The organism is Phytopseudomonas flavescens (assembly GCF_900100535.1).
In the GTDB taxonomy this organism is placed as follows: Bacteria; Pseudomonadota; Gammaproteobacteria; order Pseudomonadales; family Pseudomonadaceae; genus Aquipseudomonas; species Aquipseudomonas flavescens.
The window spans coordinates 56,956-160,901 of sequence record NZ_FNDG01000014.1 but is presented as its reverse complement, the minus strand read 5'-3'; the positions used below and the strand labels follow the sequence as shown (position 1 = coordinate 160,901).

General features: G+C 63.8%; 102 protein-coding genes and 5 tRNA genes (1 of these 107 running past the window's edge). 50 read left to right on the top strand and 57 right to left on the bottom strand.

Translation table 11 applies throughout. The features are described from left to right. Window positions 1-263: leucine zipper domain-containing protein (locus BLR94_RS18025; RefSeq protein WP_139207471.1), on the bottom strand; the 263-nt coding region annotated here is incomplete at its 3' end. A gap of 83 nt (window positions 264-346) precedes the next feature. Then, window positions 347-1,276 carry a pca operon transcription factor PcaQ gene (pcaQ, locus tag BLR94_RS18020; RefSeq protein WP_084306193.1) on the bottom strand — a complete coding sequence of 310 codons (930 nt, stop codon included), beginning with the start codon at window positions 1,274-1,276 and terminating at the stop codon, window positions 347-349. Window positions 1,277-1,666: 390 nt separating this feature from the next. Between pcaQ and BLR94_RS27245 the strand changes: the two genes are divergently transcribed. From BLR94_RS27245 to BLR94_RS17970, 11 genes are all read left to right on the top strand, one after another. Further along, window positions 1,667-1,948: a hypothetical protein gene (locus BLR94_RS27245; protein ID WP_139207470.1), complete on the top strand. Its 282-nt coding sequence runs from the start codon at window positions 1,667-1,669 to the stop codon at window positions 1,946-1,948. Between the two features lie 80 nt (window positions 1,949-2,028). Further along, window positions 2,029-3,567, top strand: coding sequence for a glycogen synthase GlgA (gene glgA / locus BLR94_RS18015; RefSeq protein ID WP_084306192.1), 1,539 nt, complete (start codon window positions 2,029-2,031; stop codon window positions 3,565-3,567). Continuing rightward, complete coding sequence (gene treZ, locus BLR94_RS18010; protein WP_084306190.1) at window positions 3,567-5,309, top strand: malto-oligosyltrehalose trehalohydrolase; 1,743 nt, start codon at window positions 3,567-3,569, stop codon at window positions 5,307-5,309. The genes glgA and treZ overlap by 1 nt, the downstream gene beginning before the upstream one ends. Beyond that, window positions 5,306-7,384, top strand: a complete 2,079-nt coding sequence (gene malQ / locus BLR94_RS18005) for a 4-alpha-glucanotransferase (protein ID WP_084306188.1) — start codon at window positions 5,306-5,308, stop codon at window positions 7,382-7,384. The genes treZ and malQ overlap by 4 nt, the downstream gene beginning before the upstream one ends. Further along, on the top strand, window positions 7,377-10,181 hold the full coding sequence (locus BLR94_RS18000) for a malto-oligosyltrehalose synthase (protein WP_084306186.1): 2,805 nt from the start codon (window positions 7,377-7,379) through the stop codon (window positions 10,179-10,181). Before malQ ends, BLR94_RS18000 begins: the two co-directional genes overlap by 8 nt. Further along, window positions 10,178-10,504, top strand: a complete 327-nt coding sequence (locus BLR94_RS17995; protein WP_084306185.1) for a DUF2934 domain-containing protein — start codon at window positions 10,178-10,180, stop codon at window positions 10,502-10,504. Before BLR94_RS18000 ends, BLR94_RS17995 begins: the two co-directional genes overlap by 4 nt. An 18-nt stretch (window positions 10,505-10,522) precedes the next feature. Further along, on the top strand, window positions 10,523-12,652 hold the full coding sequence (gene glgX / locus BLR94_RS17990; RefSeq protein WP_084306183.1) for a glycogen debranching protein GlgX: 2,130 nt from the start codon (window positions 10,523-10,525) through the stop codon (window positions 12,650-12,652). A 20-nt stretch (window positions 12,653-12,672) separates the two neighbouring features. Continuing rightward, the gene (locus BLR94_RS17985; protein WP_084306181.1) at window positions 12,673-13,686 is read left to right on the top strand and encodes an acyl-CoA dehydrogenase family protein; all 1,014 of its coding nucleotides are present in this window, start codon (window positions 12,673-12,675) and stop codon (window positions 13,684-13,686) included. Further along, window positions 13,683-14,441 carry a PIG-L deacetylase family protein gene (locus BLR94_RS17980; RefSeq protein ID WP_084306179.1) on the top strand — a complete coding sequence of 253 codons (759 nt, stop codon included), beginning with the start codon at window positions 13,683-13,685 and terminating at the stop codon, window positions 14,439-14,441. Before BLR94_RS17985 ends, BLR94_RS17980 begins: the two co-directional genes overlap by 4 nt. Further along, window positions 14,438-15,064, top strand: coding sequence for a class I SAM-dependent DNA methyltransferase (locus BLR94_RS17975; protein ID WP_084306177.1), 627 nt, complete (start codon window positions 14,438-14,440; stop codon window positions 15,062-15,064). Before BLR94_RS17980 ends, BLR94_RS17975 begins: the two co-directional genes overlap by 4 nt. After that, entirely contained in the window at window positions 15,061-15,705 is a 645-nt protein-coding gene (locus BLR94_RS17970; protein ID WP_084306175.1) for a glycosyltransferase family 2 protein, read from the top strand. The genes BLR94_RS17975 and BLR94_RS17970 overlap by 4 nt, the downstream gene beginning before the upstream one ends. A 437-nt stretch (window positions 15,706-16,142) precedes the next feature. Here the strand turns inward: BLR94_RS17970 and BLR94_RS17965 are convergent, their stop codons facing one another. Then, the gene (locus BLR94_RS17965) at window positions 16,143-16,469 is read right to left on the bottom strand and encodes a hypothetical protein (RefSeq protein WP_084306173.1); all 327 of its coding nucleotides are present in this window, start codon (window positions 16,467-16,469) and stop codon (window positions 16,143-16,145) included. Window positions 16,470-16,635: 166 nt separating this feature from the next. Continuing rightward, window positions 16,636-18,522: a sigma-54-dependent Fis family transcriptional regulator gene (locus BLR94_RS17960; RefSeq protein WP_084306171.1), complete on the bottom strand. Its 1,887-nt coding sequence runs from the start codon at window positions 18,520-18,522 to the stop codon at window positions 16,636-16,638. A 334-nt stretch (window positions 18,523-18,856) separates the two neighbouring features. On the opposite strand from BLR94_RS17960, the gene BLR94_RS17955 reads away from it, so the two are divergent. The 6 genes from BLR94_RS17955 (at window position 18,857) to BLR94_RS17930 (ending at window position 25,011) form a co-directional block, all read left to right on the top strand. After that, window positions 18,857-19,639, top strand: coding sequence for an SDR family NAD(P)-dependent oxidoreductase (locus BLR94_RS17955; protein ID WP_084306169.1), 783 nt, complete (start codon window positions 18,857-18,859; stop codon window positions 19,637-19,639). Further along, window positions 19,636-20,715 carry an ATP-NAD kinase family protein gene (locus BLR94_RS17950; protein WP_084306167.1) on the top strand — a complete coding sequence of 360 codons (1,080 nt, stop codon included), beginning with the start codon at window positions 19,636-19,638 and terminating at the stop codon, window positions 20,713-20,715. The genes BLR94_RS17955 and BLR94_RS17950 overlap by 4 nt, the downstream gene beginning before the upstream one ends. After that, on the top strand, window positions 20,685-21,662 hold the full coding sequence (locus BLR94_RS17945) for a thiamine pyrophosphate-dependent dehydrogenase E1 component subunit alpha (protein ID WP_084306165.1): 978 nt from the start codon (window positions 20,685-20,687) through the stop codon (window positions 21,660-21,662). The genes BLR94_RS17950 and BLR94_RS17945 overlap by 31 nt, the downstream gene beginning before the upstream one ends. Before the next feature lie 43 nt (window positions 21,663-21,705). After that, window positions 21,706-22,725, top strand: coding sequence for an alpha-ketoacid dehydrogenase subunit beta (locus tag BLR94_RS17940; RefSeq protein WP_084306163.1), 1,020 nt, complete (start codon window positions 21,706-21,708; stop codon window positions 22,723-22,725). Beyond that, the gene (locus tag BLR94_RS17935; protein WP_084306161.1) at window positions 22,722-23,837 is read left to right on the top strand and encodes an acetoin dehydrogenase dihydrolipoyllysine-residue acetyltransferase subunit; all 1,116 of its coding nucleotides are present in this window, start codon (window positions 22,722-22,724) and stop codon (window positions 23,835-23,837) included. The genes BLR94_RS17940 and BLR94_RS17935 overlap by 4 nt, the downstream gene beginning before the upstream one ends. 100 nt (window positions 23,838-23,937) lie before the next feature. Continuing rightward, window positions 23,938-25,011, top strand: coding sequence for a 2,3-butanediol dehydrogenase (locus BLR94_RS17930; RefSeq protein ID WP_084306159.1), 1,074 nt, complete (start codon window positions 23,938-23,940; stop codon window positions 25,009-25,011). A 9-nt stretch (window positions 25,012-25,020) separates the two neighbouring features. On the opposite strand, the gene BLR94_RS17925 is transcribed toward BLR94_RS17930, so the two are convergent. After that, entirely contained in the window at window positions 25,021-25,464 is a 444-nt protein-coding gene (locus BLR94_RS17925; RefSeq protein WP_084306204.1) for a GNAT family N-acetyltransferase, read from the bottom strand. 567 nt (window positions 25,465-26,031) lie between these two features. Between BLR94_RS17925 and BLR94_RS17920 the strand changes: the two genes are divergently transcribed. From BLR94_RS17920 to BLR94_RS17895, 6 genes are all read left to right on the top strand, one after another. After that, window positions 26,032-26,445 (top strand): CBS domain-containing protein, encoded by a 414-nt coding sequence (locus BLR94_RS17920; protein WP_084306157.1) that lies wholly within the window; start codon window positions 26,032-26,034, stop codon window positions 26,443-26,445. 98 nt (window positions 26,446-26,543) lie between these two features. Then, window positions 26,544-27,455: a DUF72 domain-containing protein gene (locus BLR94_RS17915; RefSeq protein ID WP_084306155.1), complete on the top strand. Its 912-nt coding sequence runs from the start codon at window positions 26,544-26,546 to the stop codon at window positions 27,453-27,455. Continuing rightward, the gene (locus tag BLR94_RS17910; RefSeq protein ID WP_084306153.1) at window positions 27,452-28,231 is read left to right on the top strand and encodes an endonuclease/exonuclease/phosphatase family protein; all 780 of its coding nucleotides are present in this window, start codon (window positions 27,452-27,454) and stop codon (window positions 28,229-28,231) included. Before BLR94_RS17915 ends, BLR94_RS17910 begins: the two co-directional genes overlap by 4 nt. Further along, window positions 28,228-29,460, top strand: coding sequence for a cardiolipin synthase ClsB (gene clsB / locus BLR94_RS17905; protein ID WP_084306151.1), 1,233 nt, complete (start codon window positions 28,228-28,230; stop codon window positions 29,458-29,460). Before BLR94_RS17910 ends, clsB begins: the two co-directional genes overlap by 4 nt. Then, window positions 29,457-30,449: a lysylphosphatidylglycerol synthase domain-containing protein gene (locus BLR94_RS17900; protein ID WP_084306149.1), complete on the top strand. Its 993-nt coding sequence runs from the start codon at window positions 29,457-29,459 to the stop codon at window positions 30,447-30,449. The genes clsB and BLR94_RS17900 overlap by 4 nt, the downstream gene beginning before the upstream one ends. Before the next feature lie 93 nt (window positions 30,450-30,542). Then, complete coding sequence (locus tag BLR94_RS17895) at window positions 30,543-30,737, top strand: DUF3079 domain-containing protein (protein WP_084306147.1); 195 nt, start codon at window positions 30,543-30,545, stop codon at window positions 30,735-30,737. A 14-nt stretch (window positions 30,738-30,751) separates the two neighbouring features. Here BLR94_RS17895 and BLR94_RS17890 read toward each other — a convergent pair whose 3' ends face one another. Both BLR94_RS17890 and pdxR read right to left on the bottom strand, forming a co-directional pair. Continuing rightward, a complete protein-coding gene (locus BLR94_RS17890) occupies window positions 30,752-31,978 on the bottom strand; it encodes a PrpF domain-containing protein (protein WP_090423738.1) in 1,227 nt (408 codons plus the stop codon). Between the two features lie 142 nt (window positions 31,979-32,120). Next, the gene (gene pdxR / locus BLR94_RS17885) at window positions 32,121-33,704 is read right to left on the bottom strand and encodes a MocR-like pyridoxine biosynthesis transcription factor PdxR (RefSeq protein ID WP_084306143.1); all 1,584 of its coding nucleotides are present in this window, start codon (window positions 33,702-33,704) and stop codon (window positions 32,121-32,123) included. Window positions 33,705-33,794: 90 nt separating this feature from the next. On the opposite strand from pdxR, the gene BLR94_RS17880 reads away from it, so the two are divergent. The 3 genes from BLR94_RS17880 to BLR94_RS17870 are packed head-to-tail and all read left to right on the top strand — an operon-like array spanning window position 33,795 to window position 35,575. After that, a complete protein-coding gene (locus tag BLR94_RS17880; protein ID WP_084306141.1) occupies window positions 33,795-34,418 on the top strand; it encodes an FMN-binding negative transcriptional regulator in 624 nt (207 codons plus the stop codon). A gap of 20 nt (window positions 34,419-34,438) precedes the next feature. Continuing rightward, window positions 34,439-34,876, top strand: coding sequence for a GNAT family N-acetyltransferase (locus tag BLR94_RS17875; protein WP_084306139.1), 438 nt, complete (start codon window positions 34,439-34,441; stop codon window positions 34,874-34,876). 15 nt (window positions 34,877-34,891) lie between these two features. Then, window positions 34,892-35,575 carry a GNAT family N-acetyltransferase gene (locus BLR94_RS17870; RefSeq protein WP_084306137.1) on the top strand — a complete coding sequence of 228 codons (684 nt, stop codon included), beginning with the start codon at window positions 34,892-34,894 and terminating at the stop codon, window positions 35,573-35,575. Window positions 35,576-35,719: 144 nt separating this feature from the next. On the opposite strand, the gene BLR94_RS17865 is transcribed toward BLR94_RS17870, so the two are convergent. The 7 genes from BLR94_RS17865 to BLR94_RS17840 all read right to left on the bottom strand — a co-directional run bounded on the left by BLR94_RS17865 (window position 35,720) and on the right by BLR94_RS17840 (window position 40,406). Further along, on the bottom strand, window positions 35,720-36,571 hold the full coding sequence (locus BLR94_RS17865; RefSeq protein WP_084306135.1) for an efflux RND transporter periplasmic adaptor subunit: 852 nt from the start codon (window positions 36,569-36,571) through the stop codon (window positions 35,720-35,722). 11 nt (window positions 36,572-36,582) lie between these two features. Continuing rightward, entirely contained in the window at window positions 36,583-36,786 is a 204-nt protein-coding gene (locus BLR94_RS17860) for a DUF1656 domain-containing protein (protein ID WP_042552144.1), read from the bottom strand. Beyond that, entirely contained in the window at window positions 36,773-38,758 is a 1,986-nt protein-coding gene (locus BLR94_RS17855) for an FUSC family protein (RefSeq protein ID WP_084306133.1), read from the bottom strand. Before BLR94_RS17855 ends, BLR94_RS17860 begins: the two co-directional genes overlap by 14 nt. Before the next feature lie 222 nt (window positions 38,759-38,980). Continuing rightward, the gene (gene ccoM / locus BLR94_RS28215) at window positions 38,981-39,097 is read right to left on the bottom strand and encodes a cytochrome c oxidase subunit CcoM (RefSeq protein ID WP_042552142.1); all 117 of its coding nucleotides are present in this window, start codon (window positions 39,095-39,097) and stop codon (window positions 38,981-38,983) included. 231 nt (window positions 39,098-39,328) lie between these two features. After that, the gene (locus BLR94_RS27535) at window positions 39,329-39,490 is read right to left on the bottom strand and encodes a hypothetical protein (RefSeq protein WP_090423737.1); all 162 of its coding nucleotides are present in this window, start codon (window positions 39,488-39,490) and stop codon (window positions 39,329-39,331) included. Next, the gene (locus BLR94_RS17845; RefSeq protein WP_244158221.1) at window positions 39,487-40,113 is read right to left on the bottom strand and encodes an alpha-ketoglutarate-dependent dioxygenase AlkB family protein; all 627 of its coding nucleotides are present in this window, start codon (window positions 40,111-40,113) and stop codon (window positions 39,487-39,489) included. The genes BLR94_RS27535 and BLR94_RS17845 overlap by 4 nt, the downstream gene beginning before the upstream one ends. Further along, on the bottom strand, window positions 40,110-40,406 hold the full coding sequence (locus BLR94_RS17840; RefSeq protein ID WP_084306131.1) for an aspartate-semialdehyde dehydrogenase: 297 nt from the start codon (window positions 40,404-40,406) through the stop codon (window positions 40,110-40,112). Before BLR94_RS17840 ends, BLR94_RS17845 begins: the two co-directional genes overlap by 4 nt. Window positions 40,407-40,583: 177 nt before the next feature. On the opposite strand from BLR94_RS17840, the gene rapA reads away from it, so the two are divergent. After that, the gene (gene rapA, locus BLR94_RS17835; RefSeq protein WP_084306129.1) at window positions 40,584-43,427 is read left to right on the top strand and encodes an RNA polymerase-associated protein RapA; all 2,844 of its coding nucleotides are present in this window, start codon (window positions 40,584-40,586) and stop codon (window positions 43,425-43,427) included. Between the two features lie 156 nt (window positions 43,428-43,583). Here rapA and BLR94_RS17830 read toward each other — a convergent pair whose 3' ends face one another. Continuing rightward, window positions 43,584-44,405: an aldo/keto reductase gene (locus BLR94_RS17830; RefSeq protein WP_084306202.1), complete on the bottom strand. Its 822-nt coding sequence runs from the start codon at window positions 44,403-44,405 to the stop codon at window positions 43,584-43,586. Between the two features lie 201 nt (window positions 44,406-44,606). On the opposite strand from BLR94_RS17830, the gene BLR94_RS17825 reads away from it, so the two are divergent. Then, a complete protein-coding gene (locus BLR94_RS17825) occupies window positions 44,607-47,744 on the top strand; it encodes a transglycosylase domain-containing protein (protein ID WP_084306127.1) in 3,138 nt (1,045 codons plus the stop codon). 150 nt (window positions 47,745-47,894) lie between these two features. Here the strand turns inward: BLR94_RS17825 and BLR94_RS17820 are convergent, their stop codons facing one another. The 4 genes from BLR94_RS17820 to BLR94_RS17805 form a co-directional block, all read right to left on the bottom strand. Beyond that, the gene (locus BLR94_RS17820; RefSeq protein ID WP_084306125.1) at window positions 47,895-48,107 is read right to left on the bottom strand and encodes a VF530 family protein; all 213 of its coding nucleotides are present in this window, start codon (window positions 48,105-48,107) and stop codon (window positions 47,895-47,897) included. A gap of 100 nt (window positions 48,108-48,207) precedes the next feature. After that, the gene (gene putP, locus BLR94_RS17815; protein ID WP_084306123.1) at window positions 48,208-49,698 is read right to left on the bottom strand and encodes a sodium/proline symporter PutP; all 1,491 of its coding nucleotides are present in this window, start codon (window positions 49,696-49,698) and stop codon (window positions 48,208-48,210) included. 190 nt (window positions 49,699-49,888) lie between these two features. Continuing rightward, window positions 49,889-53,065 (bottom strand): bifunctional proline dehydrogenase/L-glutamate gamma-semialdehyde dehydrogenase PutA, encoded by a 3,177-nt coding sequence (gene putA, locus BLR94_RS17810; protein ID WP_084306121.1) that lies wholly within the window; start codon window positions 53,063-53,065, stop codon window positions 49,889-49,891. Window positions 53,066-53,642: 577 nt separating this feature from the next. Then, the gene (locus BLR94_RS17805) at window positions 53,643-54,242 is read right to left on the bottom strand and encodes a recombinase family protein (protein ID WP_084306119.1); all 600 of its coding nucleotides are present in this window, start codon (window positions 54,240-54,242) and stop codon (window positions 53,643-53,645) included. 126 nt (window positions 54,243-54,368) lie between these two features. On the opposite strand from BLR94_RS17805, the gene BLR94_RS17800 reads away from it, so the two are divergent. After that, window positions 54,369-54,548, top strand: a complete 180-nt coding sequence (locus tag BLR94_RS17800; RefSeq protein WP_084306118.1) for a hypothetical protein — start codon at window positions 54,369-54,371, stop codon at window positions 54,546-54,548. A gap of 94 nt (window positions 54,549-54,642) precedes the next feature. Here the strand turns inward: BLR94_RS17800 and BLR94_RS17795 are convergent, their stop codons facing one another. The 3 genes from BLR94_RS17795 to dapA all read right to left on the bottom strand — a co-directional run bounded on the left by BLR94_RS17795 (window position 54,643) and on the right by dapA (window position 57,687). Next, window positions 54,643-55,509, bottom strand: a complete 867-nt coding sequence (locus tag BLR94_RS17795; RefSeq protein ID WP_084306116.1) for a phosphoribosylaminoimidazolesuccinocarboxamide synthase — start codon at window positions 55,507-55,509, stop codon at window positions 54,643-54,645. Window positions 55,510-55,672: 163 nt separating this feature from the next. Beyond that, window positions 55,673-56,791, bottom strand: a complete 1,119-nt coding sequence (bamC, locus tag BLR94_RS17790) for an outer membrane protein assembly factor BamC (RefSeq protein WP_084306114.1) — start codon at window positions 56,789-56,791, stop codon at window positions 55,673-55,675. Window positions 56,792-56,808: 17 nt separating this feature from the next. Next, the gene (dapA, locus tag BLR94_RS17785; protein ID WP_084306112.1) at window positions 56,809-57,687 is read right to left on the bottom strand and encodes a 4-hydroxy-tetrahydrodipicolinate synthase; all 879 of its coding nucleotides are present in this window, start codon (window positions 57,685-57,687) and stop codon (window positions 56,809-56,811) included. 226 nt (window positions 57,688-57,913) lie between these two features. Here dapA and BLR94_RS17780 point away from each other — a divergent pair, with 226 nt between their 5' ends. Continuing rightward, the gene (locus BLR94_RS17780; protein WP_084306110.1) at window positions 57,914-58,471 is read left to right on the top strand and encodes a glycine cleavage system transcriptional repressor; all 558 of its coding nucleotides are present in this window, start codon (window positions 57,914-57,916) and stop codon (window positions 58,469-58,471) included. 10 nt (window positions 58,472-58,481) lie between these two features. After that, complete coding sequence (locus BLR94_RS17775; RefSeq protein ID WP_084306108.1) at window positions 58,482-58,952, top strand: peroxiredoxin; 471 nt, start codon at window positions 58,482-58,484, stop codon at window positions 58,950-58,952. A gap of 130 nt (window positions 58,953-59,082) precedes the next feature. Here BLR94_RS17775 and BLR94_RS17770 read toward each other — a convergent pair whose 3' ends face one another. Then, window positions 59,083-59,334: a sulfurtransferase TusA family protein gene (locus BLR94_RS17770; protein ID WP_084306106.1), complete on the bottom strand. Its 252-nt coding sequence runs from the start codon at window positions 59,332-59,334 to the stop codon at window positions 59,083-59,085. Between the two features lie 109 nt (window positions 59,335-59,443). On the opposite strand from BLR94_RS17770, the gene BLR94_RS17765 reads away from it, so the two are divergent. Continuing rightward, the gene (locus BLR94_RS17765) at window positions 59,444-60,883 is read left to right on the top strand and encodes a M48 family metalloprotease (protein ID WP_084306104.1); all 1,440 of its coding nucleotides are present in this window, start codon (window positions 59,444-59,446) and stop codon (window positions 60,881-60,883) included. A gap of 81 nt (window positions 60,884-60,964) precedes the next feature. On the opposite strand, the gene nadA is transcribed toward BLR94_RS17765, so the two are convergent. After that, window positions 60,965-62,023, bottom strand: coding sequence for a quinolinate synthase NadA (gene nadA, locus BLR94_RS17760; RefSeq protein ID WP_084306102.1), 1,059 nt, complete (start codon window positions 62,021-62,023; stop codon window positions 60,965-60,967). 373 nt (window positions 62,024-62,396) lie between these two features. Here nadA and BLR94_RS17755 point away from each other — a divergent pair, with 373 nt between their 5' ends. Further along, window positions 62,397-63,416, top strand: a complete 1,020-nt coding sequence (locus BLR94_RS17755; RefSeq protein ID WP_084306100.1) for a branched-chain amino acid aminotransferase — start codon at window positions 62,397-62,399, stop codon at window positions 63,414-63,416. A gap of 137 nt (window positions 63,417-63,553) precedes the next feature. Here BLR94_RS17755 and BLR94_RS17750 read toward each other — a convergent pair. The 15 genes from BLR94_RS17750 to aspS form a co-directional block, all read right to left on the bottom strand. Then, window positions 63,554-63,629: transfer RNA gene (locus tag BLR94_RS17750), tRNA-Lys, on the bottom strand. A gap of 60 nt (window positions 63,630-63,689) precedes the next feature. Next, a complete protein-coding gene (queC, locus tag BLR94_RS17745; RefSeq protein WP_084306098.1) occupies window positions 63,690-64,364 on the bottom strand; it encodes a 7-cyano-7-deazaguanine synthase QueC in 675 nt (224 codons plus the stop codon). A 2-nt stretch (window positions 64,365-64,366) separates the two neighbouring features. Then, window positions 64,367-65,014: a 7-carboxy-7-deazaguanine synthase QueE gene (gene queE, locus BLR94_RS17740; protein WP_084306201.1), complete on the bottom strand. Its 648-nt coding sequence runs from the start codon at window positions 65,012-65,014 to the stop codon at window positions 64,367-64,369. Window positions 65,015-65,201: 187 nt separating this feature from the next. After that, a complete protein-coding gene (gene ybgF / locus BLR94_RS17735; RefSeq protein ID WP_084306096.1) occupies window positions 65,202-66,020 on the bottom strand; it encodes a tol-pal system protein YbgF in 819 nt (272 codons plus the stop codon). 6 nt (window positions 66,021-66,026) lie between these two features. After that, window positions 66,027-66,530 (bottom strand): peptidoglycan-associated lipoprotein Pal, encoded by a 504-nt coding sequence (pal, locus tag BLR94_RS17730; protein WP_084306094.1) that lies wholly within the window; start codon window positions 66,528-66,530, stop codon window positions 66,027-66,029. Between the two features lie 58 nt (window positions 66,531-66,588). Then, window positions 66,589-67,887 (bottom strand): Tol-Pal system beta propeller repeat protein TolB, encoded by a 1,299-nt coding sequence (gene tolB, locus BLR94_RS17725; RefSeq protein WP_084306092.1) that lies wholly within the window; start codon window positions 67,885-67,887, stop codon window positions 66,589-66,591. Then, entirely contained in the window at window positions 67,884-68,918 is a 1,035-nt protein-coding gene (tolA, locus tag BLR94_RS17720) for a cell envelope integrity protein TolA (protein WP_090423736.1), read from the bottom strand. The genes tolB and tolA overlap by 4 nt, the downstream gene beginning before the upstream one ends. After that, window positions 68,915-69,367 carry a protein TolR gene (tolR, locus tag BLR94_RS17715; RefSeq protein ID WP_084306088.1) on the bottom strand — a complete coding sequence of 151 codons (453 nt, stop codon included), beginning with the start codon at window positions 69,365-69,367 and terminating at the stop codon, window positions 68,915-68,917. Before tolR ends, tolA begins: the two co-directional genes overlap by 4 nt. 33 nt (window positions 69,368-69,400) lie before the next feature. Then, the gene (tolQ, locus tag BLR94_RS17710) at window positions 69,401-70,096 is read right to left on the bottom strand and encodes a protein TolQ (protein WP_084306086.1); all 696 of its coding nucleotides are present in this window, start codon (window positions 70,094-70,096) and stop codon (window positions 69,401-69,403) included. 2 nt (window positions 70,097-70,098) lie between these two features. Next, window positions 70,099-70,551 carry a tol-pal system-associated acyl-CoA thioesterase gene (gene ybgC / locus BLR94_RS17705; protein ID WP_084306084.1) on the bottom strand — a complete coding sequence of 151 codons (453 nt, stop codon included), beginning with the start codon at window positions 70,549-70,551 and terminating at the stop codon, window positions 70,099-70,101. Window positions 70,552-70,601: 50 nt separating this feature from the next. After that, window positions 70,602-71,657, bottom strand: coding sequence for a Holliday junction branch migration DNA helicase RuvB (gene ruvB, locus BLR94_RS17700; protein WP_084306082.1), 1,056 nt, complete (start codon window positions 71,655-71,657; stop codon window positions 70,602-70,604). Further along, window positions 71,658-72,263, bottom strand: coding sequence for a Holliday junction branch migration protein RuvA (gene ruvA / locus BLR94_RS17695; protein ID WP_084306080.1), 606 nt, complete (start codon window positions 72,261-72,263; stop codon window positions 71,658-71,660). Between the two features lie 21 nt (window positions 72,264-72,284). Further along, complete coding sequence (gene ruvC / locus BLR94_RS17690) at window positions 72,285-72,809, bottom strand: crossover junction endodeoxyribonuclease RuvC (protein WP_084306078.1); 525 nt, start codon at window positions 72,807-72,809, stop codon at window positions 72,285-72,287. Between the two features lie 257 nt (window positions 72,810-73,066). Further along, window positions 73,067-73,816 (bottom strand): YebC/PmpR family DNA-binding transcriptional regulator, encoded by a 750-nt coding sequence (locus BLR94_RS17685; protein WP_084306076.1) that lies wholly within the window; start codon window positions 73,814-73,816, stop codon window positions 73,067-73,069. A 74-nt stretch (window positions 73,817-73,890) separates the two neighbouring features. After that, window positions 73,891-75,666: an aspartate--tRNA ligase gene (aspS, locus tag BLR94_RS17680; RefSeq protein ID WP_084306074.1), complete on the bottom strand. Its 1,776-nt coding sequence runs from the start codon at window positions 75,664-75,666 to the stop codon at window positions 73,891-73,893. 308 nt (window positions 75,667-75,974) lie between these two features. Here aspS and BLR94_RS17675 point away from each other — a divergent pair, with 308 nt between their 5' ends. Both BLR94_RS17675 and BLR94_RS28315 read left to right on the top strand, forming a co-directional pair. Next, complete coding sequence (locus BLR94_RS17675) at window positions 75,975-76,445, top strand: Dps family protein (RefSeq protein WP_042551873.1); 471 nt, start codon at window positions 75,975-75,977, stop codon at window positions 76,443-76,445. Window positions 76,446-76,702: 257 nt separating this feature from the next. Next, window positions 76,703-77,305, top strand: a complete 603-nt coding sequence (locus BLR94_RS28315; protein WP_084306072.1) for a cold-shock protein — start codon at window positions 76,703-76,705, stop codon at window positions 77,303-77,305. Between the two features lie 59 nt (window positions 77,306-77,364). On the opposite strand, the gene BLR94_RS17665 is transcribed toward BLR94_RS28315, so the two are convergent. Together BLR94_RS17665 and BLR94_RS17660 are read right to left on the bottom strand one after the other, a co-directional pair. Next, the gene (locus tag BLR94_RS17665) at window positions 77,365-77,571 is read right to left on the bottom strand and encodes a SlyX family protein (protein WP_084306070.1); all 207 of its coding nucleotides are present in this window, start codon (window positions 77,569-77,571) and stop codon (window positions 77,365-77,367) included. Next, window positions 77,572-77,997, bottom strand: a complete 426-nt coding sequence (locus BLR94_RS17660) for an HIT family protein (RefSeq protein WP_084306068.1) — start codon at window positions 77,995-77,997, stop codon at window positions 77,572-77,574. A 665-nt stretch (window positions 77,998-78,662) separates the two neighbouring features. On the opposite strand from BLR94_RS17660, the gene BLR94_RS17655 reads away from it, so the two are divergent. The 3 genes from BLR94_RS17655 to BLR94_RS17645 all read left to right on the top strand — a co-directional run bounded on the left by BLR94_RS17655 (window position 78,663) and on the right by BLR94_RS17645 (window position 82,887). Next, window positions 78,663-79,910 carry an OprD family porin gene (locus BLR94_RS17655; RefSeq protein WP_084306066.1) on the top strand — a complete coding sequence of 416 codons (1,248 nt, stop codon included), beginning with the start codon at window positions 78,663-78,665 and terminating at the stop codon, window positions 79,908-79,910. A gap of 290 nt (window positions 79,911-80,200) precedes the next feature. Then, a complete protein-coding gene (locus BLR94_RS17650) occupies window positions 80,201-81,916 on the top strand; it encodes a proline--tRNA ligase (RefSeq protein WP_084306064.1) in 1,716 nt (571 codons plus the stop codon). Window positions 81,917-81,933: 17 nt separating this feature from the next. Next, window positions 81,934-82,887: a hypothetical protein gene (locus tag BLR94_RS17645; protein WP_084306062.1), complete on the top strand. Its 954-nt coding sequence runs from the start codon at window positions 81,934-81,936 to the stop codon at window positions 82,885-82,887. Window positions 82,888-82,891: 4 nt separating this feature from the next. Here the strand turns inward: BLR94_RS17645 and BLR94_RS17640 are convergent, their stop codons facing one another. After that, entirely contained in the window at window positions 82,892-83,167 is a 276-nt protein-coding gene (locus tag BLR94_RS17640) for an acylphosphatase (RefSeq protein ID WP_084306060.1), read from the bottom strand. A gap of 4 nt (window positions 83,168-83,171) precedes the next feature. Then, the gene (locus BLR94_RS17635; protein WP_084306057.1) at window positions 83,172-83,651 is read right to left on the bottom strand and encodes a TlpA disulfide reductase family protein; all 480 of its coding nucleotides are present in this window, start codon (window positions 83,649-83,651) and stop codon (window positions 83,172-83,174) included. A gap of 30 nt (window positions 83,652-83,681) precedes the next feature. On the opposite strand from BLR94_RS17635, the gene BLR94_RS17630 reads away from it, so the two are divergent. Next, window positions 83,682-85,079, top strand: coding sequence for a PilZ domain-containing protein (locus BLR94_RS17630; protein WP_084306055.1), 1,398 nt, complete (start codon window positions 83,682-83,684; stop codon window positions 85,077-85,079). A gap of 29 nt (window positions 85,080-85,108) precedes the next feature. Here BLR94_RS17630 and BLR94_RS17625 read toward each other — a convergent pair whose 3' ends face one another. Beyond that, complete coding sequence (locus BLR94_RS17625; protein ID WP_084306053.1) at window positions 85,109-86,338, bottom strand: YihY family inner membrane protein; 1,230 nt, start codon at window positions 86,336-86,338, stop codon at window positions 85,109-85,111. 226 nt (window positions 86,339-86,564) lie between these two features. Between BLR94_RS17625 and arsC the strand changes: the two genes are divergently transcribed. The 3 genes from arsC to BLR94_RS17610 are packed head-to-tail and all read left to right on the top strand — an operon-like array spanning window position 86,565 to window position 87,935. After that, on the top strand, window positions 86,565-86,918 hold the full coding sequence (gene arsC / locus BLR94_RS17620; protein WP_084306051.1) for an arsenate reductase (glutaredoxin): 354 nt from the start codon (window positions 86,565-86,567) through the stop codon (window positions 86,916-86,918). Next, window positions 86,915-87,529 (top strand): NAD(P)H:quinone oxidoreductase, encoded by a 615-nt coding sequence (gene wrbA, locus BLR94_RS17615; protein WP_084306050.1) that lies wholly within the window; start codon window positions 86,915-86,917, stop codon window positions 87,527-87,529. Before arsC ends, wrbA begins: the two co-directional genes overlap by 4 nt. Further along, complete coding sequence (locus tag BLR94_RS17610) at window positions 87,513-87,935, top strand: DUF2069 domain-containing protein (RefSeq protein ID WP_084306200.1); 423 nt, start codon at window positions 87,513-87,515, stop codon at window positions 87,933-87,935. The genes wrbA and BLR94_RS17610 overlap by 17 nt, the downstream gene beginning before the upstream one ends. A gap of 24 nt (window positions 87,936-87,959) precedes the next feature. Here the strand turns inward: BLR94_RS17610 and hda are convergent, their stop codons facing one another. From hda to BLR94_RS17595, 3 genes are all read right to left on the bottom strand, one after another. Further along, window positions 87,960-88,664: a DnaA regulatory inactivator Hda gene (gene hda, locus BLR94_RS17605; protein ID WP_084306048.1), complete on the bottom strand. Its 705-nt coding sequence runs from the start codon at window positions 88,662-88,664 to the stop codon at window positions 87,960-87,962. A 187-nt stretch (window positions 88,665-88,851) separates the two neighbouring features. Beyond that, window positions 88,852-89,922 carry an AI-2E family transporter gene (locus BLR94_RS17600; RefSeq protein WP_084306046.1) on the bottom strand — a complete coding sequence of 357 codons (1,071 nt, stop codon included), beginning with the start codon at window positions 89,920-89,922 and terminating at the stop codon, window positions 88,852-88,854. A gap of 119 nt (window positions 89,923-90,041) precedes the next feature. Further along, entirely contained in the window at window positions 90,042-91,121 is a 1,080-nt protein-coding gene (locus BLR94_RS17595; protein ID WP_084306044.1) for a DUF2066 domain-containing protein, read from the bottom strand. On the opposite strand from BLR94_RS17595, the gene BLR94_RS28205 reads away from it, so the two are divergent. From BLR94_RS28205 to BLR94_RS27525, 5 genes are all read left to right on the top strand, one after another. Then, window positions 91,120-91,251, top strand: a complete 132-nt coding sequence (locus tag BLR94_RS28205; RefSeq protein ID WP_279615876.1) for a hypothetical protein — start codon at window positions 91,120-91,122, stop codon at window positions 91,249-91,251. The genes BLR94_RS17595 and BLR94_RS28205 overlap by 2 nt on opposite strands. Window positions 91,252-91,413: 162 nt before the next feature. Further along, the gene (purM, locus tag BLR94_RS17590) at window positions 91,414-92,472 is read left to right on the top strand and encodes a phosphoribosylformylglycinamidine cyclo-ligase (protein ID WP_084306042.1); all 1,059 of its coding nucleotides are present in this window, start codon (window positions 91,414-91,416) and stop codon (window positions 92,470-92,472) included. Further along, entirely contained in the window at window positions 92,472-93,146 is a 675-nt protein-coding gene (gene purN, locus BLR94_RS17585; protein ID WP_084306040.1) for a phosphoribosylglycinamide formyltransferase, read from the top strand. The genes purM and purN overlap by 1 nt, the downstream gene beginning before the upstream one ends. After that, complete coding sequence (locus BLR94_RS17580) at window positions 93,131-93,847, top strand: DUF3108 domain-containing protein (protein ID WP_084306038.1); 717 nt, start codon at window positions 93,131-93,133, stop codon at window positions 93,845-93,847. The genes purN and BLR94_RS17580 overlap by 16 nt, the downstream gene beginning before the upstream one ends. A 203-nt stretch (window positions 93,848-94,050) precedes the next feature. After that, entirely contained in the window at window positions 94,051-94,215 is a 165-nt protein-coding gene (locus BLR94_RS27525; protein WP_167359774.1) for a hypothetical protein, read from the top strand. 268 nt (window positions 94,216-94,483) lie between these two features. Here the strand turns inward: BLR94_RS27525 and BLR94_RS17575 are convergent, their stop codons facing one another. Then, entirely contained in the window at window positions 94,484-94,930 is a 447-nt protein-coding gene (locus tag BLR94_RS17575) for an Hsp20 family protein (RefSeq protein ID WP_084306036.1), read from the bottom strand. A 117-nt stretch (window positions 94,931-95,047) separates the two neighbouring features. Between BLR94_RS17575 and BLR94_RS17570 the strand changes: the two genes are divergently transcribed. Then, window positions 95,048-95,794: an SDR family oxidoreductase gene (locus BLR94_RS17570; RefSeq protein WP_084306035.1), complete on the top strand. Its 747-nt coding sequence runs from the start codon at window positions 95,048-95,050 to the stop codon at window positions 95,792-95,794. Window positions 95,795-95,803: 9 nt separating this feature from the next. Here BLR94_RS17570 and BLR94_RS17565 read toward each other — a convergent pair whose 3' ends face one another. After that, window positions 95,804-96,784: a tRNA dihydrouridine synthase gene (locus BLR94_RS17565; RefSeq protein ID WP_084306033.1), complete on the bottom strand. Its 981-nt coding sequence runs from the start codon at window positions 96,782-96,784 to the stop codon at window positions 95,804-95,806. Between the two features lie 183 nt (window positions 96,785-96,967). Between BLR94_RS17565 and BLR94_RS17560 the strand changes: the two genes are divergently transcribed. After that, entirely contained in the window at window positions 96,968-97,354 is a 387-nt protein-coding gene (locus BLR94_RS17560; RefSeq protein WP_084306031.1) for a hypothetical protein, read from the top strand. Window positions 97,355-97,360: 6 nt separating this feature from the next. On the opposite strand, the gene BLR94_RS17555 is transcribed toward BLR94_RS17560, so the two are convergent. The 8 genes from BLR94_RS17555 to uvrB all read right to left on the bottom strand — a co-directional run bounded on the left by BLR94_RS17555 (window position 97,361) and on the right by uvrB (window position 102,841). Further along, complete coding sequence (locus tag BLR94_RS17555; RefSeq protein ID WP_084306029.1) at window positions 97,361-97,795, bottom strand: acyl-CoA thioesterase; 435 nt, start codon at window positions 97,793-97,795, stop codon at window positions 97,361-97,363. Window positions 97,796-98,041: 246 nt separating this feature from the next. After that, window positions 98,042-98,117, bottom strand: a tRNA-Glu gene (locus BLR94_RS17550). Between the two features lie 47 nt (window positions 98,118-98,164). Then, window positions 98,165-98,240: transfer RNA gene (locus BLR94_RS17545), tRNA-Ala, on the bottom strand. Window positions 98,241-98,289: 49 nt separating this feature from the next. Continuing rightward, window positions 98,290-98,365: transfer RNA gene (locus BLR94_RS17540), tRNA-Glu, on the bottom strand. 58 nt (window positions 98,366-98,423) lie between these two features. Then, a tRNA-Ala gene (locus tag BLR94_RS17535) sits at window positions 98,424-98,499 on the bottom strand. 146 nt (window positions 98,500-98,645) lie between these two features. Then, window positions 98,646-100,127, bottom strand: a complete 1,482-nt coding sequence (gltX, locus tag BLR94_RS17530; protein WP_084306027.1) for a glutamate--tRNA ligase — start codon at window positions 100,125-100,127, stop codon at window positions 98,646-98,648. A 183-nt stretch (window positions 100,128-100,310) separates the two neighbouring features. Then, entirely contained in the window at window positions 100,311-100,829 is a 519-nt protein-coding gene (locus tag BLR94_RS17525; RefSeq protein WP_084306025.1) for a nucleoside 2-deoxyribosyltransferase, read from the bottom strand. Then, the gene (gene uvrB / locus BLR94_RS17520) at window positions 100,826-102,841 is read right to left on the bottom strand and encodes an excinuclease ABC subunit UvrB (RefSeq protein ID WP_084306023.1); all 2,016 of its coding nucleotides are present in this window, start codon (window positions 102,839-102,841) and stop codon (window positions 100,826-100,828) included. The genes BLR94_RS17525 and uvrB overlap by 4 nt, the downstream gene beginning before the upstream one ends. 187 nt (window positions 102,842-103,028) lie before the next feature. Between uvrB and BLR94_RS17515 the strand changes: the two genes are divergently transcribed. Beyond that, window positions 103,029-103,946 carry the 5' portion of an amino acid aminotransferase gene (locus tag BLR94_RS17515; RefSeq protein ID WP_084306021.1) on the top strand. Its footprint extends 279 nt past the window's final position, so 918 of the gene's 1,197 nt are visible here — the first part of the coding sequence; its start codon is at window positions 103,029-103,031; its stop codon lies beyond the right edge, outside the window.

Here is a 103,946-nt window from a genome sequence, read left to right as displayed (position 1 = left end):
TAGGTCTTGCGTGCCCGGCGCTGTTCGACAAGACGCTCACGCAAAGCGTCTGAAGTGGCGTGTGGGCAGTGTCTGGGTCGCGATGAACGATCTTGCAGACCCGCCTCACCTTCCTCCCGAAAACGTCTGAGCCATTTGTAGGCGGTTCGAACGCTTACGCCCGCCGCCTGCGCAGCATCTTCGACACGCAAGCCTTGCTCGATACGTTGGATAAGAAGGGCTCGACCTCGAGGTGTAAGACGGGCATGTTTATGTAGGTTCATCCGGGGCTCCTGGAGTGCTTGGTTGGTCGCACTTCCAGAATTCCGGGAATGCCCCGGATGAACAACCTACTGAGAGATCACAGCTAGGCGCGGTGAGTGCGGTATTCCGCTGCCAGCTCACGCAGGGTCTCGCAGCACCACTGCGCAGCCAGTGATAACGGCACCGCGGCATTGCTGCAGATACCCACCGAGCCACCGGGCTCGCGAATCCCCAAGGACAACTCCGCCAGCTCACCGCTTTGCAGATCCAGGCGCACGGCGTCCAGCGGCGCCACCCAGACCGCGTCGCTGCATTGCACGTAACGCCGGCTGAGCGCCGGCGACAGGGTTTCCAGGCGTTGCCCGGGCTGCGGCACGCCACACTGCACGAACAGGCTGTCGGCATACCGGCGAATGGTGGTGCCGGCCAGCGGCAGCACCAGTGGGTAGCCGCCCAATTGGCCCAGGCCTTCGTCTCCCAGGGCGAGCAGAGGATGCTCGGGGCGCACCACCAGGCTCATCGACTCGCTGTACAGGTGCTCGAAGGTCAGGCCCTGAATCTCCGGGCTGTCGGTCATGCGCCCGACCACCAAATCGAGTTCGCCGACCCGCAGTTGACCGAGCAGGTAGGCACTCGGCCCGGTGGCGATACTGACCACCAGTGCTGCATGACGCTCGTGCAGGCGACGTACCACCTCGGGGATCAGCAGACTTTCCACGGTCGACAGCACGCCCACGCGAACATGGCCGGCGTCGTGTTCACCGCTGCGCAGGCTGGCCACACCCTCGCGCAGCGCCTGTACACAAGGCCCGGCATAGCGCATGAAGGCCAACCCGGCCGCCGTCAGGCTGACACCCGCCCTGCCGCGCTCGAACAGCACCGCTGCGAGCACGTCTTCCAACTCCTTGAGCGTCTTGGACACGGCTGGCTGGCTGATCGCCAAGGCATCGGCGGCCTTGGCGATACTGCGCTGGCGGGCGATTTCGAGGAAACAGGTCAGGTGGCGGAATTTGATGCGGTTATCGAGGTTCATGGCCGTGAGACGCCGTGCGAGGTCGCGGCAACAGTACCAGAATGCATCGTGCGGGCGATGCCTGGACGAGCGTTCGCGATTTTCAACAGGGCTGGCAAGCCGAATGTGGAGGGCGTTCGAAACGCCACCACACCAAGCCGGCGAATCACCGCAACGGGCAGAACTTGCGGCCATTGGAGCCGGCTCATGGTTAACCGGTAATAAATCGGGTGTTTTTATGATAGGGAATATTGAACACCTTGAAGGTTATATACACCTCGGCAAGGTTAATTATTCAAACGATCAAACTAAAGTGCCAGCAATGGGCCCTTTAATCGCCTGTCTCTCTTAATAGCCAATAGTCATCAAGCCAAGCAAAGGCTTCACGCATGCCTGCGGAACAGCACGGGCATGACCGCCTGTCGCCACAACAGGTTGGAAAACCCGAAAAGTGCCTCCCATAGCGCCCTGCAGACAGATGAAAGTCACGAAAAAGAACCGCTAACGCAGCCGAAAACTCAGTATCTGCTCGGCAAACGCAGCGAAAACTTGCTGCTTTCCATTAGTTCCCTGCCACCTGGAAAGCTGGCAAAAATAGTCGAAACTTCTTGTTTGCCGGCTGTGTCATCCATTACGTGGGAATTAACAACAGAAAGCAGCTTTTCCTCCGACCCCGATACGGGATTCAACTGAAAAGAAATGCGCGATGTTCCCGTTAGCGTGCGTGCAATAGAAGCAGTCCGGATCAAGGACAGAATCGATCGGAGGTGGGTATGGGAAACGCTGTTGCAACAACACGGTTTGATCAGACGGTATCGGTGGAAACGGTGCTCAAACCGCAGAGCACGATCACCAACCTGCACGCAGCGAAGAAGAAAGTGCTGTTCGTCAGCTCCGAGCTCGCCGACCTGATCAAGGTCGGTGGCCTGGGCGATGTGTCGGCATCCTTGCCGCGGGCGATGAACGTGGATCATGACGTCCGCGTGCTGATTCCCGGCTATCGCCAGGTACTCAACAGTGGCCACGCCATCCGCGACGTCGGCAGCGTACCCGGCCATGCCGCCCTGCCCCGCGCGCGCATCGGCTGCATGACATTGCCCGACGGGCTGATCGTCTACGTACTCATATGCCCCGAACTCTACGACCGAGACGGCACCCCCTACGCGGACAGCCATGGCCGTGATTGGCAGGACAACCATATCCGCTTCGCCCGCCTGGGCCTGGCCGCCGCCGAGATCGCCGCTGGCACCGCCTGCCTGAGCTGGTGCCCGGAAGTGGTGCATGCCAATGACTGGCCGGCCGCCCTGGCCCCGGCCTACATGAGTTGGCGCGGCCAGGAAACCCCTACCGTGTTCACCATCCACAACCTCGCCTACCAGGGCCTGTGCAGCCTGGAATGCAGCCCGGAACTGGGGCTGCCCTCCTCCGCGTGCGGGCATCAGGGCATGGAATTCTATGGCAACCTGTCGTTCCTCAAGGCCGGCCTGGTGTACTCGGATCACGTCACGACCGTGAGCGAGAACTACGCCCGCGAGATCACCACCCAGGAATTCGGCTGCGGCCTGGAGGGCATGCTGCGCTTCAAGGTGCAGCTCAACCAGTTGAGCGGCATCCCCAACGGCATCGACGACAGCTGGGACTCCCTCAACGACCCGCATCTGGTACAGGGTTTCGACACCCACGACTGGGAAAGCAAGCGCATCAACACCCGCCACGTCGAGCAGATGTTCGGCCTGGAGCCGGGCGATGGCCCGCTGTTTGCCGTGGTGTCGCGCCTGGTGCAGCAAAAAGGTATCGACCTGACTCTGGAAATCGCCGATGCCATCGTTGCCGAGGGCGGCCGCATAGCCATCATCGGTCGTGGCGAAGAGCACCTGGAAGAAGCGGTGCGCGAACTCGCCCGCCGCCATCCTGGCAAGGTCGGCGCCAACGTCGGCTTCAACGAAGCGGATGCCCGCTGCATGTTCGCGGGCAGCGACTTCCTGCTCATGCCGTCGCGCTTCGAACCCTGCGGCCTCAGCCAGATGTACGCCCAGCGCTTTGGCTCACTGCCGATCGCCCGCGCTACCGGTGGCCTGGCCGACACCATCGAAGACGGTGTGAGCGGTTTCCTGTTCAACGAAACCAGCGCCGATAGCTACCTCGGGGCGGTGCGCCGCGCCATCTCGGTGTATCGCCATCCTCAATTGCTCAATGCCATGCGCGCCCGGGCGATGGCTTCGCCGCTGTACTGGAAACAGTCGGTAGAGCCCTATGCGGCGCTCTACCGCAAATTGCTGGCAGCCAAGAAGTCGGGTGGGAATCTGGTGTGATGGTAGAAACAACACGACGACACGGTGCCTGGCTGGACGATCAGGGGCAGGCCCATTTCAGCCTGTGGGCACCGGACGCCAGGAGCGTGGCGCTGCATCTGCAAGATGATCGTCGGCACGCCATGGCCAGCAGCGGGGATGGCTGGTTCAGCGCCGTACTGGCGGTCGAGCCCGGCAGCGATTACCGCTACCTGATCGATGACCACCTGCTCGTGCCTGACCCCGCTTCGCGCTGGCAGGCCCATGACGTCCACGGGCCGAGCCGGGTAGAGGCACCGGGTCGCTATGAGTGGCGCACTTCTGCCTGGCGGGGGCGTCCCTGGCAGGAGACGGTACTCTACGAACTGCATGTCGGCACCCTCGGCGGCTACAAGGGAGTCCAAGGCAAACTCACCGAGCTGCGCGATCTTGGCATCACCGCCATCGAACTGATGCCACTGGGCGAGTTCCCCGGTGGCCGCAACTGGGGCTACGACGGCGTACTGCCCTTCGCACCGGACTCTTCTTATGGCACACCCGACGAATTGCGTGCGTTGATCGATCAAGCCCATGCACTTGGGCTGATGGTTTTCGTCGATGTGGTCTACAACCACTTCGGCCCCGATGGCAACTACCTGGGGCAGTACGCCAGTGGCTTCTTTCGCGAGGATGTGCACACCCCGTGGGGCCCGGCCATCGATTTCCGCCGCCGCGAGGTGCGTGACTATTTCATCGACAATGCGCTGATGTGGGTGCAGGACTACCGCGTGGACGGCCTGCGTCTGGATGCGGTGCATGCCATCGGCGAACGGGATTTCCTGATTGAATTGGCCGAGCGTCTGCACGCGTCCATCAGCGAAGAACGCCACCTGCACCTGGTGCTGGAAAACGAGCACAACGATGCCGACCTGTTGCAGCGAGGCTTCGTCGCCCAATGGAACGACGATGGCCACAACGTGCTGCACCACCTGCTCACCGGCGAGCACGAAGGCTACTACGCCGACTTCGCCGAGGATGCCACGCACAAGCTCGCGCGCTGCCTGCGCGAGGGTTTCATCTATCAGGGAGAGACCAGCCGCAACGGTGCTGCCCGTGGCAGCAGCAGCGGGCACCTGCCGCCCAGCGCCTTCGTGCTGTTCCTGCAGAACCACGACCAGGTGGGCAATCGCGCCCTCGGCGAACGCCTGCTCTCCCTGGCCGATGCCGATGCCCTGAAAACAGCCACCGCCCTGCTGCTGCTCAGCCCGATGATCCCCCTGCTGTTCATGGGCGAAGAATGGGGCAGCGAACAGCCGTTCCAGTTCTTCACCTCGCACAACGACGAATTGGGCGAAGCGGTACGTAAAGGCCGGCAGAACGAGTTTCGCGAATTTTCCAGGTTCTCCGGACAGGCGATCCCCGCCCCTAACGAAGCCAGCACATTCCAGGCCTCTACCCCTGATCACGGCACCCGCGAGACGTCCTCGGGGCAGGCCTGGCTGGCGTTTTACCGTGAATTGCTGAGCCTGCGCCATGAACATATCGTGCCACGCCTGCCGGGCAGTCAGGCTCTGGAAAGCCGGGTACTGGGCGACGCTGCCGTGGCTGCGAGCTGGCAGTTGGGTGACGGGCAGATCCTGCGTATCGAGCTCAACCTGAGCGACGTCGACGTCGCGAGCGCAGCCCATGCACAAGCCAGTACCCTGTTCGCCTACCGCACGGACAAGGATGCCGGCCAGTTGCCGCCCCGCTCCATTCGGGTTCTGTTGGAGGGCGCAGCATGAGCGACGCACGCCTTGCCGAACTGAGCCTGGCCGCTGGCCTGAGCATCGACTGGATAGATGCCGACGGCCGCCAGCAATCGGTCACCCCGGAGAACCAGCGGCGCCTGCTCGCCGCGCTGGGCTATGCGGTGCAGGACAGCGAACAGGTCGAAACCAGCCTGGCGCAGTTGCAGCACCGCCAGGACAGCCTGGCACTCGGCCCGCTGGTCACCCTTGACCAGCACGAGACGCTGGACCTGACCCGCTACTTTCCACCTGGCACGCCCTACGAAATCGAGCTGGAACGGGGCGAGCGCCTCGCAGGGCGCCTGGATGACAGCGGCCGCCTACCGGTTATCGGCGTCACCGGCTATCACCAGTTGCGAATCGCCGACGGCTCGGTGACGCTGGCGGTCGCGCCGCATGCCTGCCCGAGCGTGGCGCGACTGAGCGGCCGCGACAACGCCAAGATATGGGGCCTGAGCGCCCAGTTGTACTCGCTGCGTCGCCATGGCGACGGCGGCCTGGGCGATACCCAGGCACTCGAGGAACTGGTTCGCAGTGCAGCGCGCCGGGGTGCCGATGCCGTGGCGATCAGCCCGATGCATGCCATGTTCAGTGCCAATCTGCATACCTACAGCCCTTACTCGCCTTCCAGCCGCCTGTTCTTCAACGTGCTGCACGCGGCGCCGGGCAGCGTGCTCGGCGAAGACGCCCTGCAGCAGGCGATTCGCAGTTGCGGTCTCGGTGAAGAGCTGGCGCGCCTGGAAAGCCTCGAACTGATCGACTGGCCGGGCGTGACCGGCAGCCGTATGCGCATCCTGCGTCAATTGCATGCCGACTTCAGCGCCGGTACTCATGCGCTGCGCGCCGATTTCGAGGCCTTTCGCCGCGAGGCCGGCGATGCACTGCGCCAGCACTGCCGTTTCGAAGCGCTACGCGGTTTCATGGACCTCAACGGCCTGCCGGTTGACTGGCGCGCCTGGCCCGAGCAGTACCGTGACCCTGGCAATGAAGCCGTCGAGCAGTTCTGTGCCGGCCACCAGCAGGAAATCGACTTCCACGCCTTCGCCCAGTGGCTGATCGCCCGCTGCCTCGACCGTGCCCAGGGCAGTGCCCGCGAGGCTGGCATGAGCATCGGCCTGATCGCCGACCTGGCGGTGGGCGCCGATGCCGCCGGCAGCCAGGCCTGGGCTCGCCAGGCGGAGCTGCTGCAAGCGGTGAGCGTTGGCGCACCGCCCGATATCCTCAATCGTTCAGGGCAGAACTGGGGCGTTTCCGCGTTCTCGCCCAGCGGCCTGCAGCGCAACGGCTTTCGCGCCTACATCGAAATGCTGCGCGCCAACCTGGCCCATGCCGGTGGCATGCGTATCGACCATGTGATGAGCATGCGCCGCCTGTGGGTGATTCCCGAGGGTGCGGACTCCGGCGCCGGTGCCTACCTCAATTATCCGTCCCGGGACCTGTTGCGCCTGCTCTGCCTGGAAGCCGAGCGCCACGGCGCACTGATCATCGGCGAAGACCTCGGCACCGTGCCGGACGGCCTGCGTGAGGAACTGGCCCGGCGCAACATCCTCGGCATGCGCGTGCTGCTGTTCGAGCAAAGCGACGGGCGCTTCAACCCGCCGGCGCACTGGCCACGGGACGCCCTGGCCACCACCACCACACACGATCTACCGAGCATTCGCGGCTGGCTCGCCTCCCGCGATATCCATTGGCGCCAGGCTGTGGGGCACCGCAGCGACGACTACACCAGACAGGATTACCAATTGCGCGCTCACGAAACCCAGGCACTGCACCAGGCCTTGCACGAGCACGGACACGCCACCGCAGAACACATGGACGACGGCCAGCAACTGGACGCCAGCATCGCCTTCATCGGCAGCACACCGGCGCCGCTGGTACTGCTTCCGCTGGAAGATGCCATGGCCGCTACCGAGCAGCCCAACCTTCCCGGCCCCGGCGACGAGCACCCCAACTGGCGGCGGCGCTGGTCGGAAGACGCCGACGGGATGCTCGACGACCCGGCTGTCAGCCACCGCCTGCAGCGCTTGCAGTGGGCGCGCAACCTGGTCGAGGGCACCCGCCATGACTGATTTGCGCGCCAGCGTTCGTCTGCAGTTCCACAAGGGTTTTACCCTGGAAGACGCAGTGCCCCTGGTCGATTACTTCGCTCGCCTGGGCATCAGTCATATCTACGCCTCACCCCTGCTGACCGCACGACCCGGTTCGATGCACGGCTATGACGTGGTCGACCCGACCCGCATCAACCCGGAGCTCGGCGGCGAAGCGGCGCTGCAACGCCTGGTCGCGGCATTGCGCGCCAAGGGCATGGGGCTGATCCTCGACATCGTGTCCAACCATATGGCGGTGGGCGGCGACGCCAACCCCTGGTGGCTGGACGTACTGGAATGGGGCATCAGCAGTGCCCACGCGAAGTTCTTCGATATCCACTGGCAGTCCCACGACCCGCTGCTGCGCGGTCAGTTGCTGGTGCCTTTCCTGCGCAGCGACTATGGCGAGGTGCTGGCGGCCGGCGAGATCGAACTGCACTTCGATGCCGAACGGGGCCTGCTCTACGCCAAGCACTACGACCACCGCTTCCCGCTCAACCCGCCGACCTATGGCGACGTGCTGCAGCGCAGCGGGCATCCCGAACTGCAGGCCCTGGGCAAGCGCTTCGCGGCACTGGACGACAGCCAGGACGGTCAACGCCAGGCACGCCCCCTGTTCCGCGAGCTGGTCGCCCTGGCCAGCAAGGCCGGTGGCGCAATCGATCGCGCCATCGCCAGCCTGCGCCCAAGCGAAGAACAGGGTTTCGAGCCCCTGCATCAACTGCTCGAGCGCCAGCACTATCGCCTGGCCAGTTGGCGCACCGCGGCGGACGACATCAACTGGCGGCGCTTCTTCGACATCAACGAGCTGGGCGGCCTCAAGGTCGAACGCCACGAGGTGTTCGAAGCGACCCACGCGAAGATCTTCGAGTTGATCGAACAGGGCCTGGTCGACGGCCTGCGTATCGACCACGTCGACGGCCTCGCCAACCCTCGCGCGTACTGCCGCAAGCTGCGCCGTCGCGTCGAACGCCTGCTGCCGCAGCGCCCCGCCGAACTGCGTGGCGGCCGCTTCCCGATCTACGTCGAGAAGATTCTCGGCGAGGGCGAGCAACTGCCTCGCGACTGGGGTGTCGATGGCACCACGGGCTACGAATTCATGAACCAGGTGTCCCTGCTGCAGCACGATCCTCAGGGCGAGGCCGTGCTGGCACAGCTGTGGAGCGAGACCAGCGGCCGCGGCGCCGACTTCATGGAGGAGGTGCGTCAGGCCCGCCACCTGGTGCTGACCACCTCCCTGGCCGGCGATCTCGAGGCACTGGCACAAGGTCTGCTGCTGATCGCCCGCGACGATATCGCCACCCGCGACCTGACCCTGGGCGCCATTCGCCGGGCCCTGCTGGAACTGATCGTGCATTTCCCGGTGTATCGCACCTACGTTTCCGCCGCCGGGCGCAGTGCCAGCGACCAGGCGGTGTTCGACCAGGCCCTGGAAGGCGCGCGCAGCACCCTGGCCGAAGCCGACTGGCCGCTGCTCGAACACCTGGACAACTGGCTGGGCGGCCAGGTGCTTTCCGAGCTGCCACCGAGCCCGCAGCGCAAGCTCTGGACGAAAATGATCGAGCGCTTCCAGCAGCTCACCTCCCCGGCCGCCGCCAAGGCGGTGGAAGATACCGCCTGCTATCGCAGCGCGGTGCTGTTGTCGCGCAATGACGTGGGCTTCGACCCGCAGCAGTTCAGCGCCCCCAGCGAGGCTTTCCACCAGGGTTGCCTGGAACGTGCTCGGCACTTTCCCGCCAACCTGCTGACCACGGCGACCCATGACCACAAGCGCGGCGAAGACACTCGCGCCCGGCTGGCGGTGCTCAGCGAGCGTGCCGAATGGTTCGCCGAACGCTGCGGTCACTGGCGCGAGCTGGCTGCCCCACTGCGCAAGCCGCTCGATGATGGCACGGCACCGTCGCCAGGCGATGAGCTGATGCTGCTGCAGATCCTCCTGGCCTGCTGGCCCCTGGACCTGCAGGCGGATGACGCCCAGGGCCTGCAGACCCTCGCCGAGCGGATGATCGCCTGGCAGGAAAAGGCGGTGCGCGAGGCCAAGCTGCGCAGCACCTGGAGCAACCCCAACGGCGACTACGAAAGTGCCTGCCGGGAGTATCTGCAGAAGCTGCTGGGCAGCCAGCAAGGCAGCCAGCTGCGTGAAGAGATCCGCGCTGCCGCCCTGTGTATCGCGCCGGCCGGCGCGCTCAACAGCCTGGCCCAGAGCCTGCTGCGCATGAGCGTGCCGGGCGTGCCCGATCTGTATCAGGGCTGCGAGTTCTGGGACTTCTCCCTGGTCGATCCGGACAACCGCCGCCCGGTGGATTTCGCCGCTCGCCAGCAGGCGCTGGATGCCAATGCATCGATCAGCGAGACGTTGCTCCACTGGCACGACGGCCAGGTCAAGCAGGCATTGATAGCCGCGACCCTGACGGCGCGCAGACACCACCAGCCGCTGTTCGCCACAGGCGATTATCAGCCGCTCACGACAACGGGCCGCCATGCCAGCAAGGTGTTGGCGTTCCTGCGCAGCCATGGCGACACCCACGCACTGGTGATCGTGCCGCGCCTGGCCGCCTCGCTACTGGGCGACAGCCAAATCCCGCTGATTGCCCATGACCAATGGGGCGACACCCGTATCGCCCTGCCTGCGGCTCTGTCCGACAAGGCTTTGCACAGCGCCTTCTCCTCTGCCGACCTGTTACCGAGCGACGGCCATATCGCGGTACGCGACGTACTGCGCGATGTCCCCGTCAATCTGCTGATCATCCCGACCCATTCTCAGGAGTCACACCCATGAGCGCAAAAGAAGAACGCATCCGTGAATTCGCCTACCAGATCTGGGAATCCGAAGGGAAACCCAGTGGCCAGGCCAAACGCCATTGGGAAATGGCCAGCAAGCTCGTCGACGCCGAGCAGACCCCAGCCAAGGGCACCATCAAGCGTGAGGGCAAGCCCAAAGCGGCCGCCAGCGAGTCAACCCCGGCCGCGGCGATCAAGCCCCGTGCGCGCAAGACAGCGCCAGCCGACGCCGAGAAGCCAGCTTTGCTGAAACCCGCCAAGGCACCGGCCAAAGCCAAGCCGAGCGCCACCAAGCCCACCCCCAAGAAACCTAAGGCCTGACACCAGGAGCCACCCAGAATGAGTCAATCACGCTCGCGTATTACCGAAGGTCACCCCTTCCCACTGGGGTCGACCTGGGATGGTTTGGGCGTCAACTTCGCGCTCTTCTCGGCCCACGCCACCAAGGTCGAGCTGTGCATCTTCGATCCCGACGGCCTGGAGGAGATCGAACGCATCGAACTGCCGGAGTACAGTGACGAAATCTGGCACGGCTACCTGCCCGATGCCCATCCAGGCCTGATCTACGGCTATCGGGTGTACGGCCCTTACGAGCCGGAAGCCGGGCACCGATTCAACCCCAACAAGCTGCTGATCGACCCCTACGCCAAGCAGTTGGTTGGCGAACTGAAGTGGTCGGAGGCGCTGTTCGGCTACGAGATCGGCCACCCCGATGGCGACCTCAGCTTCGACGAGCGCGACAGTGCGCCCTTCGTGCCCAAGTGCAAGGTCGTCGACCCGGCCTACACCTGGGGCAAGCACCGCCACCATCGCGTCGACTGGGACAAGACGGTGTTCTACGAGGCCCACCTGCGCGGCCTGACCATGCGTCATCCGTCGGTGGCCGACGACAAGCGCGGCACCTTCGCCGGGTTGATGAACGCCGACGTGATCAAGCACATCCGCAAACTGGGTGTCTCCTCGGTGGAACTGCTGCCCGTGCATGCCTTCGTCAATGACCAGCACCTGCTGGAAAAGGGCATGAACAACTACTGGGGCTACAACAGCATCGGCTTCTTCGCGCCTCACCCGCGTTACCTGGCCAGTGGGCACATCAACGAGTTCAAGGAGATGGCCGCGCACCTGCACGACGCCGGCCTCGAGCTGATTCTCGACGTGGTCTACAACCACACCGCCGAAGGCAACGAGCTGGGCCCGACCCTGTCCATGCGTGGTATCGACAATGCCAGCTACTACCGGCTGATGCCCGACGACAAGCGTTACTACATCAACGACTCGGGCACCGGCAACACCCTGGACCTGAGCCACCCCTGCGTACTGCAGATGGTTACCGACTCGCTGCGCTACTGGGTCGAGGAAATGGGCGTGGACGGTTTCCGCTTCGACCTGGCGACCATCCTGGCCCGTGCCCACGACGGCTACGACGAGCGCCACAGCTTCCTGGTCGCCTGTCGCCAGGATCCGGTGCTGAGCAAGGTCAAGCTGATCGCCGAGCCCTGGGACTGCGGCCCTGGCGGCTATCAGGTCGGCGGTTTCCCACCGGGCTGGGCGGAGTGGAACGACAAGTTCCGCGACAACGTACGTGGCTTCTGGAAAGGCGACGAGGGCCAGTTGGCCGAACTGGCCAGCCGCCTCACCGCCTCGGGCGACCTGTACAACCAGCGCGGTCGACGGCCGTTCACCTCGGTGAACTTCATCACCGCCCACGACGGCTTCACCCTCAACGATCTGGTGTCGTACAACGACAAGCACAACGAGGACAACGACGAGAACAACCAGGACGGCAGCAACAACAACCTGTCCTGGAACCACGGCGTCGAAGGGCCCACCGACGACGAGGCGATCAACGATCTGCGTTTCCGGCAGATGCGCAACTTCATGGCCACCCTGCTGCTCGCCCAGGGCACGCCGATGCTGGTGGCCGGTGACGAGTTCGCCCGCACCCAGCACGGCAACAACAACGCCTACTGCCAGGACAGCGAGATCGGCTGGATCGACTGGAACCTCGGTGAACAGGGCAAGCAACTGCAAGCCTTCGTCAGCCGCCTGATCAAGCTGCGCATGAGCTACCCGATCCTGCGGCGCGGGCGCTTCTTCGTCGGTGCCTACAATGAGGAGCTGGGGGTCAAGGACGTCACCTGGCTGGCGCCACACGGCGGAGAGATGAGCGAGGAGAACTGGCACGATCCGCACGCCCGTTGCCTGGGCATGCTGCTCGATGGCCGCGCGCAGCCGACCGGTATTCGCCGCAGCGGCGCCGATGCGACCCTGCTGCTGGTGGTCAACGCCCACCACGACGTGGTCAATTTCCGCCTGCCGGAGGTCGCCCAGGGCAGTCACTGGACCTGCATGCTCGACACCAACCGCAGCGATGAGCCGGAAGACGAAAGCTTCCAGTTCGGCGACGAGTTCACCGTGACCCACCGCTCGCTGGTGCTCTTCGAGCTGCACAAGGACAAGCAGGCATGACTCCCGGCGGCGGCTCTCCGATGGATCGCCTCGGCATTCTACTGGACGAGTTGCCGCTCGCTTCACCGATCTGCCCCGAGACCCTCGCCCACGCGTTGCAAACGCTCTGCCGCGCGGGTCTCGACCAATTACCGCAGCCCGGCGGTGGCCATACCCTGCAACGTTGGCAGGCACTGGCCACCGTCGCCGCACATGACTTGAGCCTGTGCAAGCTCTACGAAGGGCACACCGACGCGCTGGCGATCATGCGCCACTTCGCTGCGCCAACGCCGCCCCTCGACAGCACCTGGGGCATGTGGGCCGCCGAACCGCCGCAGGCGCGCGTCGTGCTGGATGCCGAGCAAGCCGATGGCAGCGTCCGGCTGCACGGGCGCAAGGCCTGGTGCTCGGGGGCCAAGGGACTCAGCCATGGGCTGCTCACCGCCTGGAACGCGCGTGGCGAGCAGCAACTGGTGGCCGTCGCGTTGGCCCAGCCAGGCGTGAAGGTGAACGATGAAGGCTGGCAGGCCATCGGCATGCAGGCCACCCAGAGCGTGGATGTATTCTTCGATAGCGCGCGGGGTTTGCCCGTGGGCCCTGCCGGTGGCTACCTCGGGCGGCCCGGCTTCTGGCAGGGCGGGGCCGGCATCGCCGCCTGCTGGTATGGCTCCGCGCAAGGCATGGCTGAAGCGTTGCGTGCCCATTGCGCCCAGCACGATGAGCCCCATGCCCTCGCCCACCTGGGCGAAGTGGACAACACGCTTCAGGCGGCAGCCAGCACCCTGCGCGACTGCGCCGGCTGGATCGACAGCAACCCGCATGCCGATGCCGAACTGCCGGTACGTCGTGTGCGTGCCAGTTGCGAAGGAGCGGCCGAGCGCGTCATTCGTCGCCTGGGCCGCGCACTCGGCGCCGCCCCGTACTGCCGTGACGGCACGCTCGCCCGGCATCTGGTCGACCTGCCGGTATTCCTGCGCCAGAGCCACGCCGAACGCGACCTTGCCGGCCTCGGCAGTCTTGCAGCACGACAACCACCAGGGAGCTGGACGCTATGAAAGCCGACCCGATTCAAGGACAAGGAACCTCGCCAGAGGCCTGGAGAACGTCGCGTCGCCTGGCCGCCGTGCCTGACATCACCTGCAGCCAATTGGTACCGACGGGCTCGCGTGCAGTGATCGTATCGCCCCACCCGGACGATGAGATTCTCGGTAGCGGTGGCCTGCTGCAACTGCTTGCCCGCGAACAACGCCAGATTCTGTTGATCTCGGTCACCGACGGCAACGCCAGCCACCCAGGCTCAGGGTACTGGACAGCGCAGCGGCTGAGCATCGTGCGCCCGCTGGAGAGCGCCGACGCCCTGAAGCGTCTGGGCCTGCCCCTCAACCAGATGCAATGGGTGCATGGCGGCTTCGCCGACACCGGCGTGGCCGCTCAGGAAAATCAGCTGCGCCTGTTCCTGGAAACCTACCTGCAAGCCAGCGACGTGGTGTTCACCACCTGGAGCGAAGACGGGCATGCCGATCACGAGGCCGTGGGGCGCGCGGCCCTGGCCGCAGCTCGCGAATGTGGTGCGCGCGTGCATGAAATTCCGGTCTGGGCCTGGCACTGGGCAAACCCGGAAGACCCCGGTATCCCCTGGCACCGTGCTCGCAAGATTCAGCTCGATAAATGGGCGCAGGCACGCAAGCGCCACGCCATCCAGGCCTTCGCCAGCCAGCTCTATCGGGACCCGGATACCAACCATGAACCGGTTCTGTCGGCCACCACCCTGGAGCGCTTGCAGCAATCATTCGAAGTGGTGTTCCTATGAGCGTCGCCGACAACTATTTCGACAAGCTCTTCAAGGGCAGCGAAGACCCCTGGTCATTTCGCGAACGCTGGTACGAACAGCGCAAGCGCAACCTTACCCTCGCGGCCCTGCCGCGCAGCCACTACGGCAGCATCTTCGAACCTGGCTGCGCCAATGGCGAACTCAGTGCACGCCTGGCGGAACGCTGCAGCCAGTTGCTGTGCAGCGACACCTCCGCCATCGCCCTGGAGTTGGCTCGCAACCGCCTCGCACATCGAAGCAACGTGCGCCTGTTGCAGACCCGCCTACCCGAGCAGTGGCCGCCGGGCAGCTTCGACCTGATCGTACTCAGCGAACTCTGCTATTACCTCGACAATAACGACCTCGATCGCCTGATCGCGCAGGCCCGTGCTGCGCTGAACCAAGGTGGCAACCTGCTCGCCTGCCACTGGCGCTGGCCGATCGACGAATGCCCATTGACCGGCGACCAGGTACATGCACGCCTCCACCAGGGGCTCGGCATGCCGCGCCTGCTACGCCACGAAGATGCCGACCTGGTGCTCGAGGTATGGGGCACCGAGGCGACCTCCGTGGCGCAACGTGAGGGGCTGGCTCCCGTGAGCGGTGACGAGTGGCCGGCATGATCGGTGTCGTCATTCCTGCCCACAACGAAGAGCTGTCACTCGACCAGTGCCTTGATGCGCTGCTGACTGCGGCCAGCCATCCAGAACTCGAGCTGCCGGTTCGCATCTTGGTCGTCATGGACAGCTGCAGCGACGGTTCCGCCAGCATTCTGGCCAATTACCCCGTCGATACCCTCACCCTTCAGGCACACAACGTCGGCATGGCAAGGGCCGCAGGCATCGAATGGGTGCTGTCCCACGGTGCAACCTGGATCGCCTGCTCGGATGCCGACAGCCGTGTGGCCCCCGACTGGCTGGTGCGCCAGCTGGCCCTGAATGCCGACATGGTATGCGGCACCGTGCAGGTGGCCGACTGGGGCGACCTCGGTGAAGCGGTGAAGGAGCGTTACGCGAGTGCCTATCAGGACCGCGAGGGACACCGGCACATCCATGGCGCCAACCTGGCCTTCAGCGCCGCCTGCTACCGCCGCGCAGGCGGGTTCAAAGCCATCCCGGTCGACGAAGACGTGCAACTGGTGGCAGCCTTCGAACGTATCGGCGCGCGTATCGCCTGGAGCTGCTTGCCGCAGGTGTATACCAGCGCGCGACTGGATTGCCGCGCAAAGGGTGGTTTCGGCGACTACCTCAAGGCCCTGCTTTGAACGCAGCCCCAGGCAGCAGGTGCTGATAGGCTGCCGTCGCATGTCGGCAGGGCTCCACGCCCTGCATCGAACCGGCAGCATCGGCAGGGCCGATTCAACCACACCAGGCGAACGGGCTGCCTCGATAGGCTGTAGCCCCGATCAAGCACCAGGCAGGCTGCCTCACGCTCAATGCCAGCAGCCGGAACCGCCCCCCGACGGCGAACATGCGGCCAGAAAGGCAGCCGCTGAGCCTGCGCCAGGTTGTGCGGTCGCAATGGCATGATCACCGCGGCCTGCGACTCGTCGGATGCCCTATCGCTCATGCTCACGCCTCCCTTCGCCCCCCCATCATGCAGGTCGCCGCAGCACCGTGACGGGCAACGCAGAGCGTCCATCGAGGCCGAACGACCAGCACCGGCACTGGCGCTCGCCGGTTGAGCAACAGGTTCAATGGCTCAATCCAGTACGAATGCTTGCAGGAGCCATTCGCGATCGGCGCGCACTCCGAGCACCTTCACGTAAAAGGGCCGGCGAATACTGGCTCCGGACGCATCCTGGGTTTCCAGGTAGGACGAGACCTCGTACAGGCATCCCTCCAGCAGAGTGATGCGCACGCCATCATCAGCCGCTCCCGGAAACCGCGCAGACTTGGCGACCTCGCCGCGTTTCTCGGCGATCTTGACCGCGGCGTCGTAGGCTTTGGTGCGGGTGCAGTCGAAATCAGGATCGCCACACCCCGCCAGGAGCGACAGGGCCAACCCCACAACACTGATACGTACCATTGCTCTTCTCTGGGCCGTTGAAACAAGAATCGGAACAGTAGCGTAACGGGTTCGTTCCGATTCAACTGGGGAAACTCATCGTGGTCTGTCCCTGGAAAATTCGACACCCTGCCCTCGCGCAAGCTGCACAGCTTCGACGAGCCGCCGTTGCGCCGAGCGGCGTCGCTCATTGCGGGTCGATGCCGCGTCCCGGCGTGGGGATGCCGTACTGGCGCAGGCGCCGGTACAAGGTGGCACGGGAGATGCCCAGCAAGCGCGCCGTCGCGACCGGCTTCCAGCGGCCGCGCACCAGGGCTTCGAGCAGTTGCCGGCGTTGCGGGCTGTCCACCGTGCCACCGGCGTCCCGTTCGGGGGAACCGGCGATATCGACGGGCAAGTGGTCGATGTCGACCAATGCGCACGGGCACACCGCGCAGGCGTAGCGCAGCACGTTGCGCAACTGCCGCACGTTGCCCGGCCAGGGGCAGGCCAGCAGCGCCTCCAGGGCAGCGGGCGCCAGTTCCGGGGCGTCCAGCCCGGCGCTGCGCGCTTCTTCTTCCAGCACCCGCTTGATCAGCGCCACCCGGTCGCCGCGTTCGCGCAACGGCGGCAGGTGGAAACGCGCGCCGGCCAGGCGGTAGTACAGGTCTTCGCGGAATTCGCCTTGGGCGATCCGCTGTTCCAGGTCGCGGTGGGTCGCGCAGATCAGGCGCAGGTCGACGCGTTCGCCGCGGGTCGCGCCCACCGCCCGCACCTCGCCTTCGGCCAGTACCCGCAACAGGCGGGTCTGCAGGTTAAGCGGCATGTCGCCGATCTCGTCGAGGAACAGGGTGCCGCCGTCGGCCTCCAGCAGCAACCCGCGCTGGCCCTTGGCGCGAGCACCGGTGAAAGCCCCCGGGGCGTAGCCGAACAGCTCGCTTTCGATCAGCGATTCGGGCAGCGCCGCGCAGTTGAGAGCGACGAACGGCTTGTGCCGACGGTCGCCGCCGGTGTGCACGGCGCGGGCGAACACTTCCTTGCCGCTGCCGGTCTCGCCGCTGACCAGGATCGGCAGGTTGCGCTGTTGCACGCGAATCGCCAGGGCCAGGTCGGCGGCGACCCGGGCATCGAGTGCGCGCTCAGGCCCGGGAGCCCCGGCGCCCGCGTCCAGGCGGCGGGGCATGGGCGGTGCACTGAGGCGCGCATAGAGTTCGCGGCCATCCTGACGCCGTTGCAGGGGCGCCACCAGGCCCTGGGCGCCACGCGCCAGCCGGTGCAGTTCGCGCTCGTCGAACAGGTCGCCGATGGAGGCCGCCGCGCAGTGCCGCAGCCAGTGTTCGCGGGCCAGGCGATTGGCGCCGAGCAACTGGCCGTCGGTGTCCCAGGCCAGCAGGTAGTCGGGGCGGTTGTCCACGTAGTCGGCCTGGGCGTGGGCGCGCATCACCCAGTGGCCGCGCACGCTGTGGCTGAAGAAGGCATCCTCGATGGCCCGGGCGCTGTCGCAGACCAGTTGCTGGATCAGCAACTGGCTGTGGCGACCGTCCGGCGAGCGCGGCGCCGAGATGTCCAGCACGCCCAGCAGCCGCCCCCGTAGGTCGAAGATCGGTGCCGCGGAACAGGTCAGGGTGGTAAAGGCGGCGCGGAAGTGATCGTGCTTGTGCACGGTCACCGCCACCTGCTCGGTGAGCACCGCGGCCACTCCACAGGTGCCTTCTTCGTGCTCCGACCAGCAGGTACCCAGGTGCAGGCCGGCCACGCGGCAATCTTCGCGCAGGCGGGTGTCGACGCGGTAGTCGATGGTGCGTCCGGCGGCATCGGCGAGCATCAGGCAATAGCCGGCATCGCGTACCCGGGCGTGCAGGCGATCCAGCTCGCCGGCGGCGACGTGCAGCAGGTCTTCGGCCCGCTGCCGGTGTTCGCGCAATTGCGCCTGGGTGAGCACGCGCGGCCCCTGCAGGCAGCCGGGGTCGAGGTGGTGCTCTTCGTAGGAGCGGCGCCAGGAGTCGAGGATGCGCGCCGGCAGGACGGGGCTGGAGGGGATGCGCAAGGCGCGGTCAACGAGACTGAGGTGGCTTTTCGCCTGGGCGGGCAACATGGCAACGGCACTCGCTGTCGGTGGGCTTCGCTTAACGGGCCCCGGCGCATCCGCGCATGGCCTGGAACGGTCGCCCTGTTCTTGTTGTGTCCTTCCATTTAACGCAGATCGGCGGGCCTGTACAGGTCGATCGTGCCTGAGACGCAATGTCTCAGCGTCTCGCGAGGATCCGCCACGGTGAGCCTCGACGTCTCGTCGCGGGCCTGCCGGCGTGGCGCGCGGGCAAGCCGCGGACGCTCTACGACGGGCTTTTTTCCGCTACGCCCGATGTTGGCATCCTGTTTGCGATAAGGATGTCGACCCTCACCAACAAGAACAATCCGAGGTGCACGCCATGAACCTTCCCCTGCAAGGACAGGTCGCCCTGATCACCGGTGCCGGCCGCGGCATCGGCCAGGGCATCGCCCTGTCGCTGGCCGCCGCCGGTGCGGACATCGTCGCAGCCGACATCCACGCGGACATCGCCGAACAGACCGCCGAGCGGGTCGCCGCCCTGGGGCGGCGCGCCAAGGCCCTGGCGGTCGACGTCAGGGAGCCGGCCAGCGTCGAGGCGATGGTCGCCGCCACGCTGTCGGCCTTCGGGCGCCTGGACATCGCGGTGAACAACGCCGGGGTGATCAGCATCGACGGCATCGCCGAGCTGGACGTCGAGGACTGGGATCGGGTGATGGACATCAACGCCCGTGGCGTCTTCCTCTGTTGCAAGGCCCAGCTCGCGGCGATGCGCGCGCGCCGCTACGGCCGGATCGTCAACACCGCGTCCATCGCCGGCAAGGTCGGCTTTCCCGACCTGTCCCACTACAGTGCCTCCAAGTTCGCGGTGATCGGCTTCACCAATGCCGTGGCCAAGGAGGTCGCCCGCGACGGCATCACGGTCAACGCCCTGTGCCCCGGTATCGTCGGCACCGGTATGTGGCGGGGCGAGCGGGGCCTGTCCGGGCGCTGGAAGCAACCCGGCGAGAGCGAGGCAGAGTCCTGGGCGCGGCACCAGGCCACCCTGCTGCCCCAGGGCGAGGCGCAGACCGAGGCGGACATGGGCCAACTGGTGGTGTACCTGGCCCAGGCCGCGCACGTCACCGGCCAGGCCATCGCCGTGGATGGCGGTTTCTCGCTGTGACGGTGTGCGTCGGGATCATCCCCAACCCCGCTTCGGGCCGCGACCTGCGGCGGCTGACCGGCCATGCCGGGCTGGTGTCCAGCACCGAGAAGGCCGGGGCAGTGATGCGCCTGCTCGGCGCCCTGGGCAGCACCGGCGTCGAACGCGTGCTGCTGCCGCCGGACATGACCGGTATCGCCGCGGCCGTGCTCAAGGCCAGCGCTGGTCGCCAGGCCCTGGCCAATCGCTGGCCGCGGATCGACTACCTGGACATGCCCTTGTCGCAGAGCGTGGACGACACTCGCCTGGCGGCGCGCATGATGGTCGAGGCCGGCGTCTCGCTGATCGCCGTGCTCGGTGGCGACGGCACCCACAAGGCGGTGGCCGCGCAGGTCGGCGATGTGCCCCTGCTGACCCTGACCACCGGTACCAACAACGCCTTTCCCGACCAGCGCGAAGCCACCAGCGCCGGGCTCGCCGCCGGGCTGCTGGCCTGCGGGCGGGTCCCGGCGGCGATCGCCCTGCGGCGCAACAAGCGGCTGCTGCTGGAAATTCCCGAGCGCAACCTGTGCGAGTGGGCGCTGGTGGACATCGCCGTGTGCGCCCAGGCCTACAACGGCGCCCGGGCGGTGACCCGGATCGAGGACATCGAGGAAGTCTTCGTCGCCTTCGCCGAGCCCGGGGCCATCGGTATTTCCGCCCTGTGCGGGTTGTGGCAGCCGGTCTCCCGGCAGGATCCGCGCGGCGCCTGGCTGCGCCTGCACCCACAGGCCCGCGAGCGCCTGATCGTCCCCCTCGCGCCCGGCGTGCTGCAGGAGGCCGGCATCGTCGCCGGCGGCCCGCTGCAGCCTGGCTGCCCGCGCCGGCCGACCTCCGACGCCGGCACCTTCGCCCTCGACGGAGAGCGGGAAATCGAATTCGGCCCCGAGGACACGCCGACCATCCGGGTCGACGGCCAGGGCCCCTTGAGTATCGATGTGGAGCGCGTGCTGGCTCATGCCGCGCGCCAGCGCCTGCTGCTGCGCCACGTGCCCGCACGATTCGACCCACTGACAGGAGAACAACAATGTCCCATGCACCCAGTGTCGAGCAATTGACCCACGCCTACCGCGTGATGCGCACCATCCGCAGTTTCGAGGAGCGCCTGCACGTCGAATTCGCCACCGGCGAGATCCCCGGTTTCGTCCACCTGTATGCCGGGGAGGAAGCCTCGGCGGCCGGGGTCATGGCCCACCTCGGCCACGAGGACAGCATCGCCTCCACCCACCGTGGCCACGGTCACTGCATCGCCAAGGGCGTGGACGTGTACGGCATGATGGCCGAGATCTACGGCAAGAAGACCGGCGTGTGTGGCGGCAAGGGCGGCTCGATGCACATCGCCGACCTGGAGAAGGGCATGCTCGGCGCCAACGGCATCGTCGGCGCCGGGGCGCCCTTGGCCGCCGGGGCGGCGCTGGCGGCCAAGATGAAGGGCGGCGACGCGGTGGCGGTGGCCTTCTTCGGCGACGGCGGCTCCAACGAGGGGGCGGTGTTCGAGGCCATGAACCTGGCCTCGGTGTGGAACCTGCCGTGCATTTTCGTCGCCGAGAACAACGGCTACGCCGAGGCCACCGCCTCCAACTGGTCGGTGGCCTGCGACCACATCGCCGACCGCGCGGTGGGGTTCGGCATGCCCGGGGTGACGGTGGACGGCTTCGATTTCTTCGCCGTCTACGAGGCCGCCGCCGAGGCCGTGGCCCGTGCCCGGGCCGGCGAAGGCCCGTCGTTGATCGAAACCAAGCTGACGCGCTACTTCGGCCACTTCGAGGGCGATGCGCAGACCTACCGGGGCGCGGACGAGGTGAAGAATTTCCGCGAGAAGAGCGACTGCCTGATGCAGTTCCGCCAGCGCGTCATCCAGTCCGGTCAACTGGACGCCACGGCGCTGGACAGCATCGACCAGGAGGTCGAGCACCTGATCGAGGATGCCGTGCGCAAGGCCAAGAGCGATCCGAAACCCACCGAGGCGGACCTGCTCACCGATGTCTACGTGAGCTACGCCTGAACGCCCCCACCCGACAACAAGAACAACACGAGGAAGCCCGATAATGGCCCGCAAGATCAGCTACCAGCAAGCCATCAACGAAGCCCTGGAACAGGAAATGCGCCGCGACCCGACCGTGTTCGTCATGGGCGAGGACAATGCCGGCGGCGCCGGCGCGCCCGGCGAGGAAGACGCCTGGGGCGGTGTGCTCGGCGTCACCAAAGGGTTGCACGGCAAGTTCCCCGGCCGCGTGCTGGACACGCCGCTGTCGGAGCTCGGCTACGTCGGCGCCGCCGTGGGCGCGGCGGCCAGCGGCATGCGCCCGGTGTGCGAACTGATGTTCGTCGACTTCGCCGGTTGCTGCCTGGATCAGGTCCTCAACCAGGCGGCGAAATTCCGCTACATGTTCGGTGGCAAGGCGGTCACGCCGCTGACCTTGCGCACCATGGTCGGCGCCGGCCTGCGCGCGGCCGCCCAGCATTCGCAGATGCTCACGGCGCTGTGGACGCACATTCCCGGCCTCAAGGTGGTCTGCCCGTCCTCGCCCTACGACGCCAAGGGCTTGCTGATCCAGGCGATCCGCGACAACGACCCGGTGATCTTCTGCGAGCACAAGCTGCTCTACTCCATGCAGGGCGATGTACCGGAGGAGTCCTACGGCATTCCCTTCGGCGAGGCCAATTTCCTGCGCGACGGCGACGATGTCAGCCTGATCACCTACGGACGCATGGTGCACGTGGCCATGGAAGCCGCCGCGCGGCTGCACAAGCAGGGCATCGATTGCGAGGTGCTCGACCTGCGCACCACCAGCCCCATGGACGAGGACAGCATCCTGGAAACCGTGGAGAAGACCGGCCGCGCGGTGGTCATCGACGAAGCCAACCCGCGTTGCTCCCTGGCCACCGACATCGCTGCGCTGATCGTCGAGAAAGCCTTCGAGCACCTCAAGGCGCCGGTGCAGCGCGTCACCGCGCCGCACACGCCGGTACCGTTCTCCGACGCTCTGGAGGATCTCTATATCCCGGATGCGGCGAAGATCGAGAGGGCCGTACTGAAGATCGCCCAGGGGAGGAAGGCCGCATGAACCCTATCCATATGCTGACCATGCCCAAATGGGGCCTGTCCATGACCGAGGGCCGGGTCAACGCCTGGCTGAAGGAGGATGGCGACAGCATCGCCAAGGGCGACGACGTGCTCGACGTGGAGACCGACAAGATCAGCAGCAGCGTCGAGTCGCCGTTCTCCGGCACCCTGCGCCGGCGGATCGCCCGGGAGGACGAGACCCTGGCCGTCGGCGCGCTGCTCGCCGTGGTGGTGGACGGCGAGGCCAGCGAGGCCGAGATCGACGCGCTGGTGGAGAAATTCCAGGCCGAGTTCGTCCCCGGCGACGCTGACGACCAGGAGGCCGGCCCGCAGACCCGCAAGGTGGCGCTGGGCGAACACGCCATCCGTTACCTGGAGCGCGGCGAGGGGGGCACGCCCCTGGTGCTGATCCATGGGTTTTCCGGCGACCTCAACAACTGGTTGTTCAACCACGAGGCCCTGGCCGGGCAACGCCGGGTGATCGCCCTTGACCTGCCGGGCCACGGCGAGTCGAGCAAGGCGCTGGTCAGCGCCGACCTGGACGAACTGAGCGGTGCGGTGCTGGCCCTGCTCGACCACCTCGACATCGACACCGCACACCTGGCCGGCCATTCAATGGGCGGCGCGGTGGCCCTGGCCCTGGCCCGGCGGGCGCCGCAGCGCGCGGCTTCGTTGACCCTGATCGGCAGCGCCGGACTCGGCGAGGCGATCAACGGTGACTACCTCGAAGGTTTCGTCGCCGCCACCAGCCGCAACCAGCTCAAGGGGCCGGTCAGCCAGCTGTTTTCCGACCCCGCCCTGGTGACCCGGCAACTGCTGGAGGATCTGCTCAAGTACAAGCGCCTGGAGGGGGTCGACGAAGCGCTGCGGCGCCTCTGCGCCACGCTGTTCGGCGAAGGCCGGCAGCGCGAGCAACTGCGCGGGGTGCTGGAAGGCGCGGTGCCGGCCCTGGTGATCTGGGGGCGCGACGACGCCATCATCCCGGCGCAGCACGCCCATGGCTTGCCCGAACGGGTACGGGTCGAACTCCTCGACGGCCAGGGCCACATGGTGCAGATGGAGGCCGCCGACCGGGTCAACCGGCTGATCGACGAGTTCCTCGCGACCCTCTAGCCAAGGAGCCTGCCTGCCAGGCGGTCTATCCTTCCAGGCAGGACGCCCCGCCGCTCGCGGCGGGCTCTTTTTCACGTTTCAGTCAAGCAGGAGAACCCCCATGCACGTCGCCCGTTTCCATGCAGCCCGGGACATTCGCGTCGAACAGGTCGCCGAGCCCTCCGATGACCTGGCCCCCGGCCAGGTGCTGGTAAAGAACGGCTTGTGCGGCATCTGCGGCACCGACCTCCATGAGTACGTGTCCGGGCCGATCTTCATCCCCACCGAGGCGCACACCTACACCGGCGGGCGGGTGCCGCAGATACTCGGCCACGAGTACGGCGGCGTGGTGCAGGCGGTCGGCAAGCAGGTCACGTCGGTGAAACCGGGCGACCGGGTTTCCATCCAGCCCATGGTTTCGCCCCGCGACGACTATTACGGCCGACGCGGCCAGTTCCAGCTCAGCGAACAACTGGGCATCGTCGGCCTGTCCCACCCCTGGGGCGGGATGGCCGAGTACTCGGTGGTCGAGGACTACAACGCGATCCCCATCCCCGATGAGCTGAGCCTGGAACAGGCGGCGCTGATCGAACCCACCGCGGTGGCCGTCTACGCCGCACAGCGCGGCGGCATCAAGCCCGGCGACAGCGTGCTGGTGGCCGGCGCCGGGCCCATCGGCCAGTTGCAGGTGCTCGCTGCCCGCGCCGCCGGCGCCACGCAGATCTTCCTCAGCGACCTCAACGACAACCGCCTGCGCATGGCCCGAGCCATGCTCGGCGACGTCATCACCCTCAACCCGCGCGACGTCGACGTGATCGAGGCGATCCGCGAGCAGACCGAGGGGCATGTCGGCGTCGATGTGGCCCTGGAGTGCGTCGGGGTCGAGGCCACGCTGGGCCAATGCATCGCCGCCGTGCGCCGGCAGGGCGTGGTGGTGCAGGTGGGCATGCAGGGTGCCCACCCGGCCATCGACGGGTTCACCGTGACCTACAAGGACATCGACATCCGGGGCTCCTGGTGCTACTCGACGCTGATGTGGCCGAAGGTCGCCAACCTGATCGCCAGCGGCATCCTGCCGGCGGAGAAGGTGATCACCAAGCGGATCAAGCTCCAGGACGTGGTCGCCGAGGGCTTCGAGGCGCTGCTGGACAAGGCTGGCATGCACCTGAAGATCCTCATCGACGTCGCCGCCTGAGCATCCGCCTCAACCGCCCTCGCGCAGGCGCAGGTGAAGGATCGGGAAGGGCCGTCCGCCGCCGTCGCGGGGCGAGCGGCCGACCACTTCGAAGCCCTGTCCCAGGTAGAACCCCAACGCCCTGGGGTTCTGCTCGTTGACATCGACGGCCCTGGCGCCGCGCACGACGGCATGGCGCAGCAGGGTGCTGCCGATGCCTTGGCCGTGGGCTTCGGGCGCGACGAAGAGCATCTCCACCCGGTCTTCGCGGCAGCCGCAGAAGCCACTCGCCGTGCCCTGGGCGTCGCGCACCACGTGCAGCTCCAGGGGGCGCAGGTAGTGGTCGCGCAGCAATGGCTTGAGCACCTGGATATCGCTTTCGTCGAGAAAGTCGTGGGTGGCGCGCACGGCGTCCTCCCAGACCGCCAGCAAGCGTGGCAGGTCGGTGTCGTGGGCGATTTCGGGGGTGTGCATGGTCAGGCCTCTCACCGGCGGGGCCATGGATGATGCGCACCCATGCCGGGCTTGTCACCGTCGAGGGCGGCGTCTCGGTTAGCAGGCCGTTGAAAAACCGAGACGCCGGGATCGACATTTGCTGCGGATGCCCCCTGCCCCGCGCGGCTCGCCAGGCCGGCGCCCGCCGCGCCGCGGCTGATCCTGCTGGACAACCCGTTCGACGTACTCAACCAGTTCAACGACGCACAGGACCACGCCACCCTCGAGGACTTCCTCGACCTGCCCGGCGCCTACGACTGATTCCCGGTTTTTCCGACTGGAAGCGGCGATGCGCTGCGCGCTGAACAACCCGCCCTTCGGGCGTGCTCTCCACCATCATGCATGCGCATATGCGGCGGGATAGACACAGGGGGACACTGCACGGGCGCGGCTCGACAGCCAGCGCCAACCCATGCCACTGGGCGAAAACCTTGAACCGCGCTCGTGCTGCTTCAGTCGCATTTCAATCGGTACCGGCAAGCAGCAGGCTGCCTGGAGCGGCCTTGGCGCCTGCCGGAACACCTCGACCAGCGAGCGGAGAACCCCATGAAAGCCAGCGATATCATGACCCGCGGCGTACAGACCATCACGCCGGGCCAGACCATTCACGAAGCGGCGGCGATGATGGCGCGCATCGACTGCGGCGCCCTGCTGGTCAATCAGGATGATCGGCTGGTCGGCATGATCACCGACCGCGACATCACCATTCGCGCCGTCGCCACCGGCCTGCCCGGCGAGACCCCGGTCAGCGAAATCATGAGCGGTGACATCCACACCTGCTTCGAGGACGAGGACGTCCGCCAGGTGGCGCGCAGCATGGCCGAGAACCAGGTGCGTCGCCTGCCGGTACTGAGCCGCGACAAGCGCCTGGTCGGGGTGGTCTCCCTGGGCAATATCGCCCAGGAGGATGACGATGAAAGCAATGCAGCATTGCTGCGCAGTGTCACCGGGGCGCACTGAATCGTGCCGGCTACAGCCACGCGAAGGCGCCCGGTTGCGTGGGCAGCGGCCTGCGTGCACGGCATTGTGCCCGGCGCATCGTGCTGCGGTGAATCGCCGTGAAGCGTATCCATATCGGTATTTCCGGCTGGCGCTACGCACCGTGGCGGGGTGAGTTCTATCCCCCTGGCCTGCGTCAGAAGAGGGAGCTGGAGTTCGCCTCCCGCGCTGTCAACAGCATCGAAATCAACGGTTCGTTCTACGCCTTGCAGACGCCGCAACGCTACGCCGGCTGGGCCAGCGAAACACCCAGGGGCTTTCGTTTTTCGGTCAAGGCGCCGCGCTATATCACCCATGTGCGCCGCCTGAACGAAGTGGCCGTACCCATCGCCAATTTCTTCGCCTCAGGCCCGCTGCACCTGGGCGACAGGCTCGGCGCGTTCCTCTGGCAATTCCCGCCGAGCATGGCCTTCGATGGGCAGCGCTTTGCCGATTTTCTCGCCTTGCTGCCCAGTGACACCGAACAGGCGCTGCGTTGTGCCCGTAAGGCGGATCGCCACAGCGAAGGTAGCCTCGACGTGCCCCACCACCAGCGTCTGCGACATGCCGTGGAAGTCCGCCATGACAGTTTTCGCGACCCGGCCTTCATCACTCTGCTGCGCAAGCACGAGGTGGCCCTGGTGTTCGCCGACAGCGGCGGCAAATGGCCCTATGCCGAAGACCTGACCAGCGACTTCGTCTACCTGCGCCTGCACGGCAACAAGAGGCTCTATGCCAGCGGCTACGACGAACCGGCGCTGGCCCGCTGGCATCGGCGCATCGCCACCTGGAGTCGCGGCAACCAGCCCGGCGATGCGCAGTTGATCGATGCCCACAAGCTGCGGGCCAGGGCCTCGCGCGAGGTCTACTGCTACTTCGACAACGACCTTAAGGTCCGCGCGCCCTACGATGCCTACTCGCTCTTACAGAAGTTCGACCTGGCCGAGGAGCTGCCCAATGCCCCTGGCCGGTCGCCAGGAGTTACCCCATGAGCACCCACCAGCCGGCGCCCACCGAACTGGCCACTGCGGTACACACGCTGAAGATTCTCACGGTCAACACCCACAAGGGGTTCACCGCCCTGAACCGGCGTTTCATCCTGCCGGAGCTGCGCGACGCGGTGCGCACGTTGTCGGCGGACATGGTGTTCCTGCAGGAAGTTCACGGCACCCACGAGCACCACGCCAAGCGCTATCAGGACTGGCCACCGACGCCGCAGTACGAGTTCCTGGCCGACAGCATGTGGCCACAGTTCGCCTATGGGCGGAACGCCGTGTACCCACATGGCGACCACGGCAACGCGCTGCTCTCGAAATTCCCCATCCTGCGCCACGAGAACCTGGATATTTCCATCGGCACCCAGGAACAGCGCGGCCTGCTGCACTCGGTGCTCGACGTGCCGGGCCACGCCGAGGTGCATGCCATCTGCGTACACCTCGGGCTGCGGGAGACTCACCGCAAGCAGCAGCTCGGCCTGCTCTGCAAGGTGCTCGACCGGCTGCCTGCCGACGCACCGGTGATCGTCGCGGGGGATTTCAACGACTGGCGCAAACGCGCCGATGGGCTGCTGGCCGCCAGCGGCCTGAAGGAAGCCTTCGTCAGCGAGCATGGCGCGCCGGCGAGGAGCTTCCCGGCACGCTGGCCACTGCTGTGCCTGGATCGCATCTATGTGCGTAACGCGACGACTCACAACCCGCAGGTGCTGTCGACCCGGCCCTGGTCGCACCTGTCGGATCATGCACCCTTGGCTGTGGAGATACGGCTATGAAGTACGACTGGCGTGATGGCAACCAGGTCGATTTGCTGATCAACGGCGAGGATTTCTTCCCTGCCGTGTTCGACAGCATCCGCAACGCCCAGCGCGAGGTGCTGCTGGAAACCTTCATCATTTTCGAAGACAAGGTCGGCATGGAGCTGCAGGAAGCGTTGATCGCCGCCGCCACCAACGGTGCTCGTGTGGAGATAACCGTGGACGGCTACGGTACCGCCGACCTGTCGAAAGAATACGTCGCGGCCCTGGTCGCCGCCGGCGTGCGCGTGCACATGTTCGACCCGGGCAAGCGCCTGATGGGCATGCGCACCAACCTGTTCCGCCGCCTGCACCGCAAGATCGTGGTGATCGACAGCGAAATCGCCTACATCGGCGGCATCAACTTCGGCGCCGATCACCTCGATGACTACGGGCCGATGGCCAAGCAGGACTACGCGGTACGCGTGCGCGGCCCCATCGTCGCCGACCTGCACGCCGCCAGCGAGCGCCTGCTCGAGGCGCGGGACAAGCGTGAGGTGGCCCTGCGCCGCAGCAACCAGCCGACCCAGCATCGCCACGCCGGCAACAGCCGGGTGCTGATGACCATACGGGACAACGGCGACGACACCACGACCATCGAACAGCACTACCTGGACGCCATCCGCAAGGCCCAGCAGCGCCTGGTGGTGGCCAACGCCTATTTCTTCCCGGGCTACCGCCTGCTGCGCGAATTGCGCAACGCGGCGCGGCGTGGGGTCAAGGTCACCCTGATCCTTCAGGGCCAACCGGACATGCCGCTGGTGCGGTTGTGTTCGCGGCTGACCTACAACTACCTGCTGCGCGACGGCGTGACCATCTACGAATACTGCCAGCGCCCGCTGCACGGCAAGGTGGCGCTGGCCGACCACGAATGGTCGACCGTGGGCTCCAGCAATCTGGACCCCCTGAGCCTGTCGCTGAACCTGGAAGCCAACGTGATCGTTCGTGACCCGGCCCTCAACCGCCGGCTGTACGAGCACCTGATGGAACTGGCCACCTCGAGCTGCAAATCGGTGCCGCTCAAGCGGGTGATGCGCGGCTACTGGTGGCGCGCGCCGCTGATCTTCATGTGCTTCCACTTCCTGCGCCACTTTCCGGCCATCGCCGGCTGGTTCCCGGCCCACTCGCCGCGGCTCAAGCTGTTGCAACCGAAAGTCGAGGCGCCACAGTGCAGCACCCTGCAGATCGACCAGGAGAACGTCTCGTGAGCGAGCCCGACGACAAGCAAGGCAAACCGGTATGGCGCTGGGCCAAGCGCCTGCTGACCCTGTGCTTTTTCATCCTGGTGCCGGTGCTGCTGTTCATGCTCGTCAAGAACCTCGACTGGCAGGAAGTCAGCCAGGCCTTGCGCGGTTACAGCAGCGGCATTCTGCTGGCTGCTATCGGCGTCTCGGCGCTGAGCTACGCCGTGTACTCGAGCTTCGACCTGATCGGCCGCGCCTACACCGGCCACAAGTTGCCGGCGCGGCAGATCCTGCCGCTGACCTTCGTCTGCTACGCCTTCACCCTCAACCTGAGCTCCTGGGTGGGCGGCGTGGCCTTGCGCTATCGCCTGTATTCGCGCCTCGGCCTCAAGGTCTCGACCATCACCCGCGTATTGAGCATGAGCCTGATCACCAACTGGCTGGGTTACATCCTGCTGGCAGGCGTGATCTTCACCTTCGGCCTGCTCAAGCTGCCGGAAGGCTGGGCCATCGGCGCCACGGGCCTGCGCATCATCGGCCTGGCGTTGCTGGCGGTGGGCATCGGCTACCTGCTCGCCTGCCAGTTCTCCAAACGCCGGACCTGGAAGGTGCGTGGCCATGAACTGACACTCCCTGCGCTGCCGATGGCGCTGCTGCAGGCGGGCCTGGGTGCACTGAACTGGTCGCTGATGGCGCTGATCATCTACCTGCTGCTGCCGCAAGAAGCCTTCTACCCGATGATTCTCGGCATTCTGATGATCAGCAGTATCGCCGGGGTGATCACCCATATCCCGGCCGGGCTGGGCGTCATCGAGGCGGTGTTCATCGCCCTGCTGCAGCACGAAATGTCCAAGGGCAGCATCGTCGCCGCGCTGATCGGCTACCGGGCGATCTACTTCCTGTTGCCGCTGGCCGTCGCCTGCGTGGTGTATCTGGTGCTGGAAAAACGCGCCAAGAAGCTGCGCCAGAACAGCAATCAGGAAGCGTCCAGCGAAGCGACCGACCCGGCCTGAGGGTCAGCATCGACAGCGGCCCTGCTGACCCAGGTCAAGGGCCGCGAAGCCAGACGCGCTAGCTTGAGTTCGAGACTCACAGGAGTGCGCGACATGGCCAAGAAGTTCCCCCTGCATCCGAAGAACCCCGAGCGCGTCTGCTGGGGGTGCGACCGCTATTGTGGTGCCGACGACCTGGAGTGTGGCAACGGTGCAGGCCGCACCCAGCATCCCATCGAGATGCTCGGTGACGACTGGTACCTCCATGGCGACTGGGGTATCGAGCCGCCCAACGCGCAGCAGAAATGAAAGCAGCGCGAGGTCTAACGCTGCGTTAGAGGTAACAGCGCCGCAACCAGCGCTGGCGATGCCCGATACAGCGGAACATGCCCGCGCAGCAATACCTGTGCGTTGCGTCGATACGCCGCGCTGCGCACCTGCAGCCTGCCGTCGTGTTCACGCGCCACCACCGTGGTGGCGAGAACGCCCGCCGGGTTCTCGATGGCCACCTCGATATCGGCGAACTCGCCCGAAGGCGCGGCAAGGCCCGCGGCCACCTGCCAGGCCACCGAGCCCGGAATCAATGCGGCGGCAGCCAGGCAGCAGCCACCGGACACCGCCATCGAAGCATGCAGCGTCTGGGGGGTGAAATAGCGCACCGAAAGATTACCCTCCCCCCCGGGTGGGCCGACGATGCAGACCTTGGGCTGGGTTTCGCTGCGCGCCAGCTCGTCTGCCGTCATCAGCTCACCATCGCGGCGGCGCAGCCCCATGCGCAGACCGGCCGCCACCCACAGGCGGCGCAAGTCGGCCATGAAGGCCTGGTCGTCGTGCAAGTCGGCGAGGGGCTCATGGGCGGTCTTGCCGAAATCGCTGGCCAGGGCGATGACCATCGGCACCGCCACATCGACACAGGACACCGCACGCCCGTCGATCCGTTCGACCGCATGACCGGTCGGCAGCAACTGCCCGGTCTTGGCGCCCACGGGGTCATGCAGAAACAGATCGACAGACGGAAACTCGCCGCTGACACCGGGGATCGACGCGCAGACCAGCGCGCCTACGGCAGTACGCCCGATACGCCCGGTGCTGATCACCCCGGTATTGCTGTTGCGAATGCCGATGTCGCGGCTTTCGCCCGGCGCGACCGTGACCAGGCCGACATCCAGCGCCCAGAGTGGCAAGGCGCTGGACAGGTTGCCGCAATTCACGCTCCAGTCGATGGCCGCGTGATCACCGGCGAGTTGCGCCAGGGTACTGACCAGTCGCTGGCCATCGCCGGCCGCTTCCCAGTCGACGAAAAACACCTTGTTGCTGGTCGGGGTGCCGCGCCCAAGGCCGGTGATCTGCCGGTTGCCAGGCTGCGAACCACTCAGCGGCACGCCCATCAGGTGGCGCAGCAGCTCTTCGCGCAGCGCCGGATCGGCAGGCGCGAACGGCTCCCAGATCACCAGCCCGGTGGACGTCCCACCACGCACATGGTGCACCGGAAACTCGAGCAAGCCGCCACGCAGGCGGGGCTGGAATTCGGCAAGCTGCACTATCCGCATCGGGCATGTCCTCATGCTGGGTGGGCGCCCATCTTAAAACCTGCTCGCGGTCTTTGCTTGGCTGGCCAATAGGAGCCATCGTTAAACCCAGCAAATCGAATGTCCGCTTACGCCGGCAATTTCATCGGTTGCGGCCGCTCCGTCATCCCTCGTCGCGGTGTCCGGCCAACGTGCGCGTGGACGGCGTAGCGGTCGTTCGCCAGTCAGTCTCGGCGTGAATGGGCGGGTCGATGTGAAGATCGTGGGCTGTGCCACGCGTGGAAAGGCTCCACACACCCTGCAAGGCCTGCAACGCCTCGTCGATGTCCTTCTCCGGCACTGCCGCGAAACCGAGCACCAGGCCGGCACGCTGATCCAGCGGCGTATTACCGCCGGGCAGCCAATAGCCGCTGAGCGAAGCGATCTCGACGCCGACGGCGGCCGCTCCGGTGACCAGTTCCCGCTCCCGCGCGAGGCTCTCGCAGCGCACGCTCACGTGCAGACCAGCGTGCACCTCGGGCAATGGCGCGCAACCCGGCAGACGTTGCGGCCAGCCTGCAAGCAACGCGTCACGGCGAGCGCGGGCTGCGTTGCGCATGCGGCGGATATGCCGCTGAAAATGCCCGGCAGCGATGAACTCGGCCATCACCGCCTGGGTGCCGATTTCGGAATGACGCATATCCACCGCGCGACGCCGGGCGAAGGCAGTGGCCAGGCGCGGTGGCAGCACCAGATAGCCAAGCCGCAGCGCCGGAAAGGCGATCTTGCAGAAGGTGCCGACATAGAGCACACGCTGCCCACGATCCAGTGCGGCCAACGGCGCCAGGGGCGTGCCGCTGTAACGGTACTCGCCGTCGTAGTCGTCCTCGATGATCCAGGCATCGTTGCGCTCGGCCCAGTCGAGCAGCGCCAGGCGCCTGGGCAGCGACAGCGTCACCCCGGTCGGATACTGGTGCGAAGGCGTGACATAGGCCAGCCGGCACGCCCCTGCCCGCTCCAGCGCTGCGACATCCAGGCCGTCGCCATCGACGCCGATGCCCAGCAGGCGCGCACCGGCAACGCTGAAGGCATGGCCGGCGGCACGGTACCCCGGATCTTCCACGGCCACCGGGTCACCCGGCTCGACCAGTAATTGCGCGCACAGGCTGATCGCCTGCTGTGCCCCGCAGGTGACGATGATCTGCGCCGGATCGCACTGCAGGCCCCGACTGCTGCGCAGGTAGGCGGCGATCAGTTCGCGCAGTTGCGGGTCACCCGCCGGATCACCATAGCCCAGCCGTGCCGGTGACGGCCTGCGCCAGAAACGCGCCGACAGCCGCGCCCAGGTCTCGAACGGAAACAGATCGAAAGCCGGCACGCCAACCCGAAAAGCCCGCGGTGCGCCGGGCAATGGCGCCGGCAGGTGGTACTCCTCGAGCCGTTGCAGCATGGCGCTGCTGGTCGTCCCCGGCGTTTCACAAACTGGCGGCTCCGCCACTGCGGCAATGGCGGCTACATAGGTGCCATCGCCTACCCGACCCTGCACGTAGCCTTCGGCATAGAGCTGATCCAGCGCGCGGTTCACCGTATTGCGGGATACGCCCAGGCGCTCGGCCAACTGCCGGCTGGCAGGCAGCCGCGTGCCGCCAGGCAGGCGGCCATCGAGCACGCGTTCGCGCAGGGCTTGGTAGAGCTGGCGAGACAAGCCCTTGCCAGGCTGCAGATGCAGGCCGGACAGATCCACCGGCAAAGGTGCTGAATACGCCATGGATTGGCCCCACGAAAGTCACTGAAAATGGATCTTACAACAGACCAATAGCGGTTCTAGCATTAGTCCGTCCATCTACGGGAATGCCCCATGTACGTACCCTCCGCTTTCCGCCAGAACGACCTCGCCGCCCTGCACCGGGAGATTGCCGACTGCCGCCTAGCTACCCTGATCAGCCATGGCGAGAACGGCCTGCAAGCCAGCCATCTGCCCTTGCTGCTGCGCCCCGAAGAAGGCCCACACGGTACGCTGTACGGCCACCTGGCACGGGCCAATCCGCACTGGCGGGTGCTGGGAGGTGGTGAAGCGCTGGTGATTTTCAACAGCGCCGATGCCTATATCAGCCCGTCCTGGTACCCGGCCAAGGCCGAGCACGGCAAGGTGGTGCCAACCTGGAATTACACCGCAGTGCATGCCTACGGCCAGGCTGCGATTTTCGATGACAGCGAGCGCCTGTTGAGCCTGCTCGACGAACTCACCGCCCGTCACGAGAACCCACGCCCGCAACCCTGGGCACTGAACGATGCCCCCCAGGATTACATCGCCGGCATGCTGCGCGCCATCGTCGGCTTCGCCCTGCCCATCGAGCGCCTGGAAGGCAAATGGAAGCTCGGCCAGAACCGCAGCGAAGCGGATCGCCAGGGCGTGCATGACGGCCTCAGTGCCAGCGCTGATCCCCGCGACCGCGCCCTGGCACAGCGCATGAATGACTAATCATCGAAGAGACCTGGATCATGGAAATACGCGCAATCACCGCTGACGATCAGGCTGCCTGGTCGCCACTCTGGCAAGGCTATCTGCGCTTCTACAGGCAGCAGATGCCCGAGGCCACCACAGCCCTGACCTGGCAACGCTTTCTCGCTGACGACGAGCCGATGCATGCGGCCCTCGCCTGGCACGACGGGCGTGCCATAGGTCTGGTGCACTGGATCTTCCACCGCTCCTGCTGGACGACCGGCGACTACTGCTACCTGCAGGACCTGTTCGTCGACGAAAGCGTTCGCGGCAGCGGCGCCGGGCGCGGGCTGATCGAACATGTTTACGCTCATGCCAAGCTGGCTGGCGCCTCGCGGGTGCACTGGCTGACCCATGAAAGCAACAGCACCGCCATGCAGCTCTACGATCACATCGCCGAGCGCTCCGGCTTCGTGCAATACCGCAAGCAGTTGTAATCAGGAAACCAGACCATGACCGACGACACCCTGCTCGACTGGACACCCGTTTCGCCGCCACCTCGCAGCGCCATCGACGGCCGCTACGTGTGCCTGGAACCGCTGGATGCAGCAGCGCATGGCGATGATCTCTGGCAGGCCTTGCAAGGTGTGGACAGCGACCCTGCCTTGTGGGATTACCTGCCCTATGGTCCGTTCGTCGAGCGCACCGGGTTCGATGCCTGGCTGCGGAGCAGACAGCCCACTAGCGACCCGCTGTTCTTCACCGTGATCGACAAGGCCAGCGGACGCGCCGTCGGGCTGCTGTCCTTGCTGCGTATCGCGCCAGCCGACGGCTGTATCGAAATCGGCCATATCGCCTTTGGCCACGCCATGCAGCGTTCTCCGGCGTCCACGGAAGCGATCTGGCTACTGATGAGCCTGGCGATGGACGGGCTCGGCAATCGGCGCCTGGAGTGGAAATGCAATGCACGCAACGCCCGCTCGCTGCGCGCCGCCGAACGCCTGGGTTTCGTTCACGAGGGGTTGTTTCGCCAGCACGCGGTGATCAAGGGACAGAACCGCGATACCGCCTGGTTCTCGATCATCGACAGCGAATGGCCAGGATGCCGCGACGCCCTGCAGCGTTGGCTGTCGCCCGACAATTTCGATGGGCAGGGCCAGCAGCGGCAGCGCCTGGAAGCCCTGCGCACCCGGTAAGCACGGCAACCTCGAGGCGATTGCAGCCAGCGCGGAAAAACACGGCAGGCAACCAGTGGCCGGCAAGCCGGCTGCGCCCCCTATCTGCCCGTTGAAAAAACGTAGGCGAGGCAGCGGCAACGCCGGTAGTTTTTCAACAGCCTGCTATTGCACCTGCACGCTGGCGGTCATGCCGGCACTCAGCTGGAGATGCTCGGGCAGCGCCTCGAGCTTGATGCGTACCGGAATGCGCTGGGCCAGGCGCACCCAGTTGAAGGTCGGTTCGACATTGGCCAGCAACTGGCCGTCCGGGCTGGCGTTGCGGTCGGTGATGCCGCGGCTGATGCTCTGCACCTCGCCGCGGATCTCCTGCTCGCCGCCCATCAGCCAGACTTCCACAGGCGCACCGACCTGAATGCGCGGCAACTTGGTTTCCTCGAAATACGCCTGCACGTAGAACGAGTTGGTATCCACCAGCGCCATCACCGACTGGCCCGCCGTCACGTAGTTGCCCTGCGCCAGCACCAGGTTGGTGACCTGACCGTCACGGGGCGCGCGCACTTCACTGCGCGCCAGGTTGAGCTGGGCGATACGCAGATCGGCCTGGGCCTCGCGGAATTCGCTGCGCGCCATCTCGGCGTTGATCTGCGCGTTCTCGCGCAGTTCCGCACTGATGGCCTGGGAGCCCAGGCGTGCGCGCCGGGAGGCTTCGTGCTCGCGCAGACTGAGCTGCTGCCTGCGGATATCCACCACGGCCTGAGCCTTTTCCACCGCGGCCTGATAACGATCACGGTCGATGCTCATCAGCAGATCGCCCGCCTTCACCTGCTGGTTGTCGCGTACCTCGAGCTCGACCACCCAGCCCGATACGTCCGGCGCGATGGTCACCACGTCGGCACGTACCCGGGCATCGCGAGTCCACGGCGAATACAGGTAGTGCTGCCAGATCCAGGAGCCGGCGAGAACTGCCGCAACCACCATGGCCAGGGTAATGCCGACGCGAATCGTCGAACGCATGTCGTTTCTCCTCAAGTTCCCAGAACGGCGATGATTGCCGCCAGGACACAGACGAACAGGGCACAATCGAACAGGGCTTCGTGCCAGATCCATTGCGCCAATCCCACGCGCTGCAGCCCCATGCGCAATACGCCGGTGAGCAGCAACGCCAATACCGCATAGGCCGCCATGGGACTCAGCAATACGCCGCCCAGCGACCACTCATGCAAGCCCATGGGCTTCTCCTCTCAGGTGGCACCAGTGGCGCCAGCCGGTTTGCAACTGCAGCAGCGCGGCCTCGGCCAGACGCCGGTCGACACTGGGCGCACAGGCGCGCAGGGCATCCTGCAGATCCGCCACGGCGCCGCTCAGATCGTCCTCGCGACCCGCTGCAGGACCACGCTCCAGTACATCATCGAGACGTCGCAGAAAACGGCGCTGCGACCGGGCCAGTTCGGGATCGGCATTGGCCAGGCAGGCGCGCAGGTGCAACAGTTCGTCACCCAGATCGAGACCGGCCACGCCGTCGTCCCAGCGGCTGCGCGCCTGATCCGGTCGCGCCGGATAATGCCGGGCGAGCTGCAGCAGACGATCCGCCATGCGCCCACCGAACCAGTTTTCCGCACGGCCCAGTTCACGCCGGGTCAGACGGCCGAGATCCACCAGAATCGCATGCATCAGACGACGGCCGTGCCACACCGGGTTACGCAGCACCACCAGGCGAAACGCCAGCACGGCGAAACCAACCCCCATGAGCATGCCCGGCGCTTCGTTGAGAAAGAATTCGACGTTGTAGCCAACGCCTGGGGCGGGCAGACAGAGCACGATGAAATGCAGGCAGAAAGAAGTCGAGGTGGCGGCCAACGGCGGCCTGGCCATGCCCAGCACACCAAAGAACAGCGGCACGCCGAGCACCAGGCAGAGCATGACGAAACCATCGATCTGCGGCATCAGAATCTGGCCGACGAAGAACGCCACCGGCAGTGCATAGAAAATCCCGCGCAGGAACATCATGCCGATCTGTGGTGCGGCCTCGAGCCGTGCGAACAGGCTGCAGACCACACAGGCCAGCAGCATGGCACCGGTTGCATGGGTCCAGGCGGTGGCCAGCCAGAAGGCCGCCAGGGTCAGGAACGCCAGGGCGCTGCGCGAGCCATACACCAAGGCGCTCTGCCAGTCGTAATGCCAGGACAGCGCTCGCGGTGCATCGGCAGGCGCCCTGCCCTGTTCGACGGCGAGCAGGGCCCGGCTGGCATCCTCGATGCGCAGCAGCAATACCGCCATGCGCTCCAGGCACAGCTGCTGGCCGCTATTCAGCTCATCGTCCTGCGCGGCCCGGCGCAGACGCTCGATCAATTCCGGCAGATCGCCATGAGCGTCCTGCAGTCGCTCGTCCACCTCCTGCAACCAGGGGGCGACAGCTTCGGCTTCGCTGCTGCTCAACTGCCGCCATTGCCGTGCCACACCACGAGCCAGACGCAGCACGCCAAGCAGATCGCGACTGAGCACGCGCAGGGCAATGGCGCGCTGGCGGCCGCGTTCACCTTCGAACCAGGCGTGCTCACGTTGGGCATCCACGGCGACGATACGGGCCAGCGCTTGCAGCAGCCCCTGGCGGGCTTCGGCCTCGCCGGTCAGCGCCTGGCGCGCGGCCTTGACGCCGGTCTGCCAGGCGTCCCGTGCCTGCTGCGCCAGCTGGCGTTCCACCCGCTGCGGCCACAACAAGGCGCTGCTGAGCGTGGCGCAGACGATGCCCAGGCAGATCTCCGTGGAACGGGCGATGGCTTCGTCGAAGATCACATGAGGCTTGCCGATGGCCGGCAGGCCGATGATCGCCACCGTGTAGCCAGCGAGCACGAAGGCATAGGACCAGGCGCTGCGCAGCATGGTCGAAGCTGCCGTACACATCGCCAGCCACAGCGCGAAGGCGAGCAGGAACAGCAGCGGCGTCTGGGCGAACAGCGCCATCATCACCACCGCCATGAAGGTCCCGACCAGCGTGCCGAGCAGCCGCGCCAGACCCTTCTGCACCACCATGCCAGACAACGGCTGAGCGACGATGAAGGCGGTCATCAATGCCCACTGCGGCTGCTCCAGCCCCAAACGCAACGCGAGCCAGAGCGCCAGACCACCGCCGAGCAGGGTCTTGATCGCGAACTGAATGGCTTGCGAGCTTGGCGCGATGAACGCCAGCAGGGAATCACGCACGATGGTTACCTGACACGCTGGTTACCTGAAAAGCGGCAGTTGTCTGAACATAGCCGTAGCGAAACGGTTCCGCCTCCGTGCAGAAAGGCAAATTATTAGCTAGCTAACTATATGCTGTCCAGAGGGCTGTCGCGCTTTCACATCCGCGCCCCTGAAAAAATGCACACGAAAAAAAGGGCGACCGAAGTCGCCCCAATGCCTTGCGTGCTCGTGAATCCGGATTCAGCGCGGCTTTTTCTTGCTCGCGTCTCTCCAGATGAAATACGTGAACCCGGCGCAGAACAGAACCATCAGCCCCACGGTGCCGATACCGGCGAGAACCACCACATCGACGAACATGCTGCCTCCTGCATCCGTTGCTCGGGTATGGGGCTACGTTAACAGCGCAGCGCCTGACGCCATTGATCCAGATCAAGGGCAGCGCGGCGCCGGCTGCAAAGGGCCGGCAGCACCTGATCTGGGTCAACGGAAAGGGAATGGAACGCGATGCACGCCCCCCCACGGGCGGGATGCGTGGCGGGGAATCAGGGTGGCAAGGCAGGCGACCGCAGCGTGCAGCGCGGCGAGCCGTCAGCGCTTCTTCGGCTTGCCCTTGGACTTCTTCTTGCCCTTGGGCATCGGCAGCGCCTGCTCGAAGGCATTGCGCATGTCTTCGAGCTTTTTGTCGCGCAGGTCATGGATGCGCTTGTCGCGCTCGGCAGTGAAGTCGATCAGTTTCACATCGTTGCTCATAGCGGCGCTCGGATCAGACGAAACGTAAGGTTCAGGCGTGGCGCGCACGGCTTGCGCGTTTTCGCCACCTGATGCTGCCAATGATGCTGGGTCTGGCCGCCCATGACCAGTAGCGAGCCATGCACCAGCGTAAGTGACTGTTCGATGCGGTTGTGGCCCTTGCGACGCAGGTCGAAGCGCCGCGCGCCTCCCAGGCTCAGGGAGACCACCAGCGGCTCATCACCCAGCTCGCGCTCGTCGTCGCTGTGCCAGCCCATGGAGTCCTGGCCGTCGCGATAATAGTTGAGCAGTGCGCCGTTGAGCGGGTACCCCAGCGCATCCAGCAAACGCTGGCGAATCTCGGCGAGCAGCGGTGTCCAGGGCAGCGGCTGATGGGTCATGCCGGAGTAGCGATAGCGTGCTTGAGCATCCCCGTACCAGGCGGTCAGCCGAGGCACCGGATGGCGGCGGCCGTAGAGCACGACCTCGGGCTGCTGCCAGGGCGTCTCGCTGACCAGTCGCTCGAGCCAGTGATCCGCCGTAGCGCGGTCGAGCCAGTCGGGCAGATAGCGGAAGTCGGCATCCGGCAGATTCGGATCGGGGCTGTCGAACAGATCAGCCGGGGTGGGATCGGTGCTGCTCAAACCTCGACATCCACCCACAGCCCCTGGCGGGGCAATTGCTCGATGGCCGGCTCGTCGGCTTCATCGACATCGCCCTCGGCGAGCTCGGCCGCGCTATAACCACGCCGTTGGCGACGGCGCTGCTCTTCACGCAGCCGCTCCTCCACTTCCTGGGGGTGGCGCTTGTCCAGGCCGACCGCATCTTCCTGGGCCGCCTCGGCAGTCGGCGTGACCGGGGCGATTTCCGGGCGCGGCTTGACAACGTCCTGCTGGGCAGTGACCGGAATCAGGCTACTAGGGATGGGTGGCAGCATGGATAAATCCCCTTTTGGGGTATGTCGGCCATCGAGCAGGCAGCTTTAATGGGTGCTAACTACACTTTCCGACCCGACATCGGGCAATAAGTGCCAAACCCACACCATGCACCTTTGGCCGGGGCCCGGCGTTTCCGGTACCATAGGCGGCTTTTTTAACAGGTGGAGACAGGCAGCATGGCGGAGTATCAACCGGGGCAACGCTGGATCAGCGACAGCGAAGCGGAACTGGGCTTGGGAACCATCCTCATGCAGGACGGCCGCATGCTCACCGTGCTCTACCCTGCCACGGGAGAAACCCGCCAGTACGCCACCCGCAATGCGCCGCTGACCCGCGTGCGTTTCTCTCCGGGCGACGAGATCACCCACTTCGAAGGCTGGAAGCTGACCGTGCGCGAAGTCGACGATGTCGACGGCCTGCTGGTCTACCACGGCCTCGACGCGCAGAACAACAACGTCACCCTGCCGGAAACCCAACTCTCCAACTTCATCCAGTTCCGCCTCGCCAGCGACCGCCTGTTCGCCGGGCAGATCGACCCCATGCCCTGGTTCTCGCTGCGCTACCGCACGCTGGAGTTCACCAGCAAGCAGGTGCAATCTTCGCTGTGGGGCCTGGGCGGCGTGCGTGCACAACCCATCGCCCACCAGTTGCACATCGCCCGCGAAGTGGCCGACCGTATCGCCCCACGGGTACTGCTGGCCGACGAAGTGGGCCTGGGCAAGACCATCGAAGCCGGCCTGGTGATCCACCGCCAACTGCTCTCGGGGCGCGCCAACCGCGTGCTGATCCTGGTACCGGAAAACCTGCAGCACCAGTGGCTGGTGGAAATGCGCCGGCGCTTCAACCTGGAAGTGGCACTGTTCGACGCCGAACGCTTCATCGAGAGCGATGCCAGCAACCCGTTCGAAGACGCGCAACTGGCCCTGGTCGCCCTGGAGTGGCTGTGTGAGGACGAAAAGGCCCAGGACGCGCTGTTCGCCGCCGGCTGGGACCTGATGGTGGTCGACGAAGCGCACCACCTGGTCTGGCACCCGGAAAAGGCCAGCCGCGAATACAGCCTGGTCGAACAGCTGGCCGAAGTGATCCCTGGCGTGCTGCTGCTCACCGCCACCCCGGAACAGCTTGGCCAGGACAGCCACTTCGCGCGTCTGCGCCTGCTCGACCCGAACCGCTTCCATGACCTGGCCGCGTTCCGCGCCGAAAGCGCCAACTACCAGCCGGTCGCCGAAGCCGTACAGGAGCTGCTCGACCAGGGTCGCCTGTCCGACGAGGCCCACAAGACCATCCAGGGTTTTCTGGGGGCCGAGGGTGAAGCCCTGCTCGCCGCGGTCGCCGACGGCGATGTCGACGCCAGCGCCCGCCTGACCCGTGAGCTGCTCGACCGCCATGGCACCGGCCGCCTGCTGTTCCGCAACACCCGCGCCGCCGTGCAGGGCTTCCCCGAGCGCGAACTGCACGCCTACCCGCTGCCGAGCCCCGACGAATACATGGAGCTGCCGCTGGGCGAGCATGCCGAGCTGTACCCGGAAGTCAGCTACCAAGGCCAGGCGGACATCGAGCAAGACCAGCGCTGGTGGCGCTTCGACCCGCGCGTCGAGTGGCTGATCGACACCCTGAAGATGCTCAAGAAATTCAAGGTACTGGTCATCTGCGCCCACGCCGAGACCGCCATGGATCTGGAAGACGCCCTGCGCGTGCGCTCCGGCATTCCCGCCACGGTGTTTCACGAGGGCATGAGCATCCTCGAGCGTGACCGCGCCGCCGCCTACTTCGCCGACGAAGAATTCGGCGCCCAGGTACTGATCTGTTCGGAAATCGGCAGTGAAGGCCGCAACTTCCAGTTCGCCCACCACCTGGTGCTGTTCGATCTGCCGGCGCACCCGGATCTGCTCGAGCAGCGTATCGGCCGCCTCGACCGTATCGGCCAGAAGCACAAGATCCAGTTGCACGTGCCGTACATGGAAAACAGCCCGCAGGAGCGTCTGTTCCAGTGGTATCACCTGGCGCTGAACGCCTTCCTGGCCACCTGCCCGACGGGCAACGCCCTGCAGCATCAGTTCGGCAGCCGCCTGCTGCCGATGCTGGAAAACGCCGACGATGGTCAGTGGCAGACGCTGATCGACGAAGCCACCGCCGAGCGCCAGCGCCTGGAAAGCGAGCTGCACGCCGGTCGCGACCGGCTGCTGGAGCTCAACTCGGGCGGTGCCGGTGAAGGCGAATCACTGGTCGAAGCGATCCTCGAACAGGACGACCAGTTCGCCCTGCCGATGTACATGGAGCAGTTGTTCGACGCCTTCGGCATCGACAGCGAGGATCACTCGGACAACGCCCTGATCCTGCGCCCCAGCGAGAAGATGCTCGATGCCAGCTTCCCCCTCGGCGACGACGAAGGCGTGACCATCACCTATGACCGTGACCTGGCGCTGTCGCGCGAGGACATGCAGTTCCTCACCTGGGAACACCCCATGGTGCAGGGCGGCATGGATCTGGTGCGCTCCGGCTCGATGGGCAACACCTCGGTGGCGCTGATCAAGAACAAGGCGCTCAAGCCTGGCACGGTGCTGCTGGAGCTGCTCTACGTCAGCGAGGTGGTGGCGCCGCGCAGCCTGCAACTGGGTCGCTATCTGCCGCCGGCGGCGCTGCGCTGCCTGCTCGATGGCAATGGCAACGACCTGGCCGGCAAGGTTTCCTTCGAAACCCTCAACGACCAGTTGGAAAGCGTGCCTCGGGCCAGTGCCAACAAGTTCGTGCAGGCGCAGCGTGATGCGCTCAACCCGCAGATCGCGGCCGGCGAAGCGAAGATCCAGCCCCGCCATGTCGAGCGCGTCAGCGAGGCCAAGCGTCGCCTGGCTGCCGAGCTGGACGAAGAACTGGCGCGCCTGACCGCCCTGCAAGCGGTCAACCCGAGCGTGCGCGACAGCGAACTGGCAGCCCTGCGCGAGCAACGCGAACAGGGCCTGGCGATGCTCGACAAGGCCGCCCTGCGCCTGGAAGCCATCAGGGTGCTGGTCGCCGGTTGAGCCTCGCGAGTTCGCCTTCCGTGCGCGGCGGGCGAACTCGCGCGGGCCGCGTAGGCCGAGGCGCGAAGCGACGATAACCCGTCGGACTTCGCGCATGGCGTCGATGGGTATCGCTTCGCTCGAGGCCATCCCATGGCCGCCTTGCCCCGATCCTCTCTACACCATCTGCAACCGCTGCTTGCGCCCCGGCGCGGGGTAGGCGCTGTCGATCTCCTGCAAATCGGCTTCGCTGAGCTGCAGGTCGGCAGCGGCGGCATTCTCGGCCAGATGCAGCGGGTCACCGGCCTTGGGAATCACCAGCACACCCGGCTGGCGCAGCGCCCAGGCCAGCGCCACCTGCGCGGCACTCGCCCCGTGCCGTTGCGCGACCTGACGCATGGCCCGGTTGGCCAGCAAGGCACCGCCCTGCCCCAGCGGACAATACGCCATCAAGGGCATGCCCTGGCGTTGCTGCCACGGCAACAGGTCGAACTCCACCCCACGCTGTTGCGGGTTGTAGAGCACCTGGTTGGTGGCACAGGCTGGATCACCGAGTTCTTCGAGGTCATCGAGATCGAAGTTGGACACGCCCCAGCGGCCGATCTTGCCCTGCTCGCGCAGCCGTTCGAAGGCCTCGACCGTCTCTGCCCATGAGTATTGCCCACGCCAGTGCAACAGGTAGAGGTCGAGATGATCGGTGCCCAGGCGCTTCAGGCTGCGTTCACAGGCCGCTACCAGACCGGCACGGCTGGCGTTGTGCGGATAGACCTTGCTGACCAGAAACACCTGGTCCCGCCGACCAGCGATTGCCTCGCCAACCACCTCCTCCGCACCACCCTCGCCATACATCTCGGCGCTGTCGATAAGGCGCAGACCGCGTTCGATACCTTCACGCAACGCCGCGACCTCGGCCTGCCGGTGCCCCGGATCCTCGCCCATCCGCCAGGTGCCCTGGCCTATCACCGGTACCCGGGTGCCGGCCAATTCGAGTGTTCGCATCATGGTTCCTCCTGCTAATTGCATCCTGACCCATACGCCACTCGCTCGGTTCAGGTTGTGCGCCTGCGGCTCACGCCCCGCATAGAGGGTCGGCGAAAAAACTCGCGCAGCTACCGTGATGAATTTTCTGCTCGGCGGACAGAGCACAACGTCACTCAGCGACTACGCTGGGGATAAAGGACAAGCCAGGGCCACTTCACGATGGGCGCACTATGGCGATCCGACCCAGCACCGCCTGTCAGCGAGCGTGAAGCCGCCACCGCGGTGCAGCTCGCCCCCCGGCGACCTTCACACCCTGTACGCTGGGCGGTCGTCGTGATCCTGTTGCTCCTGCTGGTGATCGCCGTTGCCCTGTTGATCCATGAACTGCGCACGGCCTACTTCCAGTCCAGCGAGCTGAGCCGCTACGCCGCGCAACTGACCTATCAGATCGAAGACGGCCCCAGCGACGCCATTCTCTATCCCGGGGCCGGCCCTTTCGATCGACGCATGGGCTACAGCCATCTGCCCACGTTCATTGAGCGCCTGCAGCACAGAGGCTTCGAGGTGCTGCAGCAGAGCCGCTTCTCGCCGGCACTGATGGCCTACGCCGAACGGGGTTTCTTCCCGCCCTTCACGGAGAAGGCGCAAACCGGCATCAACATCGAGGACTGCCGCGGCACGCCCTTCTACACGGTTCGCAATCCCCGGCAACGCTACAGCGACTTCGCCGAAATCGCCCCACTGGTGGTGAGCAGCCTGTTGTTCATCGAGGATCGCCAGTTGTTGGTCAGCGATCCCGCCGAAGCCAACCCGGCCGTGGACTGGCCACGTTTTTTCAAAGCAGCGTTCTCCCAGCTCGGTAAATACGTCGGCCTGCAGGATCAGTCCGCAGGCGGCAGTACCCTGGCCACGCAACTGGAGAAATACCGGCACTCGCCGGACGGCATCACCCATGCGCCGGCGGAGAAACTGCGGCAGATGGTATCGGCCAGCGTGCGCGCCTATCAGGGCGGCCCACAAACCCTCGAAGCCCGGCAGAACGTCGTGCGCGACTACCTCAACAGCGTACCGCTGTCGGCAGCGCCGGGGCACGGCGAGGTGCACGGCCTGGCCGACGGCCTGCGCATCTGGTACGGCGCCGACTTCGCCACCACCAACCGCCTGCTCGATCCGCGGCGCTCGGCCGGAGCCAGCCCGGCTGAACGCGGCCTGGCGCTGCGCCAGGTGCTGTCGCTGATGATCGCCCAGCGTCGGCCCTCATATTACCTGTCCCAGGGACGCGACGAGCTGGCCGCGCTGACCGACAGCCACCTGCGTCTGCTGGCCAGCGGCGGCGTGCTGGATGACCCATTGCGCGATGCGGCCCTGGCACAACAGCTGACTTACCGCGACTGGCAGACCGACCCGAACCTGCAGCGAATCGACGGTGACAAGGGCATCAGCATGGCCCGCGCGCGGCTGGCCAGCCTGCTCGACCTCTCTTACTACCAGCTCGATCGCCTCGACCTGCAGGCACGTTCCAGCCTCAACTCGGACCTGCAGCAGCAGGTCACCCTCTACCTCGAGCAACTCGCCGACCCGGCATTCGCCGAGACCGTAGGGCTGTTCGGCGACCGCCTGCTGTCGCCCAGCAAGACCGCCGACGTGCGCTACAGCTTCACCCTGTTCGAACGCACGCCCAATGGCAATCAGGTGCGGGTGCAGACCGACAACACCCACCAGCCCTTCGACATCAACGAGGGCAGCAAGCTGGAACTGGGCTCCACCGCCAAACTGCGGGTGATGGCCACCTACCTGGAAGTGATCGCCGAACTGCACGCACGGCATGCCGGCATGAGCACCGCGCAACTGCGCGCTCAGGACGTCGCCGACCAGGACCTGCTCAGCCGCTGGGCCATCGACTACCTGCTGCGCTACCCCGGGGCCGACCTCAGCAGCATGCTCGACGCGGCACTGGAGCGGCGCTATTCGGCCAGCCCGGCGGAGCGCTTCTTCACCGGTGGTGGCCTGCACAGCTTCGGCAACTTCCGCCGCGAGGACAACGGCCGGCTGCCGACCCTGCGCGAGTCATTGCGCGAATCGATCAACCTGCCGTTCATCCGCCTGATGCGCGATCTGGTGCGCTACAGCACCTACCAGGCACCGGGTAACAGCGCCGAACTGCTCAAGGACGACCGGGATCCAAGGCGCCAGGAGTACCTGAGCCGCTTCGCCGACCGCGAGGGCACCACCTTTCTGCTGCGTTTCTGGCGCAAGTACCAGGGCCAGTCCGCACAGCAACGGCTGGACACCTTCATCGGTGGCCTGCGCCTCACCGACACGCGCCTGGCTGCCGTGCATCGCTACCTGATGCCGGGTGTCGATCAGGCCACCTTCGGTAGCTTCATCAAGGCCCACCTGCCAGGCAGCCAGCCAAGCGCAAAGCGCATCGCCGAGCTGTATACCCGCTATGGGCCGGGTGCCTTCAGCCTGCCGGATCAGGGCTACATCGCCCGGGTACACCCGCTGGAGCTGTGGCTGCTCGCCTATCTGATCGATCATCCCCAGGCGGCGTTCGACGATGCCGTGGCCGCCAGCCGCGGCGAGCGCCAGGAGGTCTATGGCTGGCTGTTCAAGAGCCGCCACAAGAGCGCACGGGACAGCCGCATCCGCATCATGCTGGAGGTCGAAGCCTTTCTGGATATCCATCAGCGCTGGCAGAAGCTGGGCTACCCCTTCGAGTACCTGGTGCCGTCGCTGGCCACCGCCATCGGCAGCTCGGGCGACCGGCCGGCGGCCCTGGCCGAGCTGATCGGCATCATCCAGAACGACGGCGTGCGCCTGCCCACGGTGCGTATCGACAGCCTGCACTTCGCCGCCAACACGCCCTACGAAACGCGCCTGGGCCATGTGCAGGAACCCGGCCGCCGGGTCATGGCGCCGGAGGTCGCCGCCGCGCTGCGCGGTGCGCTGTCTCAGGTGGTCGACGGCGGTACGGCGCGGCGCCTGCAAGGCGCCTTCACCCTGGCCGATGGCAGCCCGCTGATCCTCGGCGGCAAGACGGGCACCGGCGACAATCGCCTGACCAGCGTGGGCCGCGGCGGCCAGGTGATCAGCTCACGGGTGCAGAACCGCACCGCCACCTTCGTGTTCTTTCTCGGCCCGGATCACTTCGGCACCCTCACCGCCTTCGTCCCCGGCCGCGCGGCGGAGAACTTCCGCTTCACCTCCGCATTGCCCGTGCAGGTGCTCAAGGGCATGCAGCCGATGCTCGCGCCCTACCTGCAAACCGCCGCCCGCACCCTCTGCGCCCCGCCACCACAGCAGCAGACGGCGCATGCTGGAGGAAGGCCGCCTACTCCGTGGGAGGGGCTTTAACCGCGAGCTCTACGCCTGGCCAGTCGTAGGGTGGATGACGCTCTTTTCATCCACCATTGCGATCCCATGATGGTGGACGGGTGAAGCGTCGTCCCCCCTACCAACGGCCACTTTTGCCTTGTTCGCGTCTTTCGCCATCGCCAGCGAAACCTAGCGCTTCTGCTTCAAATACAACGCCTCGACCTTCTCCCGCGCCCAGGGCGTCTTGCGCAGGAAGGTCAGGCTCGACTTGATGCTCGGGTCGCTCTTGAAGCAGCGGATGTCGATGCGCTGGGCCAGGCCATCCCAGCCGAGCTGCTCGACCAGTTCGGTCAGGATGGCCTGCAGGGTGATGCCGTGCAGCGGGTCTTTGGATGGGGTCATGGCGGGCTCCTGATGGCTGGGCCGCCAGCTTACCAGCAGGCACCAATGAAAAGGCCCGGACACTGTCCGGGCCTTCGCTGAACACACTACGCAGGTGCGATCAGAGATGCGCGTCCTGGTACTCCTTCTCGGCTTCGTCGAAGCGCTTGATCATCGCCGGCGAGGCCGGGCGACCGATCGTGCTGAAGATGACGATGGCCAGGGTGGCGAGGATGAAGCCCGGGATGATCTCGTACAGCCCCAGGCCGACGAACTCCTTCCACAGCACCACGGTGAAGGCACCGACGACCATGCCGGCCAGCGCACCGTTACGGGTCATGCCCTTCCACACCAGCGAGAGGATGACGACCGGGCCGAACGCAGCACCGAAGCCCGCCCAGGCGTAGGACACCAGGCCCAGCACCTTGCTGTCGGGGTTATAGGCGATGGCGATGGCGACGATGGCGATCAGCAACACCATCAGGCGACCGACCCAGACCAGCTCGGTCTGGCTGGCGCCCTTGCGCAGGAAGGCCTTGTAGAAGTCTTCGGTCAGGGCGCTGGAGCAAACCAGCAACTGGCAGCTCAGGGTGCTCATCACCGCCGCCAGGATGCCCGACAGGACGATGCCGGCGACCCAGGGGTTGAAGAGGATCTTGGTCAGTTCGATGAACACGCGTTCGCCGTTCTCGCTGACCGGGCCGGCCAGTTCAGGGTTGTTGGCGAAATAGGCGATACCGAAGAAACCGGCAGCCACGGCACCGGCCAGGCAGAGGATCATCCAGATCATGCCGATACGGCGCGCGGCCGGAATCGACTTGACCGAATCGGCCGCCATGAAGCGCACCAGGATGTGCGGCTGGCCGAAATAGCCCAGGCCCCAGCCCAGCAGGGATACGATGGCGACGAAGGAAAGCCCGCGCAGCATGTCGAAGTTGGCCGGGTTGGCCTGTTCGATGGTGGCCACGGCGGCGTCGAAGTCACCCAGGGCGAGGATCACGAACACCGGGGTGATCAACAGCGCGAAGATCATCATGGTGGCCTGCACGGTGTCGGTCCAGCTCACGGCCAGGAAGCCGCCCACGAACACGTAGAGGATGGTCGCCGCAGCGCCGACCCACAGTGCCGACTCGTAGCTCATGCCGAAGGTGGACTCGAACAGGCGGGCACCGGCTACCACGCCAGAGGCGCAGTAGATGGTGAAGAACACCAGGATGACCAGCGCCGAGAAGATCCGCAGGATCTTGCTGTTGTCTTCGAAGCGGTGGGTGAAGTAGTCCGGCAGGGTCAGCGCGTTGTTGTTGTGCTCGGTGTGCACACGCAGGCGACCGGCGACGAACAGCCAGTTAAGCCAGGCGCCGATGATCAGGCCGATGGCGATCCAGCTTTCGGACAGGCCGGCGACGAAGATCGCGCCAGGCAGGCCCATCAGCAGCCAGCCGCTCATGTCCGAGGCGCCGGCCGACAGTGCGGTGACGAAGCTGCCGAGGCTGCGACCACCGAGGATGTAGTCGGAGAAGTTCTTGGTCGCACGATAGGCAACGAAGCCGATCAACACCATGGCCAGGATATAGACCACGAAGGTGACCAGCATGGGAGTACTTGCAGTCATTTGGGAATGCCCCTCTCGTTTGTTTTTATTCGAACCGGGGATTACCCGGTTCAGTTGGCACATCACGACCATCGGTCACGGTCGTGCTCCAGATAAGCCATTCTTCTAACCGCAGATGGCGTTACCGATTTGGGGCATACGCCCCCAATAGCAAAACGGGCAGAAACCTGATGATTTCTGCCCGTTGGTATCACTCGTCGCCCAGCGACAGCAGTGAGGCGTTGCCGCCCACCGCGGTGGTGTTCACCGAGGTGGTGCGCTCGTTGACGAAGCGCAACAGGTAGCTGGGGCCACCGGCTTTCGGGCCGGTACCGGACAGGCCGCAGCCGCCGAACGGCTGTACGCCGACCACCGCGCCGATCTGGTTGCGGTTCACGTACAGGTTGCCGACCCGCGCCAGGGCTTCGATGCGGGCGGCAGTTTCCTCGTTTCGGCTGTGAATGCCAAGGGTCAATCCGTAGCCGGTGGCATTGATGGCCGCCACCACCTTGTCGAGATCGGCGGCGTCGTAGCGCACCACGTGCAGCACCGGGCCGAACTGCTCCTTCTTGAGCTCGTGGATGCCTGCGATCTCGAACGCCACCGGTGCGATGAAGTGGCCGTTCAGGTCGGCACGCAGCGAGGCCTCGGCAATCAGCTTGCCTTCGCCCTTGAGCTGGTTGATGTGCGCCAGCAAGCCTTCACGGGCTTCGGCATCGATCACCGGGCCGATATCGTTCTCGCGCAGGTGGGTCGGGCCGATCTTCAGTTCGGCCATGGCGCCCTTGAGCAGGTCGATCACCCGGTCGGCGATATCACGCTGCACATACAGCACGCGCAGTGCCGAGCAGCGCTGGCCAGCACTGGTGAAGGCCGAGCCGACGGCATCCTTGACCACCTGCTCGGGCAGCGCGGTGGAGTCGACGATCATGGCGTTCTGGCCGCCGGTCTCGGCGATCAGAGTGGCGATCATGCCATCCTTCTCGGCCAGCTGGCGGTTGATGATGCGCGCCGTGTCGGTGGACCCGGTGAAGCACACCCCAGCGACCCGCGGGTCGCGGCAGAACACGCCACCCAGGGTGGCACCGTCGCCGGGAAGGAAGGCGATCACCTCCTCTGGCAGGCCGGCTTCGAACATCAGTTCCAGGGCGCGGGCGGCGATCAGGCTGGTCTGCTCGGCCGGTTTGGCCAGCACCACGTTGCCTGCCACCAGCGCGGCGCTGATCTGGCCGAGGTAAATGGCCAGCGGGAAGTTCCACGGGCTGACGCAGACGAAAATACCGCGGCCTTCATGGAACAGCTCGTTGCGCTCGCCGGTTGGGCCCTTGAGTTCTTCGCGGCCCAGCTTGAGGCGCGCCTGCTGCGCGTAGTATCGGCAGAAATCCACCGCTTCGCGGACTTCGTCGATGCCGTCCTGCAGGGACTTGCCAGCTTCCACGGTGCACAGCGCCATCAGCTCGGCACGGTTGCGTTCCAGCAGGTCAGCGAGGCGCTCGAGAATGCTTGCGCGCTCATCGATGGCGACAGCATTCCAGCGTGGCCAGGCGGCACTCAGGCCATCCAGCGCCTGGGCGGCCTGGGCGGCGGTGGCGAACTGGGCGCTGCCGACCACCTTGTTCAGGTCGAAGGGGCAGCGAACGTCCTGGGCGGTGCCGCTGAGGGTCTGGCCGTTTATCACAGGGGCAGCCTGCCATTGACGGTCGAGGTGCGGCTGGTAGGCGTTTTCGAGCTCGGTCAAAGAATTCTGGATGTTCATGTTGATGCCCTGGGAGTTTTTCCGTGTGGCCCCGTACAGCGCAGGTGGCAGCGGGATTTTGTTATTGGCGAGGCTGGCGAACTGGCGCAGCTGGGTGACAGGGTGATCGATCAGTGATTCGACCGGCACGCTCGGGTCGACCAGTTGGTGAACGAACGACGAGTTGGCACCGTTCTCCAGCAGGCGGCGAACCAGGTACGGCAGCAGGTCCTTGTGGGCCCCCACCGGCGCGTAGATACGCACGGTCTTGCGGTGCTTCTCCAGCACCGTGTCGTACAGCGCATCGCCCATGCCGTGCAGACGCTGGAACTCGAAATCGCGCGGTGACGCCTGCTCGGCGGCCATGGCCAGGATGCAACTGACGGTGTGCGCGTTGTGGCTGGCGAACTGCGGGTAGATGACGCCGCGGGTGAACTCGCTGAGCAGGTAACGGGCGCAAGCCAGGTAGGAGGTATCGGTGCCCTCCTTGCGGGTGAACACCGGGTAGCCGTCGAGGCCCCACACCTGGCACTGCTTGATCTCGCTGTCCCAGTAGGCGCCCTTGACCAGGCGCAGCGGCATCTTCTCGCCGAGTTCCCTGCCCAGCAGGGTCAGCCAGACCAGCACCGGCAGACAACGCTTGGAATAGGCCTGGATCACCAGACCGAACTCGCCCCAGCCGGCCACGGCCGGATCACGCAGCAGCTTCTCGTAAAGCTCCAGGGACAGCTCGAGGCGATCCGCCTCCTCCGCATCCACCGAGATGCCGACATTCAGCTTGCGTGCGCGGATCACCAGCTCGCGCACGTTGGCGAACAGTTCGGTGAGCACACGCTCGCGCTGGGCCACTTCGTAACGGGGGTGCAGTGCCGAGAGTTTGATCGAGATCGATGGCTTGGGGCCTGGGCCGACCTGCGGCTCGGCGCCGACCGTATCGATGGCCTTGCGGTAGTCGGCCATGTACTTCTCGGCGTCCTCGGCGGTCAGCGCCGCTTCACCGAGCATGTCGAAGGAATAGGTGTAGCCCTTCTCACGCTCCGGGCGGCCGTTCTTCAGCGCTTCGCTGATGGTACGACCAAGCACGAACTGCTTGCCCATCAGTTTCATGGCCTGGTTCATCGCCGCACGGATCACCGGCTCGCCGGAACGCTGGATCAGACGACCGAGCACCTTCTTCGGACGGCCATCGCGGGTCTGCGGATCGACCACCTTGCCGGTCATCACCAGGCCCCAGGCCGCGAAGTTGACCAACACGCTGTCGCTCTTGCCCAGATGGCGTTCCCACTCGGCGGCGCTGAGCTTGTCACGGATCAAGGCATCGGCGGTGGCCGCATCCGGCACCCGTAGCAGCGCTTCGGCCAGGCACATCAGCATCAGTCCTTCCTGGGTATCCAGGCTGTACTGACGCAACAGCGCATCGAGGGTGTCGACCGCGTTGTCGCGACCGCGCACGTCCTGAATCAGACTGCGCGCCTGCTGGCGAACGGCCTCGATGCCGGCGGCACCGGGATCGGCCAACTGCAGCAATTCGCCGAGATAGGCCGCCTCGTCAACGTTGTAGTTGGCGCTGATGACAGGGAAAAAATCGGCGGCCTTGGCAGCGGAGATCCGGTCAAGGAACTCCTGATGCAAGACGTGACTGGCTTTGAACATCACGCCCATCCTCTTGTTAGGGAGATTATCTGTGGGGTACCCCTGCCTTGGGTCTGGCTCAGATACGAGGATCTGGCGATCGCATGACGCAGAAGCCGATGGCGGAATGTAGTGGCAGATGGGGAGCGGCTTCTTGCGGAAAACTCTGGAGTTTTTGCAGAAAACTCCGAATAGCTGGGTGAGGATGAAGGCTCGTACGGCTAATCGACCGCATGGCCGTGGGACAAGGCTGCGATCAATGAGGAGTATGACGAGTTCGCACCTTGCATAAGCGCTACGGATGAACTCGAAGGCAGGATATCCAGCCTCTTCACTCAGCGGATGTCGACTGTCTATGGGGTGCCAGAGCTGTGGACGACTTTGGGTGCAAATGAAGCCAGTCAGGGGGGGCTGTCTCCTAGGTCCCTGAGGAAGGCGCATATTCAGCAATCCTCGCTGTGCCATAAGAAGAGCCTGGAGATCGATCCTGGCTACGCGTAATCGTCTGGATGCAGGCTGTCGCGCAGCGAAGCTTTCTGCTTTCAACAAAAAACACTACCGGTGCGTCTGGTGCCGACAGCGTATCGAGAACTAGGTGCTACTTCCCCACCCGCCGCAGCGCCCTATAGAGCGTGGAGCGGTGAACCTTGAGCACTTTGGCGGCCTGATCGACGGACTGGCCATCCTCGTTGATCAAGCGGCGCGCCTGGTCGATCTGCTCGCTGGTCAGGGTGGGCTTTGCGCCGAATTTCACGCCGCGGGCTTTGGCAGCGTCGCGCCCGTCCTTGGTTCGCTCGAGAATCAGGGAGCGCTCGAACTCGACGATACCGGCGAAAACCGCCAGGACCGCCAGGCCGTTCTCCGTGGTGGTGTCTGCCCAGGGCTCGGACAGGCTGCGAAGACCCGCGCCACTCACGTGAATCCGCTCGGCAATCTCCAACAGCTCTCGCGTGCTGCGAGCCAGGCGGTCGAGCTTGGTGACGGTGAGCACATCACCGGGGCCCAATTCAGCGAGCAAGCGGGTCAGCTCGGGGCGGTTGCGCCAGTTGTTCTTGGTCTGCTCGGAAACCAGCCGGGTGCAACCCGCCAGTTCCAGCCCGAACAACTGGCTAAGCAGGTTAGGCGTTTCACTGGCCCTCGCATAGCCCAGGTAACGGGGCCCCGTCCCCTGGAGCGACTCTGATTGCGACACGCTCATCGGCGGGTAACTCCGGGCAACGCCCCTGCGCGCCACATGGCGGCTGAGCCGGTGACGCTTAAGGGGTTGTGGAGATGCGATGACAGAGTCTGTCGAGGGAAGGATTGGCAAGAGAAGGCTGGAATCATGCTGCATTTACTCGGCGCTGGCGGCCCGACCTGCGCGGAACTGAACCTGCCTTGCCGCGATTGCGGTGGCACCCGAACCATAACCTACACCAAGCTCCGCAGCCTGGAAACCCTGGCGGGCAGCGCCTGGCAGCGAACGGATCAGGCCCGTACCAACCGCCACTGGCGAAGCCGATAATCACCTGGGCGCTGCCAGGCACAATCCTTGTGCCCTGAACGAGAACGCCGCCGTTCCCTTAGGGTAACGGCGGCGCCTGATCTGCATGGCGCAATCAGGCCGTCAGGCGAGTCAGCGCCTCACGGTACTTGTCGGCGGTCTTCTGCGCGACGTCGGCCGGTACTGCCGGTGCTGGTGGCTCCTTGTTCCAACCGGTGGATTCCAGCCAGTTGCGCACGAACTGCTTGTCGAAGCTCGGCGGGTTGGTGCCTTCGGCGTAACTGTCGGCTGGCCAGAAGCGGCTGGAGTCGGGGGTCAGCACTTCGTCCATCAGGGTCAGGGTGCCGTTTTCGTCGAGGCCGAATTCGAACTTGGTGTCGGCGATGATAATGCCGCGGGTGGCTGCGTATTCCACTGCTGCGACGTACAGTGCGATGGCGGTGTCGCGCACCTTGGCAGCCAGCTCGGCGCCGATGATCGCTTCGCACTGCTCGAAGCTGATGTTCTCGTCATGGTCGCCCACGGCGGCCTTGGTCGACGGGGTGAAGATCGGCTGTGGCAGCTTGGCGGCCTCCTTCAAACCGGCTGGTAGCTGGATACCGCATACGGTGCCGCTGTGCTGGTATTCCTTCCAGCCGGAACCGACGATGTAACCGCGCACGATGGCTTCCACGGCGACCGGCTTGAGGCGCTTGGCGACCACTGCACGGCCCTCGACCAGCGGCAGCTCGGCAGCCGGCACCACGTCTTCGACGCGATCACCGGTGAAGTGGTTGGGCACCACGTCGGCCAGCTTTTCGAACCAGAAGTTGGAGATGGCGGTGAGGATCTTGCCTTTCTCCGGGATCGGTTGTTCGAGAATCACGTCGAATGCCGACAGGCGATCGGTCGCGACCATCAGCATGCGCTTGGCATCGATCTCATAGAGATCGCGGACTTTGCCCGAATAGATCTTTTTCAGGCTCAGGGAAGGTGTGGTCATATCGGGTTCCGCCTTGTCGCGTGAAAGTCTCGCCGTTCTTCGTCACAGCTGACGACCGACGGCCGAATAGGTGCCAACAGCGTCGAAAGGTCCTGCCAGTGAAAACAAAAGGCGAAACCCCTGGAGGTTTCGCCTGTCGCCAATCACCTGTCGGGAGGAGCGCTTAACCGAGGTTTTCCTGAATCATGCCCAGCACGCGGCGTGCGACATCGGCCGGGGCAACGGTGTTGAGGTCTTTCTCGACCGTCACCTGCACACTGTCACCCACGGCAGTCAGGCGAACCTGATAGCGCTCGGCGCGGGCCTCGATATCGTCCTTGCTCTCCGAGCCACCGAACAACCGGCTGAAGAAGCCTGGCTTCTCGTTGGCACGCTGCGGGCCTTCGGCCAGGTTGACGTAGTAGACGCCCAGGGTACGGTTGATGTCGTCGACGCGCAGTTCAGCCATGCGCAGCGAGCGGCCAACACCGGACCAGGCCCGGTCGAAGTCGGTGCTCAGGTTCAGCACCGGGTTGCCGTTGCCATCGGCGGAAAGGCTCACACGGTTCGGGGCGTCGTAATCACGACCGGCCAGCAACGATACCGAACCGCCCTGCTCCACACTGCGCGCGAGGTTGGCTTGCAGCTCATCGAGCAGCGCGGCGTCCAGCGCCTTGTTGACGCTGCGCTCGGTGAACGGCACCTCGGTGGTGCTGCCGGCAGGCCGCTGGGCAGTGACCACGAAAATTTCGCTGGTGTTGCGCTGTACGCCTGGCTCGAGACGCACGTGCACGCGGGTTTCAGTGTTGCTGTCGAAGCCGGCGACACGACCGCCCAGACGGCTCTGCATGCTGCTGGATAACGCATCGAAACGCTGCCAGTCGGTGCTGAACTCGCCGGTCTGCGGCCGCTCGTCGACGATGCGGAAGCCGCCATCCTCGAAGTACTGTCGGGCACCCGGCCAGACTTCTGCCGGAACCCGCTGGGCGACCAGCCAGCTGGAGTCGCCGCTGTTCTGCAGGCTGAACTCGCTGACGTTCTCGCTGACGGCGAGTGCCTGCGGACGCGGTACTTCGTACTCGCCCTGCACATCGCTGTCGCGGATATGCTGCGGAACGGGCAGCAACGGATCAAGGCGTTTGGCCTCGACATCGGCAGGCAACTGCATGGGCGCGGTCTGCCGTGCGCTTAGGTAATCGCTGCCGCGATCACGGAAGTAGCCATTTTCGCCCCAGATCCAGCCGCAGCCACTGGTGCTGGTGATGATCAGAGCAAGTGCGGAAAGTCCGGCCAGTCGCTTCATGCGTCGTAGTTCCTCGATTAGACCAATACACCGGACTGGCGCAGGGCCTGACGCAGCGGTTCGTGACAACGGGGGCTCAGCCAGGTCAATGGCAAGCGAATGCCATCGGCCATCATGCCCATTTCGTTCAGGGCCCATTTCACCGGAATCGGGTTGGCCTCGATGAACAGGTTCTTGTGCAGCGGCATCAGGCGGTCGTTGATCGCCCGTGCGATGGCCGCTTCGCCGCGCATGGCCGCCGAGCACATGTCGCTCATCGCCCGCGGCGCCACGTTGGCGGTCACCGAGATGTTGCCCTTGCCGCCCAGTAGCATCAGCTCGACCGCCGTGGCGTCGTCGCCGGAGTAGAGCAGGAAATTCGCGCTGACACGCTCGAGGATGTCACGGGCACGCTGCAGGTCGCCGGTGGCTTCCTTGATGCCGATGATGTTGTCGACGGTGGACAGGCGCTCGACGGTTTCCGGCAGCATGTCGCAGGCGGTACGCCCCGGCACGTTATAGAGAATCTGCGGAATGGCCACGGCTTCGGCGATATGGCGGAAGTGCAGGTACAGCCCTTCCTGGGTCGGCTTGTTGTAGTACGGCGTGACCAGCAGGCAGGCATCGGCGCCAGCGGTCTTGGCGTTCTGGGTCAGTTCGACCGCTTCTCGGGTCGAGTTGGCGCCCGTGCCGGCGATCACCGGGATGCGCCCGGCCACCTGATCGACCACGCGGCGGATGACTTCGATGTGCTCGTTGACATCGAGGGTCGCCGACTCCCCAGTGGTGCCGACCGCGACGATGGCATTGGTGCCCTCTTGCAGGTGGAAATCCACCAGCTTGCTCAGGGCATCCCAGTCAAGATTACCCTGTGCATCCATGGGCGTGGCCAGTGCCACCATACTGCCCGCAATCATGCAACCGCTCCTGCCGAAAAAGAGAGCCGTAATGGTACTGGCGCCACCAGCCTTGCACAAGCGAAGTAGCAGGTGGCGTGAGCGTGGGTCGCGACGCACCCCAGGCACCACGCTCCGCGTGCCGATGGCGGCATCTGGTCATTCCCCTGGCGGGCGCTTTTCGCTACCCTGCGAGTTTGTTTGGCACTGTCTATAGCGCCGAGCGTTCATCGTTTAGGAAGGCTGCATGTCCACCCCCCCAGTTCGCGAACAATTCCTCGTCATCAGTGCGCTCGGCACCAACGCCATGGAGCTGACCAACGTACTGTGCAGAGCCAGCCACGAAAACCGCTGCGCGGTCATCAGCACACGCCTCAGCCGTCATGGCGAGTTCAGCGCGCTGGTGCTGCAGGTGTCTGGCAGCTGGGATGCCCTGGCGCGCCTGGAAGCAGGCCTGCCGGCACTGTCCAAGAAGCATGAATTCACCGCCAACGTGATTCGTAGCGCCGCCTCGGAGGTTCGCCCCCAGGCGCTGCCTTACGTGGCCTACGTCAGCTCGGTGTACCGCCCGGACATCCTCAACGAACTGTGCCAGTTCTTCATCGATCACCGTGTCGAACTGGAAGCGCTGACCTGCGACACCTACCAGGCGCCGCAGACCGGCGGCACCATGCTCAACGCCACGTTGACCGTCACCCTGCCTGCAGGTACGCAGATCAGTTGGCTGCGCGACCAGTTCCTGGATTTCGCCGATGCACTGAACCTGGATGCACTGATCGAACCCTGGCGTCCCCAGAACCCATAAGGAGCGTTTCATGGCCATCGCTATCGACTCCCCCATCGCCGATTTCAGCGCCCCCGCGACGGGCGGCGAGTTCAATCTGGCGGCCTGCAAGGGCAAGCAGCTGGTGATCTACTTCTACCCGAAGGACAATACCCCGGGCTGCACCACCCAGGGCCAGGGCTTTCGGGATGGCCACGCGGCCTTCGCTGCGGCCAACACGGTCGTCATCGGCGTATCGCGCGACAGCCTGAAGACTCATGAGAACTTCAAGGCCAAGCAGGGCTTTCCCTTCGAGCTGATTTCGGACAAGGACGAAAGCGTCTGCCAGCTGTTCGACGTGATCAAGCTGAAGAAGCTCTACGGCAAGGAGTACCTGGGCGTCGACCGCAGCACCTTCCTGATCGACAAGAACGGTGTACTGCGCCGGGAATGGCGAGGGGTCAAGGTACCCGGCCATGTCGATGAGGTACTGGCCGCAGCCCAGGCCCTCAACAAAGCCTGATACCCATGAAAATGCCGCTCTCGAGCGGCATTTTCATGGCCCGCCCCTGGCAGCCACCCTGCGGGCCGTCGCCGACGACGTTAAAAATGGCTCCCGGCCATTTTTTCATTACTGGATATTCGGCCTGGCGTCACGCCTTGCGCAGCCAGTAGCGGAACACCTCACCCTCGGTGTCCTCACGCAGCAGCTCATGGCCGGCCAGACGAGCGAATGCGCGGAAATCGCGCTGTGAGCCGGCATCCGTGGCCAGTACCTTGAGCACGTCACCGCTGTTCAGGCCGTTGAGGGCCATCTTGGCCTTGAGCAAAGGCAATGGGCAGTTCAAGCCACATGCGTCCAGTTCGGCCTGGTGCTCGCCCTGCCAAATCGCTACATCCCCCATGACACCCTCCATCGTTCCAGTCGTGCAGCATAACCCAAGGCCCGTCGACGCTGGTCAGGCAAGTGCCTCCCGGCTACAGTACGGCACTGATTCGACAAGAGCCCCATGCATGAATGTCTTGCGCCCCCTTACCCTGCTGACGCTCGCCTGCCTGCTGGCACAACCGGCGACGGCCAACGACCTGCCGTCACTCGGCGACGCCAGCTCTGCGCTGGTTTCTCCACAACAGGAATACCAGTTGGGCCGCGCCTGGCTGAGCATAGTCCGCGGCCAGGTCAGCCAACTGTCGGATCCTCAGCTCAAGGACTTCGTCGAAAGCAGCGTCTACCGCCTGGCCGAAACCAGTCAGGTACAGGATCGGCGCCTCGAGTTCGTGCTGCTCAATAGCCCGCAGATCAACGCCTTCGCGGCACCGGGCGGGATCATCGGGGTCAACGGCGGGCTGTTTCTCTACGCTCAGACCGAAGGCGAATACGCTTCGGTACTGGCTCACGAACTGGCTCACTTGTCGCAGCGCCACTTCGCCCGCGGCCTGGAAGCCCAGCAGCGCATGCAATTACCGGTCATGGCAGCCATGCTCGCCGGTATCGTCGCCGCCGCAGCAGGGGCCGGCGATGCCGGTATCGCCGCCATCGCGTCGACCCAGGCCGCGGCGATTCAGGAGCAGCGGCGCTTCTCCCGTCAGAACGAGCAAGAGGCCGACCGTATCGGCCTGGTCAATCTGGAAAAAGCCGGCTACGACCCACGCTCGATGCCGAGCATGTTCGAGCGCCTGATGCGCCAGTACCGCTATGACCGCATGCCGCCAGAATTCCTGCTGACTCACCCGGTCTCCGAATCGCGTATCGCCGATACCCGCAACCGCGCCGAGCAGTACCAGGCTGGCGGCACCGAAGACAGCCTGCGCTACCAGTTGATGCGTGCCCGGGTGCAGCTGACCTATGAGGAAACCCCGGGCATCGCCGCCAAGCGCTTCCGAGCCCAGCTCGATGAAAACCCGAACATGGACGCCGCCCGCTACGGCCTGACCATCGCCCTGATCAAGGGCAGCCAGTTCGACGAAGCGCGCGACACCCTGGCCCCCCTGCTGCAGAAGGCGCCGGACGACGTCACCTACAACCTGGCGCAGATCAGCCTGGACAGCGCAGCCAACCGTCTTCCGGCAGCCGAGCAGCGCATCAAGCGCCTGCTCGATCTGTACCCCGGCAACTACCCACTGAATCAGGCGCGCATCGACCTGCTGCTCAAACAACGCAAAATCCCCGAAGCCGAGCAAGCCCTGAACGAGTTGCTCAAGCGCCGCATGAAGGATCCGGACGTCTGGTATCAGGTCGCGGAAGTGCGTGGCCTCAGCGGCAACACCATTGGCCTGCATCAGGCCCGTGCCGAATTCTTCGCGTTGGTCGGTGATTTCAACCAGGCCATCGAGCAGCTCGACTTCGCCAAGCGCCGGGCCAGCAACAACTTCCAACTGGCCTCGCGCATCGATGCGCGACAGAAGGAACTGGTCGAGGAGAAACGCATGACGGAAGAAATGCTGCGCGGATAAAGCGGTTCCCAGAGGCAAAGGCTTGCCCATCAGGGGCAAGCCCCAGGCTCTGCAACCTGGGCTTGCCGTTCGACGCGGCGGTCAGGCGTTGCCTGCGAGCCTCATGCGTGCGGCCTGAGTAAAGTCCAGCATGCGCTGGAGCGGCTTGATCGCCCGCGGAATCAGCGCCGGATCGACGAACACTTCGTTGCTGCCCTCACGCAGGCACTGCAGGGTGCGTTGCAGGGTATTCATCGCCATCCAGGGACAGTTGGCGCAACTACGGCAGGCAGCACCATTGCCCGCCGTCGGTGCGGCGACGAATTCCTTGTCCGGGCACAGCTGCTGCATCTTGTAGAAGATGCCGCGGTCGGTGGCGACGATAAAGGTCTTGTTCGGCATGCGCTGGGCAGCGGCGATCAACTGGCTGGTCGAGCCCACCGCATCGGCCAGGTCGATCACCGCCGTGGGCGACTCCGGGTGCACCAGCACGGCCGCGTCCGGGTACAGCGCCTTCATTTCCTCCAGCTGACGAGCCTTGAACTCTTCGTGGACGATGCAGGCACCGTCCCAGAGCAGCATGTCGGCACCGGTCTTGTTCTGGATGAAACGCCCCAGATGCTGATCCGGCGCCCAGATGATGCGCTCGCCGTTGTCCATCAGGTGTTCGACGATCTCCACGGCGCAGCTGGACGTCACCACCCAGTCGGCCCGCGCTTTCACCGCCGCCGAAGTATTGGCGTAAACCACCACGGTGCGCTGCGGATGCTGATCGCAGAACGCGGCGAATTCGTCGGCCGGGCACCCCAGGTCCAGAGAACAGGTCGCTTCCAGCGTCGGCATCAGCACGCGCTTTTCAGGATTGAGGATTTTCGCCGTCTCGCCCATGAACTTGACGCCGGCGACCAGCACGGTCTGCGCCGAATGCTGATTGCCAAAGCGAGCCATCTCCAGTGAGTCGGACACGCAGCCGCCGGTTTCTTCGGCAAGCGCCTGCAGGACCGGGTCACAGTAGTAGTGGGCAACCAGAACGGCATTCTGGCGCTTCAGTTCTTTGCCAATTTCATCACGGTAGAACGCTTCCTGCTCCGCCGTCAGCGTCTCTGGCTGTTTGGCATCGAGATGAGCTTGGACAAGAAGTCGTTCGGCAATCTGCGTCATGTCGTCAGGGCCTATCGAGGGCTATCAGCACGGAACGTGGAGTATACCGCCAGACTGGGCGGGACACGCAGAGGGCGTCGCACACGGCCCTGGGCGCGCGCATGTTAAGTAAATTGCCAGGCGCTTTTCAATCGCGCGGATCCCCTCGCATCGATCCACAGGTTGATCGCCACGATAATCCGCCGCATCATCAGCATCACGGCACCACCGCCGCTGGAGCGACAACCGTCAGGCATGACGGCTCCACACGGCCGACCAGGTTCAGTAACGCAGAGGCCGAACGCGACCCCTGCCAGGATCACCGTTACCACTATTCTGAAAAATACCGGCCATGCGCGCACCCTGCCGTGGTCGTTCAGCGATTGAGGATGTCATGGCTTACGAAAGCATCGAATGGGACAAGCTGGGTTTCGACTACATCAAGACCGACCAGCGCTACCTGTCGCACTGGCGCGACGGTGAGTGGGATCAGGGCAACCTGACCGAAGACAACGTGCTGCACATCAGCGAAGGCTCCACCGCGCTGCACTACGGCCAGCAGTGTTTCGAAGGCCTCAAGGCCTACCGCTGCAAGGACGGCTCGATCAACCTGTTCCGCCCTGACCAGAACGCCCTGCGCATGCAGCGCAGCTGCGCGCGCCTGCTGATGCCGGCGCCGTCCAGCGAGCAGTTCATCGAGGCCTGCAAACAGGTCGTACGCGCCAACGAGCGCTTCATCCCGCCGTACGGTTCCGGCGGTGCGCTGTACCTGCGCCCGTTCGTGATCGGCGTTGGCGACAATATCGGCGTACGTACCGCTCCGGAGTTCATCTTCTCGGTGTTCTGCATACCGGTCGGCCCCTACTTCAAGGGCGGCATGAAGCCGAACAACTTCGTGATCTCCGGCTATGACCGCGCCGCCCCACAGGGTACCGGCGCCGCCAAGGTTGGTGGCAACTACGCCGCCAGCCTGATGCCCGGCTCGCAGGCCAAGAAAAACAACTTCGCCGACTGCATCTACCTGGATCCGCAGACCCACACCAAGATCGAGGAAGTGGGCTCGGCGAACTTCTTCGCGATCACCCACAACGATGAATTCGTCACCCCGAAATCGCCATCGGTCCTGCCAGGTATCACCCGCTTGTCGCTGATCGAACTGGCCCAGAGCCGTCTCGGCCTGAAAGTCATCGAGGGCGACGTGTTCATCGACCGTCTGGGCGACTTCAAGGAAGCGGGTGCTTGCGGCACCGCTGCCGTGATCACGCCGATCGGCGGTATCGAGTACCAGGGCAAGCTGCACGTGTTCCACAGCGAGACCGAAGTCGGCCCGACCATCAGCCGCCTATACAGCGAGCTGACCGGCGTGCAGTCCGGTGATGTTGAAGCACCGCAAGGCTGGATCGTCAAAGTCTGATGCTACGCGCTGGCGGGCACGTGCCGCTCGCCAGCGCAAGCTGACCCCGGCGCATACCGGCCACGGAAACGAAAAAGCCCGGATATCGCGAAGATATCCGGGCTTTTTCGTGCGCCTTCACTTGGAAAGCTTGGAGATGGTGGGTCGTGTAGGATTCGAACCTACGACCAATTGGTTAAAAGCCAACTGCTCTACCAACTGAGCTAACGACCCGTGGTGCGAGCGGTATGATACTGATTTAATTCAGGAATTCAACACCCGCTGAAAAATAATTTACTGATAACGGGTGGGATCGAGCACACCCGCGGCGGCAAAGCCGGCCGAGCGCAAACGACAACTGTCGCATTTCCCACAGGCACGGCCGTCGTCATCGGCCAGGTAACAGGAAACGGTCAGACCGTAATCCACGCCAAGACGCGAACCCGCCTGGACGATTTCAGCCTTGCTCAGCATCTGCAGCGGTGCCTGGATACGGATGCCCCGACCTTCCACGCCCATCTTGGTCGCCAGGTTGGCCAACCGCTCGAAGGCCTCGACGAACTCAGGCCGGCAATCCGGATAACCGGAGTAGTCCACCGCATTGACACCGATGAAGATGTCCTGGGCTTCCAGCACCTCGGCCCAGCCCAGCGCCAGGGCCAGAAACACGGTATTGCGTGCAGGCACATAGGTGACCGGAATACCCGTGGTCGGGCTCTGCGGTACATCGATGCTCGGGTCGGTCAACGCCGATCCGCCGATACCACCGAGCTCCATGCCGATCACCTTGTGCTCGACCACCCCCAACTGTCGGGCAACGCGCTCGGCGGCCTGCAGTTCGGAACGATGCCGCTGACCGTAGTCGAAGCTCATGCTGTAGCAGGCATAGCCCTGCTCCCGAGCCATGGCTACCACGGTGGCGGAATCCAGGCCGCCGGATAGCAGAATGACCGCTTTCTTGTCCGTCATCTTCAATGCCCCGGTTCGTCGTTCCAAAGAATCTTGTGCAATTGCAACTGCATGCGCACAGGCAGATTGTCAGCGATTACCCACTCGGCCAGTTGCCGACCACTCACCTCCTGGTGGCTGGGCGAGAACAGCAGCTCGTCGACCCGATCAGCCAGCCCGTACTGAATGATCTTGCTGACCGACCAGTCGTAATCCTCACGCGAGCAGATGACGAACTTCACCTGGTCGCGAGGTTGCAGGTATTCGATGTTCTCGTAACGATTACGCCCGACCTCGGCCGAGCCCGGCGTTTTCAAGTCGACGACCTTGCTCACGCGCGCATCGACACGAGAGACGTCCAGTGCGCCACTGGTTTCCAGAGAAACCTCAAAACCGGCGTCACACAGGCGTTCGAGCAAGGGCATGCAGTTGGGTTGCGCGAGCGGCTCGCCACCAGTGACGCACACATAGCGTGGGCGATAGCCCGCCACCTGCTCGAGAATGGCGTCCAGCGTCATGACATCACCGCCACTGAAGGCATAGGCAGTATCGCAGTATTGACAGCGCAGGGGACAGCCGGTCAGGCGCACGAATACCGTCGGCAAGCCGGCAGTACGCGTCTCCCCCTGCAGCGAGAAGAATATCTCGGTAATGCGCAGGGTATCTTTCATAAGGGCCACGGGCGTGACGGCGAAACAGGCCATCCGCCTCCGTTGCGAAAAAGGACGGCGATTCTAAACGAAAAAAATGGCCGGGAGCCATTTTTGACATCGATCGCGACGGCCTGCAGCTCGATCACCGGGAAAATAGGCCAGAAAAAACCCGCGACAGGCGCGGGTTTTCTTCAAGCGCTGAAACTCACTGGATGCGCTGCAGATCACGCTGTGCCAGTTGTGCAGCCGAGGTCCCCGGATACTGGGCAACGACCTGCTGGAGGATGCCCTTGGCCTTATCCTTGTTGCCCATGCGGATTTCCACATCGGCCAACTTGAACAGCGAATCCGGCACCTTGGCGTGCTGCGGATAAGCCTGGCTGACCTTGGCGAAGGCCTCACCGGCACCCTGCAGATCGCCTTTGGCAAGGTTCACCTCACCCAACCAATACTGAGCATTGCCCGCGTACTGACTGTTCGGATAACGCCGCAGGAACGCTGCGAAGGCCTGGCTGGCCTTGTCGAAATCCTTGGCCTTGATCAGGTCGAATGCTGCATCGTAGAACAGCTTTTCCTTGGCAGGATCGGCCGGTTCGCCGGACGCTTGCCCCTGCCCTGCATCAGCAGCGGAGGAACCACCGGCACCATTGCTGGCGCCTGCAGCTGGAGAATTCTGGGTAGTTGCAGCACCTGCTGCGGCACCACCGGTCAGCCGTTTGTCGAGATCCTGATATCGCTCCAGGCCCTCTTTCTTCAAACGCTGAATATCGTTCTGTTGCTCTTCGAGCATGCCACGCAGCTGCGCGATTTCCTGCTGCATCTGCTGAAGCTGAGTGAACAGCATGCCCTGCGCCGAAGACGGGGTTTGCACCCCACCTCCGGCGTAGGCGCCAGACGTACCGTAACCGGCACTCGAATTGCCAGCACCGTTAGCGGTACTGCCATCCTGTACGGGAATCTGAGCCCAGCCTGCAAGCGGCAGGCTCAGCGCCATTACGGTTACTACACGTCGGCACATTCGCATATAGAATTACTTACGCAGTTCGACGCGACGGTTCTGAGCCCAGGATTGCTCGTCGTTGCCAGTGGCAACAGGACGCTCTTCACCGTAGGAAACCAGTTCCAGCTGAGCTGGGGAAACGCCTTGCAGTACCAGATAACGCTGAACGGCCTTGGCACGACGCTCGCCCAGAGCCATGTTGTATTCGCGGGTACCGCGCTCGTCAGCGTGGCCTTCCAGGACGACGCGAGCGCCGTTGCCTTTCAGATCCTTGGCATGAACGTCCAGAGCGCGCATGGCTTCCGGCTTCAGGTCAGAGCTGTCGTATTCGAAGTAGAAGGTGGTGATAGCGCGCAGAGCGGCCTCTTCACTCAGGCTGCCGTCGACTGCACCGGTGTTGGCGCCGTAGCCAGCATTCGGATCAACAGCGCCCTGGCCTTCGCCGGAAGCGTCACCGCCTTTCGAGGAACAACCAACAGCCACGGCGAGAGCCAGGCTCAGTGCAGCAAATTTGCCAAATTTCAGCATTTCCATGTGTAACTCCTAATGAACCCCAGTGTGTTAAGCCTACAAACAGGTGAAGCACCGCGCATCAGTTCAGGAAGGGGGACCAGGATGGCTCTCGAACTTCGCCTTGAGCGGTAGGTAGAGGGAGCCTAACGCGACCATTGGTGGACGCTAACATCAGGACTCCCCGCCCCTGCTGGCGGGTAGCGTAGATTAGCATGGTGCCATTGGGCGCAACAGTAGGCGACTCATCCAAACTTGTATCGGAAAGGATGCGCAAATTGCCACGCTCGAGGTCCTGTGCCGCTACCTTGAACACGGTGTAACCGTCCTGGCGATGGATCATTACCAGGGTTTTTTCGTCGGCGGACAATTTAGGGTTGGCATTGTAGTTGCCGACGAAGGTCACTCGTTCGACCGCACCAGAACTGATGTTGGTCTTGTAAATTTGCGGCTTGCCAGAGCGATCAGAGGTGAAATAGAGGGTCTGGCCGTCCTTGCCCCAGAAGGGCTCGGTATCGATGGCATAATGATTGGTGACACGGCGCAGGTTCTTCGAACCGATGTCCATGACATAGATTTCAGGGTTGCCGTCTTTCGACAGGGTGAACGCCAGCTTGCTGCCATCCGGCGACCAGGCAGGCGCGCCGTTGAGGCCTTCGAAGTTGGTGACCTGCTCACGACGACCGGTATCGATATGCTGCACGAAGATGCGCGGACGCTTCTGCTCGAAGGAAACGTAGGCGATACGCTTGCCATCGGACGCGAACGATGGCGACAGGATCGGCTCACGGGATTGCAACAGGGTAACCGCACGAGCACCGTCGTAGTCCGAACGCTGCAAGGTGTAGCGGGTGTTGTTGACACCGAAGCGCTCTGCAGTGACATACAGCATGCGGGTGGAGAATGCACCTTTGACGCCGGTGAGCTTCTCGAACGACTGATCGGCGATATGGTGAGCCATGTCGCGCAGTTGATCGGCGCTACCACCCACGTTGCCGGTCAGCACTTGCTGCTCGGTGGCCACGTTGAACAGGGCGAATTGAATCTGCAGACGTGCACCGTTGGGCACGATGTTGCCAACCAGCACGTATTGGGCGCCCAGCGCTTTCCAGTCACGGTAGATGACTTCACTGCCCTGGGTCGGCAAGCTGATCATGTTCTGCCGTGGGATCGGCTCGAACACGCCGGAGTTGCGCAGATCATTGCCGACGATGGTGGCGATGTCTTCGGGCAGCACGTTGCCGCCCTGCCAGCCGAACGGCACCACGGCAATTGGCGTGGCCCGATCGGTGCCGGTACTGATCACCAGCGGATCAGCCGCCTGCACGCTACCGACCAGCATGGCCAGCCCCAGTACAACTATTCGCATCAGGGTATTCACAGACCTAAATCCTCCGGTTTGAAGACGGCACGTCGCTGCCGGTAAAGCCGATCGAACGTGGCACGATCGAGTTGCTGCATTTCTGCAATGCGGCCCACGTTGCGCACCGCCTGTACTGCTGAACTGTCGAATGGCGAGTCGCCGCTAGAACGGCTGACGCTGGCATTGGTGATGGTGCCATCGGGCAGCATCTCGATGAGCACTTCCACACTCATGCCGTTGCGCGCCGACGGCGGACGCCGCCACTGTTCGCTCACCAGTTTGACGATCAGATCATCGAGACTACCTGCGACCTGATCGCCCTGTGTCTCTGCCAGTGCCTGCTGCCGCTCGGTGTCTTCAGACAGCAGTTCAGCCAGGGCCGCCGCTTTCTTGTCCTCGACCGCCTTGCGCTCGGCCGCCTGGGCATTGGCCTTTTTCTTGGCATCCTCGGCGGCTTTTTTCTTCGCTGCATCGGCTGCCGCTTTTTTCTTGGCATCTTCGGCCGCCTTTTTCTTGGCGTCCTCAGCGGCTTTTTTCTTCGCTTCCGCCTCGGCGGCCTTCTTCTTGTCGGCTTCCAGCGCGGCCTTGGCCTTGGCGATGTCGGCCAGCTTTTTCTGCTCGGCGGCTTTCGCCGCGGCAGCATCTGCGTCTGCTTTTTTCGCCGCATCGGCCTTTCGAGTTTCCTCGACTTTCTTTTGTTCCTCGACTTTCTTTTGCTCCGCTGCTTTCGCTGCCTGTTGCTTCTGCGCCTCAGCTTGAGCCTGTTTTTCCTGTTCGGCCTTTTTCTGTTCGAGCTGTTCGGTCTCGAATTGTGGCGCCGCGGTCTTCTTGGCTTCGCCCGCGATCTTCTGGTTGGTCTGGGTGGTGGCCTGGCTCTGCGACTTCAACTGATACAGGGTAGCCTGCACGATCGGTTTCGCCGGGGGAAGATCGGGCGCGAAGGCAAAACTGACGAACAGCATGCCGAACATCAGCACGTGCAGCCCTACGGCCCAGACCACCGGCCAGAACAGGCTTTCCGAAGGTGAGCGTTCACGCTGTTGCATCAGGGTGCCTCGGTAATCAGGCCGACGTTACCCACGCCTGCCTGCTGCAAGCCGCCCATGGCGGACATCACGGTGCCATAATCGACGGCCTTGTCGCCCCGCACGAACACCTGCACCTGCTTACCCTGGCTGCGGGTCTGGTTGATGATGGCGGTGACGGCGCGGGTCATTTCCTCCAACGTCAGGGCGCGATCCTGGACGGTATCGGTGTCCACTTCGGCGCCCATGTTCCAGTAGTAGGACTTGTCGGACTTGATGGAAATGGTCAGCACCTGAGAATCGTTGTCCTGTGGCAGCACTTCACTGCTGACCTGCGGGAGGTCGACCTTGACCCCCTGATTGAGCATCGGCGCCGTAACCATGAAGATGACCAGCAGTACCAACATCACATCGATGTAGGGCACCACGTTCATCTCGGCGACGGGCTTGCGTCTGTTGCGAATTCTGGCCATGGCTCTGAAACCTATCTGTTGATCGCCTGAGGCTTAGTCTTCACTGCTGTGCACTTTACGGTGCAGGATCGCCTGGAACTCGTCGGCGAACATGTAGTAACGCGCGATCAGCATCTCACCGCGGGCAGCGAAGCGGTTGTAGGCGATAACGGCGGGGATTGCGGCGAACAGGCCGATGGCCGTAGCGATCAACGCCTCTGCGATGCCGGGGGCTACGGTCGCCAGGGTCGCCTGCTGCACCTGAGCCAGGCCGCGGAAGGAGTTCATGATCCCCCAGACGGTACCGAACAAGCCGATATAGGGGCTGGTGGAGCCGACGGTGGCGAGGAACGGCAGGCTCTGCTCGAGTTTCTCTTCCTCGCGGGAGATGGCAACGCGCATGGAACGGGCGACACCGTCCATGACCGCGTCCGGATCCATACCGGGCTGCTGGCGCAGACGGGAGAATTCCTTGAAACCGGCACGAAAAATCTGTTCGAGCCCCGAATCCGGATCCGGGTTGCTGCCTGCCTGACGATACAGTTTGGACAGGTCGATGCCGGACCAGAAACGCTCCTCGAAGCTGTCGAGGGCACGCTTGGCACTGCGCAGCAGGTTGCTGCGCTGGAAAATCATGACCCACGAGGTGATCGATGCGGCCACCAGGGTCAGCATCACCAACTGCACCACCAGGCTGGCGTTGCTGATTAGACTCCACATCGACATGTGGTCAACGGCGTTGGCTTCCACGCTTACTCTCCTGCAGTAGATGTACCGGCACCATCCTGTTCGGCGAAGGCAATTCGCAGAGAGGGAGGCATGGCCCGGGGTTTGAAATTATCGGCGCGCACACAGGCCACCAGGAACTGCCCCTCGCAGAGCAGCAGATTATCCGTCGCCCGCGTCACCTGCTGACGAAAGCGCAGACTGGCACGGTTCAACTCAGTTACTTCCGCGCTCACCAACAACTCGTCATCGAGCCGCGCTGGCGCGTGATAGCGGGCCTCGCTGCTGTGCACCACGAACAGCAAGCCCTCCTGGGCCAGGGTCGACTGGAGGAAACCCAGTTCGCGCAGCCGCTCGGTTCGAGCCCGCTCCATGAATTTGAGGTAGTTGACGTAATAGACGACACCACCGGCATCGGTGTCTTCGTAGTAAACACGACAGCGATGGGCGAACGGCTGACCGGCGTACTGCGCGCGCATACTCTAGTGCCAGCCCCGAGTCTTGCCAATCGGCTCGACAAGTATTTTTTTCATTGCCCTTCTCCATCGCCGAACAGGTCAAGCACTGGCCGTTCATCCATGCGTTTCGGCGTATTCAGACCGAAGTGCAAGTAGGCATGGCGGGTCACCACTCGCCCTCTCGGCGTACGCATGATGTAGCCCTGCTGGATCAGATACGGCTCGAGCACATCCTCGATGGTGTGGCGCTCCTCGCTGATCGCAGCGGCCAGGCTGTCGACGCCCACCGGCCCCCCGTCGAACTTCTCGATCATGGTCAACAGCAGGCGTCGATCCTGATGGTCGAAACCGCGCTCGTCCACATCCAACAGGTTCAACGCCAGGTCGGCGATCTGCCGGGTAATCTCGCCCTGCCCGCGGACTTCCGCGAAGTCGCGCACGCGACGTAGCAGGCGATTGGCGATACGCGGCGTACCCCGAGCCCGGCGGGCGATCTCGAACGCCCCCTCGGGCTCGATCGGCAATCCGAGAATGCCGGCCGCGCGCATGATGATGGTCGCCAGGTCTTCGGTGCTGTAGAACTCGAGACGCTGCACGATGCCGAAGCGGTCACGCAGCGGATTGGTCAACATGCCGGCGCGAGTGGTGGCACCGACCAGGGTGAAGGGCGGCAAATCGAGTTTGATCGAACGAGCGGCAGGCCCTTCGCCGATCATGATGTCGAGCTGGAAATCCTCCATCGCCGGGTACAACACTTCTTCGACGATCGGCGCCAAGCGGTGAATCTCGTCGATGAACAGTACGTCGCCGGGCTCGAGGTTGGTCAGCAACGCAGCCAGATCACCGGGTCGCTCGAGTACCGGACCGGAGGTGCTTTTCAAGGAGACGTTCATTTCCTGGGCGATGATGTTCGCCAGGGTGGTCTTGCCCAGGCCCGGCGGGCCGAAGATCAGCGTGTGATCGAGTGATTCCTTTCGCCCGCGAGCGGCCTGGATGAACAACTCCATCTGCTCGCGGACTACCGGCTGGCCGATGTACTCGGCCAGCCTCAGCGGACGAATGGCGCGGTCGACCTGTTCGTCGCGGTCGCGCCCGCTGGCCGTGACCAGCCTGTCAGCTTCGAGCATCTAGAGCATTCCCTTCAGCGCGCGACGAATCATGTCTTCACTACTCAACCCATCTTCTTTGACCGCCGAAACGGCGCGACTGGCTTCCTGCGGTTTGTAGCCCAGGGAGATAAGCGCACTGACCGCATCGTTCTCCGCGCTTGAGACTGCGCTACCCGTACGAGGTTCAACCATCGGATTGGCCATGCCGGGCACGGTCTCCCAGGCCTTGAAGCGATCCTTGAGCTCGACCAGCAGGCGCTCGGCGGTTTTCTTGCCCACGCCGGGAATCTTCACCAGCGCAGCCGTGTCCTGAGCCTGCACGCAGCGCACCAGCTCATCCACTTCGAGGCCGGACATCAAGGCCAGCGCCAGTTTCGGACCGACGCCATTGAGGCGGATCAGCTCACGGAACAGCTCGCGTTCACGCTTCTCGAAAAAGCCGTACAGCAGGTGCGCGTCTTCGCGCACCACCAGATGAGTATGCAACGTCAGCGGCTCACCCACTGCGGGCAAACGGTACAACGTGGTCATGGGCACTTCCAGCTCGTAGCCCAGGCCGTTCACATCCAGAATCAAATGGGGTGGCTGCTTTTCCGCCAGGGTGCCGCGTAAACGTCCGATCACCAATGCATTCCTTCAATTCGATTACAAACGGAGCCTGCCGCCGCGCCGCTTCGCACTGGCCAGACCATGGGGAATAAGACTCTGCCGGTGATGAGCATGACACAGGGCGATGCCCAAGGCGTCCGAGGCATCGATCTGCGGTTTCTGCACCAGCTTGAGCAGGTGCATGACCATCATCTGCACCTGCTGCTTGTCGGCCGCACCGCTCCCGACCACGGCCTGCTTGACCTGGGTCGCCGTGTATTCGCTGACATCCAGGCCGGCCTCCATGGCTGCGACGATCGCAGCACCGCGGGCCTGCCCGAGCTTCAGTGCCGAATCCGCATTGCGCGCCATGAACACCTGCTCGATACCCATGGTCACCGGCCCGAAGGTACGAATCACTTCGCTGATGCCGCGATAGACGATCTGCAAACGCTCCGGCAGAGACCCGTTTCCCGTCCGGATACAACCTGACGCCACATATTCACACGTACGCCCGGTATCACGTAGCACACCGTAACCGGTAATGCGGGAACCAGGGTCGATCCCCAGAATCAGCGTCATGCCTGTCATCCACCAGTGGCGTTGGCTGCCACACTGTCTATTTATCCAGGCGTGAGTATAGGGGCGTCGACGGGCTGCCGTCATCCACAGGATACACAGCCCGTCGGACATGAATGCGGGGATCTGGATCCATTCACCTTGAAAGCCGGCTCTCGCAACACGTCGACGGCTCGGGAAATGGCCACCGGAGATGGCCGGCCATGAACAAGAGCCGGAAGTGCCAATGGCAACTTCCGGCTTCCAGGCAACCACTGGAATCAGCCGAGCTGTTCCATGATCTCGTCGGAGATTTCAGCGTTGTGATAGACGTTCTGCACATCATCCAGGTCTTCGAGCATATCGATCAGCTTGAAGACCTTCTGCGCGGTTTCCAGGTCGGTGATTGGCGCGCTGATCGACGGAATCATGGCGATATCCGCCTCTTCACCCTTGAAGCCGGCGGCGTTCAACGCTTCATTCACCGCATGGAACTCGGTGAAACTGGTCGAGACCAGTGCAGCGCCGTCATCGCCCATCTCCACGTCATCGGCACCCGCCTCCAACGCGGCCTCCATCAGCGCATCTTCGTCGACACCGGAGGCGAAGCCGATCTGCCCCCTGCGCTCGAACATGTAGGCCACCGAGCCATCGGTGCCCAGGTTGCCACCACATTTTGTGAATGCGTGGCGCACTTCGGCAGCGGTGCGGTTGCGGTTGTCGGTCATCACTTCGACGATGATCGCCACGCCGCTCGGTGCGTAGCCTTCGTAACTGAACTCGACGACGTTGTCGGCTTCGTTGTTCCCGGCACCGCGGGCGATGGCACGGTCGATCACGTCGCGGGACATGTTGTTGGTCAGTGCCTTGTCCACAGCCAGGCGCAGGCGCGGATTGTCCGCCGGGATAGGCCCGCCGTGCTTGGCAGCGACGGTCAGCTCGCGGATCAACTTGGTGAAGATCTTGCCGCGCTTGGCGTCCTGGCGCCCCTTGCGGTGCTTGATGTTGGCCCATTTGGAATGACCGGCCATATTCCACTCCAGATTTTTCAGATTGCACAATGAACGAGCCCAGGTTTCCCTGGGCCCGGTATACCGCTTGGCGCTTACTCCGCCTTGGGCTGCTCGCGAAGGCGAATGTGCAGCTCGCGCAGCGACTTGCCATCCACCACACCCGGCGCCTGGGTCATGACACAGGCAGCGCTCTGGGTTTTCGGGAAGGCGATGACTTCGCGAATCGAGCTGGCACCGGTCATCAGCATGACCAGACGGTCGAGGCCGAAGGCCAGACCACCGTGGGGCGGTGCACCGTACTTGAGAGCGTCGAGCAGGAAGCCGAACTTCTCCTGCTGCTCGTCTTCGCTGATGCCCAGCACGCGGAACACCGTCTGCTGCATGGCCTTGTCATGGATACGGATCGAACCGCCGCCCAGCTCGGTGCCGTTGAGCACCAGGTCATAGGCCCGGGACAATGCAGCGGCCGGATTGGCTTCCAGTTCTTCGGCCGAGCACTTCGGTGAGGTGAACGGATGGTGCATGGCGGTCAGGCTACCGTCGTCGTTCTCTTCGAACATCGGGAAGTCGACGACCCACAGCGGCGCCCACTCGGCAGTCAGCAGGTTCAGGTCATGGCCGAGCTTGATGCGCAGTGCGCCCAGCGCATCGCAGACCACCCTGGCCTTGTCGGCACCGAAGAACACGATGTCACCGTCGACGGCACCAACGCGATCGAGGATCACGTTGAGGTTCGGTTCGGCGATGTTCTTGACGATCGGCGACTGCAGACCGTCGACGCCATTGGCGCGCTCGTTGACCTTGATGTAGGCCAGGCCCTTGGCACCGTAGTTACCGACGAACTTGGTGTAGTCGTCGATCTGCTTGCGCGGCATGCTCGCCCCACCGGGTACCCGCAGTGCGGCTACGCGGCCTTTCGGATCGTTGGCCGGGCCGGAGAACACCTTGAAGTCGACATCCTTGAGCTGATCGGCAACGTCGACCAGCTCCATCGGAATGCGCAGGTCCGGCTTGTCGGAACCGAAACGCCGCATGGCTTCGGCCAGGGTCATGTGCGGCAGCTCGGCGAACTCGACGCCCAGCACTTCCTTGAACAGGTTGCGGATCATGGTCTCGGTGAGGTGCATGATGTCGGCTTCGTCGAGGAAGCTGGTCTCGATGTCGATCTGGGTGAATTCCGGCTGACGGTCGGCACGCAGGTCTTCATCGCGGAAGCACTTGGCGATCTGGTAGTAGCGGTCGAAGCCGGCAACCATCAGCAACTGCTTGAACAGCTGGGGCGACTGCGGCAGGGCGAAGAAGCTGCCGGCGTGGGTGCGGCTCGGAACCAGGTAGTCACGGGCGCCTTCCGGGGTAGCACGGGTGAGGATCGGCGTTTCCACGTCGAGGAAGCCGTTCTCATCCAGGTAGCGCCGGATGCTGCTGGTGATGCGCGAACGCAGCTTGAGCTTCTCGGCCATTTCCGGGCGGCGCAGGTCGATGAAGCGATAGCGCAGGCGGGTTTCTTCACCGACATCGGAGTATTCGTTGAGCGGGAACGGCGGGGTTTCCGCTTCGTTCAGCACCTCCAACTCGTAGCCGAGCACTTCGATAGCGCCAGAGGCCATGTTGGCGTTGACCGCTCCGGCCGGACGCAGACGTACCTTGCCGGTGATCTTGACCACGTATTCGCTACGCACGCGGTCAGCCTTGGCGAAGGTGTCGGCTCGATCCGGGTCGAACACCACCTGGGCCAGGCCTTCACGGTCACGAATGTCGAGGAAGATCACGCCACCGTGGTCACGGCGACGGTGAACCCATCCGCAGAGGGTGATTTCCTGGCCGTCCAGGCTTTCGTTCAACTGGCCGCAATAGTGGCTGCGCATCATGGTGATAATCGCTTCTCTTGAGTCTGAAATTCATTGAACCGCGAGCCGGCGTCTTTCGTCCGATCCAGCAATATCGATCGCGGGTATCGGTACGGACAAGCCAGACGGTCTGCCGCCGCAGCAAAGCAGCCGATTATATATGGTTAAGCGGCACCGCGCAGCCGAGCATGCGCCCCACCGCCGCACCGGATAGTTTTCAGCCATCGTCCCCATTGATACAAAGCACATAGCCCGGTGCATTCATCATGATAGGCTTTGCCCATCCGCAAGGCCGAAGCGCCCCACTTTCAACACCAGGAGAAAAATCCATGGAAATCAACATCGGAATCGCTGAACAGGATCGCGCCTCCATCGCCGAAGGCCTGTCGCGCCTGTTGGCCGACACCTATACCCTGTACCTGAAAACCCACAACTTCCACTGGAACGTCACCGGCCCGATGTTCAACACCCTGCACCTGATGTTCGAGGGGCAGTACACCGAATTGGCGCTGGCTGTCGACGCCATCGCCGAGCGTATCCGCGCCCTGGGTTTCCCGGCTCCGGGCACCTACGCCGCCTACGCCCGCCTGTCCTCGATCAAGGAAGAGGAAAATGTGCCGAGCGCCGACGAGATGATCAAACTGCTGGTTCAGGGCCAGGAAGCCGTGGTGCGTACCGCCCGCGGTATCTTCCCGCTGCTGGACAAGGTCAGCGACGAGCCGACCGCCGACCTGCTGACCCAGCGCATGCAGGTCCACGAGAAAACCGCATGGATGCTGCGCAGCCTGCTGGCCTCCTGATCCTCCCCTCGATGGCCGCCGCTCTGGCGGCCATCGTTCATTCCCGACTCCATATTCGCGCAGCCACAACCGCACACCATCGCAGCGCTGATTTGAGAAGCCCCCTCCTTTGCTGTTAAATACGCCCCGTGCCGTCATGCCGAGCCTTCGGAAGACGCATAGGCTGGCCCTCTCGTTTATTCCATCGCCCTTACGTCACGGCAAATCGCGTGGAGCCAGCTCTTCCTGGTGATCCTTTATCAAGTGAGTGCGCTAACATGTTGAAAATCGTCCATCTGCTTGTGGGGCTGTCCGCCCTGCTGTTATCCACGACCCCCAGCCTGAGCAACCATTCTCAGCCGTTCCTGCAACATCCGGACGCCCTGTGCCTGGCTCTCTTCGGCTTTCTCAATCTGCTGCTGGCCACCCAGTTCCCGATCTGGCACAACAACCTGCGTCAACAACTGCAAAACCTGGTGTGCGCCCTGCTGATCCTCGGTACCCTGCTGCAGGCATTGATTCTGCTTGCACCGCTGCCCTTTATCGCCGAGCAGCCTGCTCTGCTGTTCAGCCTGCTGATCACCGCCATGGCGGTCGCGCTGCACCTGGCGACCAACCTGCGTTTCGACAGGCAAAAAGCGTCCGTGCCACAGGATCTGGGTGACCGCGAGACCGGTACGGTCAAGTGGTTCAACACATCCAAGGGCTTTGGCTTCATTTCTCGTGATGCAGGCGAGGATATCTTCGTACACTTCCGTGCCATCCGCGGCGAAGGCCATCGGGTTCTGGTAGAAGGCCAGCGCGTGGAGTTCTCGGTCATGCAGCGCGACAAGGGCCTGCAGGCCGAAGACGTGATCGCGGCGCTGCCGACCCGGCGCTGATTCACCGCACAAAGAAAAGCCCGCAGCGATGCGGGCTTTTTCGTTTTCGAGGCATGCATTCAATAATGCGGCGGCGGAGCCTCATACTGGGAGCCACCGAAGGGGCTGACCTCTTCCTGCCGCTTGGCCAGCGCCTGCATGTGCAACTGCAGACGCTCGATGAGCTTTTGCTGCTCCACGAGGGCATCGTTGAGTGCCTGAATGGTATCGTCCTGAAAAGCCTGGCGGCTTTCCAGCTCGACAATACGGTCTTCGAATGCCTTCATTCATGCATCCTCGGCACGAAAATGCCGAGGCATCACCGAACGCAGTCTTTCACGCAGAGCAACCACTTGCTCCTGCTCATAAGGTTTCGCCGGATGGCGCCCCCAGACGGGAGCGGGCCAGGCATCATCGCCGCGATAGCGCACGATCACATGCACGTGCAGTTGGCTGACCACATTGCCCAGGGTGGCGATGTTGATCTTGTCGGCCTTGAACGCATCCTTCAGCACTTCGGCGAGCTGCGCGGCTTCCGACCACAGCGCACGCTGATCCTCGGCATCCAGCTGGAACACCTCACTGACATCCGCGCGACGCGGAACCAGAATGAACCACGGATAGCGTGCATCGTTGCTGAGCAGCAGACGGCTCAGGGGAAACTCCCCCAACACGAAAGTATCCTGCTGCAGGCGTGAATCCAGTACGAACATCGACTCACCACTCGGTGTTTGGATGGTCACCGATGATATGACGGCGACCTGAAAAGGATCGACAGCATACCCGCCACGCTCCGGAAATTTAACCCTCCCGACGACGCACCAAAACATCGCACAAACGTCGCAGGCTCTTTACGGTGCGCACCATGTTGTTCCCCTAAGTAAACAGTTACGCCGCACTTAAACACTCAATTCAAACTCATTATCAATAACCAAACAAAAAAGCTTCCAGCCTATTAATGAGCTGCCTAACAATATCGACGGAAAATGGGGCAGATCGCAGCGGAAATCTGGACTTCCTGCCCTCGCAAAAGAGGATATAGACGCTGGGAAACGATTTATTCAGACGCACCGGCAGTTTGAGCATGAGTCTTGCTTGGAACGCTGCAATGCTCCCCTGCCAGGCACAGTGGTAACACCGCTGCGCGGCGGTCAGGGGCTGAAGCATGGTTGTCGGGCAATGCACGGCGGGGTCTTGAAATGGCGGGGTGTGCCGACAGCCTGGTGACTGCGCTGTAGCGCACGACCAGTGGATAGATTGAAACTATCGCCATACAAAGCGCCGTGCTATAAGTTCCATCCGACACAAAAAGAAATAGAGCTGCTCTCCATAACAACCAATGAGCAGTGGAACTACTAAACCAAAGGAGCAAATCACGATGCGAGTGATGAAGTGGAGCGTAATGGCCCTGGCAGTAGCCGCGGGTACCTCTCAAATGGCAGTGGCTTCGGATCAGTCCGAATCCAAGGGTTTCGTCGAAGACAGCAGCCTGTCGCTCCTTGCGCGCAGCATGTACTACAACCGTGACGCCCGTAACGGCGCCTCCCGTGGCACAGAAGGCAAGGGCTACTCCGAAGAGTGGGGCGCCAGTGCCCGTGCCCTGTTCGAATCCGGCTTCACTCAAGGTACTGTAGGCTTCGGCGTGAATGCTTATGCCGGTACCCTGTTCCAACTGGACACTGGCGGCGGTCGTCGCGGCGTTGGCATGTTCCCGGAAAATGACGGTAAGGACCTGACCATCGCCAACGCTGCGGTCAAGGCTCGCTTCTCCAACACCGTACTGACCTATGGCTCGCAAATGCCTGCCTTGCCGGTACTGGCCTACGATGACGGCCGTCTGTTGCCGGAAACCTTCGAAGGCACCATGATCACCAGCACCGAGATCAAAGGTCTCGAACTGAACGCTGGTCACTTCACCGCGCAAAATGCGATGAATCAGTCGGGCCGCGACAGCTTTGGCCTGAAGTCCATCGACGTGGCTGGTGGTTCCTACGCGTTTACCGATGACCTCAGCGCAGCGTACTACTACGCTGACCTGGAAGACTTCTACAAACGCCACTACGGCAACGTCAACCTCAAACTGCCACTGTCCGAAGAGCAATCTCTCGGCTTTGACTTCAACGTTTACGATAGCGATTACGACAGCCAGTTCGGTGGCGGTGACAACACCATCTGGAGCTTGGCGGCCACTTACAGCGTTGGCGCCCATGCGTTCATCCTGGCCCACCAGCGCAACACTGGCAGCCGCGGCTTCGATTATGGCTTCGGCGATGGCGGCGGTTCGATCTTCCTGGCCAACAGCTTCCTGTCCGACTTCAACCAGGAAGGCGAGCGTTCCTGGCAGGCTAGCTACGAGCTTGACTTCGCTACCTTTGGTGTTCCAGGCCTGAGCTTCAAAACTGCTTACATCTGGGCTGACAACATCAAGACTGCTGAAAGCGGCAACGGTAAAGAACACGAGTTCTTCAACCAGGTTAAATACACTGTTCAGGACGGCCCGGCCAAGGACCTCTCCTTCCGCCTGCGTGGCTCGGTGCTGCGTGCCAACTCGGACGTCAACAATCAGTACATTACCGACACCAACGAAGTCCGCTTCTACGTGAACTACCCGCTGAGCGTTCTGTAATCTAGTGCAAGGCTGATAACAGTTCAGAAAACCCGGCTTCGGCCGGGTTTTTTATGGACGGCAAGAAACCCACCAGGTAAATCTGCCGAGAACAAGTACGCCTGGGGATCAATTCCAGGGAATCACAGACGCACCACTAAGGACTATCAGCTCAAAAGCGATGCGCCACCTTGGTGCGCAACCCTTTATCCCATCCCCCTACAACATTCTGCGTCCTGTACGCCACAGAGCTGTCGCCGTACAATGCCGAGCCATAAAAATCCCCTTTGCAACCGACAGAACGGCCCATCATGCGTACCAGTCAGTTCCTGCTTTCGACCCTCAAAGAAACGCCTTCCGACGCTGTCGTCATCAGCCACCAGTTGATGCTCCGTGCCGGGATGATCCGCAAGCTCGCGTCAGGCTTGTACACCTGGCTGCCGATGGGCCTGCGCACCTTGCGCAAGGTGGAGAAGATCGTACGTGAAGAGATGGATGCCGCCGGCGCTCTGGAAGTGTTGATGCCCGCCATCCAGCCTGCCGAACTCTGGCAGGAATCAGGTCGCTGGGTGGAGTATGGCCCGGAACTGCTGCGCGTGAAGGATCGCCACGATCGGGAGTTCTGCGTTGGCCCGACCCACGAAGAGGTCATTACCGACCTGGCACGCAATGAGCTGAACAGCTACAAGCAACTGCCGCTGAACCTGTACCAGATCCAGACCAAATTCCGCGATGAAATTCGTCCTCGTTTCGGCTTGATGCGAGGTCGCGAATTCATCATGAAGGATGCCTATTCCTTCCATGCCGATCAGGCGTCCCTGCAGCAGACCTATGACCGCATGCACCAGGCCTACTGCAATGTCTTCACCCGCCTGGGCCTCAACTTCCGCCCAGTGGTGGCCGACAACGGCTCGATCGGTGGCGCCGGTTCGCATGAGTTCCACGTACTGGCCGAGTCTGGCGAAGACGATATCGTGTTCAGCAACGCCTCCGACTACGCCGCCAATATCGAGAAGGCCGAAGCGATTCCCCGCGAAGCCGCTCGCCCCGTAGCCACCGAAGAACTGCGCCTGGTCGATACGCCGAATGCGAAAACCATCCAGCAACTGGTGGACGGCTTCGATCTGCCCATCGAGCGCACCATCAAGACGCTGATCGTGCACGCTGAAGAAGAAGGCAAGCTGATCGCGCTGGTCATCCGTGGCGATCACGAACTGAACGAGATCAAGGCCGGCAATCAGCCAGGCGTTGCCAGCCCTCTGGTGATGGCATCGGATGCCGAACTGCGCGACGCCATCGGTGCAGGCGCCGGTTCCCTGGGCCCGCTGAACCTGCCGCTGCCGATCATCATCGACCGCTCGGTGGAGCTGATGAGTGATTTCGCCATCGGCGCCAACATCGACGACAAGCACTATTTCGGCGTCAACTGGGAGCGCGACCTGCCCGTGCCGACCGTTGCCGATCTGCGCAACGTCGTGGCTGGCGATCCGAGCCCCGACGGACAGGGCACCCTGGAAATCAAGCGCGGCATCGAAGTCGGGCACATCTTCCAGCTGGGCAGCAAATACAGCGAATCGATGAACTGCCAGGTACTGGGTGAGAACGGCAAGCCGGTCATCCTGAGCATGGGTTGCTACGGCATCGGCGTGTCCCGCGTGGTGGCAGCCGCCATCGAGCAGAGTTCCGACGAGCGCGGCATCATCTGGAACGATACCCTGGCGCCCTTCCAGATCGCCTTGGTGCCATTGCGCTACGAGACCGAGGCAGTGCGTGAAGCGACCGACACCTTGTATGCGCAATTGACCGCTGCCGGTTTCGAAGTGCTGCTCGACGACCGTGACAAAAAGACCAGTCCGGGCATCAAGTTCGCGGATATGGAATTGATCGGCATTCCGCATCGTATCGTGGTCAGCGACCGCGGCCTCGCCGAGGGCAATCTGGAATACAAGAGCCGCGTGGAGACCGAGACTCAGCCGATCGCCATTGCCGATGCCCTGTCGTTCATCCAGAACCGTATCCGCCGCTGACCCGACAAAGAGCCGTCATGTTCAAGCGAAGCACCTTACGCCTCGTCGGCGCCACCACCTGTGGCGTCCTGTTCCTCACTGGCTGTGCCAATCATTTGCCACAACGCAGCGAGCACGAGGAGCGCATCGAGCGCAAACTGTTGAGCCACAGCCTGCAGATCGACATCGGGCAGCCTACGGTGCTGGAACTACCACAGCGCCGTGTGCGGGTGCACGAGCAGAAGGTCTTCGAAGTGACGCCTTTCGAGGTCACGCGCCATTACGATCGCTACACGCCGTATCAGCCCTGGCGCGAAATCTACGAAGTGCCGCTGGGTGCCGTGGCCATCGTCGGCGGCGTCGGTGCCAATGTGCTCAACGTGGTCGCCCTTGGGCGCCTGCCGGATACGGCGACCAAGGACTGGATCAGCTACGGCGTGGCGGGTATCAACCCGTTCATGAACGTCGAGTCCAACGGCCGCTCGCAACAGAACCTCGCCGGCATTGACGAAAAACGCCAGGACACCCGCACCGAATACTCCAGTTTGCCGTGGGCCGAGCGACCGGTGCTGATCAAGGCCGGCGGGCAAACCCACGAACTGCTGACCGACCGCAATGGCGTGCTGCGCCTGAACCTGCTCGACGGCCCCTTCGCCGATCAGGACATCGCCCGTATCGGCACGCTGCTGCTGACGGTGAGCGACGATCAGGACTCGACCAGTGCCGAGGCCACTCTGCTGGTCAGCCGAACCCTGCGCGGCAAGCTGCGCGAGGCCCATGACCTGATCTATGACGACCTGGAAGGCGCGGAAGTCGAGCAATGGGTGCATCGTGTCAAGCGCCTGTCCGAGCTGGGCCTTGAAGAGGAAGCCAGCGAACTCGAACAGAGCCTCATCGAGCTGACCCGCAACGATCCGGAGCTGCAGGCGGCGTTTCTCAAGTCCCTGACCGATAACGCAGGACGGTTGGTCGCCGATCCGGGCGAAGACTAGGGCCTCACCGCTGTACGACGAACCCTGTGTGTCCTTGCCAGGGCTGCTCCTGCAGCTCGAGCTCAGTCACCTCGGCCTGCGGCGGCCCGCTTTCCAGCCAACTCGCCAATGCGCCTACCGCAGCCGCAGTGCCTTCGAAAAACAATTCGACTAGGCCATCGCCCAGGTTACGCACCCAGCCAGACAGCCCCTGGCGGACGGCCTCGGTAGCGGTACTGTGGCGAAAACCAACACCTTGAACACGACCAGTCACATGACCGTGCAGGCTCAGACGGGCCACTGCGTTATCCCTCCTGACGCAACGCACTGAGGCGCGCTTTGAGACCTTCGGCGTTCTGCTCACCGAGCAGCCGCTCCCTCACCCTACCCTTGTCGTCGACGATATAGGTCACCGGCAACGCATCGCTGGGTGGCAACCCGTAGTGCTCGGCGGGATCCTTGGCCAGCACGGTGAACTCGATGCCCAGCGCCTCGGCAGCACGGGCCAGCTCATCGCCCTGCAAGCCGTCGAAGTTCACGCCGAACACCCCGGCCGACTGCTTCTCGAGCTGCGGAGCCAGGGCATTGAGTTCAGGAATCTCGGAACGGCAGGGACCGCACCACTCCGCCCAATAATTGATGATCAGCCACTGGCCTTCGAGGCGCTCAGCCGCTACCTTTCGAGCATGCTGATCGACACCGAAGTCATCCCCACACCCCACCAGCGCCAAGCCGGCGACGAGCATCACGACGGTGCGAATGACTGCCTGGAATCGCTTTACCATGAATACGGTCCTCATACCGGTAGCGTCGCTATGACCCTGGATGTCTCGCAGCTCAGCGTGCCCGACACGCCGAACGGCAACTCGATCAATCAAGCCGAACTGGCCGGGCGGCTCGGTGTGGCCAGGCAACGGCCCGCTGAAGAAGGATTGCAGGAGGTACTTGCACTGCTCGCGAGCCTCAACCGTAGCACCATGACCTTACTCGAAAGGCAGCGCACGCTGCAAAATTTCGCGGACGAGTATCGCCACTACCGAGTAGCCGCTGGCATGGCAGCCTCAGCGCCGCTGCTAAGCCTGTGCAGTGAACTGGCAATCGGTTTCAAACGCCTGTTGCTGCAGGTATTGCACGGGCACAAGCCCTCGCAGCCACATAAGGCCTGGTGCCTGTACATGGCCCAGTACTTCATCGCCCAGGCGCTGCTGCGCCATTACCAGCAGCACCGCGAGCCCATTGCGCAGTTGTGGCGCGACAGCCATCTGCTGTACTGGCTGGGCGAACAACAGGATTGCCTCGACGACCCCGTGGCGTCTGCGTTGCTGCCAACGCCCGCCGATACCTTGCGCGGTCTTTATCAGCAAACGCTGTTGCTGGCCCTCAGCAATCCAGCCCACCTGCATGCGCAGGAAAGCGAACGTTTGTTCGCCGCCCTGGCGCCCCTGGCAGCTACCGCAAGACTGCTGCCGTGGGATGCGGAAGACAAATCCGAAGGCGCGTTGATCGACCTGGCACGGGCGCAACCCAGCCTGACCTCTGTGCAGCGACCCCAGGCTGGCTCCGCGACGCTGCGTCGCCTGGAATTGGGCGCGCTGCTGGTGGCGCTAAGCGAACCCGCACCGTTGCAGAGCGTGGCAGAGCGCACGTTGCTGGAACGGGTGCAGCAGCACTGGCAGGGCAACGAGCAACGCCGTCACTCACGCACACCGCAATGCAGCGAGTGCCTGCTGGCGATTGGCATACCTGCCATTCATGCCCAGTTGCTCGAGCAACGCCCGCCCTGCACGCTGGTGCGGATTCTCGATATCGGACCTGGCGGCGCACGCCTGCTGTGCAGCGCCCAGGCGCAGAACACGTTGCCCATCGGCCAACTGGTGCTGCTGGTGGCCGACAGCGATGTGCTGGCCCTGGTCTGCTGGCGGCACCTGAATGGCGAGGGCCTTCATCTCGGCCTGCGCTACCTCAAGGGCCTGGCGCAGCCGACCTGGATCAGGCGCACGCCCAGCAGCCAACCCCATCTCGGCATTCTGCAAAGCACGCCGAAGCCACGCAATGGCTGGTACCACGGCCTGTGGCTACCCCTTGAGCAATTCGCCTGCGACGAAAGCCTCTGGCTGCAGTTGCCCAACGCGATCAGCCAGAATCGGCTGCAGTTACCGCCCAGCAATCTGCTCGGTACCAGCGTGAGCCGCCACCCTCTCGACTTGCCGTGAACCAAGGCAAGGGCCTGACGCGTGATTGTTCATACCTTGTCACTCCCACGCCCTTCCAGCCAACCCGCCAGGTTATCGCCGAACAGCAGCGTATGCTGTTCATGAAGACGCTGCAAAGCCTGACGGAATGGGGGGTACCAAGGTTCCTCGAGCTCGGCCGGTAGCTGGTCGAGACGGGGCAGCGGCCATGGACTGCGCTCCAGCAGCTGTTGCAGCGAGTAATGCCCCAGATCACGACTGAGCATCCAACTGTCCCCTCCGGTGCAGGCGACCAGCCGCTGGCTCTCGAGAAAGCTCAGCACTTCTTCCCACTCATGCTCGGGCAGCAGCCAGCCCTGTCGCTGCACATCGCGATGGCGCACCTTCAGCCCCGAACGCTGGCGTGACTGGAAAACCCGCAGAATCCCAAGCAATACCAGCACACGCGGCATGGCGCGCCTGCGCCAAGGGTGAGAAACACCGAGGTTGCATACCAACTCGGCGCCGACCAGCACGATCAGCCAGGACATGAAGATCCACAGCAGGAACAGCGGCACCGTAGCGAAGGCGCCGTAGATAAGCTGGTAACCCGGGAACAGACGCACGTAGACGCCGAACAGGGCCTTGGCCAGTTCAAGCAGCACCGCCGTGAACAGGCCGCCCCACAGGGCATGCCTCAGTGGCACGCGGGCATTGGGAACCGCCGCATAGAGCAGCGTGAAGGCCGCCACGCTGAACAGCAACGGGGTGAAGCGTAGCAATGTCTCGGCACCAACCACCGCATCCAGGCCGCTGAGCAGCGACAGCGAGGCGATGTAGGTGCTGATCGCGAAACCGGCCCCCAACAGCATCGGCCCGAGGCTGAGGATCGCCCAGTACAACAGGAAGGTGGAAATCCCCCGGCGCGGCTGACGCACCCGCCAGATGGTATTGAAGGTACGCTCGATGGTCACCAGCATCCAGAAGGCTGTCACGGCCAGCACCGCGACACCGATCCAGGTCAACTGACGGGCCTGGGTGGTGAATTCGCGCAGGTACTCCTGCAGCGCTTCACCCGCAGAAGGCACGAAATTATGGAAGATGAATGCCTGAATCTGCTCACCGGTACCCTGGAAGGCCGGAACCGCGGAAAGCATGGCAAAGGTGACGGTCATCATCGGCACCACGGCGAACAGCGTGGTGTAGGTCAGCGCGGCCGCATTGTCGGTACCGCGGTTGGCGAAAAAACGATGCCAGAGAAATCGCCAGAACTCCAACCAGTCGCGCAAACGTTGTTGCATACCTACCTCTTAGAGCCGATCCCTATCTGCCGAACTCGCGCCATGCAGGCGGCACACGTCGCGCACCTGGGCCCAAAAAAGGCGAGGATGCGCGCCAGGCGCCTGTGAATACAGGTTACAGTCATCGAGCAGTTACTCCGCTGTGCTTGGATTGCCGCACCCAGTTCAGCGCAGGGCATCTACGCGGTTAGAATAGCCGGCACCTGCCGCCAGAAGCGACTACCTCATGACCGACCTGACGCTCTATCACAACCCACGCTGCTCCAAATCTCGCGGTGCACTGCAACTGCTCGAAGAGCGCGGCTTGCAGCCAAGAGTACTGCTTTATCTGGAAACGCCACCCAGCGTCGCGCAATTGCGCGATGTGCTGGCCAAGCTGGGCATCCCCGCGCGGCAACTGCTGCGCAGTGGCGAAGACGAGTACCGCGAACTGAACCTGGCGGACGAGGCGCTCAGCGAAACGCAACTTATCGAGGCCATGAGCGCTCACCCGCGGCTGATCGAACGGCCGATTCTGGTCGCCGGTGACCGCGCGGTGATCGGCCGCCCTGCCGAGAACGTCCTGAGGCTACTGCCATGAGCAATGACTACATTCTCGTGCTGTATTACAGCCGGCATGGCGCCACGGCGGAGATGGCCCGCCATATCGCTCGTGGCGTGGAAATGCAGGGCCTGGAAGCACGCCTGCGCAGCGTACCAGCGGTATCTGCCGAGTGCGAGGCGGTCAGCGATACGGTTCCGGCCGACGGCGCCGCTTATGCCAGCCTCGACGACCTGAAGAATTGTGCCGGCCTGGCCCTGGGTAGCCCGACCCGTTTCGGCAACATGGCCGCGCCGCTGAAGTACTTCCTCGACGGCACCAGCAACCTGTGGCTGACCGGCAGCCTGGTCGGCAAGCCCGCCGGTGTCTTCACCTCCACGGCCAGCCTGCACGGCGGCCAGGAAAGCACGCTGCTGTCGATGTTGCTGCCCCTGTTGCACCACGGCATGCTGATCACCGGGCTGCCCTACAGCGAATCCGCTCTGGTCGAGACCCGTGGCGGCGGTACGCCCTATGGCGCCAGCCACCATGCCGGCGCAGACGGCAAGCGCAGCCTGGACGAGCATGAGATCATCCTGTGCCGCGCCCTCGGTCAACGCCTGGCGACTCTCGCCCTCAACCTGGGAAATGACCGTGGGCAGAACCACTAAGCCGCTTCCCAGCATCGCCTGGCTGCTGCCGCGCCTGCGCGTCTGCCGGTACCTGAGCCTGGCCAGTTTTCTGGGCCTGGCAGCGCTGCTGCTGATCTGGAACCTGGGCTATGCAGCGGTGCCCAGCTCGCTGCTCTGGGCAGTACTGGCTTTCCAGATGCTGCCCCTGCTGTTGCTTGCCCCAGGCATCCTCGGCGGCCACCCACGCACTCATTCCTGGGCCTGCTTTGTAGTCAACCTGTACTTCATCCAGGGCGTGCTGGCTGCCTTCGACCCGTCGAAGCAGCTATTCGGCTGGTTGGAAATCCTCCTCAGCTTCAGCCTGTTCACCAGCGCGCTGTTCTACACCCGCTGGTGCGCGCAGTACCAGCGCATCGGCGCGAGCAGTGAGGACATGCAGCAATAACGCTGGCCTCCGACCGCAAGCGGGCTACCAGCCCAGCGTTTCCTTCAGGAAGGGAATGGTCAACTTGCGCTGGGCCTGCAGCGACGCCTGATCGAGGCGCTCGAGCAAGTCGAACAAGGCGCTCATGCTGCGCTCGCCGCGGGTCAGGATAAAGCGCCCAACGTCATCGCTCATGTGCAGCCCACGACGCGAGGCGCGCAGTTGCAGGGCACGCAGTTTGTCTTCGTCGGACAGCGACTGCAGTTGGAACACCAGTGCCAGGGTCAGGCGCGATTTCAAATCGGGGAGCTTGATCGGCAACTCGCGGGGCGAGGCGTTGGCCGACAGCAGCAGGCGGCGACCGCTGTCACGCAGGCGGTTGAACAGGTGGAACAGGGCTTCTTCCCAGGTGCGCTGCCCGGAAGCCGCTTCGAGGTCGTCCAGGCAGACCAGCTCGAACTGCTCGAGATTGTCGAGAATCTCCGGGCCGTACTGCACCACCTCCGCCAGCGGCAGGTAAACGGCACGCTCCCCGATCTGCTCGAAGCGCAGGCAGGCGGCCTGCAGCAGATGGCTGCGACCGACGCCCTCTCCGCCCCACAGATAGATCAGGCTCTCCGTCCAGCCGGCATCTGCCTCGCACAGGCGCTCGACATACCCCAGGGCAGCGGCATTGGCGCCCGGGTAATAATTGGCGAAGGTGGCGTCGTCACGCAGACGCACACTCAAGGGCAACTGAATCGGCTTCATGCTGGGGGAAGGCTCGTCGCAGCCAGATCGGGACGGTGGATGAAGACGACCAAGTCTATACCCTTGGAGGCGCCCTGTCATTGACGTACTTTCCAAGGCAATACAAGGGTTTAGGCTGCCAAATCTAGTGCCGTACCAGGTCGCTCGCCAGGCACAGGGCAAGCGGCCCATGACCCTAGCGGATATTTCAGACGCCGGGATTCTCTCCGGTGTAGGCCTCGGACTGCTTGTACAGGTCGTGCACATGGCGCAGCAACACCATGATCACCGCCGCCACCGGCAACGCCAGCAGAATGCCCGTGAAGCCGAACAACTGCCCCCCCGCCATGATGGCGAAGATCACCGCGACCGGGTGCAGGCCGATACGGTCACCGACCAGCAGTGGCGTCAGCAGCATGCCCTCGAGCATCTGCCCCACCACGAACACACCGGCAATCGCCAGCAGCGGATAGGGATCGCCGCCGAACTGGAACACTCCGGCAATCAACGCCGAACCGATACCGACCACTACACCTAGATAAGGCACGATGCTGGCGAGGCCCGCCAGCAGGCCGATCAACAGGCCCAGCTCCAGGCCGATGGCCATCAGACCGACCGAATACATCACTCCCAGCGCGAGCATCACCAGCAGTTGCCCACGCAGGAACGCGCCCAGCACTTCATGGCACTCCGCGAACAACGTCACCACGACGCCTTCATTGTCGCGCGGCACCAGGCTGCGCAGCTTGGCGACCAGCAGATCCCAGTCACGCATCAGGTAGAAGCTGACCACTGGGATCAACAGCAGGTTGGCGACCCAGGCCATCAGCGCCAGACTCGACGCCGTCACCTGGGAAAGAATCAGCCCGGCGATATCGCCGGTTTGCCCCAGGTGCCCGGACATGGCCGCCTTCAACTGGTCGAAGCGCCAGAACCCCTCGTTCAGCCCGAACTTGACCTGAACCCATGGCAGTGCCTGGTTCTGAACCCAGTCGAGCATCTGCGGGAGCAGTTCATAGAGGCGCGTCAACTGCTTGCCGAGCATCGGAATGAGCACCAGCATCGCCAGGGCGATCAGCAACGCGAACAGCGTGAAGACCACGATCACGCCCCATGTACGGGAGAGCTTCAGGCGCTCCAGGCGATCCACCAGGGGATCGCCGAGATAGGCGATCAGGATGCCGATCAGAAACGGCGAAAGAATCGGATGCAGTACATACAGGAAGCCGCCCAGCACCAGCAATACAGCTATCCATAGCCAGCGAGACGAAAGGGGCATGCTCGATCCTCAACGGGGGAAGTGATGGGTCACGGCACAGGAGACTGCGCCCCGGGGCAGGCAGCCGCCTGTACGCAGCAGCCGGCAGTCAAGCGCTTCGGTGCAGATTGCCGGCCAGTCTACCAGCGAAAACGCAGAACATCGTCATCTGCCGTACCGGATGCAGCAGGCGTCGCCTGAGGATCGACGGGCGTCTGCGTGCCATCCATCGGCGCTGGCGCTCCGGCCTCCTGCGGTGACTCGGCAGCCAGTTCAGCGGCCGACACCTCATGCAACTGCAGCAATCCCAGCTGGCTACGCAATTGCTCGACGCTGGCACTGACCTTGTAGACCAGACGGTCGGCCTGCACCGCTTGCAACTGTGCTCCGAAGGGTTCGAGCACACGTTGCAGCTCAGCGTAGCGCGACAGATCCGCGCCGATGATTTCCACACTCCGGGTGGCACTCGCGCCTGCCGCGACCACGAAGCGCGGCGCCAGGCGCTCGCTCACCGCCATCAGCACCGCGTCGGCCAGAGCGGCCTGATCGGCGCCCTCGGCCTCGCCCCGTTCGCGTTCGTCGCCCAGCCACAGCTGCCAACCGGCCTGCCATTTGCCATCGGCCTCGCGAGCACGAACCGCCAACAACGCGTCGGCGCCATAGCGCTCGGAGGCCGAGCGCAGGGCGCCCGGATCCTTCGCGCTCAGGTTTTCATCGGTCGCCAGCAACTGCTCGCCGAGATCAGCCAGCGGCAGGCGCACTGGCAGACCGCGGTGCTGGGCGGCGAGGCGCAGAGGCTCGGCGCTGGCCTGGCCATCACCGACCATGCTCGAACCACTCTCGGTGTCGTTCAGCCACCAGGCCAGGATGGCCGGGCGATTGACGCCCCAGAGCGGCAGGCCCGCCTGGCGCAGCGAGCGGTCCGTGGACACCGCGTCGAAATCCACCACCAGGTGGTCGCCCTCGTAACCGTACTGACTGATGATCTGTTGAGGATCCTTGCGCAACTCTGCAAGGGCACCGCTCTTGGCCGCCTCTGGCTTGCCGGTGAGGCGCAACACCAAGGTGTCCACCGCGCGCTGCAGGGCGGCATCACGCTCCTCGGGCTGCTGGCTGGCGACCGTCTCACGCACCTGGTAAAGATCACTCACCGTAGCCGCCAGGGCCGGCAGGCTGAAGAGCGACAGACAGAGAAGCAGCGGGCAGAAGGTCAGGCGCATGAAGGAAAACTCTCGACGTGATGAAGACGGCGCACGGCAGCAGCCGGAGCGCTATACCTTAGGGGCTGTTGCCATGGCATCGCAAGCCGCGTCGCCGCACGACAGCGACAGCACCGGTGTTCGCGTGTGACCGGCTGCCCCCGGGATGGGTTTCATTGCCCGCCGGCCCTTGTACCGAGCCGGCGCTGCGGCTGGCCGCTGCCGGGCAAGCCTGATAAAATCGCGCGCCTTCGCAGAACGGCCCCAAGGGGCCGGTGCTATTCCGACTCTCCCCTTCCAAAGGCCTGGATCTATGAGCAAGCAACCCTCCATCAGCTACAAGGACGCAGGTGTAGATATCGACGCGGGGGAAGCCCTGGTCGAACGCATCAAGGGCGTAGCCAAGCGCACCGCCCGTCCTGAAGTCATGGGTGGCCTGGGTGGCTTCGGCGCCCTGTGCGAGATTCCGGCCGGCTACAAGCAACCCGTACTGGTTTCCGGCACCGATGGCGTGGGTACCAAGCTGCGCCTGGCCCTGAACCTGAACAAGCACGACAGCATCGGCCAGGATCTGGTCGCCATGTGCGTGAACGATCTGGTGGTCTGCGGTGCCGAGCCGCTGTTCTTCCTCGACTACTACGCCACCGGCAAACTGAACGTCGACGTGGCGGCCACCGTGGTCACCGGCATCGGCGCCGGCTGCGAACTCGCCGGCTGCTCCCTGGTCGGCGGCGAAACTGCTGAAATGCCCGGCATGTACGAAGGTGAAGACTACGACCTGGCCGGCTTCTGCGTTGGCGTCGTGGAAAAAGCCGAAATCATCGACGGCTCCAAGGTCGCCACGGGCGACGCACTGATCGCGCTGCCCTCCTCCGGTCCGCATTCCAATGGCTACTCGCTGATCCGCAAGATCCTCGACGTATCCGGCACCGACATCGAGAAGACCGAGCTCGCTGGCAAACCGCTAGCCGACCTGCTGATGGCGCCCACGCGCATCTACGTCAAACCCCTGCTCACGCTGATCAAGGACACTGGCGCGGTCAAGGCCATGGCGCACATCACTGGCGGCGGCCTGCTCGACAACATCCCGCGCGTGCTGCCGGACAACGCCCAGGCAGTGATCGACGTGGCCAGTTGGCAGCGTCCGGCGGTATTCGACTTCCTGCAGGAAAAAGGCAACGTCGACGAGCACGAAATGCACCGCGTACTGAACTGCGGTGTAGGCATGGTCATCTGCGTCGCCCAGGAACGGGTCGACGTTGCCCTGCAGACCCTGCGCGCTGCGGGTGAACAGCCGTGGGTCATCGGCCAGATCGCTGCCGCTGCCGAAGGCGCCGAGCGCGTCGTGTTGAACAACCTGAAAAGCCACTGATGCCACAACCCTGCAACGTGGTTGTATTGCTGTCCGGCAGCGGCAGCAACCTTCAAGCCCTGATCGACAGCGTCGACCAGGGCGAGAACCCGGCGCGAGTCGTCGCGGTGATCGCCAACCGCAGCGATGCCTTTGGCTTGCAGCGGGCGCGGGACGCGGGCATCGCGACCCGTGTTCTCGAGCATGGCGAATACGACGGTCGCGATGCCTTCGACCAGGCACTGATCCGAGTCATCGATGCCTTCTCGCCACAGCTGGTGGTGCTGGCCGGTTTCATGCGCATCCTCACGTCCGGGTTCGTGCGCCACTACCACGGACGCCTGCTGAACATCCACCCATCGCTGCTGCCTCGCCACAAGGGCCTGCACACCCATCAGCGCGCTCTGCAAGCCGGAGACGCCGAGCATGGCTGTAGCGTGCACTTCGTGACGGAGGAACTCGATGGTGGCCCTCTGGTCGTACAGGCAGTAATCCCGGTACAGTCGCAAGACACGGCCGCCAGCCTGGCGCAGCGGGTTCACGTGCAGGAGCACCAGATCTATCCGCTCGCCGTACGCTGGTTCGCCGAAGGCCGTTTGCGCCTCGGCGATTCCGGCCCGCTGCTCGACGGTCATGCATTGCCGGCCACCGGCTACCTCATCCACAGCAAGGAGACTCCATGCGCCGCGCCCTAATGTTAGCCCTGGCGTTGTTCAGCCTGCCTGCCCTCGCCGAAGAGCCCAAACCCTTCTCCGCCAGCTATACCGCCGACTGGAAACAGGTGCCGGTCAGTGGCTCGGCCGAACGCAGCCTGCAGAAGCTCGATGACGGCCGCTGGCAACTGGCCTTCAAGGCCTCCATGCTGGTTGCCGGCCTGACCGAACAGAGCACCTTCACGGTCGACGGCGACGCCTTCCTGCCGCAGAGCTACAAGTTCGAACGCAGTGGCCTCGGCAAGAGCAAGGATGTCGAATTCGATTTCGACTGGTCGCAGAAACAGGTGATCGGCAGCGACCGCGGCGATCCTGTGCGCTTTCCGCTCAACCGCGGCATGCAGGACAAATCCACCTATCAGCTCGCCCTGCAGCATGACGTTGCGACGGGGGAGAAAAGCATGAGCTACCAAGTGGTCGACGGCGACGAAATCGAAACCTACGACTTCCGCGTGCTCGGCGAAGAAGTGGTGCGCACCAGCGCCGGCCTGATCGACGCCATCAAGGTCGAACGCGTGCGCGATCCGACACAGAGCAGCCGCAAGACCATCCTCTGGTTCGCCAAGGACTGGGACTACCTGCTGGTCCGCCTGCATCAGGTGGAAAAGGACGGCAAGGAATACCAGATCATGCTCAAGTCGGGCACCGTCGACGGCAAGGCGGTAGAGGGTCGTCGCGACTGACACTAACGACAGCGCCAAAAAACCGGGCATGTCCCGGTTTTTTTACGCCTGCCGTCAGCGGTGTAGGTCTGCCGGCACACCCAACGAGACACAGTGAACTTGTAACCAATTGCTACAGTCGTAAAAAAGTCGTTGCTTGGCACGCCAAGCACGAACGCAAGCACCTTGCGCCGCATTTATCCGACGACCCTGGAGAGATAAGAATGAGCGTAGTCGTAGTGACCGAGCGTGACGAACACCACATGTCCCATGAGGCCCAGGCTGAAGGCAAACGTGTCTGGGACGTCCACCAGAATGACCAACTGGTCGGCATTTTCCCCTCTGAAGAAGAGGCGGTCGCCTACCAGGCAGAACTGGAATCCTCCTGAAGGGGCACCCACCCAGACCGCGATCGCCAGCCAGGCCCGTCAATCGCCGGGCGCTTGTCGGTAAAACGCAGGCACCGCTGATCGGCAGGTCATTCACGAGATCCGATGCCCACACCGGGCATCGGTTGTTTACTCCTCCCTGACACGGCCATCGCTGCCACTTGGCGTGGCATCCCGCAGGCATGGCGTGCCAGGCACGGAAGATGGCAATGCCAGTCAGTTCGACTGACCGGCATTGGTGTGCGGGCCTGTTCTGCTGGCCGAGGGATCAGCTTTCCAGCACTGGATGCGCGCCGCCGATCGGGATGCGCTTGGCCTTGGCCTCTTCCGGCACCAGGCGTTCCAGCTCGATATTGAGCAGGCCGTTGACCAGACTGGCACCTTTGACTTCGATATGGTCAGCCAAACGGAACGACAGTTTGAAGGAACGTTGGGCGATGCCCTGATACAGGTAGGTGACGTTGTCGCCATTGCCCGCGCGCTTGCCCCCGGTCACGGTCAGCACACCGCGCTCGACCTGCAGATCCAGATCTTCATCCTGAAAACCGGCGGCGGCGATGACGATACGGTACCTGTCATCGGCATGCTTCTCGACGTTGTAGGGGGGGTAGCTGCTGCTCGTCTCGTTGCGCATGGCGGATTCGAACAGGTCGTTGAAGCGGTCGAAGCCAATGGACTGGCGAAACAGCGGGGTCATGGAAAATGCGTTGCTCATGTTGAATCTCCTGATTTTTCAGCGAGTGATAAGGTGCGAGACCCGACTTCGGCATCCCGCAGTACTGAAAATGTGGATGACCAAAAAAATTTCAAGGGCTGAAAAACGGAGTCTTCGATGAGCAAAGTGATCCTGATTACCGGCGCCAGCCGAGGCATTGGTGCAGCCACCGCTCGCCTGGCTGCGCAGCATGGCTATGCGGTTGCGATCAACTATCGCCAGCAGGCCGGCGTAGCCGAAGCACTGGCCAGTGACATTGTCGGTGCTGGCGGCAGAGCCTTGGCATTACAGGCAGACGTAGCATACGAAGCGCAGGTGAAACGGCTTTTCGCCGAGATCGACGAACACCTGGGGCGTCTCGACGCGCTGGTCAACAATGCCGGCATCCTGGAGCAGCAAATGCGCCTGGAGGCGATGAGCCTCGAGCGCTGGCAGCGGGTCTTCGCCACCAACGTATTCGGCAGCTTCCTGTGCAACCGTGAAGCGGTGAAGCGTATGTCCACCCGCCAGGGCGGTCGCGGCGGCGCCATCGTCAACGTTTCATCGATCGCCGCCCGCCTGGGCGCACCGGACGAATACGTCGATTACGCGGCTGCCAAAGGTGCCGTCGACAGCATGACGATTGGCCTGGCCAAGGAACTGGCCGCCGATGGCATCCGTGTCAATGCGGTGCGCCCTGGGGTGATCGACACCGAGATCCACGCCAGTGGCGGCGAGCCGGAGCGTGTCGCCCGCGTTGCCGGGAACATTCCCCTGGCGCGTGGCGGGCGCGCAGAAGAAGTGGCCGAGGCCATTCTGTGGCTAGCCAGTGAGCAGGCTTCCTACACCACCGGCGTGCTGTTCGACGTCAGCGGCGGCCGTTGAGCAGCCTGGCTAGACCGCCTGGCACTCACCCTGCTCGCGAGGCACGAAGACGACGCCGAGCAACCCGTCGATGTACTCGCAACGGGTTTCCCGGCGCACCTGGGCGAACAGCTCAACGGCTTGCGGGTAGCTGCGCGTAAGCATGGCCAACCACTGCTTCAGCCGCCCCGGTGCATAGCGTGGGGAAATCTTGCGCCGGGCCTGCAGCCAGAACTCAGCCAGCAGCGGCTGCAGCTCCTCCCAGGTCATCACCCCGGCATCCTGCCCTGCCCGCGCCAGGGCGATCTGCCGCGCCAGGTCGGGTCGCGCCACCACGCCGCGACCGAGCATGATGTTTTCGACGCCGCTCACCTCGCGGCAGCGCCGCCAGTCTTCCAGCGACCAGATATCGCCGTTGGCGTAGACCGGAACCGCGACCGCCTCCTGAACCCGCGCCACCCACTCCCAATGGGCCGGCGGTTTGTAACCCTCGACCTTGGTACGGGCATGTACGACGATCTGCGACGCGCCACCTTCGGCAAGTGCCTGGGCACAATCGATGGCCCAGTCCTTGTGATCGAAGCCCAGGCGCATCTTGGCCGTGACGGGAATGGCGGCCGGCACACTGCGGCGCACCTCGCGGACGATCGCGTGCAACAGTTCCGGCTCCTTGAGCAGTACCGCCCCACCCCGGGACTTGTTCACGGTCTTGGCCGGGCAGCCGAAGTTGAGGTCGATCACCGGTGCACCGAGGACGCAGGCATAGGCGGCATTGTCGCCCAGGCACTTGGGGTCGGAGCCGAGCAGTTGCACGCGCAACGGCGTACCGGCAGCGGTTCTGGCACCGTTGAACAGCTCTGGAGCCAGCTTGCGGTAGGTGGATCTCGGCAGCACGCGGTCGGTAACCCGAATGAATTCGGTCACGCACCAGTCGATACCGCCGACCCGGGTCAGCACATCGCGAAGAATGTCATCGACCAATCCTTCCATGGGTGCCAGGGCGATCTGCATAGCGACTCTCTCGAAAAATGACTGAAGCCCGACAAGCACGGGAGGCGGCTGGAGCCGGTGACAGCCCACGAAAACGGCGCGTAGTGTAACGGTGCCCGACCAGCCAGGACAGCTGCCGGCGAGCTGAACGCAGGCCTGTCACACGCAGTCCATTGCAGTATCGATGCATCGCCTGGAGCCACCATGAGTCGACTTCTGCTGACCGGCAGCCTGCTTGCACTGCTGCTGCCCGCGCCTGCCACCTTCGCTGCAACGCCCATCTCCGAGGGCGTACCGATCGATCCGGCAGCCAGCGCCAAGCTCATCGTCAGTCGCGACCGCAACGCGCCGAATGCCTGCGACTTGCAGTTGCGTGTCGACGAGCAGTTAGTGGTGCCGATACCCGCCGGCGAAAGCGTGACGCTGGACGTACCCAGCGGAGAGCGCAGCGTCGTGCTCACGCCGTCCCGGGAAGGCTTCTGCGCGAAGATAGACTTGGTCAGCAGTCAGTCGATCCTGCTGCAGCCCGGCGAAGTGCGGCGCTACCAGGCGATCTACCAAGAGCAGAAGCTGTTTCTGGCGCCACAGTAGCAGTACCTAGGAACTCAGCAGCGCCTTGCCGTAGCCTTCGATGAACTCGGCGGGCATGCGTTTCGGCTTACCGGTGGATAGCTCGATGCAAACGAAGGTGGTTCTTGCGCGAAGCAGCGTAGCGCCGTCCTGCGGGCGAACCAGCTGGAAGCAGCGATCCATCTTCAAGCGCTGATCGGACTCGACGATCCAGGTGCCGATCAACAACTCCTGACCTTCGTAGGCGCTGCTCAGGTAGTCGATCTCGTGACGCACCACCGCCATGGCGCGATCGAGGCGCCGGTACTCGACCAGATCCAGGCCGAGCGATTGCGAGTGGCGCCAGGCGCAACGCTCCAGCCAGGTGACGTAGACAGCATTGTTGGCATGCCCGAGGCCGTCGATGTCCTCACTGCCGACCAGCAGCTCGAGGGTGAAGGGATTGGGACGATCCCACTTCACGAGTGAAGCCCCGGATTGACGGCCAGCTCTCGTGCATACCGTCGCGCAGCATCCATTGTCAGCCTCATACAACCTTCCTCTATCGACCAGCCCCTGTTCAGAGCCAGACATTAGGGGCTTTGGCTGCCGCCACGCAAGCCGCATCTGAGACCATGCGCCTGGCCAGCACACTTTTTCGAACGCACAAAAACAAAAGGGCCACTTCGTGAGAAGTGACCCTTAAAAATCCCGCAGAGCGGGCAAAAATGGCGTCCCCTAGGGGACTCGAACCCCTGTTACCGCCGTGAAAGGGCGGTGTCCTAGGCCACTAGACGAAGGGGACGAAACCTTCGAAGAACAAGGCCAGCACTAGGCTGGCCTGTCGTGGATTGGTGGAGCTAGACGGGATCGAACCGTCGACCTCTTGCATGCCATGCAAGCGCTCTCCCAGCTGAGCTATAGCCCCAGAACCTTTCGGTCTGGCTGCAACGCCGAAGCACTGCAGCTGGAAATAATGGCGTCCCCTAGGGGACTCGAACCCCTGTTACCGCCGTGAAAGGGCGGTGTCCTAGGCCACTAGACGAAGGGGACGCAAAGCCCTTCTTTACAACTCAACCTGTTCCGAGGAACCGGTTGTGGCTATCGAGATTGGTGGAGCTAGACGGGATCGAACCGTCGACCTCTTGCATGCCATGCAAGCGCTCTCCCAGCTGAGCTATAGCCCCATCTCGAGGACGGGGCGCATGTTAAGTGCGGCCCCGCACCCTGTCAACAAAATTTTAGCCGGTGATGCGTTTTTTTTCGCTGACATAACAAACACTTACCTATCCAATCCGGTGTATCGGCAAGGAAAACGACCGGTGGCCAGGTATCAGGCGATGCTGGCCAGGCGTTTTTCCCATTCCTTGTTCTCTTTCTTCGACACCCCACCGAGCAACTCGATTGCCTGGCGCAGACGGAAACGGGTGAGATCCGGGCCGAGGATTTCCATGGCGTCGAGCACCGACACCGAGCTGGCCTGACCGGTAACGGCCGCGAACATCAGCGGCATGGCATCGCGCAGTTTCAGTTCCAGATGCTCGACCACCGACTGGATGCAGCCGGTGATGCGATCTTTCTCCCACTGCCGCAGGGCCTCGAGCTTCCACAGGATCAGTTGCATGAGCTGGCGCACCTGATCGTCGGAGAGCTTCTTGTGAGCGAACAGCGCTTTGTCCGGCTGCACTGCGCCGGCAAAGAAGAAACTGGCCAGGGGAGCGATCTGGCTGAAGGTTTCCACCCTGCCCTGTACATGCGGAGCGATCCGCATCAAGTAGTCGCTGTTGAACGCCCATTTCTGCACACCGGCGGCGAATTCTTCGACGCTCAGATCACGCATCCACTGGCCGTTGAGCCAGGACAGCTTCTCCAGGTCGAAGATCGGCCCACCCAGGGAAACACGCTGCACATCGAAGTTGGCGACCATCTCGTCCAGGGTGAACTTCTCGCGCTCGTCCGGCATGGACCAGCCCATGCGGCCCAGATAGTTGAGCATCGCCTGGGGGAGGAAACCCATGCGCTCGTAGAAGGTGATCGAGGTCGGATTCTTGCGCTTGGACAGTTTGCTCTTGTCCGGATTGCGCAGCAGCGGCATGTAGCACAGCTGCGGCTTTTCCCAGCCGAAGTACTCGTACAGCAGGATCAGCTTGGGCGCCGACGGCAGCCACTCTTCGCCGCGCAACACATGGGTGATCTTCATCAGGTGGTCGTCGACCACGTTGGCGAGGAAGTAGGTCGGCAGGCCATCGGTCTTCATCAGCACCTGCATGTCCATGCGGTCCCACGGGATCTCGACATCGCCGCGCAGCATGTCCGGCACCACGCAGACGCCTTCGCTCGGCACCTTCATGCGGATCACATGGGGCTCACCTGCGGCCAGGCGACGCTGCACTTCCTCTTCGGCAAGCAGCAGGCCACGACCGTCGTAGCGTGGCGTCTCGCCACGGGCGGTCTGCTCGGCACGCATCTGGTCGAGCTCGTCCGGGGTGCAGAAGCAGTAGAAGGCATGGCCTTTCTCGACCAGCTCCAGCGCGTACTTGCGGTAGATCTCGCCACGCTCGCTCTGCCGATATGGACCATAAGGACCGCCAACGTCGGGGCCTTCGTTCCACTCGATGCCTAACCAGCGCAAAGCGTCATAGATCTGCTGTTCCGACTCGCGGGTCGAACGCAGCTGATCGGTATCTTCGATACGCAGGATGAACTCACCACCGTGCTGGCGGGCGAAGCACAGGTTGAACAGGGCGATGTAGGCAGTGCCGACATGGGGATCGCCGGTTGGCGACGGTGCGATGCGAGTACGAACGGTGGTCATGGAAAGTCCCGATACGATGGGGCGAAAACCACCATCAGGCCGAACCGGAGAGGCTTTCGCGAAAGGGGCCAATAGTAGCAGGGCCAGGCCCCACGGCTCCAGCGACCACGGAGTGCCAATGAGCCGTGGTCGGGATTGGCCGACCACGTAGCCCAGAGGGCGGCATGACCTGAACTGCGCCGTCTAGCGTCCGGGCGACAAGCGCTCCAGGTAGCGGCGCAATGCGGGCACCGCTTCCTCGACACTGGCACTGCAGCCAGCCCAGGAACAGGCCAGCATCAGATTGCGCGGCAAGCCGAAGTCCTCGATCAGAAACCCTTGGGCATCACGTCCGTCGACATCCCCGTCCAACCAGTCGCGCATGGCCCCACAGGCCTGGAAATACACCCAGACCGGCTTGCCGAGCGCCACCGCGGCGCCAATCTCGAAAGCAGTACCGGAATCCGGCTCATGCCCCCGGAATAGATTCAGGTTGGCCAACACCGCGTCCGCCTCACGGATCATCGCCATGTTCAGGCGACAGATCAGCGCGGCACGCTCGCCCGGCGACAGCCCGGCAGTGACCTCGTTGTCGAAGGGGTAGAGCCCCTGCATGCCCTGCTCGTGGCACAGCCGCTTGAGATACGCGCCATGCTCGACGGCGTCGCCACGAAATACATCGAACCCGGCCAGGTAGATCCTGGCATTGTCGGCCTGCTTCATACCGCCAGCAGCCGCTCACGGAGTTTCTGGATCTCGTCGCGCATCTGCGCAGCGGCTTCGAACTCCAGGTCGCGTGCCAACTGGTACATTTTCTCTTCCAGCTGGCGAATGCGTTTGGTGATTTCCGACGGCGAGCGCAGCTCGGCTTCGTAGCGGGCACTCTCCTCCGCCGCCTTGGCCATCCCCTTGCGTTTGTTGCTACGCGCGCCGGGCACCACGGCCCCCTCGAGGATGTCCTTGACGTCCTTGAAGACGCCCTTGGGCACGATGCCGTTGGCCTCGTTGAAGGCCACCTGCTTCTCGCGGCGCCGCTCGGTTTCGCCGATGGCGCGCTCCATGGAGCCGGTCATGCGATCGGCGTAGAGGATGGCGTGACCATTGAGATTACGCGCCGCACGGCCAATGGTCTGGATCAGCGAACGCTCGCTGCGCAGGAAACCTTCCTTGTCGGCATCGAGAATCGCCACCAGCGCCACCTCGGGCATATCCAGGCCCTCGCGAAGCAGGTTGATGCCGACCAGCACGTCGAAGGTGCCGATGCGCAGATCACGGATGATTTCCACTCGCTCCACGGTGTCGATGTCCGAGTGCAGGTAGCGCACCTTGACGCCGTGATCGCCCAGGTAATCGGTCAGGTCCTCGGCCATGCGCTTGGTCAGCGTGGTGACCAGCACGCGCTGTTCGAGGGCGACACGCTTGTGAATCTCCGAAAGCAGGTCATCGACCTGAGTGCGCGCCGGGCGTACCTCGACTTCGGGGTCGACCAGACCGGTCGGCCGCACCACCTGCTCGATCACACGGCCGGCGTGGTCGGCCTCGTATGGGCCTGGCGTGGCGGAGACGAAGATGGTCTGCGGGCTGGCCGCTTCCCACTCCTCGAAACGCATTGGCCGGTTGTCCAGCGCCGAGGGCAGGCGAAAGCCGTACTCGACCAGGGTTTCCTTGCGCGAGCGGTCGCCTTTGTACATGGCACCGACTTGCGGCACGCTGACGTGGGACTCGTCGATCACCAGCAGGGCCTCGCCCGGCAAGTAATCGTAGAGCGTCGGTGGCGGTGCCCCCGAATCACGGCCCGAGAGGTAGCGCGAGTAGTTTTCGATGCCGTTGCAGTAGCCCAGCTCGAGGATCATCTCCAGGTCGAAGCGGGTGCGCTGCTCCAGGCGCTGCGCTTCGACCAGCTTGTTGGCGCCACGCAGGTAGTCCAGGCGATCCTTGAGCTCGACCTTGATCTTCTCCATCGCCTCGAGCAGCGTGTCGCGCGGCGTCACGTAGTGGCTCTTGGGATAGAAGGTGAAACGCGGCAGGCGGCTGATCACCTCGCCGGTGAGTGGATCGAAGGCACTGATGTTCTCGACTTCGTCATCGAACAGCTCGACACGGATCGCTTCCAGGTCGGACTCGGCCGGAAAGATGTCGATGACATCGCCCCGTACCCGGAAAGTCGCGCGGGCGAAATCCATGTCGTTACGGGTGTACTGCAGTTCGGCCAGGCGGCGCAGCAACGCGCGCTGGTCCATCTTGTCGCCACGGTCGAGGTGCAGCACCATTTTCAGGTACTCCTCGGGGCTGCCCAGGCCGTAGATCGAGGAAACGGTGCAGACCACGATGACGTCCTTGCGCTCGATCAGCGCCTTGGTCGCCGACAGGCGCATCTGCTCGATGTGGTCGTTGATCGACGCATCCTTCTCGATGAAGGTGTCCGATGACGGCACGTAGGCCTCGGGCTGGTAGTAGTCGTAGTAGGAGACGAAGTACTCCACCGCGTTGTTCGGGAAGAACGACTTGAACTCGCCATACAGCTGCGCGGCCAGGGTCTTGTTCGGTGCCAGCACCAGGGTCGGCCGCTGCACCTTGGCAATCACGTTGGCAATGCTGAAGGTCTTGCCGGAGCCTGTCACGCCGAGCAGCGTCTGGTGCGACAGGCCCGCCTCCAGGCCCTCGATCATCTGCCGGATCGCCTCGGGTTGGTCGCCGGCGGGCTGGAAACGGGTGACCAGTTGGAACTCGGACATAAATACCTCAAAAGGCTGTGACGCCTCGCAAGAGCGGGCGTCATACCTGGTGTACGCTGTCGCGACACAGAATATGGGCCGCTATACTAGCGGCCCGCTTGCGCAACCCCTAGTCTCAGTTGCCGGGGTTGCTCCAGGAACGTAAATCGGTCTCTAAACCCACCCTCACTACAGAGCTGCCGCCCCCATGAGTCTGTTCTCCGCCGTCGAAATGGCTCCGCGCGATCCTATCCTGGGCCTCAACGAAGCGTTCAACGCCGATACACGTCCTGACAAGGTCAACCTTGGCGTGGGTGTCTACACCAACGAAGAAGGCCGCATTCCCCTGCTGCGTGCCGTGGTCGAGGCGGAGACCGCACTCACCGCTTCGCACGCCCCGCGCGGCTACCTGCCGATCGAGGGCATCGCCGCTTACGACAAGGCTGTGCAGACCCTGCTGCTCGGCAACGACTCGCCGCTGATCCAGCAAGGCCGTGCGATCACCACCCAGGCCATCGGCGGCACCGGCGCACTGAAGACCGGCGCCGATTTTCTCAAACGCCTGCTGCCTGACGCCACCGTGGCCATCAGCGACCCGAGCTGGGAAAACCACCGCGCGCTGTTCGAAGCCGCCGGTTTCCCGGTGCGTAGCTATCGCTACTACGATGCCTTCAGCAATGGCGTCAACCGTGGCGGTCTGCTCGAAGACCTGAAGAATCTGCCCGCTCGTTCGATCGTCGTCCTGCATGCCTGCTGCCACAACCCCACCGGAGTCGACCTGGCGCCCGAGGACTGGCAGGCGGTGCTGGAAATCGTACGCGAACGCGAACATGTGCCCTTCCTCGATATCGCCTACCAGGGTTTCGGCGACGGTATTGAAGAAGACGCCGCTGCCGTGCGTTTGTTCGCCCAATCTGGCCTGACCTTCTTCGTCTCCAGCTCGTTCTCCAAATCCTTTTCGCTGTATGGCGAGCGCGTTGGCGCCCTGACCATCGTCACGGGTGACCAGGAAGAAACGGAGCGGGTGCTGTCGCAGGTCAAACGGGTGATCCGCACCAACTACTCCAACCCGCCGACCCATGGCGCCAGCGTCGTCGCTGCCGTCCTCAACAACCCCGAGTTGCGG

Bases quoted from the DNA above. Each gene is read 5' to 3' on its own strand.
- BLR94_RS17635 (WP_084306057.1), bottom strand. From the start codon at position 83,651: ATGGTAAAGCGATTCCAGGCAGTCATTCGCACCGTCGTGATGCTCGTC.
- BLR94_RS17575 (WP_084306036.1), bottom strand. From the start codon at position 94,930: ATGAGCAACGCATTTTCCATGACCCCGCTGTTTCGCCAGTCCATTGGC.
- BLR94_RS17870 (WP_084306137.1), top strand. From the start codon at position 34,892: ATGACCGACGACACCCTGCTCGACTGGACACCCGTTTCGCCGCCACCT.
- BLR94_RS17780 (WP_084306110.1), top strand. From the start codon at position 57,914: ATGTCCACCCCCCCAGTTCGCGAACAATTCCTCGTCATCAGTGCGCTC.
- BLR94_RS17645 (WP_084306062.1), top strand. From the start codon at position 81,934: ATGTTCAAGCGAAGCACCTTACGCCTCGTCGGCGCCACCACCTGTGGC.
- putP (WP_084306123.1), bottom strand. From the start codon at position 49,698: ATGACTGCAAGTACTCCCATGCTGGTCACCTTCGTGGTCTATATCCTG.
- dapA (WP_084306112.1), bottom strand. From the start codon at position 57,687: ATGATTGCGGGCAGTATGGTGGCACTGGCCACGCCCATGGATGCACAG.
- BLR94_RS17660 (WP_084306068.1), bottom strand. From the start codon at position 77,997: ATGTTCGTACTGGATTCACGCCTGCAGCAGGATACTTTCGTGTTGGGG.
- BLR94_RS17895 (WP_084306147.1), top strand. From the start codon at position 30,543: ATGGCCAAGAAGTTCCCCCTGCATCCGAAGAACCCCGAGCGCGTCTGC.
- queE (WP_084306201.1), bottom strand. From the start codon at position 65,014: ATGAAAGATACCCTGCGCATTACCGAGATATTCTTCTCGCTGCAGGGG.
- aspS (WP_084306074.1), bottom strand. From the start codon at position 75,666: ATGATGCGCAGCCACTATTGCGGCCAGTTGAACGAAAGCCTGGACGGC.
- ybgF (WP_084306096.1), bottom strand. From the start codon at position 66,020: ATGCGAATGTGCCGACGTGTAGTAACCGTAATGGCGCTGAGCCTGCCG.
- BLR94_RS17960 (WP_084306171.1), bottom strand. From the start codon at position 18,522: ATGTTGCCCGCCCAGGCGAAAAGCCACCTCAGTCTCGTTGACCGCGCC.
- BLR94_RS17965 (WP_084306173.1), bottom strand. From the start codon at position 16,469: ATGGTACGTATCAGTGTTGTGGGGTTGGCCCTGTCGCTCCTGGCGGGG.
- BLR94_RS17910 (WP_084306153.1), top strand. From the start codon at position 27,452: ATGAGCACCCACCAGCCGGCGCCCACCGAACTGGCCACTGCGGTACAC.
- glgX (WP_084306183.1), top strand. From the start codon at position 10,523: ATGAGTCAATCACGCTCGCGTATTACCGAAGGTCACCCCTTCCCACTG.
- BLR94_RS17925 (WP_084306204.1), bottom strand. From the start codon at position 25,464: ATGCACACCCCCGAAATCGCCCACGACACCGACCTGCCACGCTTGCTG.
- BLR94_RS17985 (WP_084306181.1), top strand. From the start codon at position 12,673: ATGGATCGCCTCGGCATTCTACTGGACGAGTTGCCGCTCGCTTCACCG.
- clsB (WP_084306151.1), top strand. From the start codon at position 28,228: ATGAAGTACGACTGGCGTGATGGCAACCAGGTCGATTTGCTGATCAAC.
- pdxR (WP_084306143.1), bottom strand. From the start codon at position 33,704: ATGGCGTATTCAGCACCTTTGCCGGTGGATCTGTCCGGCCTGCATCTG.
- bamC (WP_084306114.1), bottom strand. From the start codon at position 56,791: ATGAAGCGACTGGCCGGACTTTCCGCACTTGCTCTGATCATCACCAGC.
- BLR94_RS27525 (WP_167359774.1), top strand. From the start codon at position 94,051: ATGAGCGTAGTCGTAGTGACCGAGCGTGACGAACACCACATGTCCCAT.
- BLR94_RS17930 (WP_084306159.1), top strand. From the start codon at position 23,938: ATGCACGTCGCCCGTTTCCATGCAGCCCGGGACATTCGCGTCGAACAG.
- BLR94_RS17890 (WP_090423738.1), bottom strand. From the start codon at position 31,978: ATGCGGATAGTGCAGCTTGCCGAATTCCAGCCCCGCCTGCGTGGCGGC.
- BLR94_RS17775 (WP_084306108.1), top strand. From the start codon at position 58,482: ATGGCCATCGCTATCGACTCCCCCATCGCCGATTTCAGCGCCCCCGCG.
- BLR94_RS17865 (WP_084306135.1), bottom strand. From the start codon at position 36,571: ATGCGTTCGACGATTCGCGTCGGCATTACCCTGGCCATGGTGGTTGCG.
- BLR94_RS17625 (WP_084306053.1), bottom strand. From the start codon at position 86,338: ATGCAACAACGTTTGCGCGACTGGTTGGAGTTCTGGCGATTTCTCTGG.
- purM (WP_084306042.1), top strand. From the start codon at position 91,414: ATGAGCAAGCAACCCTCCATCAGCTACAAGGACGCAGGTGTAGATATC.
- BLR94_RS17830 (WP_084306202.1), bottom strand. From the start codon at position 44,405: ATGCGAACACTCGAATTGGCCGGCACCCGGGTACCGGTGATAGGCCAG.
- BLR94_RS17825 (WP_084306127.1), top strand. From the start codon at position 44,607: ATGGGCGCACTATGGCGATCCGACCCAGCACCGCCTGTCAGCGAGCGT.
- ybgC (WP_084306084.1), bottom strand. From the start codon at position 70,551: ATGCGCGCGCAGTACGCCGGTCAGCCGTTCGCCCATCGCTGTCGTGTT.
- BLR94_RS17970 (WP_084306175.1), top strand. From the start codon at position 15,061: ATGATCGGTGTCGTCATTCCTGCCCACAACGAAGAGCTGTCACTCGAC.
- ruvB (WP_084306082.1), bottom strand. From the start codon at position 71,657: ATGCTCGAAGCTGACAGGCTGGTCACGGCCAGCGGGCGCGACCGCGAC.
- ruvC (WP_084306078.1), bottom strand. From the start codon at position 72,809: ATGACGCTGATTCTGGGGATCGACCCTGGTTCCCGCATTACCGGTTAC.
- ccoM (WP_042552142.1), bottom strand. From the start codon at position 39,097: ATGTTCGTCGATGTGGTGGTTCTCGCCGGTATCGGCACCGTGGGGCTG.
- BLR94_RS17675 (WP_042551873.1), top strand. From the start codon at position 75,975: ATGGAAATCAACATCGGAATCGCTGAACAGGATCGCGCCTCCATCGCC.
- BLR94_RS17765 (WP_084306104.1), top strand. From the start codon at position 59,444: ATGAATGTCTTGCGCCCCCTTACCCTGCTGACGCTCGCCTGCCTGCTG.
- queC (WP_084306098.1), bottom strand. From the start codon at position 64,364: ATGACGGACAAGAAAGCGGTCATTCTGCTATCCGGCGGCCTGGATTCC.
- BLR94_RS17955 (WP_084306169.1), top strand. From the start codon at position 18,857: ATGAACCTTCCCCTGCAAGGACAGGTCGCCCTGATCACCGGTGCCGGC.
- BLR94_RS17560 (WP_084306031.1), top strand. From the start codon at position 96,968: ATGAGTCGACTTCTGCTGACCGGCAGCCTGCTTGCACTGCTGCTGCCC.
- BLR94_RS17570 (WP_084306035.1), top strand. From the start codon at position 95,048: ATGAGCAAAGTGATCCTGATTACCGGCGCCAGCCGAGGCATTGGTGCA.
- BLR94_RS17820 (WP_084306125.1), bottom strand. From the start codon at position 48,107: ATGACCCCATCCAAAGACCCGCTGCACGGCATCACCCTGCAGGCCATC.
- nadA (WP_084306102.1), bottom strand. From the start codon at position 62,023: ATGACGCAGATTGCCGAACGACTTCTTGTCCAAGCTCATCTCGATGCC.
- rapA (WP_084306129.1), top strand. From the start codon at position 40,584: ATGGCGGAGTATCAACCGGGGCAACGCTGGATCAGCGACAGCGAAGCG.
- BLR94_RS17805 (WP_084306119.1), bottom strand. From the start codon at position 54,242: ATGAGCGTGTCGCAATCAGAGTCGCTCCAGGGGACGGGGCCCCGTTAC.
- BLR94_RS27245 (WP_139207470.1), top strand. From the start codon at position 1,667: ATGACCGCCTGTCGCCACAACAGGTTGGAAAACCCGAAAAGTGCCTCC.
- BLR94_RS28205 (WP_279615876.1), top strand. From the start codon at position 91,120: ATGAAGGAAAACTCTCGACGTGATGAAGACGGCGCACGGCAGCAGCCG.
- BLR94_RS27535 (WP_090423737.1), bottom strand. From the start codon at position 39,490: ATGAGCAACGATGTGAAACTGATCGACTTCACTGCCGAGCGCGACAAG.
- BLR94_RS17860 (WP_042552144.1), bottom strand. From the start codon at position 36,786: ATGGGCTTGCATGAGTGGTCGCTGGGCGGCGTATTGCTGAGTCCCATG.
- BLR94_RS17840 (WP_084306131.1), bottom strand. From the start codon at position 40,406: ATGCTGCCACCCATCCCTAGTAGCCTGATTCCGGTCACTGCCCAGCAG.
- gltX (WP_084306027.1), bottom strand. From the start codon at position 100,127: ATGACCACCGTTCGTACTCGCATCGCACCGTCGCCAACCGGCGATCCC.
- BLR94_RS17580 (WP_084306038.1), top strand. From the start codon at position 93,131: ATGCGCCGCGCCCTAATGTTAGCCCTGGCGTTGTTCAGCCTGCCTGCC.
- BLR94_RS17920 (WP_084306157.1), top strand. From the start codon at position 26,032: ATGAAAGCCAGCGATATCATGACCCGCGGCGTACAGACCATCACGCCG.
- pcaQ (WP_084306193.1), bottom strand. From the start codon at position 1,276: ATGAACCTCGATAACCGCATCAAATTCCGCCACCTGACCTGTTTCCTC.
- hda (WP_084306048.1), bottom strand. From the start codon at position 88,664: ATGAAGCCGATTCAGTTGCCCTTGAGTGTGCGTCTGCGTGACGACGCC.
- malQ (WP_084306188.1), top strand. From the start codon at position 5,306: ATGAGCGACGCACGCCTTGCCGAACTGAGCCTGGCCGCTGGCCTGAGC.
- BLR94_RS17935 (WP_084306161.1), top strand. From the start codon at position 22,722: ATGAACCCTATCCATATGCTGACCATGCCCAAATGGGGCCTGTCCATG.
- uvrB (WP_084306023.1), bottom strand. From the start codon at position 102,841: ATGTCCGAGTTCCAACTGGTCACCCGTTTCCAGCCCGCCGGCGACCAA.
- BLR94_RS17665 (WP_084306070.1), bottom strand. From the start codon at position 77,571: ATGAAGGCATTCGAAGACCGTATTGTCGAGCTGGAAAGCCGCCAGGCT.
- BLR94_RS17565 (WP_084306033.1), bottom strand. From the start codon at position 96,784: ATGCAGATCGCCCTGGCACCCATGGAAGGATTGGTCGATGACATTCTT.
- BLR94_RS17795 (WP_084306116.1), bottom strand. From the start codon at position 55,509: ATGACCACACCTTCCCTGAGCCTGAAAAAGATCTATTCGGGCAAAGTC.
- BLR94_RS17770 (WP_084306106.1), bottom strand. From the start codon at position 59,334: ATGGGGGATGTAGCGATTTGGCAGGGCGAGCACCAGGCCGAACTGGAC.
- BLR94_RS18000 (WP_084306186.1), top strand. From the start codon at position 7,377: ATGACTGATTTGCGCGCCAGCGTTCGTCTGCAGTTCCACAAGGGTTTT.
- pal (WP_084306094.1), bottom strand. From the start codon at position 66,530: ATGGAAATGCTGAAATTTGGCAAATTTGCTGCACTGAGCCTGGCTCTC.
- BLR94_RS17875 (WP_084306139.1), top strand. From the start codon at position 34,439: ATGGAAATACGCGCAATCACCGCTGACGATCAGGCTGCCTGGTCGCCA.
- BLR94_RS17980 (WP_084306179.1), top strand. From the start codon at position 13,683: ATGAAAGCCGACCCGATTCAAGGACAAGGAACCTCGCCAGAGGCCTGG.
- BLR94_RS17880 (WP_084306141.1), top strand. From the start codon at position 33,795: ATGTACGTACCCTCCGCTTTCCGCCAGAACGACCTCGCCGCCCTGCAC.
- BLR94_RS17800 (WP_084306118.1), top strand. From the start codon at position 54,369: ATGCTGCATTTACTCGGCGCTGGCGGCCCGACCTGCGCGGAACTGAAC.
- tolR (WP_084306088.1), bottom strand. From the start codon at position 69,367: ATGGCCAGAATTCGCAACAGACGCAAGCCCGTCGCCGAGATGAACGTG.
- arsC (WP_084306051.1), top strand. From the start codon at position 86,565: ATGACCGACCTGACGCTCTATCACAACCCACGCTGCTCCAAATCTCGC.
- BLR94_RS17940 (WP_084306163.1), top strand. From the start codon at position 21,706: ATGGCCCGCAAGATCAGCTACCAGCAAGCCATCAACGAAGCCCTGGAA.
- glgA (WP_084306192.1), top strand. From the start codon at position 2,029: ATGGGAAACGCTGTTGCAACAACACGGTTTGATCAGACGGTATCGGTG.
- putA (WP_084306121.1), bottom strand. From the start codon at position 53,065: ATGTTCAAAGCCAGTCACGTCTTGCATCAGGAGTTCCTTGACCGGATC.
- BLR94_RS17995 (WP_084306185.1), top strand. From the start codon at position 10,178: ATGAGCGCAAAAGAAGAACGCATCCGTGAATTCGCCTACCAGATCTGG.
- BLR94_RS17650 (WP_084306064.1), top strand. From the start codon at position 80,201: ATGCGTACCAGTCAGTTCCTGCTTTCGACCCTCAAAGAAACGCCTTCC.
- BLR94_RS17685 (WP_084306076.1), bottom strand. From the start codon at position 73,816: ATGGCCGGTCATTCCAAATGGGCCAACATCAAGCACCGCAAGGGGCGC.
- treZ (WP_084306190.1), top strand. From the start codon at position 3,567: ATGGTAGAAACAACACGACGACACGGTGCCTGGCTGGACGATCAGGGG.
- purN (WP_084306040.1), top strand. From the start codon at position 92,472: ATGCCACAACCCTGCAACGTGGTTGTATTGCTGTCCGGCAGCGGCAGC.
- BLR94_RS17525 (WP_084306025.1), bottom strand. From the start codon at position 100,829: ATGAAGCAGGCCGACAATGCCAGGATCTACCTGGCCGGGTTCGATGTA.
- wrbA (WP_084306050.1), top strand. From the start codon at position 86,915: ATGAGCAATGACTACATTCTCGTGCTGTATTACAGCCGGCATGGCGCC.
- BLR94_RS28315 (WP_084306072.1), top strand. From the start codon at position 76,703: ATGTTGAAAATCGTCCATCTGCTTGTGGGGCTGTCCGCCCTGCTGTTA.
- BLR94_RS17755 (WP_084306100.1), top strand. From the start codon at position 62,397: ATGGCTTACGAAAGCATCGAATGGGACAAGCTGGGTTTCGACTACATC.
- BLR94_RS17655 (WP_084306066.1), top strand. From the start codon at position 78,663: ATGCGAGTGATGAAGTGGAGCGTAATGGCCCTGGCAGTAGCCGCGGGT.
- BLR94_RS17595 (WP_084306044.1), bottom strand. From the start codon at position 91,121: ATGCGCCTGACCTTCTGCCCGCTGCTTCTCTGTCTGTCGCTCTTCAGC.
- BLR94_RS17975 (WP_084306177.1), top strand. From the start codon at position 14,438: ATGAGCGTCGCCGACAACTATTTCGACAAGCTCTTCAAGGGCAGCGAA.
- BLR94_RS17630 (WP_084306055.1), top strand. From the start codon at position 83,682: ATGACCCTGGATGTCTCGCAGCTCAGCGTGCCCGACACGCCGAACGGC.
- BLR94_RS17600 (WP_084306046.1), bottom strand. From the start codon at position 89,922: ATGCCCCTTTCGTCTCGCTGGCTATGGATAGCTGTATTGCTGGTGCTG.
- BLR94_RS17945 (WP_084306165.1), top strand. From the start codon at position 20,685: ATGTCCCATGCACCCAGTGTCGAGCAATTGACCCACGCCTACCGCGTG.